The organism is Pseudomonas sp. V88_4, assembly GCF_029967985.1.
GTDB classification, from domain to species: domain Bacteria; phylum Pseudomonadota; class Gammaproteobacteria; order Pseudomonadales; family Pseudomonadaceae; genus Aquipseudomonas; species Aquipseudomonas glycinae.
Genome location: NZ_JASCAF010000028.1, coordinates 1 through 113,174, shown reverse-complemented (window position 1 = coordinate 113,174; position 113,174 = coordinate 1). Strand labels below are relative to the sequence as shown.

Below are 113,174 nucleotides of genomic sequence, written 5' to 3'. Positions count from 1 at the left end.
CAAGGCCCTGCATCTGTCTGACATCGAACTGGAAAAATCCAGGACCGAGATCCTGTTCGCCAAGGACGGTCAGCTCAACCTGCTCGGCCTGTTCAAGCTCCCCGCGAGCGAGCCAACCCCGGCCGATCCCGACGCCAAACCGTTTCCGCTGCGCATCGACCGGATCCAGCTGGCCGGCGGCAACCTGCATTTTGTGGATTCGCGCCCCAGCGAGCCGATCGAATTTCTTTACGACAAGCTCGACTTCGAGCTGAAAAACCTCAGCACCCTGCCCGAAGACAACGCCGACATGACGCTCGTCGCGATCGGCCCGGCCGGTGGGCAGATCGACTGGAAAGGCAACTTCAGCCTGATCCCGATCGCTTCCGAGGGCACCCTCAAGATCACCGACGGCCAGATGAAAGCCTTCTGGCCCTACGTGCGTGATGCCGTGCCACTGGTGCTGGAAAACGGTGTCGTCAGCCTGAGCACCGACTACAGGCTCAACCTGTCCAAGGAAACCGAACTGCTGCTGAGCAATGTGGCGGTCAATATCGCGCCGTTCGCCATCAAGGCACCGGACGGACGCCCGCTGGCGAAACTCGAACGACTCGACATCAGCGACACCACGGTGGACCTGGCCAAGCAGCAAGTGGTGGTCGGCAAGATCCGCAGTCAGAAACTGGAAACCTGGGCAGCCCTGGAAGCGGACGGCCAACTGGATTGGCAAAAACTGTTCGCCAGCCAGCCGTCGAAACCCGCCGCAAAAGCTGCGGCGGAACCAAAAAGCACTCCGGCCGCCGCCGACTCGCCGAAACCGGAGCCGACCGCGCCGGGCAAACCGTGGCAAGTGCTGCTCAAGGACGTGCAACTGCGTGACTACAAAGTGCATCTGGCTGATCGCTCGGCGAAGCCCGAAGTCACGCTGGATGTCACGCCGCTGAACGTCGATTTGCAGAATTTCGACAGTCTCAACGGCTCGCCCTTCAACCTCAGGCTCGACTCCGGCCTGGGCAAGCAAGGCAGGATCAGCGCTGACGGCGTGGTCAACCTGGCCCCGGTCACCGCACAGCTCAACGTGAAAACCCAGGACATCGACCTGCGGGTCGCACAGTCCTACATCAACCCGTTCATTCGCCTCGAGCTGCGCAGCGGCATGCTCGGCAGCGACCTCAAAGTGAACCTGAAAAGCACTGACCCGCTGGCCCTCAGCGTCACCGGTCGTGCTCAGATCGATCAGTTGCACACCCTCGACACCCTGAAAACCCGCGACTTCCTCAAGTGGCAGCAAGTGGTGGTCGAAGGCCTGAACTATCAGCACGGCGACAGCCTGTCGATCGACAGGGTCAACCTGTTCCAGCCGTATGCGCGGTTCATGATCAACGATGACCGCACCACCAACATCGACGACCTGCTGATCCCACAGCCAGCCGATTCCGGGGCGAAGACCGCTGCGGCGAAACCGGCGAGCAATGACAAACCGCTGGGTATTCACATCGGAGGCATCGCGATCAACGACGGCTCGGCCAACTTCGCCGACTTCAGCCTGACCCCGAACTTCGCCACCGCGATTCAGCAACTCAACGGGCAGATCGGCACCATCGACAGCCGTCAGGCGAAACCGGCCAGTGTCGACATCAAGGGCAAGGTCGACCGTTATGCGCCAGTGACCATCAAGGGCGCGGTCAACCCGTTCGACCCGATGGCCAGCCTCGACATCGCCACCAGTTTCAAACGGGTCGAACTGACCACCCTGACCCCCTACTCCGGCAAGTTCGCCGGCTACCGGATCCGCAAGGGCCGGCTCAATCTCGACCTGCATTACCTGATCACCAAGGGCCAGCTCAAGGCCGAAAACAAAGTGGTGGTCGAGCAACTGCAACTGGGTGAAAAAGTCGACAGCCCGGATGCCGTGAGCCTGCCGCTGAAACTGGCGATCGCCCTGCTCAAGGACGTCGATGGCAAGATCTCCATCGAACTGCCGGTCACCGGTGACCTGAACAATCCGCAATTCAGCGTCATGCCGATTGTCTGGCAGACCCTGCGCAACCTGATCGTCAAGGCCGCCGCCGCACCGTTCAAGCTGATTGGCGGTCTGGTCAGCGGTGGCGGCTCGGAAGACCTCGGCACCGTGTCCTTCGCACCGGGTTCCAGTGACCTGAGCAAAGACGCCGAAGCGGCGCTGGTGAAACTGTCGCAAGCGCTGAAGGAACGTCCGGCCCTGCGCCTGGAAATCGAAGGCACTGCGGCAAAAAGCAGTGACGGTCCGTTGCTCGCAGAACAACGTCTGGAACGTGAATACCAGTACAACTACTACAAGATGCTCCAGCGCCGCGGCGACAAGGTGCCGGCTCAGGCTTCGCTGATCCAGGTACCGGAAAACGAAAAAGGTCCGCTGCTTGAAGGCATCTATCGCACTCGCCTGAAAACCCAGCCACCGGCCGAATGGAAGGATCTGGGCAAGGAAGAGCGCACGGCGAAAATGCGCGCCGACGTGATCAAGTTCTGGAGTTCCAGCGATGTGCTGCTGCGCCAGCTCGGTCAGGACCGGGCCAGCAGCATCAAGGACTATCTGGTGGACAAAGGCCAATTGGCCGACGATCGCGTGTACTTCATCGACGCCAATCTCGGCGAAGCGGAGAGCGACGGCCGCGTGGTGACGCAAATGCATCTGGATGCCGAGTGATGAACTGCAAATGGCTGGCTGCACTGGGGCTGACGTTGATCGCCAGCCAGGCTGCGGCGTCCGATACCCTGCGCTGCGGCAGTCAACTGGTAAGCCTCGGCGATCGCGCCAGCGAGGTGCTGCAAAAATGCGGCGAGCCGGTCAGCCGTGATCTGCTCGGTTACAAACGCAGCGCCAACCGTCGTGAAGAATTTCAGGTCGAGGAATGGACCTACGGCCCGAGCAATGGCATGTATCAATACCTGCGCTTTGAAGGCAATCGCCTGAAGCAGATCAACAGCAAACGCGGCAACTGACCTCCGCGCTTTTCCTCCTCTGAAATAGAACAGGCCCCGACACATGTGCCGGGGCCTGTAATGGCCACAATCCGTGTGGCCGTTCGCATGAACTCTAAAGTGCGGCAGACGTATTGCTCGGCCCGCCTGTCGCGTCTTCTCCCGGTTCAGGCGAGAAGTCTTGCCTTACTCGGCTTTCAGGCCGTCAGCGGAGACCGCTTTCACGCCTTTGATTTTTTTGGTGATGTTCACGGCGGTGGTTTTCTGAGCCTCGGTGATCGCTACGTCAGAGGACAGGGAAACCACACCTTTGTTGGTTTCGACTTTGATGTCGGTGCCAGGAATGCCTTTTTCGGTTACCAGGTCGCTTTTGACTTTGGTAGTGATCCAGGTATCGGAAGTAGCTTCTTTAGCCTTGGTGACTTCACCGGCAGCCAGGGTCATTGGCGCCTGAGTGGTCTGAGTCGATTGAGCAAATGCACCGGAAGCCATGGTCAGGGTCAGCGCGGTAGCAGCAGCGGCAGTGATAGCGAACTTCTTCATACGAGTAACTCCTGTTTTTCTGGAAAGTCTGCTGGTTGTCTTGTCAGCAGGGTTACCGAGGTAGTTGCGAACACTGTGCCAACTTTTTCGAATTAAAAATATCCTTTAAATTCAACAAGTTAACAAAAAAAGAAATTTCCGGAATCATGCAATTTGCATGACACGGCCAATATTTACATGCAAGTTGCGGCTTTTCGGAAAGTTCCTAACACCCTGAAATTATTGAAGCTTTTGTGAAGTCTCGCGCCATAAAAAATGCCCCGCAAAGCGGGGCACTTATTGCCATGTAGCTCAGGTATCAAGCGCCACTGCCAGGGCAACCTCTCGGGGCGTATTCATTGTTGACCGTAGAAGCACATGTCCAGACACCCGACGTAGCGCCAGTGGCCGCGCCAGAGCGGGTGAGCGTAATGGTCTTGCCCAGCACCGGACCTGGTGCATTAAGCAGCGTACATGTAATGGTGCCAGCGCCAGTCGCCGCTGTGCCTGTAACCGCCACCGTACAGTTGGAGGTGGTGGCTGTACCGCCATTCACAGTGTTTATGTCCGGAGCGGTACCTTGGTTGATGGTGTCCTCGAACGGCACCTTCATCGCACTGATCTCGGCCAACCCCGCCGTCACCTTCGACCGCGCCTGATACTTGGAATACTGGGGCAGCGCCACAGTGGCCAAAATACCGATGATCGCAACGACGATCAGCAGCTCGATCAGAGTGAAACCTTGTTGTTTGTTCATAGACACGCTCCATGCATGAGTCGGAATCTCATGATCTGAAGAGGACTGAGCACAGCCCGTGCCAAGCGCTTGAAGCCCCGGCCTGCCGGGCATGATCCGGACGTCGTGCCGATTCCTACACCCCGTAGCCGCACTATCTGACACTTTTTGTCACCTGCACCCCGCGTGTTTGGCGCTGTCACTTGACTAGGCTATAAGTCATGAACGGCAAGCATGTGGAAACCCCATGAATGACATCGCTCTGAGCGGTCTGGCCAAACAACTGGTCCAGGCCGAATTGCTCACGGAAAAGAGTGCCCAGCAAGCCTGGCAACAGGCGCAGCGCAATCGCCTGTCGCTGGTCAGTTACCTGGTGCAGAACAAACTGGTGAAGAGCTGGCAGGTCGCCGAGATTGCCTCGGAGCATTTCGGCATGGCATTTCTCGACCTCAACTGTCTCGACAAGGAAACCCAGCCCAAGGGTCTGGTCAGCGAAAAACTGGTCCGCCAGCACCACGCCCTGCCCCTCTGGCGGCGTGGCAACAAACTGTTCGTGGGGATTTCCGACCCGAGCAATCATCAGGCGATCAATGACATTCAATTCAGCACCGGGCTGAGCACCGAAGCCATTCTGGTCGAGGACGACAAGCTCACCGACGCCATCGAAAAATTCTTCGACACCCACGCCACCGGCCTGGAGGAAATGGCCGATGTCGACCTCGACGGGCTGGACATCGAGTCGGTCGACGACAGCAAACAGGACACGCTCGGCGGCATCGATGCCGACGATGCCCCGGTGGTGCGCTTTGTTCACAAGATGCTGCTGGACGCGATCAAAAGCGGCTCGTCCGACCTGCACTTCGAGCCTTACGAAAAGAACTACCGGGTGCGGGTGCGCACCGACGGCATTCTGCGGGAGGTGGCCAAGCCACCGATTCAACTCGCCGGGCGCATTGCCGCGCGGCTGAAGGTGATGGCCAGCCTCGACATTTCGGAGCGGCGCAAACCCCAGGACGGGCGGATCAAGATGCGTCTGTCGAAAAGCAAGTCGATCGATTTCCGGGTCAACACCCTGCCCACCCTCTGGGGCGAAAAAGTGGTGATTCGAATCCTCGACCCCTCCAGCGCCCAGATCGGCATTGATGCCCTTGGCTACGAGCCGGAGCAGAAAGACCTGTACATGGCCGCCCTCAAACAGCCCCAGGGCATGATTCTGGTGACAGGTCCCACCGGCTCGGGCAAGACCGTCTCGCTGTACACCGGGCTGAATATCCTCAATACCGTCGACATCAATATCTCCACCGCCGAAGACCCGGTGGAGATCAACATGGAAGGCATCAACCAGGTCAACGTCAATCCACGTCAGGGCATGGACTTTGCCCAGGCCCTGCGCTCGTTCCTGCGTCAGGACCCGGACGTGATCATGGTCGGCGAGATCCGCGATCTCGAAACCGCCGAAATTGCGATCAAGGCCGCCCAGACCGGGCACCTTGTATTGTCCACCCTGCACACCAACAGCGCGGCGGAAACCCTCACTCGCCTGCACAACATGGGCATTCCCGGCTTCAACATTGCGACCTCAGTGAGCCTGATCATTGCCCAGCGTCTTGCCCGAAAACTCTGCAGCCATTGCAAGAAGCCCATCGAGATCCCCCGCGAGACCCTGATCAAGGAAGGCTTCCCCGAGGAACGCATCGGCCATTTCACAATCTATGAGCCCGCCGATTGCGATCACTGCAACGGCGGTTACAAGGGTCGAGTGGGGATTTATGAAGTGGTGAAGAACACCCCCGAGCTGCAACGGCTGATCATGGCCGAGGGCAACTCACTGGAAATCGATACCCGGATGCGCCGTGACGGCTTCAACGACCTGCGCACCTCGGGCCTGATCAAGGCCATGCAAGGCATCACCAGCCTTGAGGAAATCAACCGGGTCACCAAGGACTGAACATGGCGGTCAAGGCAGCAAAAATCAGCGTCTACGCCTGGGAAGGCACGGACCGCAAAGGCAGCAAGGTGACCGGCGAGTTGAGCGGCCAGAACCCCGCGCTGATCAAGGCCCAATTGCGCAAGCAGGGCATCAACCCCGGCAAGGTGCGCAAGAAATCCGCCTCGCTGCTGAGCTTCGGCCAGCGCATCAAAGCCCAGGACATTGCCCTGTTCACCCGGCAGATGGCGACCATGATGAAGGCCGGTGTGCCACTGTTGCAGTCGTTCGACATCATTGGCGAAGGCTTCGAAAACCCGGCCATGCGCAAGCTGGTGGACGAGGTGAAACAGGAGGTCGCCGCCGGTAACAGTTTCGCCGCCGCGCTGCGCAAGAAGCCGCAATATTTCGACGAGCTGTACTGCAACCTGGTGGATGCCGGCGAGCAGTCCGGCGCCCTCGACACCCTGCTGGAGCGGGTTGCGACCTACAAGGAAAAGAGTGAAAGCCTCAAGGCCAAGATCAAGAAGGCCATGACCTACCCGACCGCCGTCGTGCTGGTGGCGGCGGTGGTCACCGGGATTCTGCTGGTCAAGGTAGTGCCGCAGTTCCAGTCGGTGTTCTCCGGCTTCGGTGCCGAACTGCCGGCCTTCACCTTGATGGTCATCAGCCTGTCCGAATTCATGCAGCAATGGTGGTGGGCAATTCTCGGTGCGCTGGTGGCTGCGTTTTTCGGCACCCGCCATGCCCTGAAAAAATCTCAGGCGCTGCGCGACCGGCGCGACGCCTGGTTTCTCAAGCTGCCGCTGGTGGGCACATTGATGTACAAGTCCGCCGTGGCGCGGTTTGCCCGGACCCTGTCGACCACCTTCGCGGCCGGCGTGCCACTGGTGGAAGCACTGGATTCGGTGGCCGGGGCCACCGGCAACGTAGTGTTCAAGCGCGCCGTGCTGCGCATCCGCCAGGACGTTTCCACCGGCATGCAGCTGAATTTCTCGATGCGCTCCACCGGCATCTTTCCGAACATGGCGGTGCAGATGACCGCCATCGGCGAAGAGTCCGGCGCGCTGGACGATATGCTCGACAAGGTCGCGGGGTTCTATGAGGACGAGGTGGACAACATGGTCGACAACCTCACCAGCCTGATGGAGCCGTTCATCATGGTGGTGCTCGGAATGATCGTCGGCGGTCTGGTGGTGGCGATGTACCTGCCGATCTTCCAACTGGGCTCAGCGATCTGACATGCCTATCGACGAATTCTTCAGCCTGTATCCGCTGGCCTTTATCTTCACCGCCCTGTTGCTGGGGCTGGTGGTCGGCAGTTTCCTCAACGTGTTGATCTGGCGCCTGCCGAAAATGCTCGAGCGTGAATGGCGCCAGCAGGCTCACGATGTTTTGGGACTGCCCGGCGAATCGTCGTTACCTACCTACAACCTGATGCTGCCACACTCCCAATGCCCGCACTGTGGCCACCGGATCCGGGCGTGGGAAAACATCCCGGTGTTGAGTTACGTGTTCCTGCGCGGGCGCTGCTCAAGTTGCAGCGCCCCGATCAGCAAGCGCTACCCGCTCACCGAACTGGCCTGCGGCCTGCTCTCGGCATTCATCGCCTGGCACCTGGGTTTCGGCTGGCCGGCGTGCCTGCTGATCGTGCTGACCTGGGGCCTTCTGGCCATGAGCCTGATCGACACCGAACATCAGTTGTTGCCCGACGTGCTGGTGCTGCCGCTGCTGTGGCTGGGGCTGATCGTCAACAGCTTCGAACTGTTCGTGCCGCTGCACGATGCCCTGTGGGGCGCGGTGCTTGGGTACATGGCGCTGTGGTCGGTGTTCTGGCTGTTCAAACTGATCACCGGCAAGGACGGCATCGGTCACGGCGATTTCAAGCTGCTGGCACTGCTCGGAGCCTGGGGCGGCTGGCAGATTCTGCCGCTGACCATCCTGCTGTCTTCGCTGGTGGGCGCCGTGCTCGGGGTGATTTTGCTCAAGCTGCGCGACCAGAAAACCTCGACGCCGATCCCCTTCGGCCCGTATCTGGCAATTGCCGGCTGGATTGCCTTGCTCTGGGGTGGTCAAATAACCGGCTTCTATTGGCAGTTTGTCGGTTTGAAATGAATACCCCTGTGGAAAAACCCTGGATTCTCGGCCTGACCGGCGGCATCGGCAGTGGCAAAAGCGCTGCTGCCCAGCACTTCATCGATCTTGGTATCCACGTGGTGGACGCCGATCATGCGGCGCGCTGGGTGGTCGAACCTGGCCGTCCGGCGCTGGCGAAGATCGCCGAACACTTCGGCCCCGGTGTGTTGCAGGCCGACGGCACGCTGGATCGTGCAGCCCTGCGCAAACTGATCTTCGAGGTGCCGGAGCAACGGCGCTGGCTCGAAGCCCTGCTGCATCCGTTGATCGCCGAAGAAATCGCCCATCACCTGGCGCTGGCAAAATCGCCCTATGCGATTCTGGTTTCGCCGCTGCTGATCGAATCCGGGCAATACGCGATGACCCAGCGAATTCTGGTAATCGACGCCCCGCAACAACTGCAGATCGAACGTACCTTGCAGCGTGACCAGACCAGCGAACAGCAGGTCCAGGCGATCCTCAAGGCCCAGTCCAGCCGCGAAGACCGCGTCAGCCGTGCCGACGACGTGGTGGTCAACGACCGCGACCTCGCCTGGCTGCACAGCGAGGTCGAGCGCCTGCATCACTTTTACCTGACTTTATCCGGAGGCCAATCATGAGCCAGACCCCAACCGTCAACTGCCCGACTTGCGGCGCGCCCGTGGAATTCACCCCGGAAAACAAATACCGTCCGTTCTGCTCCGACCGCTGCAAGCTGATCGACCTCGGCGCCTGGGCGTCGGAAGAACACAAGATTCCGGTGGCCCCGGATGCCGAGGACGAACTGTTTTCCGGCGACTTCGACCCGCGTCACTGATCGCGCTCAGGGCCGCATGAAGCCGTAGTCCTGATCGTCGTCGAGGTTTTCCGCCAGAAACCGCAATTCGTCGGCCAGGTCTTCGGCGTTGCGCACCGCCTTGCTCTGCTGCACCACCGCACTGAGCAAGGCGCGCAGGCTCAGGCCCGGATCGAACCCTACCTCCTGCGCCATCTCCAGACTCTGCCGGGTTTCCTGCCTCGCCCACTCGTACACGCTCATGCCGCTGCTCCTGAAGGAATTTGGCCGAGCATGAAATGCCGCGCGCAGAGTGGATTTGATGTGGATCAAGACTTGGGATCGTCGTCCTTCCACGGCGCCGAAAGGTAGCGGGTGCGGTTGAAGGTCTCCAGCCATTCCGGGCAGAACACCACCAACGCGCTGACCACCATGCCGTTGATGAAGGCTTCGGGAAAAATCAGCAACCACAGGTAACCGATGAAATCTTCCAGCCATTCCGGCATGGCAAAGAGGCCGTCGTACCACAGCAAGGTCAGGCTCAGCGTCAGGCAGAACAACGCCGACAGCGCCGCGGCGAAAAAGCCGGAACAGAAGATGTACACGAACGGATTGCGCGGCTGGGCGCGCTCGACCAGGATCGCCACGCACTCGGTGATCAGCACCGGCAACAGGATCAGCAAGGCACCGTTGACCCCGACAGCCACCAGATCCTGACGTCCCAGCATCACCAGCCCCAACTGCGCCACCAGTCCACCGACGATCGCCAGCGGCCAGTCCAACAGCAGCGTCACTGCCGTCATGCCAATGAAGTGGTAAGACACGCCGGTATCGAAATCCCTGCGTACCAGCCACAGCAGAAACAACGCGAACACCGTGCCGAACAGCAAGTGCTGACGGCGGCTGTCGCTGAACAGTTCGACCCACGGTGCGCGGCAGATCGCCCAAATCACCACCGGCAGGTAAACCAGCCACCCCAGTAGCAGGCTTGCGGACGACAGCAGCTCGGCGCCGATCATGGGCGCGCCTGCTCCAGCGCCTCGCGCAGTTCCGCCGCCTGGGTGTACTCGTGCCGGGCCAGCAAGCGCCCGTCCTTGAGTTGCAACCAGAGCACCGCGCCTTCGGTCCCGGGATAGCGCGAGGCCACGCGGCTTTCACGATCAAGCAGCACTCGATAGCTGTAGTCACGCATGGCCGGAACGGCGAACATCTTCGCGATCAGCGCCGGCATGCGCTGGATATCGGCGACAAATACCGCATGCCGCGTCTCCAGATAGCCCTTGGGCTGATCCGCCATGGCTTGCTTGAACAGTTTCGCGCCGTCCATGTCGCGCGCCACCAACAGCGTCGTAGTGGAGTTATCGAGAGTGAACGGCTGATCGTACTGATCCAACAGCGTCCAGGGTGCCAGCCGCTCGCCGATTTCCAGCGCATGGGCCCATAGCGGAACGACAGCGAACAACAACAGCCAGCGAAATTTCACATTCAGCTCCTTTCATTCGACGTTGATACACGGTGCCATCAGTCTACACCGCCCCTCCCGACTGCCCACTGATGCACTTTGCCGCGCGAACGCTTTCTGCTTGTCGCAATTGAACGCTAAGCTTGGGCCTATGGATGACTCAGATTATTTACGCCTGCTGACCATCGCGGCCGAGCAAGCCAACGCCTTTCTGTCCAATGCCCGCAAATGGGAGCGTGAGCGTTGGGTCTGCCAGCGCCTGCTGCAAGGCTTGAACATTCCTTATCGCGCCGACGAATTCGCCCCGGCCGGTGAGCCGCCGGACGTGCTGTTTCGCGACGCCAATTTCGAGGTGTTTTTCGTCCTCGATGAAGGTCGTCGGCTCAACGACGAATGGCGCGATGAGCTGCAACGTCGGCGCAGTGCGTTTTCCCTCAGCCAACTGGTGCGGCGTGAAGCCAAGCCGCGGCGGATTCCGGCCAATGAATTTCTGCTGAGACTGGCGCCGACCTTGCGCAAGAAAGCGCACAACTACAAGGAACGCGGCATGGATCTCGGCGAGCTGGACATCATTGCCTTCGCCAGCCTCAAGCGCGAAGTGCTCGACCTCAACAGCCACTTTCCGCCGCCCACCGAATACCTGCGCCAGGGCTGGCGCTCGCTGTCGCTGGTCGGGCCGACGTTCGCGCGAGTGTTGTTCGCTCACCCCGACGCCCCGGATTTCCTGCGCGGCAATCTGGGCCGCAGCATCGTGTTCGATGTAGGGATCAGCCTGTGACGCCGCTTCAACAATTGATTGCCGATGTTCCGCAGACCGGATGCGTGCGCTGGATTGGCGTGCGTCCCGAGTCCCGGGGGCCGATGCTCGCACTCGATGCCGTGGAGGCGCGGCTTGAAGCCGGGCTCACCGGCGACCACGCGCGGCCCGGGGTACGCAATGCGCGGCAGGTGACGCTGATACAGTGGGAACATCTGGCCGTGATCAACGGCTTGATGGGCCGGTCGGCGGAACAACCGGTCACGCCTGAAGATCTGCGGCGCAATCTCGTTATAAGCGGGATCAACCTGTTCAGCCTCAAGGGTCGGCGCTTTCGCATTGGTCAGGCAATTTTCGAAACCACAGGCTGGTGCCAGCCGTGTGCGCGCCTGCAAAACAACCTTGGCCCGGGCACGTTCCAGGCTGTGCGCGGGCATGGCGGAATCACCGCACGAGTGTTACAAAGCGGGATCATTCGCCTCGGGGACAGTGTGTCTGTCGAACCGGTCCCGGACAGTGGCTATGCTGCGTTCAATCCCGGTTGAAAACCGCTGTAGCTTGTTTTCATTCAGTAACGTCTACCTGACGAGGCCTTTATGACCAGCCGCCTGAACCCCGAAGACCAGAAGCATGTCGAAGAGTACCTGCAATTGTCCCAACACCGTGTCGAGCGCCGGCCATTCCGGCCGTGGATGCTCCTGGTGCTGGTGCTGGCAGTGACCATTGGTCTGGGCCTGTTGAGCCGTTTAATCAGTTACCTGACGCTATGAGCTGCATCGCGCTCGCTCGGTTAGCTGTACCGATTTCCTTTCAAAACCTTGCGAGCTATCCCTATGTCCCATCGTATTGTCATTGTCGGCGGCGGCGCCGGCGGTCTGGAGTTGGCTACCCGTCTGGGTAAGACCCTGGGCAAACGCGGCACCGCCAGCATCATGCTGGTCGACGCGAACCTCACGCACATCTGGAAACCGCTGTTGCACGAAGTGGCCGCCGGATCGCTGAACTCCTCCGAAGACGAACTGAACTATGTCGCCCAGGCCAAATGGAAGCACTTCGAGTTTCAGCTGGGGCGCATGAGCGGGCTCGATCGTGAGCAGAAGAAGATCCAGCTGGCGGCCACCTACGACGAAAACGGTGTAGAACTGGTTCCGGCACGGGAAGTGCCCTACGACTCGCTGGTGATCGCGGTCGGCAGCACCACCAACGATTTCGGCACCCAAGGCGCCGCGCAGCACTGTCTGTTCCTCGACACCCGCAAGCAGGCCGAGCGTTTCCATCAGCAACTGCTCAATCACTATCTGCGTGCTCATGCCGGGCAGACCGATGCGGTCCAGCAGATCAGCGTGGCCATTGTCGGCGCGGGCGCCACGGGCGTCGAACTGGCGGCAGAACTGCACAACGCCGCCCATGAACTGGCGGCCTACGGCCTGGACCGGATCAAACCGGAAAACATGCACATCACCCTGATCGAGGCCGGGCCACGGGTGCTGCCAGCCCTGCCGGAGCGCATCAGTGGGCCGGTGCACAAGACCCTGGAGAAACTCGGGGTCAACGTAATGACCAACGCGTCGGTCAGCCAGGTCACCGCCGATAGCCTGATCACCGCCGATGGCAACGAGATCAAGGCCAGCCTGAAAGTCTGGGCCGCCGGGATCCGCGCGCCAGCGTTCCTCAAGGACATCGACGGGCTGGAAACCAACCGCATCAATCAGCTGCAAGTGCTGCCGACGCTGCAGACCACCCGCGACGAAAACATCTTCGCCTTCGGTGACTGCGCCGCGTGCCCGCAACCGGGTTCGGATCGCAACGTTCCGCCACGGGCCCAGGCTGCGCACCAGCAGGCGTCGCTGCTGGCCAAATCGCTGAAACTGCGGATCGAAGGCAAGACGCTGCCGGAGTACAAGTACACCGACTACGGCTCGCTGATTTCGCTGTCGCGTTTTTCGGCTGTGGGTAACTTGATGGGTAACCTGACCGGCAGCGTGATGCTCGAAGGCTGGCTGGCGCGGATGTTTTACGTGTCGCTGTACCGCATGCACCAGATGGCGCTGTACGGGCCGTTCCGCACGGCGATGCTGATGCTCGGCAGCAAGATCGGACGCGGTACCGAGCCGCGCCTGAAGTTGCACTGATGTAAAAACACCGTGAGGGCGGGCTCGCCCTCACGGTGTTTTGTTTTCTACTGTATCTGCCCTCGCTTTACCCACCTTCGCTTACAAACGCCGCGCTCCTCGACACAGACGCGATACACCGCCACCGCTTAATGGCCACACCCGAGCACACCTGCTCCGGCTTGATCGCCCTTAACGTGTGGTTGCGCTGTGCAACCGAAGGAGAATGCAATGTCCCGTACTTCGAAAATCGGCAAAAACTCCCTTGGCCTGGTCGGTGCCGTACTGGCTGGCGGCCTGATGCTGTCCGGCTCGGTGTTTGCCGCGCAACCGCTGGCCCAGGGCTACATGGTCGCTTCGGCCGAGACCTCGGTGAAAACCCCGGAAGGCAAATGCGGTGAAGGCAAATGCGGCGATGCTTCGATGGCCAAGACCGACACCGATGGCGACGGCAAGGTCTCCCGCGCCGAATTTCTGAAAGTTGCGCCCAAGTCCGACTTCGACAAAATCGACACCAACCACGACGGTTTCATCGACGAGCAAGAGGCGTACAACAACGTCAAAGCCAACTTCGAAGCCAACGGCAAAAAAATGCCGAAAGGTCTGTTCGAACACCTGAAAGACCAGGACGGTGCCTGATTTTCAGCCTGCCCGATAAAACAAAGCCGCGCTTTCCCTGACGAGAAGCGCGGCTTTTTCACGCCTGCACGATTACAGCTGGAAGCGTCGCACCATGCCCTGCAGGGCATTGGCCAGTTGCGACAGTTCATGGCTCGACGCGTTGGTTTGATCGGCACCGGCCGCCGAACGCACCGACAGATCGCGAATATTCACCAGATTGCGATCCACTTCCCGCGCCACCTGCGCCTGTTCTTCGGCGGCGCTGGCGATCACCAGATTGCGCTCGTGGATTTCGTGTACCGAAGCCGTGATCGTCTGCAACGCTTCACCGGCCCGCTCGGCCAGCACCAGGGTGGTGGCGGCGCGCGAGGCACTGGCCTGCATCGACTCCAGCGCCAGGCTTGAGCCATTGCGCATGCCCTGCACCATCTGCTCGATTTCCTGGGTCGATTGCTGCGTGCGATAGGCCAGTGCCCGGACTTCGTCGGCGACCACGGCAAACCCGCGTCCGCTCTCCCCGGCCCGCGCGGCTTCGATGGCGGCGTTGAGTGCCAGCAGGTTGGTCTGTTCGGCGATCGCCCGGATCACGTCCAGCACTTTGCCGATGTCTTGCGACTGATTGGCCAGCGATTGCACCAGCTCACCAGTGTGCTCGACTTCACTGGCCAAGGCATTGATGGCGCCAGCAGTTTCACTGACCCGCTCCTGGCCCAACTGCGCCGACTCGCTGGACTGGCGGGTGGCGTCGGACGTCGACACCGCATTGCGGGCGACTTCCTCGACCGCCGTGGTCATCTCGTTGACGGCGGTGGCGGCTTGTTCGATTTCGTTGTTCTGCTGTTGCAGCCCTTGCGTGCTGTCGTGGGTCACCGCGCTCAGTTCGTCGGAAGCAGTCGCCAGTTGCGTGGCCGAGCCGCTGATGCCCTGCAGGGTTTCGCGCAGGTTCTGCTGCATGGTCGCCAACGCCATGAGCAACCGACTGACTTCGTCATTACCGTGGGTCTCGATCGGGCGAGTCAGATCGCCTCTGGCGACGTGCTCGGCCGCATCGACAGCGGCGCTCAGGGGGCGGACGATACTGCGGGTGAGCAACATGGCCAGGGCCACCGTCGCCAGCGCCGCCAGAGCGATGAACAAGGTCACGATGGTGCGCGAGGTTTCGTAGTGGGCCGCAGAGTTCTGGCTTTCAGCGGCGACCTGACGGGCGAACAGGTCTGCCAAGTCGTTGAGTTGTTTGCCGGAGCCGTCGACCACGGTTTTCATGTCGACCAGCAGCAGCTTGGTCAGCTCGTCACGCTTGCCTTGCTCGGCGAGAGTGAACGACTGAGCGATCCCGGTACGGTAGGCGGCGAAGGTTTTCTTGAACTGTTCATACAACTGCTGACCTTCCGGGGTCGTCACCAGCCGGTCGTAAGCGGCGATTTTCTCGCTCAGCTCCTTGTCGCGGGTGTCCATCTGGCTGCGGTACGTGGCGATGTTGGCCGGATCCTGATCCAGCGCCATGCGCAGGGAGATGGTGCGGATGCGCAACATGATCTCGCGAATCTCGTCACCGCCGCGAATGCTCGGCAGCCATTGCGTCTCCACTGCCACTTCGCTGTCGCGGATGCTCGACATCTGTCCCAGCGCAAACACCCCCAGCAATGCCACCAGCACCGCGATCAGGGCGAAGCCCAAGGCGGCACGGGGAGCAATATTCAACTGACGAAGCAACATGACGAACGCCCTTTTTCTTGTATTGGCCGGATTCAAGGGGCGATCAATGGCAGGCCCCTTTCGTTAGCGGGCTATCGGCAAGTTGTATGACGACTTGAATGAAACATTTCCGGAGGGTAAAAAAAATCCCCGTATCTTTCGATACGAGGATTTTTAATATGGTCGGGGTAAGGGGATTCGAACTCCTGACATCCTGCTCCCAAAGCAGGCGCGCTACCGGACTGCGCTATACCCCGGTAAAAAAAAGGCGACCTTTCAAAGATCGCCTTCTTCGATCAGCGCTTTTGGCCTCTGATCTTAAGATTCGATCCCAGTGTTACCTGGTTTCAAAAATGGTGGGTCGTGTGGGATTCGAACCTACGACCAATTGGTTAAAAGCCAACTGCTCTACCAACTGAGCTAACGACCCAAAAATGGTCGGGGTAAGGGGATTCGAACTCCTGACATCCTGCTCCCAAAGCAGGCGCGCTACCGGACTGCGCTATACCCCGGTTTGAAATTGGCTCCGTGACCAGGACTCGAACCTGGGACCCAATGATTAACAGTCATTTGCTCTACCGACTGAGCTATCACGGAACTACATATTTCAATTTACTACGGTGAAACTTGCAGCTTCTCGACATCGTTTTCGCATCGCTGCGTTCGTGTGTCTGAGGCGCGCTATTCTACAACCTAGAACACCTCTGTCAACCCCCTAAATTGCTTTCAAGTTAATGATTTGCAACTTATTTCAGATTTCTGCCCAGTGAGCTGAAACCGTGCTGGTGACTGACTGCGGGGCGCACTTTACAAGCCTTTTCCTTTGAGTTCAACAGCCTGGCGAAAAAAAAGGCCTCGCATTGCGAGGCCCTGATTACTTCACCACCGTCGAGCGTCAGTTGAACGTGATCTCGTCGTTCTCCACGACGCCGGTCGCGGTCTCGCCTGGCAGGAAACGCCCCGACAGGATCAACTGTGCCAGCGGGTTCTCGATCCAGCGCTGGATCGCCCGCTTCAGCGGCCGTGCGCCATAGACCGGGTCGTAACCGACGGCAATCAGCTTGTCCATCGCCTCAGGGCTCAGTTCCAGCTTCAGCTCGCGCTCGGCCAGACGGCTGCGCAGACGGCCCAACTGGATCTCGGTGATGCCCGCGATCTGATCCCGCGCCAATGGCTCGAAAATCACCACTTCGTCAACGCGGTTGATGAACTCCGGACGGAAGTGGGTGGAAATCGCATCCATCACCGCTGCCCGTTGCGCTTCACGATCACCGACCAGTTCCTGGATCTGCATCGAACCGAGGTTGGAGGTCATGACGATCACGGTATTGCGGAAGTCCACCGTGCGGCCATGGCTGTCCGTCAGGCGCCCATCCTCCAGCACTTGCAGCAGGATGTTGAACACATCCGGGTGCGCCTTCTCGACTTCGTCGAGCAGGATCACCGAGTAAGGCTTGCGCCGCACCGCTTCGGTCAGGTAACCACCCTCTTCGTAGCCGACGTAGCCCGGTGGTGCCCCGATCAGTCGCGCCACGGAATGTTTCTCCATGAACTCGGACATGTCGATCCGCACCATCGCCTCTTCAGTGTCGAAGAGGAACTCGGCCAGCGCCTTGCACAGCTCGGTTTTACCGACCCCGGTCGGGCCGAGGAACATGAACGAGCCGCTCGGGCGATTCGGGTCGGACAACCCGGCGCGCGAACGTCGCACCGCGTTGGCAACCGCCACCACCGCTTCGTCCTGGCCGATCACGCGTTGATGCAACAGGCTTTCCATCTTCATCAGCTTGTCGCGCTCGCCTTCGAGCATTTTCGACACGGGGATGCCGGTCCACTTCGAGACGACTTCGGCGATCTCTTCTTCGGTCACCTTGCTGCGCAGCAACTGGTTTTCGCTCTTGCCGTGCTGGTCGACCATTTGCAGGCTGCGCTCCAGATCCGGAATCACCCCGTACTGCAACTCGGCCATGCGGTTCAGGTCGCCTTTACGGCGCGCGGCTTCCAGCTCCTGACGGGACTGTTCGATCTTCTGCTGAATCTGTGCAGAACCCTGGACCTCGGCTTTTTCCGAGTTCCAGATTTCTTCCAGATCCGAGTACTCACGTTCGTGGCGATCGATTTCTTCCTGGAGTTTCTCCAGACGTTTCTTCGCCGCGTCATCGCTCTCTTTCTTCAGCGCCTGGGATTCAACTTTCAACTGAATCAGGCGCCGCTCCAGACGATCCAGCACTTCAGGCTTGGAGTCGATCTCCATGCGGATGCGGCTGGCCGCTTCGTCGATCAGGTCGATCGCCTTGTCCGGCAGCTGTCGGTCAGTGATGTAGCGATGGCTGAGCTTGGCCGCCGCGATGATCGCGCCGTCGGTAATTGCCACCTTGTGGTGAACCTCGTAACGCTCCTTGAGGCCACGCAGGATCGCGATGGTGTCTTCTTCGCTCGGCTCGTCCACCAGCACTTTCTGGAAGCGCCGCTCGAGGGCCGCATCCTTCTCTATATATTGGCGGTACTCGTTGAGCGTGGTCGCGCCGACGCAATGCAGCTCGCCACGGGCCAACGCCGGTTTGAGCATGTTGCCGGCATCCATCGAACCTTCGCCCTTGCCGGCGCCGACCATGGTGTGAAGTTCGTCGATGAACAGAATGATCTGCCCTTCCTGCTTCGACAATTCGTTGAGCAGCGCTTTCAGGCGCTCTTCAAACTCGCCGCGATACTTGGCACCGGCAATCAGCGCCCCCATATCGAGGGACAGCAGACGTTTGCCGCGCAGGCCATCCGGCACTTCACCATTGATGATGCGTTGCGCGAGACCTTCGGCAATCGCGGTTTTACCCACGCCAGGCTCGCCGATCAGCACGGGGTTGTTCTTGGTGCGGCGTTGCAGAACCTGAATGGTGCGACGGATTTCGTCGTCACGGCCGATCACCGGGTCAAGCTTGCCTTCTTCGGCGCGTTTGGTCAGGTCGACGGTGTATTTATCCAGCGCCTGACGCGACTCTTCGTGGTTGGCGTCGTTAACGGCTTCACCACCGCGCAGGTTGTTGATTGCATTCTCCAGCGCCTTTTTGCTCACGCCCTGGCCGAGCAGCAACTTGCCGAGCTTGCTGTTCTCGTCCATCGCGGCGAGCAGCACCAGCTCGCTGGAAATGAACTGATCGCCCTTCTGCTGGGCCAGACGGTCGGCCTGGTTGAGCAGACGCGCCAGATCCTGCGACATATTCACGTCGCCGGTCGGATTCTGGATTTTCGGTAATTGATCGAGCTCTTTGGTCAGCTCTTTACGCAAGCTGTTGACGTCGAAGCCCACCTGCATCAACAGGGGTTTGATCGAACCACCCTGCTGTTCAAGCATGGCCTGCATCAAATGCGCCGGCTCGATGGCCGGATGATCGTGGCCGACAGCCAGGGATTGGGCATCGGACAACGCCAACTGCAATTTGCTGGTTAAACGGTCTATACGCATGGGTCACCTTCCTTTTGAGCAGGCCGGACCTAAAAAACCATCCTGAATAAAGAAACCTGCCAGATACCGCTATAGATGCGGTCGATTCTGGAAGATTCAAGCGTCAGGGAGTTGATGCAGATCAGAGAGTTTAGCGGGTAAGCCAGACTAAAGAGGCGAAGCGACCAGTGCGCGATGCACGGCGATAAGAGAAGAAGCGCGGATCGGTCACGGTACAGAAACCGCCACCATAAACAGCGGTGACACCCCGGACTGCCAGACGCAGTCGCGCCAGCTTATAGATGTCAGCCATGAACTTGCCGGTGTTGTGGCTCGGGACAAAGGCTGTCTCGGCCTCGGGCAATTGATTGATGAAGACTTCCCGGACTTCCGGACCCACTTCGAAGGCTTGCGGGCCGATTGCCGGGCCGAGCCAGACCAGAACGTCTTCGACGGGCACATCCAGACTGTCGAGGGTGGCTTCCAGCACGCCGGCCGCCAATCCACGCCAACCCGCATGAGCCGCTGCCACGCGAGTACCGGCACGGTCGCAGAACAGTGCCGGCAGACAATCGGCGGTCATCGCTGCACAAGCAATGCCCGGCGTCGCCGTCCAGCTCGCGTCAGCGGTTGCAACCACGGACGGATCAGCATGCGCCACGGCAATCCCGTGCACTTGCTGCAGCCAGGCAGGCTGTATAGAGAAGTGTTCGGTCAGACGCCGACGGTTTTCGGCAACAGCCTCCGGGCGGTCATCGACATGATCGCCCAGGTTGAGACTGTCGAACGGCGCCTCGCTGACCCCGCCCTCACGGGTGGTGACACAGGCCTTGACGCTGGCCGGCGCGGGCCAGTCCGGCGTCAGCCAGTTCATCCGACGAATGCCTCGCGATCCTGCTTGAGCAGGGTCAGCAGCCAGACCAGATCTTCCGGCAGCGGCGATTCCCAGCTCATGCGCTCACCGGTGGTCGGGTGATCCAGCTCGAGGAACCGCGCATGCAGGGCCTGACGCGGGAAGTGCTTGAGGGATTCGACCATGGTCTGGCTCGCGGCCGGGGGAATGCGGAAACGACCGCCGTATGCCGGGTCGCCGACCAACGGGAAGTTGATGTGCGCCATGTGCACGCGAATCTGGTGGGTACGACCGGTTTCCAGCTTCACCCGAACGTGGGTGTGGGAACGGAAACGCTCCAGCACGCGGTAGTGGCTGACGGCAGGCTTGCCGCCTTCCATCACCGCCATGCGCTGGCGCTGCTGGCCATGACGGCCAATCGGAGCATTGATCTTGCCGCCGGCGGTGACCACGCCGATCACGATGCACTCGTAGATCCGGCTGACGCTGCGGCTTTGCAGCTGCGCGACCAGCTTGGTCTGCGCCTGGATGGTCTTGGCCACCACCATCAGACCGGTGGTGTCCTTGTCCAGACGATGCACGATACCGGCGCGCGGGACATTGATGATGTCCGGCACGTGGTGCAGCAAGGCGTTGAGCAAGGTGCCATCAGCATGACCGGCAGCCGGGTGAACCACCAGGCCCGCAGGCTTGTTGATCACCAGAATGTCGTCGTCTTCATAGACGATGTCGAGTTCGATGTCCTGAGCGACCCATTCACCCTGGGCCTCCTGCTCGGCAGTCAGCTCAAGGATGGCACCGCCATGAACGATGTCGCGCGGGCGGATGACCGCCCCGTCCACAGTCAGGCGACCTTCTTTGATCCAGGCGGAAAGGCGCGAGCGCGAGTGCTCGGCGAAGAGTTGGGCGGCGACTTGATCGAGGCGTTGGCCGCCCAATTCGGACGGCACCTCTGCGCGAAGTTCAATTTTATCGGACATGCTCGGACTGGGCGTCGGCTACAGCCTTTGGTTTCGGCTGCGCGCTTGTGGTTAAATACGGCGTCTTTTGCCCCGGGGCTTTTCAACGGGGCGCTCATCATAACAGGACGGCCCCGCCCAAGACAGCGGCCGTCATAGGGACGCAAGCCGCCATGCAAGTGAAACACCTGCTGCTGATCGCCATCCTCGCATTGACCGCTGCTTGCTCATCGAAGGAAGTCGTAGACGAAAACCTGAGTGAAGCCGAGCTGTACCAGCAGGCTCAAAAGGACCTGGACAACAACAGCTACACCAGCGCCACAGCCAAGCTGAAGGCTCTGGAGTCGCGTTATCCGTTCGGTCGCTATGCCGATCAGGCGCAGCTGGAACTGATCTATGCCAACTACAAGAACGCCGAGCCGGAAGCTGCAAAGTCCGCCGCCGAGCGTTTCATTCGTCTGCACCCGCAGCACCCGAACGTGGATTACGCCTACTACCTGAAAGGTCTGACTTCGTTCGACCAGGACGTCGGCCTGCTGGCGCGCTTCCTGCCGCTGGACATGACCAAGCGTGACCCGGGTGCCGCCCGCGACTCCTACAACGAGTTCGCCCAGCTGACCAGCCGCTACCCGAACAGCCGCTACGCGCCGGACGCCAAGCAGCGCATGATCTACCTGCGCAACCTGCTGGCTGCCTACGAAATCCACGTGGCCGACTACTACCTGACCCGTCAGGCCTATGTCGCGGCTGCCAACCGTGGTCGTTATGTAGTGGAAAACTTCCAGGAAACCCCATCGGTCGGTGACGGCCTGGCGGTGATGACCGAAGCCTACCAGCGCCTGCACCTGGACGAACTGGCGGCAACCAGCCTGGAAACCCTGAAGCTCAACTACCCGAACCACCCGAGCCTGCAGGACGGTCAGTTCGTGCCGCGCGTTGCCGAAGCAGACAACCGTTCGTTCTTGAGCAAGGCCACCCTGGGCCTGATCGAATCCCGTCCGCCGCTGCCGCCGGGAGAGACCCGCGCCAACCAGGACGTGCAGAAGCAATTCCAGGACGCGAAAGATGCGATCCCGAACGAGCTCAAGCCGAAAGACGAAAACGGCGACGTGATCGAAGAGCCGGAACCGGAGTCGAGCGACAGCGACCGTTCCATCTTCAGTTACATGACCTTCGGTCTGTTCGACTGATCACTTCGGTGATGCCAAAAAGGGAGATCTTCGGATCTCCCTTTTTATTGCGGCGCGTGATTGGGCTGTGCGCTTGTCGGGTCCTTGGCTAAACTGCCGGATCATTAGCCGAAAAGCCGCCCATCATGCTTCGTTTACTGTTCTGGATTGCCTTGATCGCCGCTGCTGTGTGGTTGTGGCGCAAATTCAAGGCCCCCGCCTCTTCCGCCCGATCGCCTCGCGAACAGGATGCCGCGCCGATGGTGCGCTGCGCCCACTGCGGTGTGCACCTGCCCCGCGACCGCGCGCTGAACCTTCAACAACAGTGGTATTGCAGCCAGGCTCACCTTGAGCAAGGCCCCGGCTCCAGTGATCGCTGAGGCCGACAACGCCGACAGCAAACAGGCCCAGCGACTGCTGCGCCTCTATCATCTGTACCGTTTAAGTGTCGGCATCACCCTGGTGCTGCTGATCTCCAGCAACATGGACAACCGCCTGCTGACCTCGGCCAACGACGAGTGGCTGCGCAATGGCAGCTGGTTGTACCTGGTGCTGAACATTCTGCTGGTGGTGTTCCTTGAGAATATCCGCCGCCCGGCCCAGCTGTTCGCTCTGGCACTGGTCGACATTCTGCTGCTGTGCGGCGTGTTCTACGCGGCGGGCGGTGTGGCCAGTGCGATTGGCAACTTGCTGATCGTTTCGGTGGCCATCAGCAACACGTTGCTGCGACGACACATCGGCTTGCTGATCGCCGCCATCGCCACCCTCGGCATTGTCGGGCTCAGCTTTGTGCTGAGTTTCAGCCACCCCTTGAGCGCCAACGACTATCTGCAGGCCGGCACCCTCGGCGCCTTGTGCTTCGCCGCCTCGCTGCTGGTGCAAGGGTTGATCCGCCGTCTTGAAGTCAGTGAGAACCTGGCCGAGCTGCGCGCCAGCGAGGTGGTGGGGCTCGAAGCCCTCAATGCGTTGATCCTGCAACGCATGCGCACCGGCATTCTGGTGCTCGACGAACAGCGCCGGGTGCAACTGGCCAACCACAGCGCCAGGATCCTGCTGGGCCAAACGCATCTTGAAGGTGACTTGATCGACGAGCACTCGAGCGCACTGGTCGAACGCCTGCAACTGTGGCTGAACAACCCGACCCTGCGCCCGCAAAGCCTGAAAATCGCCGGCAACGGCCTGGAGCTGCAACCCAGTTTCATCGCCCTGGACCAAAGTCCGAACCGTCAAACCCTGGTGTTTCTCGAAGACCTCGCTCAGATCGCCCAACAGGCCCAGCAATTGAAACTTGCTGCGCTGGGCCGACTGACCGCCGGTATCGCCCATGAAATCCGCAATCCGCTGGGGGCCATCAGTCATGCTGCACAGCTGTTGCAGGAGTCCGAGGAACTCGACAGCGCGGATCGGCGTCTGACGCAGATCATTCAAGACCACTCCCAGCGCATGAACCGAGTCATCGAAAACGTCCTGCAACTGTCCCGCCGTCAGCAGAGCGCGCCGCAACGGCTGGATCTCAAGCCGTGGCTGGAGCAGTTCGTCGAGGAGAGTCGCGAACAGGCTGGCGAGCGCCAGCATATTCACCTGCACATCGGTCCGGGAGACTTCCGTACCCTGATGGATCCCGGCCAGCTCACGCAGATTCTCGACAATCTGTTACGCAACGGCTGGCGCCACAGTGCCCTTTTGCACGATCCGGCCGAGGTCTGGCTGACGTTGTTCATTGACCCCGAGAGCACGCTGGCCGTGCTCGAAGTGCAGGACAACGGCCCCGGTGTGTCGCTGGAACAACAGGGTCATCTGTTCGAACCTTTCTTTACCACCAGCAGCCAGGGCACCGGCCTTGGGCTTTATCTGTCCCGTGAGCTGTGCGAAAGCAATCAAGCGCGCCTAGACTTCAAATCACGCCAAGGCGGCGGCTGCTTTCGCATCACCTTTGCTCACGGACGGAAACAAAGTTGAACACGAGCCCACGGCAAAAAATCCTCATCGTCGACGACGAACCGGATATCCGCGAACTCCTGGAAATCACCCTGGGACGGATGAAACTCGACACCTTCAGCGCACGCAATCTCAATGAAGCCCAGGCGCTGCTGCACCGCGAGAGTTTCGATCTGTGCCTGACCGATATGCGCCTGCCCGACGGCACCGGCCTGGAGCTGGTGCAGCACATCCAGCAACGTTATCCACAACTGCCGGTGGCGATGATTACCGCCTACGGCAGCCTGGAAACGGCGATCAACGCCCTGAAGGCCGGGGCTTTCGACTTCCTGACCAAACCGGTGGACCTGACGCGTCTGCGCGAGCTGGTCGGCTCGGCGTTGCGCATGCCGCCGGCGGGTAATGTCTGCACCTCGATCGACCGCCGGTTGCTTGGCGAATCGCCGCCGATGCGCAACCTGCGCAAGCAGATCGACAAACTGGCTCGCAGCCAGGCACCGGTCTACATCAGTGGCGAGTCCGGCAGCGGCAAGGAACTGGTCGCCCGACTGATTCATGAACAGGGCCCGCGCGCCAGCCGGCCATTCGTGCCGGTGAACTGCGGGGCGATTCCTTCTGAGTTGATGGAGAGCGAGTTTTTCGGCCACCGCAAAGGCAGTTTCAGCGGCGCGGTGGAGGATAAACCGGGTCTGTTTCAGGCGGCCCATGGCGGCACGCTGTTTCTCGATGAAGTAGCCGATCTGCCGCTGCCGATGCAGGTCAAGCTGCTGCGGGCTATCCAGGAAAAAGCCGTGCGCAGCGTCGGCGGTCAACAGGAAACCGTGGTTGATGTGCGCATCCTTTGCGCGACGCACAAGGACCTCGACGCGGAAGTGGCTGCCGAGCGTTTTCGTCAGGATCTGTATTACCGGTTGAACGTGATCGAACTGCGTGTGCCGTCCCTGCGCGAACGTCGCGAGGACATCGAAGCACTCGCCGGCCACATGCTCAAACGCCTGGCCAATGGCACCGGACAACCGGCGGCACGTCTTCATCCCCATGCCCTTGAGGCGCTGAAAAACTACCGCTTTCCGGGTAACGTGCGGGAACTGGAAAACGTGCTTGAACGGGCGCACACCCTGTGTGAAAACCGCACGATCGAGGCCGAGGATTTACGCCTGAGTGAGGGCAACGGTGCCGCCGAGGGCGGGGTCGCAGATCTCACCCGGATCGACAACCTCGAAGACTATCTTGAGAGCGTCGAGCGCAAACTGATTCTGCAGGCACTGGAAGAGACCCGCTGGAATCGCACGGCGGCGGCGCAGCGGTTGAGTCTTTCGTTTCGGTCGATGCGCTACAGGCTCAAGAAGCTCGGGCTGGACTGAGCCCCTTCGCGGGCAAACCCGCTCCCACAGTTTTTTGTGCCGTGCTCAACTTTTGAGTAAAGCGCCGTACCCTGTGAGAGCGGGCTTGCCCGCGAAAGCGATTTATCAGGCACCGCTAAAAAACTGACTGGATCCGTCCGGCCGGTGCATACGGCGCCGGATCAATGATCGGCGCGCGCCCCAGCATCACGTCGGCAAACAACTGACAGGATGCCGGCGCCAGCACCAGTCCGTTGCGGTAATGACCGCAGTTCAGCCACAGACCGTCAAACCCCGGAACCCGGCCAATATAAGGAATGCCTTCCGGTGAACCCGGTCGCAGCCCGGCCCAATGTCCCACCACTTCGGCATCGGCCAGCGCCGGCAACAACTCGACCGCCGATGCCTTGAGGCTTTCCAGCGCGTTGTCCGTCGGGGTCTTGTCGAAGCCTTCGTGCTCCAGTGTACTGCCGATCAGAATATGCCCGTCGCGGCGCGGAATCGCGTAGCGCCCCTTGGCCAGCACCATGCTCGGCAGGAAATCCGCCGCGCACTTGTAGAGAATCATCTGGCCCTTGACCGGCTCCACCGGCAGCGACAGGTTCAAGGTCTTGAGCAGTTCGCCGCTCCACGCACCAGCAGTGAGAACGACCTGATCGCCGGCGATCACACCTGTGGGAGTCTGCACCCCCACCACCCGCTCACCATCACGGACAAACCCGCTGACTTCACACTGCTCATGAATCGTCACATTCGGCAGCGCCTGCAACGCCGCTTTCAAAGACTTCACCAGCCGCGGATTGCGCACGTTGGCCACATCGGCCATGTAGATCGCCCGGGAAAAAACGCCACCGAGCACCGGCACCGCATCATGCGCCGCCGAGATATCCACAGCCCGCAGCGGACGGTTCTCCCGCGCGGCCCAGGCCAGCGCTTCGGCTTCGTCATCCAGATCCAGCCAGTACAGGCCGGTGGTGTGCACTTCCGGATCGACCCCGGTATCGGCAAACAGACGCTCGCCCAGTTGTGGATAAAAATCCTGCGACCAGTGCGCCAGCGCGGTGACGGCCGGGCTGTAGCGCCACGGGTACAGCGGAGACACGATACCGCCACCGGCCCAGGACGATTCCTGGCCGACGTTCGAACGATCCAGCAGCACCACGCTGCCGACCTCGGAGGCGAGATTGTACGCAGTGAGCAGGCCAATCACCCCGCCACCGACAATCACCACTTGCTGTTGCCTGGTCATGTTTGATCCAACCGTAAAAAAGACAGTGGGCGCAAAGGGCACCCGAAATAGAGCGGCTCAGCGGCCCCAGCAATCCTTGGTGGTCAGCCCGGTGGTCGCGTTGTTCATGCTTCTGACACCGGTGTTGGTGAGAGTGAAATCCCCGCACTTGTCAGTGGCCATGGCCGTGCCGGTCTTGCGGGTCGCGGTCAGCACAAAGGTCTGGTCAGCGATGGTCGGGGTGATGGTGTAGAAATCATTACCCGTGCTGAGACCGGTGACGCCCGTGTAAACATTGTTTCTGGTGTAGAAGCGCTCGAGAGTCTGCGCCTGCTCCGACAGCAGCGATACCACCTCGGCGCGACGGCCCTTCTTCAGATATTCGCTATAGCTCGGTGCGGCAATGGTGATGATGATCCCGATAATCGCAATCACGATCATGATCTCGATCAGGGTGAAACCTCGGTTGGATCTGCGCATGCCTCGAACTCTCGCTTACTGAATTTGCCGCCACATGATACGACGGCTGCCGCCGCCGGATTTTTCCACCAGGGTGGTGATACCGCCACTGGAATCGTTCACGACCTTGCGTGTTGCACCGTTGACGATGGCGTTCAGGGTCGGGATACCGCCGGTGAACACCACGCCGCTGGAAATCGTGTCGTTGCTGTCGACCACGCCATCGGCATTGGTGTCGAGCACCGCGTAGTTGAGCATCTTACCGCTGAACGCATCGAGTTCGATCAGTTTGCCGGTACCGAAACTGGAACACGGGTCGGTGGTATCGACACTGGCCGTGGTGAACACGATTCGTCCCAGCACCAGACTGGCCTGGTTGATCACCCGCTCGCCGGTCAATGCGTTGTTGTACACCAGCGGCAGGTACCAGCCCTTCTCCGCCGGATACGCCGTGTCGTTCTGGCTGGTGGTGACGAACTGCCCGGAACTGCCGGAGAACACCCCGGTAATCGCCTGCGCCTGCAAACTGCTGACCGTGATCTGGCCCGACCCGCCATCGGCATCCCACACCGAATAGAACGCCTGCAAATCCTTGTTGGTCTTGTCGACGGTCTCGTTGAATTTGCCGGTGCCGACGAAAATCTGTTTGCCACCCAGAGCGTTGTCCGCCAGCAACGGTTGCGCAGTGATCGGCTGAGTCGCCCCGCCAGCCGTGGTGAACAACGGTTTGCCGGAAAACGCCACGCCCCAGCTGTCGGAGGACGTGGCGCTCAGGTCGAACTTCCACAACCGTCCCTTCAAGTCACCGCCATACGCAGCCTGTACCACGTTCTGCGAATTGACCCTCAGCTTCACCGAGGACAAACCGTTGGTGGTTTCCGTACTGTCGATGACGATTTTCTTGATCAGCGAGCCGTCACGCACATCCAGCACATACAGCGCCGCCACGCCGGAGTTGCTGCCGTAACCGTTGGCAATGAATGCCGCCCAGCGACCATCGGCCAAGCGTGCCACTTCCGGGCGGGCATAGGCGTAACCCAGATCATTAAATGCGTTGGATGTACTGGCAGTGGCTGGAGCGCTGACCTCCCACAAGGCACGGATGACGTTGCCCGCCGAGGCATCGAACAGCTGGAGCCCGTAGAAAGTCTTGCCGCCGGCGCCCGTGCCGCCGATGGCCAGGGTTTTCCACACCGTACCGAATTGCGCATCGAATACACCGAGCTGACCATCCACCAGAAACTTGTGGCTGACGCCGTTGACGTAGTTCGGATCGGCAATCAGGCGCAGCGAGGGCAATACGCTGGACGGCATGTAGGCATAGCGTCGGGTACCGTTGGCCGAGTTGATGACACTGACAAAACCGTCGTTGGCGTTCACCACAAGGCTGGCATTCATGTTCGAGGCTTTGGTGGTCAGGTAGGTACTGTAAGTGGTGTCACCGGCCAGATCGGAGGCGGTTTTTTCCGTGGGCGAAGCCAGCACCAGTGGTGAGTTGATGATGTCGCCTAGCAACACGCTGCGCACTTTGAGCCCGGCCTTGTTGGTGCCCTTGCTCCATTCGACCAGGTCGATGCCGCTGATGCCGGTGGGCAGACCCTGGCTGAGAACGGTCTGCTGGGCCGGGGAGAAATTGCCGTAGGCCAGCGTCACCGCCGCGTTGTTCAGGGTGTTCCACGACTGGTAGGTCGGGGCGGTGGCGCCGGGCACGATGGCCGTGTCGGTGGTCCACAATACCGCCGAGGTGTTGACCGCCCCGGCCGAGGTAAAACCAAAGGACTTGATCGTGCCGCGCCAGTCCCTGGGGTCATAACTGGTCTGGAAGTAACTGGTGCCGCTCGCCAGCGTGGTGCCGCTGGCCACACCGCTGCCGCCGGAACCAGCCTTGGAAGTGATATCGCTCAACGCCGAAGACAATGCGGCATTCAGACCGGCGCTGTCGGTCGCCTGGTAGTAGCGGCCCTGTCCGTAATCGGCGGCGTCCGAGAGCATGTCGTTGGAAGCGGTGAAGCCCACGGTGTAGGTGTTCATGTTCTGCCTGGGGAAATCCACCGCGTTCCAGCTCTTGCCCGCCGCGTCGGTGCCGGAGGAACGCATGTCGATGTCGAAAGCGAACTTGGCGATATCGTCCAGGTACAGCGTATCGCCCTCCCCGTCCCCGTTCAGGTTGTTCCCGTCATTGTTGATACCGTCCCAGTTCGGCAGGCGGCTGCCGCCCAGCGGGTCATTGCTGGGAAAGGTGCGGTCATAGGTTGGCAGGCCGTCGGTGATCACCACCCCGTAGTTTTTCTGGCAGCGATACTGGATCGGACTGGTGTAGGTGCTCGGCGTGCTGTTGTAGTACGGCGTCATCCCGCGCATGTAGCGGGTGATTTCGTAATAGGTCTCGGCCAGTGGCGTGTTGGCCACCGCGCTCAGGCCGTTGATCGAGGAAATCAGTGCGTTGTAGTTGGTGTCGGCCTGGGCCTGGGTCACGCTGCCGCTGACCGGTGACAGGTCGCTGATGGAGCGCGCAATGAAACCGCCGTTGCCGGGGTTGTTGCTGGAGACCGGGTTGAAGGTGGCCAGGCCCATGCGCAGGTTGCGATTGCTGGTAACCAGTGCGGTGGAAACGTTGCGCGCCACGTTGATCCGGTAATCGTTGGGAATGGCTCCGGTGGTGAAATCGCGCGTTCCGTTGCCGATGGCAAGTCCGACCACGTAGGAAATGTAATCAGCCGAATAGCGGGTGTTGCCGCTGCCCACCGGATCCGGCAGCTTCAGACAGAGCGGCGTCAGGCTGTTGTTGTAGAACGCATAGGCACCGCCGGAGCAGCCGGAGGTCGGCAGGCTCGACAGAAAGATCGTATCGCCGGTAATGGCGGTCGAGCTCAGGCACAGGCCGATGACCGCGTTGCACTGGCGGGCCGGCGTGCGATCCACGGTCGGATCAAAACCCGTCGCATAGATGATGCTGTTCATGCTGCCCGAGTCGTCGATCATCAACATGACGTTCGGTGGCACGGCGGCCGCGCTCAACAGCGGCGAATCGGACGGCGTGAAAGCATACGCCGGTGCCGCCAGATAGAGCCCGGTCAGCATGCCGAGCAGCAGCGACAGCCATTTGAAGCGTCGCTCAATACTTCGCATAGACACTCTCCACCACACTGCGCGAAGTGCCGGCGATGCCGACGGCCGTGACCCGGTACAACGTCGCCGAGGTATTGCTCGGTACGTTCACCGCCGTCAGGGTCGTGCCGATGTTCTGCACCCCGTAGAACCCGCTGCCGGCGGCGATCCAGGTGACGCCCGACGTCGAGTTGAGCCCGGCAGCGCTCACCACCGAGGACTCCGCCGGCGGTGCACATTGGGTGGCGCTGGCGCACACCGCCAGCGCGTAGCCATCCTGTTGCACCGCGCTTTCGCCGATGCGCAGCGCTGCCTCGGCAGTCTGGAACGATTGATTGCGCAAACTCACACTGCCGGCCATTTTTTCCTGCAGGTTGGCGCTTTGCATCGATGACAGGCCGATCACCGTCAGGAGCAGCAGAAACACCAGACTGACCAGCAGCACCATGCCGCCCTGTAACTGTCGCCGATGGAGGGAAACGTTCATCGTTCGCCCCTCACTGCAAGCGGTTGCGCAAGGCGGCAACCACGTTGAAGGTTTGATCGCGGACCCGATTGTTCGGATCGGTGAGGGTCAGGCTCAGGCGCACACTGCGAATCCGCGCTGGGTCACCGGGATTGGCGCTGTAGGTGGACGCCGCGACATCGGTCGCGGAACTCGCCAGACCGAACGTCACGGTGAATGCACTGACATTGTTCACCAGCACCTGCTGGGCCGGATTACCGCTGCCGGTGCCCATCAGAATCTGGTTGTTGCTGAAGCTGTAGACCAGCCGCCGGATCGGAAACGCAATCTGTCCTGTCGCCGCCACCCGCGCACCGGTATAAGCCGTGGCGCTGTTGCGGCAATCGGAGACCACGGTCCAGGTCGGCGTCCCGCCCGCGCTGCCGACATCGGCGGTGACCAGGGTCAGTTTGAGATTGGCGCTGTCCCAACTGATCGGCGTGATCTGGGCCGCATTGAAATCTCCCGCCGAGCTGGAATCGGTAATCGTGCCCAGGCAGCCGAACATACCCACCATGCGCAGCTCCTGGATCATCTTGCTCAACACGAACCGCGCATCTTCCTGCATGGCGGCGGCGCTGTTCTGGCTGACGTAGGTGTTTTTCGCCGCCAGGAAGATTTGCACCACGCCGAGTACCACGATCAGCCCCAGCGCCAGGGCGACCAGCATTTCGATCAGGCCGAAGCCCAGGTTTTGGCGCTTCATGGCGTGGCCACCGGATCGACCGCGGCGCGACTGGTCAGCACAAAGCTGCGGGGCGCACTGCTCGTATTGGTGGCGCGCGCGTCACTCCAGGTGATGGTGATGGTGTACACGCGTTGATTGAGGGTGATGCTGCCGGTGGCGGTCGGGCCGCCGAAATTAGCGATATTGGTGGTGAAGTCGTAGAGATCCTGATCCCGGGCGACACTCAGGTTACCCGTGGTCGGCGGTGTGACAGTGTAGTCGGCGCCCGAGTTGGCGCGGATCCGGTCCATCATGTCGTAAGCGATGAAGCTCGCCTGACTGGTCATCCGCGAGCTGTCGGTGTACTTCAGCGCATTGAGCTGAACCGCCGCCGCGCCCAGCAACCCGACCGTCAGAATCAACAACGCGACCAGCACTTCGATCAGCGTCATGCCCTCCTGTGCGTACTTGCTCCCTGCCCTCATCCGCAACTTCCACCCAATTGAATTCGTCCGTTCAGACACACGTTCAGCGTCCTGCTTTGCGTTCCCAGCGTGTAACTGATAACCACCGCCGTGGACGGTGCCGCCAGTCCGCCCAGATTGTTGAAATCCAGCGCGGTCACTCCAGAGGGTAGCGTCAGAGTCGCGCCGCTGCTCATCGCTGGAACAACCCGCAATACATTGGCCGGAGTGCCAGTACTGTCGTAGACCGACAACTCGCCGGTCCAGACGCTGCCGCCGGCGCTGGGCCGCAAGCGAGTGGTGACGCCCCGGTTGATCGCCTCGAGTCTGGCGTAATTGAGGGCCCGTTGCAGGTCGCCGACCTCGGTGTCGGCCTTGCTGCCCTGCACCGAACGGGTGAACGCCGGCACCGCCATCGTGATCAGGATCACAAACACCGCGACCGCCACCAACAGCTCGATCAGCGTGAAACCTTTTGTACGATGATCCATCGATGCCCTCCGTTGCCGTCGGCTATACCTGTACAAACCTAGAACATTCAACCGGCATGCGCCGGTTGATTTACCGCGTGCGGCGCACGGATTGCGCCGCCGTGCACAATCCAGGGAGGAGACGCACATGCCGCAACAGGGTTTCAGTCTGGTCGAACTGCTTATGGGACTGGCGATCGGCGCAATTGTTCTGTCGCTGGTCAGTCCGGCGCTGGCGGACCTCACCGAATCAAACCGGCGGCAGCAGGCCGCGCAGTCTTTGCTCGACGGAATTCGTAATGCCCGGAGCATGGCCATCACGCGCAATCAGAGCGTGGTGATTCATGGCATCAACGGTGATTGGGGTCAGGGCTGGCGGATCATTCTGGATCTCAATGGAAAGGGGCCGGCGGATGCCGGTAATCCATTGCTGATCGAGCAGGCGAGTGACGCAAAGATACCGATTGTCGGCAACTGGCTGGTGAGCCGCTACATACGGTTCAGCAGCCTGGGCCAGCCACTGGTGCCGGACCGCAAGTTTCAGGCGGGGACGATACATCTATGTTCGGCTCGTGAACCGGTCAGCCAGCTCCAGGTGGTGCTGGCGGCGACCGGTCGCGTACGCCTGGCCAGCCAAAAGGCTGAACAGGCGCTGTGCCGAAAGGATAAAGCGATCAGATCGAGCGTACGCGCAGCTCTTTAGGCATCGAGAACGTGATGTTCTCCTCACGCCCGGCCAGTTCGTCGGCGCCGGTGGCGCCCCAGGCCTGCAACTGCTGGATCACGCCACGTACCAGGACTTCCGGGGCGGAGGCACCGGCGGTGATGCCGATACGCTCGACACCGTCGAACCAGCTCTTCTGCAGGTCTTCGGCGCCATCGATCAGGTAGGCCGGCGTGGCCATGCGCTCGGCCAGCTCACGCAGGCGGTTGGAGTTGGAACTGTTCGGACTGCCCACCACCAACACCACGTCGCATTCATCGGCCAGTTGCTTGACCGCGTCCTGACGGTTCTGGGTGGCGTAGCAGATATCGTCCTTGCGCGGCCCGCCAATGGCCGGGAAACGCGTACGCAGCGCATCGATGACACGGCTCGTGTCATCCATGGACAGTGTGGTCTGGGTGACGAAGGCCAGTTTTTCCGGGTTGCGCACCTGCAACTCGGCGACATCCTCCTCGTCTTCGACGAGGTAGATCGCACCGCCATTGCTGGCGTCGTACTGGCCCATGGTGCCTTCGACTTCCGGGTGACCGGCGTGGCCGATCAGGATGCATTCACGACCGTCGCGGCTGTATTTCGCGACTTCGATGTGTACCTTGGTCACCAATGGGCAGGTAGCGTCGAACACTTTCAGGCCACGGCCGGCGGCTTCGGTGCGCACGGCTTGCGAGACACCGTGGGCACTGAAGATCACGATAACGTCGTCCGGTACCTGATCGAGTTCCTCGACGAAAATCGCGCCACGACTGCGCAGGTCTTCGACCACGAACTTGTTGTGCACCACTTCGTGACGCACATAGATCGGCGGCCCGAAGACCTCCAGGGCGCGGTTGACGATTTCGATCGCCCGGTCCACGCCGGCGCAGAAGCCACGGGGGTTGGCGAGTTTGATTTGCATGCGGTGCCTCGTGTCTTGCGCGCGAAAGATTGGATCATTACAGGAGCCGATCAGCCGGCTCCTGCAGAACAGCGATTACAGCGCTTTGACGGAGCAGATTTCCACGTCAAAGGTCAGCGTCTTGCCAGCCAGCGGGTGGTTGAAGTCGACGGTCACTTGCGCGTCGTCGAACGCTTTCACCACACCCGGCAGCTCAGTATTGGCCGCATCGTTGAAGATCACCAGCAGACCCGGCGACAGTTCCATGTCCGCAAACTGCGAACGCGGAATGATCTGCACGTTTTGCGGGTTCGGCTGGCCGAAGGCGTTTTCCGGCTCGACGGTCAGTGTACGCTTGTCGCCAGCCTTGAAACCGAACAGTGCCGCCTCGAAGCCCGGCAGCAGGTTGCCGTCGCCGACCTTGAAGGTCGCCGGTGCCTTGTCGAAGGTGCTGTCGACCGTGTCGCCGTTCTCCAGGCGCAATGCAAAGTGCAAGGTGACTTCCGTGTTCTGGCCGATGCGTTGCTCAGCCAATACCTGTTCAGTCATGAACGGCTTCTCCGGTTTTTTTACTTTTGAACATGTCCAGTGCCAGCATCACCGCACCAACGGTGATGGCGCTGTCGGCGAAGTTGAACGCCGGGAAGTACCAGCGGTTCTGCCAGTGCACCAGAATGAAGTCGATCACATGGCCCAGGGCAATGCGGTCATAAAGGTTGCCCAGTGCGCCGCCCAGCACCAGCGCCAGCGCGATGGCCAGCCAGGTTTCGTTGCGGCCCAGGCGCTTGAGCCAGACCACCAGCACTGCGCTGACCGCAATCGCGATCAAGGCGAACAGCCAGCGCTGCCAGCCGGAGCTGTCCGCGAGGAAGCTGAACGCAGCGCCGGTGTTGTAGGCCAGTGTCCAGCTGAAGTAATCAGGGATGATCACGATCTGCTGGAACATCTCGAGCTTGCCTTCGAAGTAGAACTTGCTGGCCTGGTCTATGACCAGAACCAGCAAGCTCAACCAGAGCCAGCTCAGCCGTCCGAAACGGCCAACGGCATTAGGCATAGTGACGAACCTCACCGGCGCCATCGATGTTGTCCACGCAACGACCGCATATTTCCGGATGCTCCGGGTTCACGCCGACGTCTTCACGGCAGTGCCAGCAACGGGCACATTTCGGGAAGGCGGATTTGACGATCTTCAGCTTCAGGCCGCTGACTTCGGTGGCCACAGCGTCGGCTGGAGCCTGCACGAACGGCGCAACAGTGGCAGTCGAGGTGATCAGGACAAAGCGCAGCTCGTTGCTCAGTTTGGCCAGATCGGCGGTCAGCGCGTCTTCGGCGAACAGCGTCACTTCGGCTTGCAGGTTGCCACCGACGGCCTTGGCCGCGCGCTGGATTTCCATCTCTTTGTTGACCGCCACCTTCACTTCCATGATGCGATCCCAGTACTCGCGACCCAGCTCGAAGCCTTCCGGCAACTCGGTCAGGCCTTCGTACCAGGTGTTGAGCATCACCGATTCGTTGCGCTCGCCCGGCAGGTATTGCCACAGCTCGTCGGCGGTGAACGCCAGGATCGGCGCGATCCAGCGCACCAGCGCTTCGGAGATGTGGAACAGCGCGGTCTGGCACGAACGACGGGCCTTGCTGTCGGCGCCGGTGGTGTACTGGCGATCCTTGATGATGTCCAGATAGAACCCACCCAGCTCCTGCACGCAGAAGTTGTGGATCTTCGAGTAGACGTTCCAGAAACGGTATTCGCCGTAGTGCTCTTGCAGCTCGCGTTGCAGCAGCAGGGTACGGTCCACCGCCCAGCGATCCAGCGCCAGCATGTCTTCGGCCGGCAGCAGGTCGGTGGCCGGGTTGAAACCGGTCAGGTTGGAAAGCAGGAAGCGCGCGGTGTTACGGATACGACGATAGGCATCCGCGCTGCGCTGCAGGATCTGCTCGGACACGGCCATTTCGCCGGAGTAGTCGGTCGAAGCGACCCACAGACGCATGATGTCGGCGCCCAGAGTATCGTTGACTTTCTGCGGAGCGATCACGTTGCCCAGGGACTTGGACATCTTGCGGCCGGACTCGTCCACGGTGAAGCCGTGGGTCAGCAGCTCGCGGTACGGCGCGTGATTGTCGATGGCGCAACCGGTCAGCAAGGACGAGTGGAACCAGCCACGGTGCTGGTCGGAGCCTTCCAGGTACAGGTCGGCACGCGGGCCGGTCTCGTGGCCCATCGGGTGCGAACCGCGCAGGACGTGCCAGTGGGTGGTGCCTGAGTCGAACCAGACGTCGAGGGTGTCGCTGATCTTGTCGTACTGCGGCGCTTCATCGCCCAGCAGTTCGGCAGCGTCGAGTTTGAACCAGGCTTCGATGCCTTCGACTTCAACGCGCTTGGCGACTTCTTCCATCAGCTCGACGGTACGTGGGTGCAATTCGCCGCTTTCCTTGTTCAGGAAGAACGGGATCGGCACGCCCCAGTTGCGCTGACGGGAGATGCACCAGTCCGGACGGTTGGCGATCATCGAGTGCAGGCGCGCCTGGCCCCAGGCCGGGACGAACTTGGTGTCTTCGATGGCTTTGAGCGAGCGTACGCGCAGGGTGTCGCCGCTGACTGGCTCTTTGTCCATGCCGATGAACCACTGCGCGGTGGCGCGGTAGATCAGCGGGGTCTTGTGACGCCAGCAGTGCATGTAGCTGTGTTCGATGACGGTGGTGTGCAGCAGCGCACCGACTTCGGTGAGTTTTTCGACGATGGCCGGGTTGGCTTTCCAGATGAACTGGCCGCCGAAGAATTCCAGCGACGGCACATAGACGCCGTTGCTCTGTACCGGGTTGAGGATGTCGTCGTTGACCATGCCGTACTTCTTGCAGGTCACGAAGTCGTCCACGCCGTAGGCCGGGGCGGAGTGAACCACGCCGGTACCGGCGCCCAGTTCCACGTAGTCGGCCAGGTACACTGGCGACAGACGGTCATAGAACGGGTGACGGAAATTGATCAGTTCCAGCGCCGAACCCGGCGCTGTTGCCAATACGGTACCTTCGACGCCGTAACGGGTCAGGCAGGATTCGACCAGCTCTTCAGCCAGCACCAGCAACTTGTCGCCGATGTCGACCAGGGCGTAGGTGAATTCCGGGTGAACGTTCAGCGCCTGGTTCGCCGGGATGGTCCACGGGGTGGTGGTCCAGATCACGATGGCAGCAGGTTTGGCCAGTGATGGCAGACCGAACGCAGCAGCCAGCTTGGCCTCATCAGCGATCGGGAACGCGACGTCGATGGTCGAGGACTTCTTGTTCTCGTACTCGACTTCCGCCTCGGCCAGGGCCGAACCGCAATCGAAGCACCAGTTCACAGGCTTCAGGCCCTTGAACACGAAACCGCCCTTGACGATTTCGGCAAGGGCGCGGATTTCACCGGCCTCGTTCTTGAAGTCCATGGTCTTATACGGATTGGCGAAATCGCCCAGCACGCCGAGACGGATGAATTCGGACTTCTGCCCTTCGATCTGCTCGGTGGCGTAGGCACGGCACAGTTCGCGGGTCTTGTCCGCGCCGAGGTTCTTGCCGTGGGTCACTTCAACCTTGTGCTCGATCGGCAGGCCGTGGCAATCCCAGCCCGGGACATACGGCGCGTCGAAGCCCGACAGGGTCTTCGAGCGGATGATCATGTCCTTGAGAATCTTGTTCAGTGCGTGACCGATGTGAATCGTACCGTTGGCGTACGGAGGGCCGTCGTGCAGGACGAACTTCGGACGATCCTTGCCAATCTCGCGCAACTTTCCGTACAGGCCAATACTGTCCCAGCGCTGCAGGATCTGCGGTTCGCGCTGTGGCAGGCCGGCCTTCATTGGGAAGGCGGTGTCCGGAAGGTTTAGCGTGGCTTTATAGTCGGTCATTTAAGGCTCTTCATTAGCGATGGGCGCTAGGTGCGGCTAGTGCACGGGCGGCGGCGACATCCGCGCTGATCGCCGTTTTCAATGCCTCCAGGGAGGCGAAACGCTGCTCTTCACGCAGCTTCTGGTGGAAAACCACCGTCAAACGCCGGTCATACAGATCGCCGGCAAAATCTAAAAGATGGACTTCAAGGTGGGCCTTGCCATCACCTTGCACCGTGGGCCGCACGCCGATATTGGCGACGCCGGGCCAGGTCTTGCCGTCGATGTCGACGTCGACCAGGTAAACCCCGGTGAACGGCACGCGACGGCGTTTGAGTTGAATATTCGCCGTGGGCGTACCCAACTGGCGGGCCAACTTCTGGCCATGCAGCACGCGACCGGCAATCCGGTACGGGCGACCCAGCAGGCGCTCGGCCAAGGCAAAATCGGCGGCGGCCAGCGCGTTGCGCACCTGAGTGCTGCTGACGCGAATGCCGTCCAGCTCGACGGTTTGCGCCGCTTCCACGGTAAAACCGTGGACCTGCCCGGCCTGCAACAGGAAATCGAAATCGCCGAGACGGTCGCAACCGAAGCGGAAATCGTCACCGACCTCCAGATGCTGCACGCCGAGGCCATCAACCAGGATCGTATCGACAAACTCGCTGGCGCTGAGCTTGCTCAAGCGCTGGTTGAAGGCCAGGCACAGAACCCGGTCGACGCCTTCGGCGGCCAGCAGTTGCAGCTTGTCGCGCAACCTGGCCAGACGCGCCGGAGCGGTCTCCGGGGCAAAGAATTCCCGTGGCTGCGGCTCGAAAATCACCACGCAGCTGGGTACGCCCAACTCAAGCGCACGCTCACGCAGTCGGGCCAGGATGGCCTGGTGACCGCGGTGAACACCGTCAAAGTTGCCAATAGTGGCGACGCAGCCCCGATGCTGGGGGCGCAGATTGTGGAGGCCTCGAACCAGCTGCATAACGCGCTTCTTGCTCATAAAGTGGCCGATTATAACCACACCCGACGGCCGACGACAGGCAACACCGTAACCCAAAGTGAACGAGCCGACAAAACTGCCGGCTCGCGCCCGCTTTTCAAGGGTGAAACCTCAGCTCAAGGCCTTGCGATTGAAGTCGCGCAGGCGGAAACCGAGTAGCAGCAACATGCCGAAGTAAGCCACCACACCGGCAACCACCAGGGCGCCCAGGCGCAGGAAGCGCTCCAACATGTGACCCTGATCCCACGCGGGCATGAAATGCATGCCGATCAACAGCACCGCTGACATCACCGCCACAGCCACCAACAGCTTGAAACCGAACTTCAACCAGCCCGGCTGCGGTTGATACATCTGTTGTTTGCGCAGTTGATAGAACAGCAACCCGGCATTCAGGCAGGCACCGGCACTGATCGCCAGTGCCAGGCCGGCGTGGGCCAGCGGACCGATCAGCACCAGGTTGAACAGCTGAGTAACCACCAAAGTGAAAATTGCGATTTTTACCGGCGTACGGATGTTTTGTTGCGCATAAAAGCCGGGCGCCAGCACTTTGATCACGATGATCCCGAGCAGACCGACAGAATAGGCAATCAATGCCCGCTGCGTCATCTCCGCGTCAAATCCGCTGAACTGGCCGTACTGGAACAGTGAAACCGTCAACGGCTCGGCCAGAATCCCCAACGCCAGCGCGCATGGCAATACCAGCACGAAGCACAGCCGCAGGCCCCAGTCGAGTATCCGCGAATATTCGTGGCGATCCTTGCTGGCGTAGGTCTTGGCCAGTGTCGGCAGCAGGATCGTGCCCAGCGCCACACCGAGTACACCGGACGGCAACTCCATCAGGCGGTCGGCGTAATACATCCAGGACACCGAGCCCGCCACCAGGAACGAGGCGAAAATAGTGTTGATGATCAGGGAAATCTGGCTGACCGAGACGCCGATGATCGCCGGCAACATCTGCTTCATCACCCGCCAGACACCGGTATCGCGAAGATTCAGGCGCGGAAGCACGAGCATGCCGATCTTTTTCAAGTGCGGCAGTTGATAGAGCAATTGCGCGAGGCCACCGACCAGCACCGCCCAACCGAGGGCCATGACCGGCGGATCGAAATACGGCGTCAGGAACAGCGAAAACACGATCATGCTGACGTTGAGCAGGGTCGGCACGAATGCCGGCACCGAGAAACGGTTCCAGGTATTGAGGATCGCACCCGCCAGCGAAGACAGGGAGATCAGCAATATATAAGGGAAGGTCACTCGCAGCAGGTCGGAGGTCAGCTGGAATTTTTCCGGCGTATCGGTGAAACCCGGTGCCGTGGCCCAAATCACCCAGGGCGCGGCGATCATGCCCAACGCAGTGACCAGCGCCAGAACCAGCGTCAGCAGACCGGAAACGTAAGCAATAAAGGTACGGGTCGCCTCTTCGCCCTTCTGGCTTTTATATTCGGCCAGGATCGGCACAAAAGCCTGGGAAAACGCGCCCTCGGCGAAAATCCTGCGCAGCAGGTTGGGCAGCTTGAAGGCGATGAAGAAAGCATCGGTCGCCATTCCGGCGCCGAAGGTGCGGGCAATGAGCGTGTCGCGAACAAACCCGAGAATCCGGGAAAGCATCGTGATAGAGCTGACGGCGGCCAACGATTTGAGCAGATTCATTGAAGGAATGTGTGCCTGTCGATAAACAGCAGGCGAACAATGCGCCTACTTGTGCGATACTCCGCGCCGCAACAGCACAGAGCCAAAGCTCGCGAGTTTACAGGTCAAGCGCCGGAAATAAATATCCCGCCTCTTTATACCTACCACTTAGCGGAACGTCTCAAGCGCCCTTGACAAGACATCTCTTCATCGGCATGATTCGCGGCCTATTTTGTTTGCTATTTCCTAAAAAGTCTTTCGAGGAGCTCGACGGTGGCCAACTCACCTTCCGCCAAAAAACGTGCAAAACAGGCTGAGAAGCGTCGCAGCCACAACGCCAGCCTGCGTTCCATGGTTCGTACCTACATCAAGAATGTAGTTAAAGCCATCGACGCAAAAGACGCTGAAAAAGCTCAAGCTGCATACGTTCTGGCTGTGCCAGTTATCGACCGCATGGCCGATAAAGGCATCATCCACAAGAACAAGGCTGCTCGTCATAAGAGCCGTCTGAATGGTCACGTCAAGGCACTGAAAGCTGCTGCCTAAGCGACGTAATCATTAAAAAACCGACCTCAGGGTCGGTTTTTTATTGCCTGCGATTTGTCCTCACTCCAGCAAATCACAGGCAAAAAAAGAGGAGCCAACCGGCTCCTCTGTTTTTTACGCGCGATTAATGAGCCGACGCCCACGGCAGAATCGGGATCGCCGTCACCGCATTCTGCGGGCTACCCTCGATCAGGCGATCGCTGTAGACCAGATACACCAGCGTGTTGCGCTTCTTGTCGAGGAATCGCACCACCTGCATGGTCTTGAACACCAGCGAAGTGCGCTCCTTGAACACCTCTTCGCCATCCTTCAATTCACCCTTGAAGTTGATCGGCCCGACCTGACGGCAAGCAATGGATGCCTCGGCACGATCCTCGGCCAGACCCAACCCACCCTTCACACCGCCCGTTTTGGCGCGCGACAGATAGCAAGTCACACCCTCGACTTTCGGATCATCGAATGCCTCGACCACGATCCGGTCGTTCGGCCCGACAAACTTGAACACCGTCGACACCTGACCGATTTCCTCGGCCGAGGCCAGCAATGGCAGCGCCATCAACAAGCCCAACAATCCTTTTGCCATGCGCATCGCGTTTTCCTCAAACCAGAATCAGGTTGTCACGGTGAACCAGTTCCGGCTCAGCCATGTAACCCAGCAAACCGACAATCGCATCCGACGACTGGCCGATGATTTTTTGTGCCTCCAGCGCGCTGTAGTTGGCCAGGCCACGAGCGATCTCACGACCGTCCGGCGCCACGCAAACCACCATTTCGCCACGACGGAAACTGCCCTGAACCAGTTTGACGCCCACCGGCAGCAGGCTTTTGTTGCCTTGGGACAACGCGGAGACCGCACCATCATCCAGCACCAGCGTGCCGCGAGTTTGCAGGTGCCCGGCCAGCCACTGCTTGCGCGCCGCGAGCATGCCGCGCTCAGGCGACAGCAACGTACCAATGCGCTCACCCGCCTTCAGACGATCAAGCACCCGCTCCAGACGCCCGCCGACAATGATGGTATGAGCACCGGAACGTGCCGCCAGACGCGCCGCGCGCAGCTTGGTCTGCATACCACCACGCCCCAGCGCACCCCCGGTACCACCCGCTACCGCATCCAGCGTCGGATCATCGGCGCGCGCTTCGTAAATCAGTTGGGCGTCAGGGTTATTGCGCGGATCGGCGTCGAACATGCCGTCGCGATCGGTCAGGATCACCAGCAGATCAGCCTCGACCAGGTTGGCCACAAGCGCCGCGAGCGTGTCGTTGTCGCCGAAACGGATTTCGTCGGTGACCACGGTGTCGTTTTCGTTGATCACCGGGATGACTTTCAGCTCGACCAGCGCACGCAAGGTGCTGCGGGCGTTCAGGTAACGCTTGCGATCAGACAGGTCGTCGTGAGTCAGAAGAATCTGCGCGGTGTGCCGGCCATGCTCGGCAAAGCTCGATTCCCAGGCTTGCACCAGGCCCATCTGACCGATTGCAGCAGCAGCCTGGAGCTCGTGCATCGCACTGGGTCGCGCGGTCCAGCCCAGGCGACTCATGCCCGCCGCCACCGCCCCGGAGGACACCAGGACCAGCTCGACGCCAGCCTCATGCAGAGCCACCATCTGCTCGACCCAGACACCCATTGCCGCGCGATCCAGCCCTTTGCCATCCGCTGTCAGCAAAGCGCTGCCGATCTTCACGACCCAACGCTGCGCACCTGTCACCTTGCTCCGCATCATCTTCAACCTTAGCTTGAGGGCAGCGCGACCTGGCTCTGCCCGTGACGTTATTCGTGATTCTTCGTGACCAACAATCGTTTTCCAGATACTAAAACGCCGCTCGATTGAGCGGCGCTTAAGTTTACTGCAACGAATCAGTCACGCACGTAAATGATTTCCGGACCGTCTTCGTCATCCACATCTTCTTCGTCCCAATCATCGTCGCCGATGTCGTGAACCGACTTCACGCCACTGCGACGCAGGGCACGCTTGTCGTCCAGCGCCTGCAACTGCGCACGAGCTTCGTCTTCGATGCGCTGATCGAGATCGGCCAACTCTTCCTTGTAGACCGGATCATTGGCCAGGCGATCGGCACGATCCTCCAGGTAGCGCATGATGTCGCGCGTCAGGCGCTCGGTGCCTTCTTTGGCGATGGCCGAAATCACGTAGACCGGACCGGTCCACTCCAGACGATCAACGATTTCCTTGACCCGCTCCTCGTGCTCTTCTTCGAGGATCTGGTCGCACTTGTTCAGCACCAGCCAGCGATCACGCTCGGCCAGCGACGGACTGAACTTGATCAGCTCGTTGACGATCACTTCAGCGGCGTCCGGAGCGCTGCTCTCATCCAGCGGCGCCATGTCCACGAGGTGCAGCAACAGACGGGTACGTGCCAGGTGCTTGAGGAAACGGATACCCAGACCGGCACCGTCGGAAGCACCTTCGATCAGACCCGGAATGTCGGCAATGACGAAACTCTTCCAGCGGTCAACACTGACCACACCGAGATTCGGCACCAGGGTGGTGAACGGGTAATCGGCGACTTTCGGCTTGGCAGCCGATACCGAACGGATAAAGGTACTTTTACCAGCGTTCGGCAGGCCCAGCAGGCCAACGTCGGCCAGCACTTTCATTTCCAGCTTCAGGTCGCGCTGCTCGCCCGGCTTGCCCGGCGTGGTCTGGCGCGGAGCACGATTGGTACTGGATTTGAAACGAGTGTTACCCAGACCGTGCCAGCCACCTTGAACCACCATCAGTTTCTGACCGGCCTTGGTCAGGTCACCGATGACTTCCTGGGTAGCAGAGTCGATAACGGTAGTGCCGACCGGCACGCGCAGGATCAGGTCTTCACCCTTCTTGCCGGTGCAGTCGGTGCTGCCGCCGTTGGAGCCACGCTCGGCATCGAAGTGCCGGGTGTAACGGTAGTCCACCAGGGTATTCAGGTTTTCATCGGCCATCATGAAGATGGAACCGCCATCACCACCGTCACCGCCGTTCGGACCACCGTTTTCAATGAATTTTTCCCGACGGAAACTCATGCAGCCATTGCCGCCGTCGCCAGCCTTTACGCGGATCGATACTTCATCAACAAACTTCATAACCAACGCCTCTCGCCGTACGGACGAGCCGAAAAACAATCAAGACATAAGACTCTTGCAAAAATGAGCGCAGCGACCCCAATCCACGACCTGCATCGCACGCCGGCAGCCCATACAAACAGCTTTGCAAGAGACTCACCCCACAAACGAAAAAGCCCCGTCGCAAGACAGGGCTTCTCCAGCACTCTCGCAGTTAGGCTGCGACAACGCTCACGTAACGACGACCGAAGGCGCCTTTTACTTCAAACTTGATCACGCCTTCGATTTTCGCGAAGAGGGTGTGATCTTTACCCATGCCAACGCCGTAGCCAGCGTGGAATTGGGTGCCGCGCTGACGCACGATGATGTTGCCGGCCTTGATGACCTGGCCGCCATACATCTTCACGCCAAGGCGTTTGGCTTCTGAGTCGCGACCGTTACGGGTACTACCACCAGCTTTTTTGTGTGCCATGAGTTCAATTCTCCTAGTGAGGAATTAGGCTGTAATTAAGCCTGAATACCGGTGATTTTGATCTCGGTGAACCACTGGCGGTGGCCCATACGCTTCATGTGGTGCTTACGGCGACGGAACTTGATGATGCGGACTTTATCGTGACGACCTTGGGAGATCACTTCAGCCTTGACGGTTGCGCCAGCAACAACAGGTGCGCCGATGTTCACGTCGTCGCCATTGGCGACCAACAGAACGCGGTCAAAAGTCACGGATTCGCCAGTGGCGACTTCCAGTTTTTCGATCTTCAGGTATTCACCTTCAGCGACCTTGTATTGCTTACCGCCGGTAACGATTACTGCGTACATGGTATTTCTCCGATAATCCTGCTCACCCAGCTCTTTATAAGAAGAGGTATTGGCTGGCATGGCTGCATGGGGCTGGAACGGCCCAAGTGCAATTGCGTAAGGCAGGTGCTGCCCAGGAAGTTCAGGGTGCGCGATTGTACGCAAGCCTTCAAAGTCATGCAAGGGGCCGTCCATCGCGCCTTGACAGGCCCGGACGCGGGTCCTAGCATGCCGCGCAACCCTTCTGGAGCACCTGTCGCTGATGCAACCCCAAGCTTTCTACCGCGCGGTGGCGGACGATTTTAGCGCCGTCGACGGCATCATCAAGAAGCAGCTGACTTCCCGAGTGCCGCTGGTATCGAAAATCGGCGATTACATCACGTCGGCCGGCGGCAAACGCCTGCGTCCTTTATTGGTGCTGCTGTGCGGCAAGGCCCTGGGTCGCGAAGGCGACGACATGCGCCTGCTGGCTGCCACCATCGAATTCCTGCACACCGCCACCCTGCTGCATGACGACGTGGTCGACATGTCCGGCATGCGCCGTGGTCGTTCGACCGCCAACGCCATGTGGGGCAATGCCCCGAGCGTGCTGGTCGGCGATTTCCTGTACTCGCGCTCGTTCGAGATGATGGTCGAACTGGGCTCGATGCCGGTAATGAAGATCCTGTCCCAGGCCACGCGCATCATCGCCGAAGGCGAAGTGCTGCAGCTGTCCAAGGTTCGCGACGCCAGCACCACCGAAGAAACCTACATGGAAGTCATCCGCGGCAAGACCGCGATGCTGTTCGAGGCTTCGACCCACAGCGCCGCGGCGCTGGCCGGTGCCACCGCCGAACAGAGCGAAGCCCTGCGCACCTTCGGCGATCACCTGGGCGTGGCGTTCCAACTGGTCGACGACCTGCTCGACTACAAGGGCGACGCCGAAACCCTGGGCAAGAACGTCGGTGACGATCTGGCCGAAGGCAAGCCGACCCTGCCGCTGATCTACACCATGCGCGAAGGCACGCCGGAACAAGCCGCACTGGTACGCCAGGCGATCCAGAAAGGCGGGATCGAAGACCTGGAAAGCATCCGCGTCGCCGTGGAAGCGTCCGGTTCGCTGGAATACACCGCGCAACTGGCCCGTGATTACGTGGCTCGCGCGATCAAGTGCCTCGACGCGCTGCCGGCCAGCGAATACCGCGATGCACTGGTTGAGCTGAGCGAGTTCGCGGTCGCCCGCACGCACTGATCAGCATCGCGTCATCAAAAAACCGCAGCCTCCGTTGGAGCCTGCGGTTTTTTGTTGCCTGCCATCAGCGGTTAAAACCCTATACAATGTGCGACTTTTAGCGATCCCCTCTCCAAGGAGCTTTAGTGAGCACGTTGCCACCCTGCCCGAAATGCAATTCCGAATACACCTACGAAGACGGCACCCAACTGGTGTGCCCGGAGTGCGCCCACGAGTGGTCTGCCGGCGGTGAAGCCGAAGTGGCGTCCGATGATGCCGTGAAGAAAGATTCGGTGGGTAACGTCCTGCAGGACGGCGACACCATCACCGTGATCAAGGACCTGAAGGTCAAGGGCACCTCGCTGGTGGTCAAGGTCGGCACCAAGGTCAAGAACATCCGCCTGTGCGATGGCGATCATGACATTGACTGCAAGATCGACGGCATCGGCCCGATGAAACTCAAATCCGAGTTCGTCAGAAAAGTCTGAGTCTGCTGTCTTCCATCCCGCGCCCGCCGTGGGATGGAGCTTCGCCCTACCCCGCAATCCCCAGCCAATCCTCACGATAGCCAAACGCCAGCCGTTTTGACCTTACGCAATCTTTACCCGCAAAAAATCACAAACCGCCAATAGGCGCTTGCTATTTGACGAATAAGAATTATTCTCATTGAAACCCTTTCAATGGAGATGAGACCCATGACTTATTTGATCGACGCCTGGCTGGATCGCCCGCACCCCTACCTCAGGATCCTGCATCGGGAAACCGGTGAAGTCTGCGCCGTACTGGAAGAAGAAGCCCTGCACGAGTTGCAGGATCAGGGGGATCTGGACGTTAGCGGCCTGAGTTCCAGCGAGCCATTGGTGCTCAAGGAGCTGGTGCGCAATCTGTTCCTGTTCTGCTATGCCCGGGCCTTGCGCCCGACCAGTGAACTGCACCACAAGATCGAAGTATGAAAACGGCGGAGAAACCCTGCACAAGCCACGCTTGTGCAGGGTAACGGGATTACAGAACGTCGAGCAGCTCGACGTCGAACACCAGAACGCTGTGCGGCGGGATGCTGCCAACGCCTTGAGCGCCGTAAGCCAGTTCGCTCGGCACGTACAGACGCCATTTGCTGCCGGCATTCATCAGTTGCAGGGCTTCGGTCCAGCCGGCGATCACGCCGCCAACCGGGAATTCAGCCGGCTGGCCACGCTCGTAGGAGCTGTCGAACACAGTGCCGTCGATCAGGGTGCCGTGGTAGTGAGTACGCACGGTGTCTTCACGGGACGGCTTGGCGCCTTCACCCTGAGTCAGCACTTCGAACTGCAGGCCGGAAGCCAGAGTCGTGATGCCTTCTTTCTTGGCGTTTTCAGCCAGGAATGCCAGACCTTCGCCAGCAGCGGCTTCAGCCTTGGCAGCCGCTTCGGCCTGCATGATCTCGCGGATCACCTTGAAGCTGGCGGACATGGCTTCCTGGCTTACACGGCTTTCCTTGCCGGCGAATGCGTCGGTCAGACCGGCCAGGATGGCGTCCAGGCTGACACCCGGTGGCGGGTTGTCGCGCAGCTGGTCACCCAGCTGACGGCCGATACCGTAGCTGACGCGGGTTTCGTCGGTGGACAGATTTACTTCGGACATGACACTGCTCCGCTGTGCGGACGGCCTCGGAACACGCCGTGCGTACACAGCGCGTCCCGGCGCGCCCGGAACCAAAAGGGCGAGCAGACTAGCACAGATGTTCCGGCAATGATCAGGCCCCGGGGCCTACATTGCGGACCGCCAGGCCAGCGGCACCTTCAGGCTTTCTTCGCCACTGGCCCCAAGACCGCACATTTCATCGTGCACCGAGGTGTGTACCAGGTTGAACGGCAACACCGGAAAGTTATGCAGCACATCCCGGGCATGCTCGACCGAACGCAGTGTCAGCATTTTTCCCTGCGCATCGCTCAGCGGGTACGCCGCACCATGCATCCGGGCTTCGAGCAGATAGATTCCGCCTTCCATGGAGATCAGGTTCAGTTCGTCGACCTTTCTGGCGACGGCAAACGCATTCAGTTCTTGCAGGTTCATGAACGCACCTCACGCGGTGGCAAGCCTTGAGACCTACAGGGATATGCCTCGGCCGAACAAAGTACAAGCCACAAACGACACCGCCCGTCTGTTTCGCAACAGACGGGCGGTTTTGTTACAGCCTTCGACAGCGCATCAGTGCTTGGTGAGCTTGTCCAGATAACCCATGGCGAACGCCGAAATCACGAAGGTCATGTGGATGATCACGTACCACATCAGGTGCTCGGGATCGACATTCTTGGCATCCATGAAGATCCGCAGCAGGTGGATCGAGGAGATCGCCACGATCGACGCCGCCACTTTCATCTTCAGCGACGAGGAATCCATGGTGCCCAGCCAGCTGAGCTTTTCCTTGCCTTCATCGATGTTCAGCTCGGACACGAAGTTCTCGTAGCCGGAAATCATCACCATCACCAGCAAGCCACCGACCAGCGCCATGTCGATCAGCGACAGCAGCACCAGAATCAACTCGGACTCGGCCATGGAGAAGACATTGGGAATGACATGAAACACTTCCTGGAAGAATTTCAATGCCAGCGCCAGCAGCCCCAGGGACAGCCCGATGTAGATCGGCGCCAGCAGCCAGCGCGTGGCGTACATTGCATTTTCGATAAAGCGTTCCATTGACTCTCACACAAGAAGGGTTGAAATCGGCGGCGAGTATACCAGCCGCCCATGACAGCCAGAAACCGCCCGGAAATCCGCCACCTGCGTGTGTGTGTCAAAGTTTTTCTGCTAGTGTCCAAACCATTGACAGCCCAGCGACAGTGGACAGGACGACTGGAAATGGATGTGCGATTGCCGATAACGACTGCCGGAATTTGTTTCGCTCTGTTGCTGGGTGGGTGTTCGCCCGGCGATGAAAAACACCCGGTCAGTCTCGAAGAAAAGACCGCACAGTTCGAGCAGTCGCTGGACGCCATCACCGACCCCAAACTCAAGGATGCCGTGACCGAACTCGGCGGTTCGCTGCTGTTGCTCGAACGCGCGCAACAGAAGCTCGACAACAACCCACCGCGCACCGAATACGGCGAAGACGCCCTCGGCGTGCTCAGGCATTACCCCACACCCCAGGCACTGGTCGACACCTTCATCAATGGCCTGTTCGTGTTGCACAAGGATTCCAGCTCCGATTACCTCACCGACCTGCAACCGGTGTTTCCCTTCAACCTCAACATCCCCGGCGGTTTTCTGTTCCCCCATGGCGTGGAGTGGCACTCGGTCACCCTGAGCAACAAACGGGTGATCGCCTATCAACCGGAGTGGTCGGAAACCGATCCTGGCATTCAGCTGAGCCCGTCCAGCTCCAACGTCACCAACCCCGACGACCTGACCGTCACCTACCCGTTCATCGAAGGGCTGAATGTCGACAAGAAGAACCTGCCGCGCCCGGTCAGCCTGCAAGGCCAGGTGGAAGTCATCGCCCCGAAACGCCTGCACAGTTTCAACCTGGACAAAAAGGACGTCGGCCAGACCCGCTCCGACGGCAACCTCAGCGTGACCCTGCTGAAACTGGACAAGCACTACGCCGAACTCGAATTCAGCAACCAGCTGCCGCTCGCCCCGGAGGTCGCCAATACCCGGCTCAATCCGTTGATCGTCCAGGCCCGCGACGCGACGGGCCGGTTTCTGGTGCGCGCCGGCGCCATCAACGAAAACCCCGAGCAGGTGGCGTTCTATCAAAAGCAACTGGCGTACCTGCAACAACAAAAGAGCTGGAGCGAGGCGCTGGAAAAGCAGTTGGACGATCAGCAGCAGGCCTTTGAGCAGCAGCACCCGCACCACTACAACAAGGTGTACTTCAACGGCCCGATCGACAGCCTCGAAGTCAGCCTGCTGGATTTTTCCGAAGCGACCGTCACCCGCAAGGCGCTGGACCTGCCGGTGCGCGAATTCGATCCGCATACCACGGAAAAAGCCGTGCAGCCGCTCGATCTGCCGATCACCGTCTACGACGATCAGGCACCCGAATGGCTCAAAGGCGCATCACTGACTGAAGAACAGCTCAAAAGCGGCGTTCATATCCGCCAGTCGGTTGAAGAACCGAGCGCCGCGCGTATCGAGTTCGACCACCGCAAAACCTTCAACGATGAAATGCTCGGCGACGACTTCAGCCCCGGCGAAAGTCCAGTGACGTTCTTCACTGAAAAACACAACGGCAAACTCGACGAGCCCATCGAACTGCCACCCGAGGCGTATCAGGTCGATCCGCTCCAGGCGACCATCACCTACGACCTGAACCTGTTCCCGGAAACCCCGGCGATTGCCGTCGGCTCGATGCCGTTGTTCCTGGCTACGGTGGACAAACAGGCTTATGAAGCCAAGGCCCTGCCTAAAGGTCTGGACATCAGAAACAACGCCCTGGTGGTGGATTTGAAGCGATACCCGGCCAACGAATGGCGCTTCTTCGTCAAGGACGACAGCGGCAATTATCTGAAGCAGATTCTGTCGGTCAGCCACGACGCGAGCGCGGAAGGGCCGGCGTTATTCGGCGTGCATTATTTCTATGGCCGTCCGACGCACGTGGAGACCTACCAGCGAACCGACCTCGCCACCGTGCAATACGGCTTTGAGGTCAAACTCGACAAGGCGCAGACCCAGGGCGCTGCACCCTGATCGGCGCTGATGATCGGCACTCTAGTGATCGAAAGTGCCGATACTGCGTCCGCGTCCACCGTTGATCTGCCGCAACTGCGCCTGCAGATGCAGCGACCAGATCTGTGGATCATTGGCCAGTTCATAGCCGTGCATCGTCAGGCTTTCAACGATGGTGTCGAGAATCGATTCGGCGGCGATCGGTCCGTGAAACGGGCCCTGGGCTTTGATGGCAGAAGGTTGTTCACCGGCCATGCCGGCGGCGAAGAGCAACGTCCACATGCCGTTATCGCCGGCCAACGGCTTGATGGCGCATTCGATACGGGTCACAAGACCCAGGCATTGACGGGTGAGGCAGAGGTTGCGCGACATGGCGGCGACCCTCGGTAAAGCCGGTGTTCAGCCCTTGCTGAAGAGCTGTTTCGATCCAGTGATACTGTCGATGTCCTTGAACAGAGAATAGAGGAAAAGTCCGGCGCGCAAGCCGCACAGAACCAGAAGGCGCCGAATGGTCATTGTGTGAATATTGACGCCAGAGTGATGGCACTTTTGCCGACGTTCGCGACAAAACAAAACGGGAGCACAAGGCTCCCGTTTTAACTGCCGCCTGACTTACGCCGGTTTGGCCTCGGCCAGCGCCTCCTGCGCCAGTTCCTTCTCGGCCTCCTTCAGATCCTCTTCGCTGATCATCTCGGCAATCACCCGCAGACGCTCCACCACCCGCGCGTTGACGCTGCCTTCCGGGAATTCGCCCTGTTCGTTCGGCTCACCCGCCGGCTCGCCTACCAGCAGGCTCAATGCTTCGTCGGCCTGACGCACCGCGTAAACGTGGAACTGCCCGGCACGCACCGCCGCCAGCACCTTCTCATCGAGCATCAAGGTGGCGACGTTGGCCTGCGGAATGATCGCGCCCTGCTCGCCCGTCAGCCCGCGCGCTTCGCAGAGGCGGAAGAAGCCTTCGATCTTCTCGTTGACCCCGCCCACCGCCTGCACTTCACCGAACTGGTTGATCGAGCCGGTAATCGCGAAGCATTGCTTGAGCGGGGTTTTCGACAACGCCGAAATCAGCGTGCACGCCTCGCCCAGCGAGGCACTGTCGCCATCGACGTAGCCGTAGGATTGCTCCAGCGCGATGCTCGCGGAAATCGCCAGCGGGAATTCCTGGGCGTAACGGCTGCCCAGATACCCGGTGAGGATCATCACGCCCTTGGAGTGGATCGGCTGGCCGAGGTTGACCTCACGTTCGATGTCGACGATGCCGCTGCCGCCCGGGTACACCGTGGCGGAAATCCGCGCCGGCACACCGAATGCCGAGTCGCCGACTTCGAGCACGGTCAGCCCGTTGCACTTGCCGACCGCTGCACCGTCGGTATCGATCAGGATGATCCCCGCCAGCATGTCGTCGAGAATCCGCGCCGACACCCGACCGGTGCGAGTGGCCTTGGCCTTGAGCGCACGCTCGATGTGGCCGGCGTCGGTCATTTCATCGTTGGCCAGATGCCGGATGAAATCCGCCTCGCTGACCAGCTGGAACAGATCGCCGATGCGCGCCGACAAACGTCCCTGGTGCTCGGCCAGACGCGCACTGTAGGTCGCCAGGCGCGCCACCGCATCGGCGGTCAATGGCGCCATGCCCTCTTCGGAGGTGCGGGTTTTCAGCAACTGGGCGAATTGCTCCAGACTTTCGTCGACCATCGGGATGTCTTCGTCGAAGTCCACCAGAACGCGAAACATCTCCTGGAAGTCCGGATCGAGGTCCTGCAGCGTGTAATACAGCTGACGGGCACCGATGATGATCACTTTGACCTGCAGCGGAATGTGCTGCGGGTTGAGCGTCATGGTGGCGAAACGGCCCATCTCGCCCAGCGGCGATTCCATCTTCAGCTTGCGCGATTGCAGGGCGCGCTTGAGCGCATCCCACACGAACGGCTCACCGAGCATTTTTTCCGCTTCCAGGATCAGGAAACCGCCATTGGCGCGGTGCAGTGCACCCGGACGCAGCTGGCGATAGGTGGTGTAGAGCGCGCCTTGATCGGTGGTGTACTCGATGCGGCCGAACAGGTTTTCGTAGGTCGGATGCGGCTCGAACACCACCGGCGCACCGCCGCTGGCCGGATGGCCGACCACCAGGCTCGGGGCGTATTGCTCTTCCAGCAGCTTGCGCGCGACGGCGTCGGTCTTGCTGTCATCGACCAGTTGCTCGACCACGGTTTTCAGCAGATAGACCTGCATCGCTTGCAGGTAGCCGCAGACGGCCGCGTTTTCCGCGTACTTTTCCGACAGTGGTGCGAGCAAGGGCTGCAAGGCCAGGGTGATGGTTTCTTCGTTGAGCTGACGCAGCTGGTTGCTCGACTCACGCTTCCATTGCGGCAGGCTGGCGAGCTCTTCGTTCAGGCGTTCTTCGAGAGCGGAAATATCGTCGTGAAAGCGTTCGCGCTCGGCTTCCGGCAATTGAGCGAATTCAGCTTCGTCCAGCGCCTTGCCTTCGAGCATCGGGGTGAAGGCAATGTTGCTGCTGTCGCGATACAGGGCGACGTCTTTTTCCAAAGCCAGACGTTCGATGACATCCAGCGCCTTGTCGTAGCGCTGGTTGAAGGCGCGGTCGATGGCGCTCTTTTTCTGCTGGTAGGACGGGTGTTCGAACACCGCAGGAAAGGTCGCCAGCAGATTGTCGATCAGGCCGTTGATATCGCCGATAAAAGCACCGGCAGTGCCCGATGGCAGTTCCAGGGCACGGGGCTCGCGCGGCTCATCGAAATTGTTGACGTAGACCCAGTCCGCCGGGGTCTGCAGGCGTTTGCCTTCGGCCTTCAGGTAACGTTTGACGAACGAGAAACGGCCGGTGCCGGGCTCGCCCATGACGAACACGTTGTAACCGGGGCGTGGCATGGCCACACCGAACTGCAAGGCTTCGACCGCACGTTCCTGGCCAAGCACACCGCGAAAGGGCTCCAGATCATTGGTGGTAGTGAAGCTGAACTGTTCAGCGGAAAACGGACGGGTCAGCGCTTCGGGCGCTAGACGCAAGCTGGCAGCAACAGGATCAGGCATCGGGCTTCCTTAACAATCAGGCGGGGCAGATAGCGGCATTCTGGCGCTGCCCGAGCCCCACTGGCAAGGCGCGCCACACGACAAAGCATAGACAACCGCCCTGCACGCGGCCCCGCCCCGTGAAACCGGGGTTTATTCCAAATATTGTGCAAAAACTCACGGAACCCTCGGAACGTGCCTAAACTCCAAACTGCGCGGCTGGAACTAATACCGGCCCACTGGCTTCGTTTGGATCTGTTTCGTACAGAGCTTGGGGGGCCAGAACCCTGTCCATTGGTATGCACATAAAGAGAACAAAGCTATGAAACGGATTCTTCTCGGTACTCTCTTCACCGCTGTTTCCATCAACGCCATGGCTCAGGCGCCAGGCGGTCCGGATTGCGGTTGGGGCAACATGCTGTTCGAAGGTCAGCGTGGCACCCCGGCTCACTTCCTGGCATCCACCACCAACGGCACCTCCGGCAACGCCACGTTCGGCATGACGTCGGGCACCAACGGTTGCTCCACCAACGCGTCGCTGACCTATGGCGGCAAATCCTGGTTTGCCATGAATGGCATGATGAACGAGCTGTCCGAAGACATGGCAAAAGGCAACGGCGAAGCGCTGACGACCTATGCCGTGGTACTGGGCGTGGCGCCGGAAGATCGTGCGCACTTCGCCGCCGTCACTCACGAGCACTTCCAGCAGATCTTCAGCAAGGCTGACGTGACCGCCGAAGACGTGCATACCAACACCCTGGCCGTTCTGAAGGCAGACCCACGTCTGGCCAAGTACGCGACTCAGGCTTAAGCTCGACCCACCCGCTTCCTTCGGGAAGCGGGTTTTATTTTTTCGGCCCGCCCTCCTTGGGTCTTTGTTTCTTTCGACTTAAGTTGCCATTTATGCTCAAACGCCTTGCCTGGCTGGCGCTGTGTGTCTGCGCCCCGCTGTCCGCCGCGCCCCACATCGACCCTCAACGTTTGCAGCAACTGGCCAACGACCGCTTCTGGATTTCCCTCGGTCATTACGAAACCGCCAAGCTCGGTGGCTGGCGCAGCTATGTCAGCGACAAAAAATTCTTCCTCGCCTCCGACGGCAACGAACACCCCGACCATGAACTGGCCGCCACCGTGCAAGCGCTGTACGCCCCCGCCAGTCTCGGTGAGCAACACGCCCAGTGCGTCTATCCGGCACGCACCCGCTGGCTGAAAGATCAACTGAACCTGACCGACCTGCCGACGCCGGACTGCGCCGAATTCAAGAAATGGTTCAAGGACGTCTCTCCCCACAGCGCAGTGATGATTTTCCCGGCGGCCTACCTCAACAGCCCGTCGTCGATGTTCGGCCATACCCTGCTGCGCATCGACCAGGCCGACGTGCAAAGCGACAAGACTTCGTTGCTCAGTTACGCGATCAACTTCGGCGCCTACATCGAAGGCTCGGACAACAGCATTCTTTACGCCTGGAAAGGCCTGATGGGTGGCTATCCGGGGCTGTTCGCGCTAGTGCCCTATCAGGAAAAGCTCTCGGAATACCGCAGCCTGGAAAACCGCGACCTGTGGGAATACCGGCTCAATCTGACGCAAGCCGAAACCGCGCGGATGGTCGAGCATGTGTGGGAGTTGAAGCAGATCCAGTTCGACTACTTCTTCTTCGATGAAAACTGCTCCTATCGCCTGCTCGAACTGTTGCAGGTCGCCCGTCCGAGCCTGCGCCTGACCGAGCAATTCCCGCTGACGGCGATCCCCACCGACACCGTCAAAGCGGTGAAGGAAGCCGGTCTGGTCGAGCACATCGAATACCGCCCGTCCCGCGAGCGCGAACTGCTCAGCCGCGCCGAGCCCCTGAGCGGCGAAGAACAGGACTGGGTGCTGAAGGTCAGCGCCGATCAACAGCAACTTCAGGACCCGGCCTTCAAGGCCCTGCCTCGGGATCGCCAGGCGCTGATTGTTGACGCGGCGTATCGGCTGGAGCGCTACCGCGCCAACGGCCAGGAACGGGATCCACAGCGCGCCCAGCGCAGTTTCGAACTGCTGCGGGCGATCAACAAGAACCCGGCGCCGGAGCTGCAGATTCCACAACCGGGCCTGCCCGAAGACGGACACGAATCGCGCACCTGGCAGGCCGGTCTCGGCACCCGCGGTGACCGAGCGTTCGGCGAGTACGGCTTGCGCATGGCCTATCACGACCTCAACGACAATGCCGAGAGTTTCCCCCTCGGCGCACAGATCGAAATCCTGCAAATGAAGCTGCGTCAGTACGAAGGCAATCACTGGCAATTCCAACAACTGGATCTGGCGACCATCCGCTCGCTGACGCCGCGCAATGCGCTGTTGCAGCCGCTGTCGTGGCAAGTCACCGGTGGTCTTGAACGGGTGCCGGGCAAGCATGATGACGAGACGTTGGTCAGCCACGTCAACGGTGGCGGTGGCGGGACCTGGGCGCTGGGTGACGATGTGCTGGGGTTCGCCCTCGGCACGGTGCGCGTTGAACACAACAATGATTTCGCCGAGTTCGTTTCCCCCGCAGGCGGTTTCAATACCGGCGTGTTGTGGAAAAACCCATTGGGCAATCTCAGCCTTGAGGCCAAAGGCGATTACTTCTTCAATGGTGAAGTGCGCCGTAGCCTGAGTCTGAACCAGCAGTGGGAACTGTCGCGCAACCTCGGCTTGCGCCTGAGCGCCCAGCGCGAGTTCAGCCATCTGGCAACGCCGGAGACCGAGGTGATGCTGGAAATGAAGTGGTATCACTACTGATCCCGAACATATCCATGAACCTGTGGGAGCGGGCTCTCCACTGGTTAACGAATTACTGACAGGCCTTTCACCAAAGCCCGATGAATCACCTTCTACACTTTCCCTATCAGCCGTATGACGGCCCGGGAGAGTGTGATGTGGCGGTGTGTGTGTTTTGCGGGCGTGTTGCTGGTGCTGAGTGGCTGTCAGAGCACCCACGAAGACCTGATTGCCAAGGGTTATCCACCGGCGTTCGCTGACGGTTTCGATGACGGGTGCATCAGCGGTCGTCAGGCCGCCGGCTCGATCAGCGGCGAGTTTCGCAAGAACGTGCCGCGTTATCTCAAGGACAAGCAATACGCCGAAGGCTGGAGCGATGGTTTCCGGCAGTGTCAGGCGATGCTGGAAAACAAGGATCGCGAACAGTATCGCAACGACCACTGGGACGAACGCGAGCGCGCCTGGCAGCAGGAGAAGGATCAGGGCGCAGCGCGGGCTTATCGTTCGCAGTAGGTCGCTTCCAGACATCCAGCGAAACCTTTTGCCTGCGACCATGACCCAACGGCTATAACAGGAGCCCACCATGAGTCGCGCTTTCGTCAACGAAGACAACGCCGCTGCGCAAGCCGATCAGCCGGTCGAACGGCAGGTCAGTACCCAGCCCAACTACGTCACGCCGCAAGGGCTTGCCCAGTTGCAGACGAAACTCGCCGGACTGCAAACCCTGCATGCCGAACAGTCCGCCAAGGGCGAACAGGCCGACAAGCAACGGCTGGCCGATCTCGAACGGGATTTGCGTTATTTCAATCAACGGGTCGCCAGCGCTCAGGTCGCACCGGCCCCGACCTCGAACGACAAGGTGCAGATCGGCAGTTGGGTGACCTACGCCGACGAACACGACACCGAGCGTCGGGTGCAACTGGTCGGCGAGGATCAGGCCGATGCCGCCAACGGCCTGATCAACTGGGCCTCACCGCTGGGCCGTGCGCTGCTTGGCGCACGGCTCAACGATGAAGTGCTGTGGCAGCGTCCGGCCGGCGATCAGCTGATTGAAGTGATCCGCATCGAGCGCTCTTGAGCCCCGTTGCTTAAACCACGCCTTGGGCAAGCATCGCGTCGGCGACTTTGACGAAGCCGGCAATGTTCGCGCCTTTGACGTAGTTGATCCGGCCGTTTTCCTCGCCGTAGTGCACGCAGGCGTGGTGGATCGACTGCATGATCCCGTGCAACTTGCTGTCCACTTCGCCCCCGGTCCACAGCAGGCGCATGGCGTTCTGCGACATCTCCAGCCCACTCACCGCCACGCCGCCGGCATTCGAGGCCTTGCCCGGCGCAAACAGAATGCCCGCTTCGATAAAGATATCCACAGCCTCAAGGGTGGTCGGCATGTTCGCGCCTTCGGCCACGCAGACGCAGCCGTTGCGCAGCAAGGTGCGGGCGGATTCCGCGTCAAGTTCGTTCTGGGTCGCGCATGGCAGCGCGATGTCGCACGGCAACGACCATGGCAACTGACCGGCGCGGAACTCCAGACCGAACGCCGTCGCCAACTCGCTGATCCGCCCGCGCTTGACGTTCTTCAGTTCCAGCAGCGCCAGCCATTGCTCTTCGCTCAGGCCCGCCTCGCAATACAACGTGCCTTCGGAGTCGGAGAGGGAAATCACCTTGCCGCCCAGGTCCATCACCTTTCGGGCTGCGTACTGCGCAACGTTGCCGGAACCGGAGATCGCCACGCATTTGCCTTCGACGGTCTGCTCACGGCGCTTGAGCATTTCCTCGGCGAAGTACACGCAACCGAAACCGGTGGCTTCGGGGCGAATCAGGCTGCCGCCGTAGGTCATGCCCTTGCCGGTCAGCACGCTGGTGAACTGGTTGCTCAGGCGTTTGTACTGGCCGAACAGGAAACCGATCTCCCGTGCGCCGACACCGATATCACCGGCCGGCACGTCCACGTCGGCACCGATGTGGCGGTAAAGCTCGCTCATGAACGCCTGGCAGAAACGCATGACTTCGGCGTCACTCTTGCCCTTCGGATCGAAGTCCGAGCCACCCTTGCCGCCGCCCATGGGCAGCGAGGTCAGGGAATTCTTGAAGGTCTGTTCGAAGGCGAGGAATTTCAGCACTCCCAGATTCACCGAAGGGTGGAAGCGCAAACCGCCCTTGTAGGGGCCGATGGCGCTGTTCATCTGGATGCGGAAACCGCGATTGACCTGGACCTTGCCCTGATCGTCGACCCACGACACCCGGAACACCACCGCCCGCTCCGGCTCGCAGATGCGCTCCAGAATCCCCGAGGTCAGATAGTGCGGATTGGCTTCGAGAAACGGCCACAGGCTGCGCAGGACTTCTTCGACGGCCTGGTGGAATTCGGGTTGATCCGGATCGCGTTTTTTCAGACGGGCAAGGAAGGATTCGACGGATTCGATCATGGGAAAAGTCTCGGCAGATTTATTGTCGTTGGAAGAGATTGAGCCGGACTGTAACAAACGACATGTACACAGCAACAGAACAAAATGTCGCATTTATGAAAACAAATAGTACACAGGCTGTAATTTCAGACCTGCATCGACTGTTAATCCGCCATCGCTGGCAAGCCAGCTCCCACAGAGTTTGCGCCTTGCCCTGGACGGTTGAGCACCGCAGAAATGGTGGGAGCCGGCTTGCCAGCGATGAGGCCAGCGCAGTATTGCAGGCAAAAAAAAGCGGAGCCCGAAGGCTCCGCTGTTTCATGCAACCAACCTGAAATCAGGCCAGTTTCTTGTGGCGTACCCGGTGTGGCTGGGCCGCTGCTTCGCCGAGGCGTTTTTTGCGGTCGGCTTCGTACTCGGTGTAGTTGCCTTCGAAGAACACCGCTTGCGAGTCGTCTTCGTACGCCAGGATATGGGTCGCGACGCGGTCAAGGAACCACCGATCGTGAGAGATCACAATGGCGGCGCCCGGGAAGTCCAGCAGGGCTTCTTCCAGGGAACGCAGGGTTTCAACGTCGAGGTCGTTGGACGGTTCGTCGAGGAGCAGGACGTTGCCGCCCTCCTTCAGGGTCAGCGCCAGGTGCAGACGACCGCGCTCACCACCGGACAGGTCCTTGACGAACTTCTGCTGATCGCCGCCCTTGAAGTTGAAGCGGCCGACGTAGGTACGCGACGGGATCTCGTAGTTGCCGATGCGGATCTGGTCGGAACCGTCGGAGATCTGCTGGAACACGGTCTTGCTGCCGTCCAGGTCTTCACGGCTCTGGTCAACGCAGGCCAGTTGCACGGTTTCGCCGATCTCGATGCTGCCGGAGTCCGGGGTTTCCTTGCCCATCAGCATGCGGAACAGGGTCGACTTACCGGCACCGTTACCGCCGATCACGCCGACGATGGCGCCCTTCGGCATGGAGAACGACAGGTTGTCGATCAGGACGCGATCGCCGTAGCCCTTGGTGACGTTCTTGAATTCGATGACCTTGTCGCCCAGGCGTGGACCGGCCGGGATGTAGATCTCGTTGGTTTCCGAACGCTTCTGGAATTCCTGCGACTGCATTTCTTCGAAGCGTTGCAGACGAGCCTTGGATTTCGACTGGCGGGCCTTGGCGCCTTTGCGCACCCACTCCAGCTCTTCCTTCATGGCTTTTTCGTGAGCCGATTGCTGCTTGGATTCCTGGGCCAGACGATCGGACTTGGCTTCCAGCCAACCCGAGTAGTTGCCCTCGTAAGGAATGCCCGCGCCGCGGTCGAGTTCCAGAATCCAGCCGGCGACGTTGTCCAGGAAGTAACGGTCGTGCGTGATCGCTACCACAGTGCCCGGGAAGTCGTGCAGGAAGTGTTCGAGCCACGCAACGGAGTCGGCGTCCAGGTGGTTGGTCGGTTCGTCGAGCAGCAGCATGTCCGGAGCGGACAGCAGCAGACGGCACAGGGCCACACGACGTTTTTCACCACCGGACAGGTGCTCGACCCTGGCGTCCCAGGCTGGCAGACGCAATGCATCGGCGGCTACTTCCAGCTGGCGCTCCAGGTTGTGGCCATCGCTTGCCTGCAGGATCGCTTCGAGCTTGGCCTGTTCGGCGGCCAGCTTGTCGAAGTCGGCGTCAGGGTCGGCGTAAGCGGCGTAGACCTCGTCCAGACGCGCTTGCGCATCCTTGATCACGCTGACCGCTTCCTCGACCACTTCGCGCACGGTCTTGGTCGGATCCAGCTGTGGCTCTTGCGGCAGGTAACCGATGTTCAGGTCCGGCATCGGGCGCGCTTCGCCTTCGAACTCGGTGTCGACGCCGGCCATGATTTTCAGCAGAGTGGATTTACCCGAACCGTTGAGGCCGAGTACGCCGATCTTGGCGCCGGGGAAGAAAGACAGAGAAATGTTTTTCAGGATTTCCCGCTTCGGCGGAACAACTTTGCCCAGCCGATGCATGGTGAAGACGTATTGAGCCATGGAGAACCTTGGGTCAGTGACTGATGAATGATTGGGACACAGGCAATGCCCGGCCAGACCGTGCGCGTCGTTCACTGGAAGATATCAATGCGTGCGCGCGGAAAGTCTAGGAGCTGGAACGCTCCCGCGTAACCGGCAAAGCTACCTGAATGACGGAAGGCAGTCCAGCCGAGCGGGGCTGGCACTTCGCCACAACTCAAGGCATGCTAGCCGCCTCTTGGGCGTCCGGCTTATAGTGCACGTCGCGCCAGTCCAGCCAGACCGCAGGATTACAGCTTGTCCAATGTCACTCCGCCAGCTTCTGTGAGCAGCACCCAACCGGCGCCCGGCTCGTCCCTGCGCGGAACCTTGAAAGGCGCGCTGGCGACGCTGGTGCTGTTGCTGCTGGCGTTGCTGTTCTGGCAGCTGCTCGATCAACTGCGCGAAACCCAGAAAAACCAGCGTCAGTACACCATCGATTACACCGCTGACCTCGCCGCGCAGGTCAGCCTGAACATGTCGTTGAACGCGCAGATTGCCCTCAATCTGCTACCGATCGTCGAACAACCACAGTCAACCGACGAACAGCAGGCACTCCTGCGCAAACTTCAGAAATCCCTGCCGGACCTGCGCAGCCTGGCCTTGCTCAGTCCGTCCGGAAAAATCCTCAGCGACAGCGCCACCGACAGCCACGACGCTGACTACCTCAGCGATCTGGTGCGCCGCAGTCGTGCCCAGGCGCATTACTTCAGCAACGACGAAGACGGTTCGGTGGTGCATCTGCTGCTGCATCAGGCCAGTGGCAGCACTCGCGGTTACTGGGCGCTGCGGCTGACACCCACATTCTTTAAAGCACTGACCCAACAGGGCGAAACCGGGATCCGTCCTCTGTGGCTGGTGGAGAATCGCATCAACCATCAGATCATCAGCCGCGACGAAGCGATGCCCATCGGCAGCACCAGCGTCCTGACCCCGGACGATCTGGCCAACAGCGTGCTGACCGTGCCGCTGAGCAGCAGCGACTGGCAACTGCGTGGCCTGTTCGACCGCCAGCACGTGCTCGAACAACTGCTGCCGGCGTTCATTGGTAAATGCCTGTTGGGCCTGGCGCTCTCGCTGCTGCCGTTTATCGCACTGCTCAACATGCGCCGCCGTCAGCGTCAGGTACATGAAGGGCGTCGGCGTTATCAGGATATTTTCGAAGGCACCGGCGTGGCGTTGTGCGTGCTGGATCTTTCGGGGCTCAAGCAGCTGTTCGAAAAGGCCCAGATCCAGACCAGCGACCAGCTCAAGGCCTGGCTCGACCAGCCGGCGCAGCGCCAGCAATTGCTCCAGGAACTGCGGGTTACCGAGGTCAACCAGGTTGCGTTGCAACTGCTCAACGTCAACTCCTGCGACCACGCCTGGCAATTATTGATCGACGGTCAGCCGCACAGTCAGTGCGCCATCGGCAATCAGGTCCTCGACGCCGTGCTCCAGCAGCAGAAACAGCTGGAACTGGAAATCAAGCTGCCGGACATCAACGGCCGCGACCAACACCTGTGGCTGGTGTTGCGCCTTCCTCAGGAGCAGCACGACTACAAGGCCGTGATCCTGAGCATCAACGACATCACCAGCCGCAAACTGATCGAACTGTCACTGCTGGAGCGCGAAGGTTTCTGGTCGGACGTGGTGCGCACCGTGCCGGATCACCTGTACGTGCAGGACGTGATCAGCCAGCGGATGATCTTCAGCAACCACCACCTCGGCCAGACCCTCGGTTACAACCGCACCGAACTGCATCAGATGGGCGAGTACTTCTGGGAAATCCTTCTGCACCCGGAAGACGCCGACTATTACCACCGCTCGCGGCAGATGCAGCGTCATGCCGGTTACAGCCAGTTGCTGCAATGTCAGTTGCGTTTCCGTCACCGCGACGGCAAGTGGCGGCGCTTCGACATTCGCGAACAGGCGCTGGCCCGGGACAAGCACGATCAGGTCACGCGGATCATCGGCGTGGCCAAGGACATCACCGAGCAGATCGAAGCCAGCGAATCGTTGCGCGACAGTGAACAACGCTACCGGATGCTCGCCGAAAGCATCAGCGACGTGATTTTCTCCACCGACAGCAAGCTCTCGCTGAACTACGTCAGCCCGTCGGTGCAAGCGGTGCTGGGCTATGACGCCGAGTGGATTTTCCAGAATGGCTGGCAATCGACCATCGCCAACCCGCAGCAACTGAGCGGCATCTATCACCTGATGGATCGGGTCAGCAAAGCGCTGGGCAAACCCGAGCAACTGGTGACTTTGCGCAGCCAGGTGCAGACCCAGATGTTCCTGTTCGACTGCCTGCGCGCCGACGGTCGCAAGATCCCGATCGAACTGCGTCTGGTGCTGGTGTGGGACGAACATGGCGCGTTCGAAGGCGTGCTCGGGGTCGGTCGTGACATCAGCCAGCAGCGCCGCGCCGAGAAAGACCTGCGCATGGCGGCCACGGTATTCGAGCACTCGACCTCGGCGATCCTGATCACCGACCCGGCCGGTTACATCGTCCAGGCCAACGAGGCGTTCAGCCGGGTCAGCGGTTACGCGGTGAGCGAAGTGCTCGACCAGTTGCCGAACATGCTGACCGTCGACGAACAGCAGGACGCGCACCTGCGCTACGTGCTCAAGCAGTTGCATCAGCACAGCACCTGGGAAGGCGAAGTCTGGCTCAAGCGTCGCAATGGCGAGCACTACCCGGCGTGGGTCGGCATCACCGCCGTGCTCGACGACGAGGGCGATCTGGCCAGTTACGTGTGCTTCTTCAGCGACATCAGCGAGCGCAAGGCCAGCGAGCAGCGGATTCACCGCCTCGCCTATTACGACGCCCTGACCCACCTGCCGAACCGCACGCTGTTCCAGGATCGTCTGCACACCGCGCTGCAATCGGCCGAACGGCAGAAGTCGTGGGTGGTGCTGATGTTCCTCGACCTCGACCGTTTCAAACCGATCAACGACTCCCTCGGCCACGCCGCCGGCGACCGCATGCTCAAGGACATGGCCACCCGGCTGCTGGCCTGCGTCGACGATGACGACACCGTGGCGCGGATGGGCGGCGACGAATTCACCCTGTTGCTGCAACACCGCTCCAGCCGCGAGATGGCGCTGAACCGGGCGATCCACGTGGCCGAGCAGATTCTCGCCAGCCTTGTGCGGCCGTTCGTGCTGGAGGGTCGCGAATTCTTCGTCACCGCCAGCATCGGCATCGCCCTGAGCCCGCAGGACGGCAATGAACTCAGCCAGTTGATGAAGAACGCCGACACCGCGATGTACCACGCCAAAGAACGCGGCAAGAACAACTTCCAGTTCTATCAGGCCGACATGAACGCCAGTGCGCTGGAGCGTCTGGAACTGGAAAGCGATCTGCGCCACGCCCTGGAGCAGAACGAATTCGTGCTGTATTACCAGCCGCAGTTCAGCGGCGACGGTAAACGCCTGACCGGCGCCGAAGCCCTGCTGCGCTGGCGTCATCCACGTCGCGGACTGGTGCCGCCGGGGGACTTCATTCCGGTGCTCGAAGAACTCGGGCTGGTGGTGGACGTCGGCGACTGGGTGATCAGCGAAGCCTGTCGCCAGCTCAAAACGTGGCACCAGAGCCGCGTGCGCGTGCCGAAAGTCTCGGTGAACATCTCGGCGCGGCAGTTCTCCGACGGCCAGCTCGGCACGCGGATCGCCACCATCCTCAAGGAAACCGGCCTGCCGCCGGCCTGCCTGGAGCTGGAGCTGACCGAAAGTATCCTGATGCGCGAAGTCAGCGAGGCGATGCAGATTCTTGCAGGCCTTAAAAATCTCGGCCTGAGCATTGCGGTCGACGACTTCGGCACCGGTTACTCATCGCTGAACTACCTCAAGCAATTCCCGATCGACGTGCTGAAGATCGACCGCACCTTCGTCGACGGCCTGCCGTCCGGCGAGCAGGACGCGCAAATCGCCCGAGCGATCATCGCCATGGCCCACAGCCTGAATCTGGCGGTGATCGCCGAGGGCGTGGAAACCCATGAACAACTGGACTTCCTGCGCGAGCACGGCTGCGACGAGGTCCAGGGTTATCTGTTCGGGCGGCCGATGCCGGCGGGCCGGTTCGAGGCGCAGTTCAGCAATGATGCGCTCTTCATGTTTGATTGATGGAGATAACAGCTCCGATCAATCAAACATGAAGAAAGCTGCAAGCTCCAAGTAGCGAGCGACAAGCAAGAGCGAATCGGCTTTTACTTGCCGCTTGTGGCTCGCAGCTTGAAGCCCGCTTATCCACAACCTGATTGTGTTTCATAGCCCTTCTAAAAGCGGTTGGGTTAGAATGCCCCCCTTTTCTGCCCCCGATCCTTGAGGACCGCCATGTTCAGCCGTGATTTGACTATTGCCAAGTACGACGCCGATCTTTTTGCCGCCATGGAGCAAGAAGCCCAGCGCCAGGAAGAACACATCGAGCTGATCGCTTCGGAGAACTACACCAGCCCAGCGGTGATGGAAGCTCAAGGCTCGGTTTTGACCAACAAGTACGCCGAAGGCTATCCGGGCAAGCGCTACTACGGCGGTTGCGAGTACGTCGACGTTGTTGAACAGCTGGCCATCGACCGCGCCAAAGAGCTGTTCGGCGCCGACTACGCCAACGTTCAGCCGCATGCCGGTTCCCAGGCCAACGCCGCTGTTTACCTGGCCCTGCTGTCGGCCGGTGACACCATCCTGGGCATGAGCCTGGCTCACGGCGGTCACCTGACCCACGGCGCCAGCGTTTCCTCCTCCGGCAAGCTGTACAACGCCGTCCAGTACGGCATCGACGCCAACGGCCTGATCGACTACGACGAAGTCGAGCGTCTGGCTGTTGAACACAAGCCGAAAATGATCGTGGCCGGTTTCTCTGCCTACTCGCAGATCCTCGACTTCCCGCGCTTCCGCGAAATCGCTGACAAGGTTGGCGCCTACCTGTTCGTCGACATGGCTCACGTGGCCGGTCTGGTCGCCGCTGGCGTCTACCCGAACCCGGTTCCATTCGCTGACGTCGTGACCACCACCACCCACAAGACCCTGCGCGGTCCACGGGGTGGCCTGATCCTGGCCAAGGCCAACGCCGACATCGAGAAGAAGCTGAACTCCGCCGTATTCCCGGGCGCCCAGGGTGGCCCGCTGGAGCACGTGATCGCCGCCAAAGCGATCTGCTTCAAGGAAGCACTGCAGCCTGAGTTCAAGGCTTACCAGCAACAAGTGGTGAAAAACGCCCAGGCCATGGCCGGCGTGTTCATCGAGCGCGGTTTCGACGTGGTTTCCGGCGGCACTCAAAACCACCTGTTCCTGCTGTCGCTGATCAAGCAGGAAATCTCCGGTAAAGATGCCGACGCCGCTCTGGGCAAAGCGTTCATCACCGTGAACAAGAACTCCGTGCCAAACGACCCACGCTCCCCGTTCGTCACCTCCGGCCTGCGCTTCGGTACTCCGGCCGTGACCACTCGCGGCTTCAAAGAGGCTGAGTGCAAAGAGCTGGCGGGCTGGATCTGCGACATCCTGGCTGACCTGAACAACGAAGCGGTGATCGACGCCGTTCGTGAGAAAGTCAAAGCCATCTGCAAGAAACTGCCGGTGTACGGCGCTTGATTGCGACGTAAAACCGCAGCATGAAAAACCGGCCAAGTGATTGGCCGGTTTTTTTTCGCCCGGATTTTTTCAAACGCTTGAATCGCTCAAGAATGGGACTTGTCGCTCAACTGGTCAGACCGGTCATGCCAATTCGTCATTTTTCACTTGCGATCCGTAAAAAACAGCGCCTAGACTGCACCCGCACTGGACATACCGGTAAGACCACAATAATTAAGTCCTGAATCCGATGCGCCCCGCGCACGGCAGCCAGGACACCGACCAGGATTCCTCCCATGCTCAGATGGTGCTCGCGTTCAATCTTCCTCCAAGTGGTTCTCGGACTGATGCTCGGCATCGTCTGCGGGCTGACCCTTCCTGAATACTCGGCCCAGCTCAAACCGCTCGGCGACGGTTTCATCAAACTGATCAAGATGCTCATCGGCCTGATCGTGTTCTGCGTGGTGGTCAGCGGCATCAGCGGCGCCGGCGACCTGAAGAAGGTCGGGCGTATCGGCCTCAAGTCGGTGATCTACTTCGAAGTACTGACCACCATCGCCCTGGTGATCGGTCTGGTGTTCGCCTTCACCACCGGGATCGGCAGCGGCGCCAACATCCATCTGGAGCAGCTGTCCGCCGCCGACATGGGCGACATCGCCGAGCGCGGCCAGCACATGCACACCACCACCCAGTTCCTGATGGACCTGATCCCGACCTCGGTACTCGGCGCATTCGCCGACAACAACATCCTGCAAGTGCTGCTGTTCTCGGTGCTGTTCGGCAGCGCGTTGAATCTGGTGGGCGAAGCGGCTTCCGGGATCTCGCGGCTGATCAACGAGCTGAGCCATGTGATCTTCCGGATCATGGGCATGATCGTGCGTCTGGCTCCGATCGGCGTGTTCGGCGCCATCGCCTTCACCACCAGCAAATATGGCCTCGATTCCCTGCAACACCTGGGCAGCCTGGTCGGGTTGTTCTACCTGACCTGCATCGCCTTCGTCGCGCTGATTCTCGGTCTGGTGATGCGCCTCTCCGGCCTGCGCATGTGGCCGCTGCTCAAGTATCTGCGTGAAGAACTGCTGATCGTCATGGGCACCGCGTCCTCCGATGCCGTGCTGCCGCAGATCATGCGCAAGCTCGAACATCTGGGCATCGGCAGCTCGACCGTTGGCCTGGTGATTCCCACCGGCTACTCGTTCAACCTCGACGGCTTCTCGATCTACCTGACGCTGGCCATCGTGTTCATCGCCAACGCCACGGGTACGCCGCTGGCCATGACCGATCTGCTGACGATTTTGCTGGTATCGCTGATTACCTCCAAAGGTGCCCACGGCATTCCCGGTTCGGCGCTGGTGATTCTCGCGGCCACGCTGACGGCCATCCCGGCGATTCCGGTGGTCGGTCTGGTGCTGGTGCTGGCGGTGGACTGGTTCATGGGCATCGGCCGGGCGCTGACCAATCTGATCGGCAACTGCGTCGCCACCGTGGCCATCGCCCGCTGGGAAAAGGACATCGACGTGCAGCGGGCGAACAAGGTGCTCAACGGCGAGCAGGGCTATAACTTTCAGCCGAGAAAAACCGTCGCTCAAGCGGCGGCCAAAGAATTCTGAATGAGCGCCGTGCCTGCGCGGATGCAGGCACGGCTCATGGAGCGAACACGTGATTACTACATCAACCGTCGTCAACTCAGTGGTAGAAAAACTCCGGGCCGCGCTGGCCCGTGGTCAGTGGCGCTCCGGGGAGATGCTGCCGGGTCAGCGCGAACTGGCCGAACAACTGGGCATCAGCCGCCCGAGCCTGCGCGAAGCGGTGATCGTGCTGGAAACCCTCGGCCTGGTGCGCTCGATGCCGGGCAAAGGCGTGGTAGTGCTCGATGCCCAGGCCAGTGACAGCCAAAGCCACGAAAACGCGGTAGCCGGCGCCAGTCTCGAAGACGTGCTGCAACTGCGCTACACCCTCGAACCGTTCATCGTCGGTCTGGTGGCGCAGTCGATCAGCAGCAAGGAAGTCGGGCAACTGCGCCTGACCCTGATGGACATGCGCGAAGCCCTCGAAGCGGGCGACAGTGAGGCCGGCGTCAGCGCCTACATCGCCTTCCACGAGGAATTGTTCACCCTGACCTCGAACCCGATTTTCCAGAGCGTGGTGCAACAGACGAGCAACGCCCTCAAGCAAAGTGCCGAAGTGCTGCGCAATTCGCCGGAGCACCTGGCCGAACGCCTTGAGGAAAACGAAGCCGTAGTGCGCGCGATCCGCTGCAAGAACAGCGCCCAGGCCAGCGCCGAAATGCGCCGGCACATCCTGCGTGAAGGCCAGCGGATGGGCATCGAACTGAATATCCCGGATGACAACTTGAGCCACTGAAACGCCTCACACTGGAGACCGGCCATGAACAGTCTTGCCACGCCGTCGCACCCTCGCCCGACCTCGGCGGCCCTGCCCTTCTCCCGCCTGCACGCGCCGGTGGACGATCTGTATCCGCGCCTGTTCGATGCGATCCTCGAACAGCGCATCGATGCCACCAGTCGTTTCACCGAAGAGAGTCTCAAGCAGATGTTCGGCGTCAGCCGCGCCGATGTGCGTCGGGTGCTGACCCAACTGTCCCACGAACAAATCATCGTGCTGCGGGCCAACCACCGGCCGCGAGTGGCTGCGCCGGATGCCGAGCAGACGCGTCAGGCCCTTCACGCCCGGCGCCTGGCCGAGAACACGCTGGTGCGGCTGGCTTGTCAGCATGCGCAGGCTGAAGATTTGAAGCGCCTGCGAGCGTTGATCGAATGCGAGCGCCAGGCTGTTGATAAAGATCGACGCGGGGCGGCGATTCGCCTGTCCGGAGAGTTCCATTTGCAGTTGGCGAAAATGGCGCGGAATGCACCGTTGGCGCACTTTCTCGGCACGCTGGTGCCGCTGACGTCGCTGGCGATTGCGCGCTGCGGTGAGCAGACGCACAGCTGTTGCGCATGGGAGGAACACTTGGCAATTGTCGAGGCCGTGGAGCGGGGAGATATTTCAAAAGCCGGCATGCTGATGAATCGGCATCTGGATCACCTTGAGCAGACGTTGCTGGGTTCATCCCTCGAACGTTGTATTGCCGGTTGAATCGCCATCGCTGGCAAGCCAGCTCCCACAGGGTTTGAGGCGATCAAAAACAGTGTGCCCGCTGTTTAACCTGTGGGAGCGGGCTTGCCCGCGATGACTTCATCACGGGCACCGAACATCCCTCAGCCTGCCACGACCCGAGCAAACCCCGCCCGGATTTTCTCTTCCGGCAGATCATCGGCGATAAACACGATCACGCTTTCCCGCGCCTCGCCCTCGGCCCACTCGGTGTCCCAGTCGAAGCCGTAGAGTTTCAGCACGCCCTGGAACACCAGGCGCCGATCTTCGCCCGCAATGTTCAACACGCCTTTGTAGCGCAGCAATTGCTTGCCGTGCTCTTCCAGCAGTTCATTCATGAATTCGCTGAGCTGATCGATATCCAGCGGCTGGTCGGTACGCAGCACCAGACTGGAAATCCGGTCAATGGACGGCGCCTTGCTGACCGGCCGCAAGCTCACCCCGCCGCCGAGATCGGCATTCAGGTTGAAACCGCGCACATCAAGCAATTCAGCCAGATCGATGTTGCCGTGTTCGACCACGCGGATCGGTGCCCGGCGGTTGATGCGGGTCAGTCGCTCGCTGAGCGCGGTGAACGCGGCCTCGTCCACCAGATCGGTCTTGCTCACCAGCAAGCGGTCGGCAAAACCGATCTGCGCCTGGGCGATGGTCTGGGTCAGGTGCAGCTCGGCGTGAGCGGCGTCCACCAGGGTGATGATGCCGTCGAGCAGATATCGCTCGCGCAGTTCTTCGTCGATGAAAAAGGTCTGCGCCACCGGGGCCGGGTCGGCCAGGCCGGTGCATTCGATGACCAGTCGATCAAAGGCGATTTCGCCGCTGTCCAGCCGTTCGAGCAGCAGGTACAAGGCCTTGGTAAGGTCGGTGTGGATGGTGCAGCAGACGCAGCCGTTGGCCAGGGTCATGACTTGCACCGGCTCGTCGCCCAGCAGTTGGGTGTCGATGCCGGCGTCGCTGAATTCGTTTTCAATCACGGCGATTTTCAGGCCGTGTTCGGCTTTCAATAAATGACGCAGCAAGGTGGTCTTGCCGGCGCCGAGGAAACCGCTGAGCACCGTGACCGGAATGGGAGAAAACAAACTCGATCTCCTTCAATTGCACAAATAAAAATGGGAGCAGGCCGAAAGACCTGCTCCCACCTATCTCTGGTGAACCGCGATCAACGATTCAACAGCACTTCGGCCCACCCTTGCCACCGTAACGGGCTTCCTGACGTTCACGAAAGAACATCTCGTAGCTCATCACCGGTTTTTCCGGGTGTTTGGTCTGCATATGCTCGACGTAGGTGTCGTAGTCGGGCATGCCGACCATCAGGCGCGCGGCCTGACCGAGGTATTTACCGAGGCGACTCAGGTCATTGAACATGCTGCAATCCTCTGGTTACGCGTCCGGCAGGGCCTGGAATGGCGATTCTTTGTCCGTACGCTCTTTTTTGCCCCAGGCGGCGATGCCGACCTTGAGCGCATAGAACAGGATGCTGAATACCACGAACAGGAACAGCGCGGTCAATGTAGCGTTGGTGTAGGCGTTGAAGATCACGTGCTGCATCTGCTCGACGCTCTTGGCCGGTGCGAGCACCTGGCCTGCGGCCAGCGCATCGCTGTACTTCTTGGCCAGCGACAGGAAACCGATCGCCGGGTTGGCGTCGAACAGCTTGATGAAGCCTGCAGTCGTGGTGCAGATCAGCAGCCAGGTGGCCGGCAGCAGGGTGACCCAGATGTAGCGCTGGCGCTTCATCTTGATCAGGACCACGGTGCCGAGCATCAACGCGATACCGGCCAGCATCTGGTTGGAGATACCGAACAGCGGCCACAGGGTGTTGATCCCGCCCAGTGGATCGACCACGCCCTGATACAGCAACCAGCCCCACATCGCCACACAACCGGCGGTGGCGATCAGGTTGGCGGACCAGGATTCGGTACGTTTGAGTGCCGGCACGAACGAGCCGAGCAGGTCCTGCAGCATGAAGCGACCGGCACGGGTACCGGCATCGACGGCGGTCAGAATGAACAGCGCTTCGAACAGAATCGCGAAGTGGTACCAGAACGCCATGGTGTTTTCACCCGGCAGGACACTGTGCAGGATCTGCGCGATACCGACCGCCAGGGTCGGTGCACCACCGGCACGGGCCAGAATGGTGGTTTCGCCGATGTCATGCGCCACGGCTTGCAGGGCTTCCGGGGTAATTGCAAAGCCCCAGTTACTGACTGCGGTTGCCACGGACACCACATCACCGCCGACCACGGCGGCCGGGCTGTTCATGGCGAAGTACACGCCTGGTTCGATCACCGAGGCCGCGACCATGGCCATGATGGCCACGAACGATTCCATCAGCATGCCGCCGTAACCGATGTAACGGGCGTTGGTTTCGTTATCCAGCAGCTTCGGCGTAGTGCCGGAAGAAATCAGCGCGTGGAAACCCGAGACCGCACCGCAAGCGATGGTGATGAACAGGAACGGGAACAGACCGCCCTTCCACACCGGGCCGGTGCCGTCGACGAACTGGGTCAGTGCCGGCATTTTCAGCTCGGGCATGGTCACCAGGATGCCGATCGCCAGGGCGACGATGGTACCGATCTTGAGGAAAGTGGAGAGATAGTCGCGCGGCGCCAGAATCAGCCACACCGGCAGCGAAGCGGCGACGAAACCGTAACCGACCAGCATCCAGGTAATCTGCACGCCAGTAAAGGTGAAAGCCTTGGCCCAGACCGGATCGGCGGCAATCTGCCCACCCAGCCAGATCGAACCCAGCAGCAACAACACGCCGACGACCGAGATCTCGCCGATGCGGCCCGGACGGATGTAGCGCATGTAGATGCCCATGAACATCGCGATCGGGATGGTCGCCATCACGGTGAAGATGCCCCATGGGCTTTCAGCCAGGGCTTTCACCACGATCAGCGCCAGCACCGCGAGGATGATGATCATGATCAGGAAGCAGCCGAACAGGGCGATGGTGCCGGGGATACGGCCCATTTCTTCACGCACCATGTCGCCCAGGGAACGGCCGTTGCGACGGGTCGACATGAAGAGGACCATGAAGTCCTGCACCGCACCCGCCAGCACCACGCCGGCGATCAGCCACAGCGTACCGGGCAGATAGCCCATCTGCGCCGCCAGTACCGGGCCGACCAGCGGACCCGCGCCGGCAATGGCCGCGAAGTGGTGTCCGAAGAGAATGTGTTTGTTGGTTGGAACGTAGTCCAGACCGTCGTTGTTGAGCACGGCGGGGGTGGCCCGACGCGGATCGAGTTGCATCACATTGTTAGCGATGAACAGACTGTAGTAACGGTACGCAACCAGATAGATGGCCACGGCGGCGACCACAATCCACAAGGCGTTGATCGCCTCGCCTCGGCGCAATGCCACTACGCCAAGGGCGCACGCTCCTACGATTGCCAGCAGCAGCCAGGGTAAGTGGCGTAGCAGGCTATTATTATTTTTCATTTTTTTATTCCAGCCAGGGTGGACAAGAAAGACAGCCACCCCGAGTTTAGCGCTGTTGGCGGCAAAGGCCATACCCCGACATTGGTCTAGACAGTCCATACGTTGGCATCACCCCGCCGGTCGGGTCTATAGTCAGCTGACCTTCCTGAGGATTGCGCCATGAGCGAGCACCCGTCCGAGCGTCGCCGCTTCAAACGTATCGCGTTCGATGCCCGAACCGAATTGAGCCAGGGCGAGTACATCTGGCCGGTGAGGCTGATCGACCTGTCGCTCAAGGGGTTGTTGATCGAGCGGCCCGAGCCTTGGCTGGGCAATCCCGAGCAGGATTTTTTCGTCGGGATTCATTTGAGCGAGGACGTGCACATCGAGATGGATGTGCAACTGGCTCATGAAGATCGCGGCCAGCTCGGTTTTGTTTGCCGGCATATCAGCCTGGAGTCGATTCAGCGCCTGCGTCGCTTGATCGAACTCAATCTGGCCGACGAAAACGAGCTGGAACGCGAGTTCGCGGCGCTGATCGACGTCTGATCACTCGAACAATGAATCCAGCGCCTGCTCCAGACGCGTCACCGCAATGATCTGCAAACCCGGCGGTGCTTCCTTCGGCGCGTTGCCCTTGGGCACGATCGCGCGCTTGAAGCCGTGTTTGGCGGCTTCCTTCAACCGCTCCTGACCGCTCGGCACCGGGCGCACTTCGCCGGACAGACCGACCTCACCAAACACCAGCAAATCATGGGGAAGCGGACGGTTGCGCAGACTCGACATGACCGCGGCCATCAACGCCAGGTCGGAGGCGGTTTCCAGCACCTTCACCCCGCCGACCACGTTGAGGAACACGTCCTGATCGTGGGTCGGAATGCCGCCATGCCGGTGCAGCACCGCCAACAGCATCGCCAGACGATTCTGATCCAGCCCCAGGGTGACCCGACGCGGGTTGGCCAGATGACTGTCATCCACTAGCGCCTGCACTTCCACCAGCATCGGCCGGGTGCCTTCCCACGTTGCCATCACCACACTGCCCGGGACTTCTTCCTGTGCACGGGTAAGAAAAATCGCCGAAGGGTTGGAGACTTCTTTCAGGCCCTTGTCGGTCATGCCGAACACACCCAACTCGTTGACCGCGCCGAAACGGTTTTTCACCGCCCGCAGCAAACGCAACCGACCGTCGGACTCGCCTTCGAAATACAGCACGGTATCGACCATGTGCTCCAGAACCCGCGGCCCTGCGAGCGCGCCCTCCTTGGTCACGTGGCCGACCAGGAAAATCGCCGTACCGCTTTGCTTGGCGTAACGCACCAGCAACGCCGCACTTTCGCGTACCTGGGATACGCCGCCCGGCGCCGATTGCAATTGTTCGGTGAAAATCGTCTGGATCGAGTCGATCACCATCACCTTGGGTTTTTCCTGGCGGGCGGTGGCGATGATGGTTTCGATGCAGGTTTCGGTCATCACCCGCAGTTGATCCTGCGGCAGGCCCAGGCGGCGTGCGCGCATGGCGACCTGTTGCTGGGATTCCTCACCGGTGACGTACAGCGCCGGCATGCTCTTGGCGAGGTTGCACAGGGTCTGCAACAGAATCGTCGATTTGCCGATACCGGGATCGCCGCCGATCAGCACCACCGAACCGTCCACCAGACCGCCGCCAAGGACTCGGTCGAGTTCACCGGAGGCTGTGGAAAAACGCGGAATCTCTTCAATGCTGACTTCGGCCAGGGTCTTGATCTGGGCCTGTTGCCCGGCCCAGCCGGTGCGCCCGCTCGGGGCGGCGGCACCGCCGCTCTCGACCATGGTTTCGGTCAGGGTGTTCCAGGCGCCGCATTCACCGCACTGCCCGGCCCACTTGGGAAAGGTTGCGCCGCACTCAGTGCAGCCGTACATGCGCTTGGCCTTGGCCATCTGAACCCCCGGCAAAAACCGCGATGATAACGCAGCCATCGTCGATCAGCGCGGCGCGCCGGAACGGATTTCTCCGCTGGCCAGACGCACGGCGCTGCTGTCGGTCAAACCCCGACAGTTGCCGGGGTTTGAGGGGCGCACGGTCAGTCGGCCAGTTTGGCCGCCAGAACCTTGACCCGGGCCAGGTCACCCTTGGCCACTTTGGTCACACCGGCGCCGTACTCCGGATCCGCCTTGTAGAGAAAGGACAGAATGATGTGCTTGCTCTCGTCATCGGCACTCGCCAGCGAACCGCCAAAGCTCTCGATCAGATCCTTACGTTCCTTCTTGCTGAACGAGCGATACAGATCTCCGGCCTGCTTGAAGTTCTGTTCACGCTGGATCTTCGCCTGTTGCGTGCTGCCCTGCAGCGCGGTTTGGCTGTATCGCGCGCCTGCCGTCTCTTCACGCGGCTGCAGACGGCTAGGCTCATAGTTGACGCCCGAGGTGCTCGCACCGGCATTCATGGCACCATCCTGATTGCCATTGTTGACAGCCGTTTTGGCGGCATTGATCGGCAACTGCTGGGCGTTGGCGCCAAGGCGATACATTTGCGTATCTGCGTAAGAGAACATCCGCCCCTGCAACAAGCGGTCTTCCGAAGGTTCAATTCCCGGCACGACATTCGACGGTGCCATTGCAACTTGTTCGGTTTCCTGGAAGACATTGGAAGGGTTACGGTTCAATACCATTTGTCCAACTTTCCGCTCAGGAATACCTGGCCAGATCTTGGTAGCGTCAAGAGGATCGAAATCAAACTTGGACAAGTCTTGCGGTTTTAGCACCTGAATGTATAAGTCCCACTTTGGAAAGTTGCCACTGCCGATCTGGCTCACCAAGTCATTACTCATATGACTATAATCGCGCCCCTGTACTTTCACGACTTGCTCAGGATCAAGATTCTTTATCCCTTGCAAACTTTTCCAGTGAAATTTCACGTAATTCACATCGCCCTTGGCATTGACCAACTTGTAGGCGTGTACGCTGTTACCATCCATCTCCCTGTAACTGGCCGGTGTTCCATTGTTGGAATACAGCTCGGTCAACGTGCGGGTGGCTTCCGGTACATGGGAAAAGAAGTCGAAGCGTCGGGCATCGTTATCCAGATTAGTGCGAGGATCCGGCTTGAAGGCATGCACCATGTCCGGAAACTTGATTGCATCGCGTATGAAGAAGGTAGGAAAGTTGTTGCCTACCAGATCCCAGTTGCCATCTGCCGTGTAGAACTTGGTCGCGAACCCGCGTGGATCACGCAAAGTCTCCGGAGAATGGTTGCCATGCACCACGGATGAGAAGCGCACGAACACCGGAGTGATCTGCCCGACGGCGAACACCTTGGCCTTGCTCAGATCACTCAGGTCGTTGGTCGCGGTGAACGTGCCATGTGCACCGGTACCCCGGGCATGCACGACACGCTCGGGAATGCGCTCACGATCAAAGCGCTGCAGCTTCTGAATCAGCTGAACATCCTGCAACAACACCGGTCCGTTGGGGCCGGCGGTCTGTGAGTTCTGATTGTCACCGACCGCTGCACCGTTATCCCGGGTCAGGGGCGCGGCATTCGCGGAGAGGGTCAGTAGACCGGCAGTCAACAAACCGAAGGTACGACGAAAGGGAAAGGCGCTCAGGCCAGGCATGGAATTCATTTCAGACTCCTCTGTTCTTTTGAGGCGCATCCAGGTGCGCCAACCAGAGGCTAGAAGCTCAGCTCGCCAAACATAAATAGAAAGTTCGTAACGACATGATTGATGGTTTTTTCTTGAATATCAGCACGTTGCAGCGTATTTCGCGCGCGATTGGTGGCACTTTGCAAACTAATGATCAATCGATGTGTCGATAAAAGCGGGCATTGTAAGAAGGTGTTTCGCGCAGGACGCGTTTTGCTGATTTACACTGCTGACACCAAACTCATCTGTAACAAGGAAATAACTATGGGCGTGCTTAGCGAGTTCAAGGCCTTCGCGGTCAAAGGCAATGTGGTCGACATGGCCGTCGGTATCATCATCGGCGCGGCGTTCGGCAAAATCGTTTCGTCGTTTGTAGGTGACGTGATCATGCCGCCAATCGGACTGCTGATCGGCGGGGTGGACTTCAGTGACCTGGCCATCACGCTGAAAGCCGCCGAGGGCAGCGCCCCAGCGGTGGTATTGGCGTACGGTAAATTCATCCAGAGCGTTCTTGACTTCGTGATCGTCGCCTTCGCGATTTTCATGGGCGTCAAAGCCATCAACCGCCTCAAACGCGAAGAAGCCGTGGCCCCGACCCTGCCGCCGGTACCGACCAAGGAAGAAGAATTGCTGGGCGAGATCCGCGATCTGCTCAAGGCCCAGAACAACCGGCCTTGAATACGCTGAACGGCGCCAGAAGGCGCCGTTTTTTCACCAGTAGTTTTCTACCGCCACTTGCCCCGGTCGCCGGGTCAGGCTCAAGGCCATGCCGCGTTGCTTGAGTAGCGCCCGGGTGTCATCGATCATCTGCGGATTGCCGCAGAGCATGACCCGAGAATAAGCGGGAGTGAGTTCGACACCGGCCACCTTTTCCAGCTCGCCATTTTCAATCAGCGTAGTGATGCGTCCATGGAGGGCACCTGCGTACGGCTCACGCGTAACCACCGGAATGAACCGGAACTTGTGGGCGTAATCGGCGAGGTAGTCGCGCTGTGTCAGCTCGGTGATCAGCTGTTGATAGGCCAGCTCCCGCCCTTCCCGCACGCTGTACACAAGAATGATGCGTTCGAATTTTTCCCAGACTTCAAAGTCCTGCAGAATCGACAGAAAGGGGGCCACGCCGGTGCCTGTGGAAAGCAGCCAAAGATCGCGACCATCGACAAATCGATCCAGGGTCAGGTAGCCAAATGCCTGACGTTCCACCAACAATGAATCACCCGCCTGCAGTCGACTCAGCTCACTGGTGAACTCACCACCCGGCACCACGATCGAGAAGAACTCGAGGAACTCGTCGAACGGCGAGGACACCATGGAGTAGGCACGCCACACCGTGCTGCCATCGGGCTTGGTCACGCCCAGTCTGGCAAACTGACCGGCCCGAAAGCGAAAGCCGGCGTCGCGCGTCGTACGCAAGGTGAACAGACTTGAGGTCAAGGGTTGCACGTCGAGCAGGGTCTGGCACGTGAACTTTTCTGCACTGACGGTCATGGGACACTCCTTTCGGCATGGGCTAACAGTGTCGCGCAAAGTTGTACATTTAAACACCCACAGTAAATGATGGCATTTAGCAGCCTTATTTTGACCAATAGAAGCCGCCCACCTCGCAATAAGTAACCCATCAGTACGCGCTCTTTTAGTATTACACCCTGAATACAAAAACGACTTTTGCTTAATAACGCTTTATACAAACTCGATGTTCAACAAGAGCGAAATGTTCAGAACATTCCGCAAGAAATCTCCTACACTCGATTACGTGCTGGATTTTGGATCCAAAGCACCCCCTCGGAATGTATGGAGAATCCTCAATGGAAATGTGGAAGGAGTCTCAGTTAAAACAACTGACCTATGCCAAGCACATAGACACGGCGTATCCGATTCTGGAAAGGTTCGCCCAAAATCTCGGATTCAGCTTTTGTGGTATTTCAGTGATTCCGACAGATCGGAGCACTGCGTTCAAATCCTTGCATATCAACAACTATCCCCAATCATGGAGCCGGCAATATGAAGAAAAAAATCACGAAGAAGTTGACCCGGTAATAGCACATTGCAATCGCTCGATGTTGCCGATTGTCTGGACCCAGGAAGTCTTCTGCAAAGCGCCACAACTCTGGGAGGCACTTCAGGACCAGGGACTGCAGCATGGCTGGTCGCAATCATTCCTTAATACGGACAGCGGTTTTTGCAGCATTCTCAGCCTGGCACGGCCACACTGCCCGATCACCCCGATGGAGCTGTACGAACATTTTGGCTACATGTTCTATGTCACCAGTCATTTGAGCGAACTGTTCGCCCGTACACTCCCCACGCGCGCGGAGCAGACTCGGCAACCTCGGTTGTCGGCCCGTGAAATAGAAGTGCTGAAGCTGTGCGCAGTCGGCAAGACAGCCTATGAGTGCGCCAGAATCCTGAGTCTCAGCGAACGCACCATCAACTATCACGTGCACAACGTGATGGAGAAGTTGAACGTCTGCAACAAGATCTCTGCGGTCATTGCCGCCGCCAAGGCCGGGATCATCTAGTCGGCGCGCCGGAAATCAGCCAAGTATTGCAGTCGAAAAAAAAGTACCATTTGCGACCTTCCTGAGTGATGACGCGTAACTTCGCGCCGCTGTCCACTCGGACGGTTCCGCCGCACGAAACCCTGGGCTGCGGGACACCCGTTGATTACCCAGAGTCCCCGCCCCATGCCTTTGCTCGATACGCCCTTCGCCCAGCTCGATCTGATCCGCCAGCCCGAACAGCAGAACGAACCGCTGCAAGCGTTCGATGCGGCCGACGAATACCTGCTCAATCATCTGGCCGAACAGAACGTGCCGATCGAGACGCGGGTTCTGGTACTTAACGACAGCTTCGGCGCGCTGGCCATCAGCCTCTTGGGCAAAGTGCAGGTCAGCACCAGCGGTGATTCGTTCCTGGCGTTTCAGGGGCTGGAAAAAAACCTGCTGCGTAATGGCCAGGCGTTCGATGCTGTGCGCGGTATTCCCGCCAGCGACCCGTTGGTCGGGCCGTTCGACCGGGTGCTGATCCGCGTCCCGAAAACCCTCGCCCTGCTGGAAGAACAACTGATTCGCCTGCAAGGCCAATTGGCGCCCGGTGCGCAAGTGGTGGCAGCCGCAATGGTCAAGCATTTGCCGCGGGCCGCCGGGGATCTGCTGGAACGCTATATCGGCCCGGTTCAGGCTTCGCTGGCGGTGAAGAAGGCACGCTTGCTGATCGCCACGCCCGAGGCGAAGGCACCCGCTGTCTCGCCCTACCCGACCCGTTATCGCCTCGACGAGCCGGCCATCGAACTGCTCAACCATGCCAACGTGTTCTGCCGTGAAGGCCTGGACATCGGCACCCGCGCCTTCCTTCCGCACCTGCCGAAAAACCTCGGCGCTGCGCGAGTCGCGGATCTTGGCTGCGGCAACGGCGTACTGGCCATCGCCAGTGCCCTGCAAAACCCCGACGCGCACTACACGCTGGTGGACGAATCGTTCATGGCCGTGCAATCGGCGGCCGAAAACTGGCGCGCGGCGCTGGGTGAACGTGAAGCGATCGTGCGCGCAGGCGACGGCCTTGCCGGACAGGAAGCGCAGTCGCTGGACGTAGTGCTGTGCAACCCGCCGTTCCACCAGCAACAGGTGGTCGGCGATTTCCTCGCCTGGCGCATGTTCCAGCAGGCTCGCGAAGCGCTGGTGGTCGGTGGTGCGCTGTACATCGTCGGCAACCGTCATCTGGGTTATCACAGCAAACTGGCGCGGCTGTTCCGCGGAGTCGAGCAAGTCGCGGCCACGCCAAAGTTCGTGATCCTCAAGGCGCGCAAATAACCCGGGCAAAAAAAAAACCCTCCGGTCGGAGGGTCAAAAATCCGTGCCGCAAGGCAGCGGGATGGGAAGTCTCAGTGCGTGGTCAGGCCTGCTGCATTCATGAACAGGCGCATCAGGCTGGCGACGATGAACAATGCACCGACGCTGCCGACCCAGATCATGGCCAACCAGCCGAGCCGCTGCCACAGCGGCTTTTTTTCGGCTTCTTCAATGTCGTGCAGGGAATGTTTGCCGGTCATGCTTGCATCCTCCGGTTGAGGGAGATGGCGCCGCCGTCGGCGCCATCGTGATCACCCTTAGTGATAACCGTCTTCGTGGGTGACCTTGCCGCGGAACACGTAGTAGCTCCAGAAGGTGTAACCCAGGATGAACGGGATGATGAACAGCGTGCCCACCAGCATGAAGCCCTGGCTTTGCGGCGGTGCGGCGGCGTCCCAGATCGAGATCGACGGCGGCACGATGTTCGGCCACAGGCTGATGCCCAGACCGCTGTAGCCGAGGAAGATCAGCACCAGGGTCAGCAGGAACGGCATGTAGTTGGCATTGCGTGCCACCGCGCGAATCAGACCGTACATCGTCACCAGCACCAGAATCGGCACCGGCATGAACCAGAACAGATTCGGCATGCTGAACCAGCGCGTCGCAATTTCCGGATGGGCCAGCGGCGTCCACAGACTGACGGCACCGATCACCGCCAACAGCACGAAGGCCAGAGGACGCGCCAGGTCATGCATCTGTTCCTGCAACTTGCCTTCGGTCTTCATGATCAGCCAGGTGCAGCCGAGCAAGGCATACGCCACCACCAGTGCGGCGCCGCAGAACAGCGTGAACGGCGTCAGCCAGTCCAGTGAACCGCCGGCATATTGCCGGTTGACCACTGGCAGACCATCGATGAACGCGCCCAGCGCCACACCCTGGAAAAACGTTGCGGCAATCGAACCACCGATGAATGCCTTGTCCCACAGGTGACGCTTGTCGTCCTTGGCCTTGAAGCGGAACTCGAACGCCACGCCACGGAAGATCAGCCCGATCAGCATGAAAATCAGCGGCAGGTACAGCGCCGACAGCACCACCGAATAGGCCAGCGGGAACGCGCCGAACAACGCAGCGCCGCCCAGCACCAGCCAGGTTTCGTTGCCGTCCCACACCGGGGCGACGGTGTTCATCATCACGTCGCGGTCGGTCTTGCCGGGGATGAACGGAAAGAGAATCCCGATCCCCAGGTCGAAACCGTCCATGACCACGTACATCATGATGCCGAAGATGATGATCACGGCCCAGATCAGCGGAAGATCAATACCCATGACTCAAATCTCCTTGGTCAGGCTGCGGTCGTGTTCGGCGCCATCGTCGTCGGCAGCGGACAACGGACGGGCCGGCGTGCGTTTCTGGCCAGGACCACCTTCGTTGGTTTCCTTGCCTTCGTCGGTCTTCGGCCCTTTGCGCACCAGGCGCATCATGTAGCCCAGACCCGCACCGAACAGCGCGAAGTACACCACCACGAACATGATCAGCGTGATGCTCATCTGCATGAAGCTGTGGTTGGACGACGCATCCGCAGTGCGCATCAGTCCGTAGACCACCCACGGCTGACGGCCGATTTCAGTGGTGAACCAGCCCGCCAGGATCGCGATCAGACCCGACGGCCCCATCCACAACGCCAGGTACAGGAACGGCCGCGAGGTGTAGAGCGAGTCACGCTTGCGCAACCACAAACTCCACAGACCGGTGAAGATCATCAGGAAGCCGAGGCCGACCATGATCCGGAACGACCAGAACACGATGGTGGAATTCGGCCGGTCTTCTGGCGGGAACTCCTTGAGCGCCGGGACTTGCTTGTCCAGCGAGTGGGTCAGGATCAGGCTGCCGAGGTATGGAATCTCGACAGCGAACTTGGTTTTTTCTTCCTTCATGTCCGGCCAGCCGAACAGGATCAGCGGTGTCGCTTCGTCCCCAACGTTTTCCCAGTGGCCTTCGATCGCAGCGATTTTCGCTGGCTGATGCTCGAGGGTGTTGAGGCCGTGGAAGTCGCCGATGACCGCCTGGATCGGCGCAACGATCAACGCCATCCACATCGCCATCGACAGCATGGTGCGGATCGCCGGGTTGTCCTTGCCGCGCAGCAGGTGCCAGGCCGCTGACGAACCGACGAAGAACGCCGTTGCGACGAACGCGGCCGTTGCCATGTGCATCAGGCGATAGGGGAACGATGGGTTGAAGACAATTGCCAGCCAGTCGGTTGGAATGACCTGACCGTTGACGATCTCGAAGCCCTGCGGGGTCTGCATCCAGCTGTTGGAAGCGAGAATCCAGAAGGTCGAAATCAGCGTGCCAATGGCCACCATCACCGTGGAGAAGAAGTGCAGCTTGCGCCCGACCTTGTTCCAGCCGAACAGCATCACGCCGAGGAAACCGGCTTCGAGGAAGAACGCCGTGAGCACTTCATACGTCAGCAACGGCCCGGTAACGGAACCGGCGAAGTCCGAGAAGCGGCTCCAGTTGGTACCGAACTGGTAGGCCATGACCAGCCCCGATACCACGCCCATGCCGAAGTTGACGGCAAAGATCTTCGACCAGAAGTGGTAGAGATCGCGATAGGTATCGTTACCGGTTTTCAGCCACAGGCCTTCCAGCACCGCGAGATAGCTCGCAAGACCGATGGTGATCGCCGGGAACAGGATGTGGAACGAGATGGTGAATGCAAACTGAATTCGGGCGAGATCCAGGGCCTCTAAACCGAACATAAGCTTTCCTCTATCAGATAACGGTTCCAGGACTGGCGGCCTTGAACCACTGCCCCCACGGGTATGGAGTGCGGCGAACTCGAATTCGTTCTTCTTTTTACAGGCATCGCGACGCAGGGAGTCTGCCGACGGGTCCGCGATCGTTTCCACGAAGGGTCTTGATCTGGATCAATCAACGTAGAAAGAGTAGTCCCATTTCCGACGGGAAACCGCGTGGTCTTTTGCCGCGTGACAAGTTGCCTCACAGTCACGGCAACGCCCTGAAATACATCGGTGGCCGGGTTTCGTGCCACGGCGCAGAAAAATCGATGTCTGGCTAACTAAATTTTCTGTCATAGCAACTTCCTGTTACAGACTGGTGATAATCTCGCGGTTCCCCTCGATCACGACCGGCCCGCAAATGCCCAGCCAAGAGCCCTTGCTGTTACGTCACCACCGTCCCTTTCTTGCGTTCTGGTTTGCCCGGATTTTCACCGCCAGTGGTTTTCAGATGCTCACCGTGGCGATCGGCTGGAACCTCTATCAATTGACCGGCAATGTGCTCGACCTGGGTCTGGTCGGGTTGGTGGAATTCGCACCACGGGTATTGTTCATGCTGCACACCGGCCACGTTGCCGACCGCTACGACCGACGCAGAGTCGCGGCGATCTGCCAGTCGTTGCAGGCCCTGATCGCGCTGGCATTGGCCATCGGCAGTGCAACCGATCATGTCACCCGGGAAATGATCTTTATCCTGGCGTTCCTGCTCGGCGCCGCACGCTCGTTCGAGATGCCGACCACTCAAGCGCTGCTGCCGAGCATCGTGCCCAGTGCGTTGTTCCCGCGGGCGGTCGCCGCCGCACAGTCGGCGCAGCAATCGGCCACCATCGTCGCACCGGCGCTCGGCGGTCTGCTCTATGCCTTCGGCAGCGTGTGGGTCTATGGCCCGACGGTGATTCTGTATGTCATCGCCTGCACCTTGATGCTCAACCTGCCCGCACGGCAAACACCGCTGAACAAAGGCAAGGCGACGCTGGATTCGTTGCTGGCGGGGATTCGCTTCATTCGTAGCCGTCCGGACATTCTTGGTGCGATTTCGCTGGATCTGTTCGCGGTGCTGCTCGGCGGCGCCACGGCGCTGTTGCCGGTGTTCGCCAAGGACATCCTGCTGACCGGGCCGTGGGGGCTGGGGTTGCTGCGCTCGGCGCCGGCGGTTGGCGCGCTGATGATGTCGCTGTTCCTGTCGCGGTTTGCCGTTGAGCGAAACGTCGGACGGGTGATGTTCACTGCCGTCGGCGTATTTGGTGTGGCCACCATCGCCTTCGGCCTGTCGACGTCGTTCTGGTTCTCGCTGGCGGTACTGGTGGTGCTCGGCGCGGCAGACATGATCAGCATGGTGATCCGCGCCTCCTTCGTGCAACTGGAGACCCCGGACGAAATGCGCGGGCGGGTCAGCGCGGTGAACGGCCTGTTCATCGGCGCCTCGAACCAGTTGGGCGAATTCGAATCGGGCCTCACCGCCCACTGGTTCGGCACCGTACCGGCGGTGGTGATGGGCGGCATCGGCACGCTGGTGGTGACCGGAACCTGGATCAAACTGTTCCCGACCCTGGCCAACCGCGACCGGATGCATGTGCCGGTGGAAGAGGTGAAGGCCTAGCTACACGGGCTCCACCAGCGGGGCCATCCCCCAAGCACAAATAGCTCGAAAAGATGCGGTACATAGATACCGCATTGAGTGTAATGTATCGCCTTACACTCGCCGCATGATCAAATCCCATGCCCATGCACAACCCGCCACACCCCGGTGAAACACTGCTGATGGATATATTGCCGGAGCTCGGTATCAGCGTGACCGAATTGGCTCGGCATCTGGGATTCGCTCGTCCTCACCTTTCTCGTGTTTTGCACGGACATGCGCCGATCAGCCCGGATCTGGCTGTACGACTGGAACGCGCGGGGATTGGCAAGGCTCGAATGTGGCTAGGGGTTCAAACCGATTACGACCTTTGGCAAGCCGAGCATCGTGAGCAGCCAGCCATTCAACCAATCGCTGCTCACGCCTGACGCTCTCAGGCCAATAACTCCCCCGCCACCTTTGCTCTGGCAGCCTTGCCCGCCAGTTGCTCGACCAGCGTCAGCGCAAATGCCAGCGCGGCGCCGGAGCCCTGGGCGGTGATGCAATTGCCGTCGACCACTACGGGTTGATCGACAAAGGTGCAACCGGAGAGGTTATGGCTGGTGGCGGGCAGGCAGGTCATGCGTCTTTGGCGCAAAACGCCAAAGCTTTGCAGCGCGACCGCCGGGGCCTCGGCGATGGCGGCGAACAAGCGTCCGGCGCTGGCCTGATCCTTGAGCAATTGTTGCAGAGGCTGGTGCGCGGCCAGGTGTTGCGCGCCGACAGCGCCGCCGGGCAGGACAATCAGGTCGAAGGTCTGGGCCAGCACATCAATGAGCATGCCGTCGGCAGTCAGTCGCGTGCCCCGTGCGCAGGTCAGCATGCGCCGGCCTTCGATGCTGGCCGCCACCACTTCGACGCCGGCGCGACGCAGCACGTCGATCAGGGTCACGCATTGCAGATCATCGATGCCCTCGGCGAGGGTAATCAGGGCTCTAAAGGTCATGGGCGCTTTCCGCTGGGTGGTCTTTAAAGCGTAGTCAGCTTTGCCGTGCCCTGTTCGGCGACAGCCGTTACTTGATGTAAAGCTGGGTCGACATCGTGTTGCGCGGGGCGTTGATCGACGTATTGCTGAAGGTAAAGGTGCCTTCCTGACGGGCTGCCAGATCGAAGGTGTACAGCGAACCGACGGTCTTCGCGCCTGGCGTGCACTCGGTCAGGTTGCCGTTATCGAAAGCACAGACCGGGCTCCGGGTGCCATTCACTTCGAAACCGTCCAGCGCCGCCTGAGGCTGGCTCTGGCCGTAGCCGATTTCCAGCACATACACCTTGATGCCCGGCGCGCTGTGATCACAGCGGGTCTGAACCTGGCCATCGGTAATGTCTTCGAGCCCGCAGGACGACGACTGAACCTTGATGACTTTCACCTCGCTCAATGGCGGTGCCGACGCCGCGAATACCGCCGGTACACCGGTCAGCAGCAAGGCCATCAGTCCGGCAGTGTTGGTCCAACCCTTGTTCATGCGATCCATCCCCGAAAAAACAGCGCGCAGTATGGCGTACTTGGCCGTGGTGCAAAACTTCGCCGACGATCGACACCAACATCCGCCATCTTCCTCACGCTGCTGGTATGATGCGCGGCTTTTTCCGGCCCACCACAATTTTCCAGGCGCTTGCGACGGTCTGTGCTTTGCTGTTGAGGTCGATACATTCACGGCGCCACGCGCGCCACGGGGAGCAGACATGCTGGAAAGGCTGTTTCAACTCAAGGCACACAACACCAACGTGCGGACCGAGATTCTGGCGGGCGTCACGACCTTCCTGGCCATGGCCTACATTCTGTTCGTCAACCCGAGCATCCTCGGCGAGACCGGCATGGACAAGGGCGCGGTGTTCGTCGCCACGTGTCTGGCAGCCGCCATCGGTTCCACGGTCATGGGCCTGATCGCCAACTACCCGATCGCCCTCGCGCCGGGCATGGGTCTGAACGCCTTCTTCACCTACACCGTCGTGCTGCACATGGGCCACACCTGGCAAGTGGCGCTGGGCGCGGTGTTCATTTCGGCGGTGTGCTTCTTCCTGCTGTCGATCTTCCGCATCCGTGAATGGATCATCAACAGCATCCCGCTGCCACTGCGCTCGGCGATTGCCGCCGGTATCGGCCTGTTCCTGGCGCTGATCGCCCTGCACAACGCCGGCATCGTGGTCAGCAACCCGGCGACCATGGTCGGCCTCGGTGACCTGAAACAGCCGGCTCCGATCCTCGCCACCCTCGGTTTCGCCCTGATCGTTGCCCTTGAAGCCCTGAAAGTACGCGGCGCGGTGCTGATCGGCATTCTCGCGGTGACCATCGTCTCGATCGTGATGGGCTTCACCCCGTTCGGCGGCGTGACGTCGATGCCGCCTTCGCTGGCCCCGACCTTCCTGCAACTGGACATCAAGGGCGCACTGGACATCGGTCTGGTCAGCGTGATCTTCGCCTTCCTGTTCGTCGACCTGTTCGACAACTCCGGCACCCTGATCGGCGTCGCCAAGCGCGCCGGCCTGATGGGCAAGGACGGCCACATGCCGAAAATGGGCCGTGCGCTGATCGCCGATAGTACCGCTGCGATGGCCGGCTCGTTGCTGGGCACCTCGACCACCACCAGCTACATCGAATCCGCTGCGGGCGTGAGTGCCGGCGGCCGCACCGGCCTGACCGCCATCGTCGTCGCGATCCTGTTCCTGCTGGCGCTGTTCTTCTCGCCACTGGCTTCCAGCGTACCGGCCTTCGCCACCGCGCCGGCGCTGCTGTTCGTCGCCGTGCTGATGACTTCGGGGCTGGCGGAAATAGACTGGGAAGACATCACCGTCGCCGCGCCGGTCGTGGTCACCGCCCTGGCGATGCCTTTCACCTATTCCATCGCCAACGGCATCGCCTTCGGCTTCATCGCCTGGACTGCGATCAAACTGCTGTCCGGCCGCGCCCGTGAGCTGAACCCGGCGCTGGTGATCCTGTCGATTCTGTTCGTGATCAAGCTGGGTTGGTTCAACGCATGACTTTTGATTCCCAGGCCTACGCCGCACAACTCGAAGACAAGGTCACGCGCCTGCGTGACCTGCTGGCCCCGTTCGATGCACCGGAGCCGACGGTGTTCGACTCGCCGTTGCAGAACTTCCGCCTGCGCGCTGAATTCCGCCTGTGGCGTGAAGCCGGCGAACGGCATTACGCGATGTTTTCCCAGGACGACAAACGCACGCCGATCCTGATCGAGGAATTCCCGATCGCCAGCCTGCGCATCAACCAGTTGATGCCACAGTTGAAAGCGGCATGGCAGGCCAGCGCAGCGCTGAGCCACAAACTGTTCCAGGTGGAGTTTCTGACCACCCTGGCCGGCGATGCGATGATCACTCTGTGCTATCACCGTCCGCTGGACGAGCACTGGCACGCGGCGGCGACCAAACTGGCGGCGGATCTGGGCGTCAGCATCATCGGTCGCTCCAAGGGCAAGCGCGAAGTGCTCGGCCTCGACTACGTGGTCGAGAAACTCGACGTCGGCGGTCGCACCTTCAGCTATCGCCAACCGGAAGGCGCGTTCACCCAGCCCAACGGCACCGTCAACCAGAAGATGCTCAACTGGGCCTACGAAGCATTGGGCGATCGCAGCGACGACCTGTTGGAGCTGTATTGCGGCAACGGCAACTTCACCCTGCCGCTGGCGACTCGTGTGCGCAAAGTGCTGGCCACCGAAATCAGCAAGACTTCAGTCAACGCCGCACTGAGCAACCTGGCCGAAAACGCTGTGGATAACGTCACCCTGGTGCGCCTGTCCGCCGAAGAGCTGACTGAAGCCCTGAACGAAGTTCGCCCGTTCCGCCGCCTGCACGGCATCGACCTGAAAAGCTACGAATTCGGCAGCGTGTTCGTCGACCCGCCACGGGCCGGCATGGACCCGGACACCTGCGAACTGACCCGGCGCTTCGACAACATCCTGTACATCTCCTGCAACCCGGAAACGCTGGCGGCGAACATCGCCCAACTGCACGACACGCACCGCATCACCCGCTGCGCGCTGTTCGACCAGTTCCCGTGGACCCACCACATGGAATCCGGCGTGCTGTTGACCCGACGCTGATTGCAGGTCCCAGATACAAGAAAGCCGTCCTCATCGACGGCTTTTTTGTGCCTGTTCATGGCACGGGATCGACTTTGCGCGGACGCCCGCCCTTCCTGCCGTTGGCCCGTGCAGCTTCAGCTTTCGCGGTGCTGCTCTGGCGACCATTGCGAGAGGCGATTACCGAGGCGGCCATGGCCATCAACGGCTGACTGGCCGAGATCATGCCGGCGATGGAAACCTGCAAATCCTTGCCGTCGTGGCACAACGCGGTGCCGGCAAAACCCACATTCAGTCCGCTGAAATCTTCCGGCTCGAAATCATCGAACTCGCGGTAAAGGTTCACTGGCAAAAGCACGCCGCTGTCGTCCTCGAAGCGAATCACCAGGGACGGTTTCTCAAAGGTCACCGACACGGCTTGCAGGCTGCTGCGTCGGCGCACGCCACCACGGTCGACCGCTTCGTCCAGACGCTTTTCCGTGACGGGTCGATCCGCGTGCAGCGTGGCTTTGACTGTTTTCATAATTCTATTTCCACTCCTTCGTTGGCGCCGACCAGGGCCAACAGGGTTTTGTTGACCTCAGGCTCGTAATACGCCGATCCGATCCTGAAACTCGTGCTGGTGACCTCCCGCAGCACCGCCACCTGATTCGACTGCCCGTCCCACCACTGATTGTCGAGGCAGGCGGTGCGCAATCGAGTCCACCAGATCCAGCGCGCCCGCCGCAGATGATCGGTTTCACGCAGCGACTGGCGCAGCCCTTCAAGCAGGCTGACCGGCGGTTGATGCGACAACGGCACCACATCCCACAGTTCAACGCCGTTGTGCCAGAAACTGAATTTGAAGCGGGCGCTCCAGGCGCCTGCATCCACATGTGCGTGGGGTGGACAATGTTCGTCACGCAACATGATCACCACTGACAGTCCTTTGTAACTGCATACCTTCATGCTAACCCATCCGTTAGGTTTAAAAGTTTCAACACTTGCCATTCCCTGGCAAATCCGACCACCGGCGCCCAGGCCTGCGGGAGCCGTTACCTTTCGAGCCTAGTGCGGGAGCCGCAAAAGCCGCGCGCAAAATGGTAAGCAGTTCTTTCGCAGTGGCCGCGCATTTGCTACATACGAAGACTCATTCCCCGGTGTAATCAATCATGCAGCGACAGTTCGACGATCTTCAGCTGGGCAGCATCGAGTTGTTTTGCCTGGCCGCCGAGTGCGGCAGCTTCACCGCTGCGGCGCAGGCAGCATCGGTGACGCCGGCAGCGGTGAGCCGCTCGGTATCCCGCATGGAGGAACGCCTGGGAGTACGCCTGTTTGCACGCACCACCCGCAGTGTGAAACTGACCGACAGCGGCCGTCGCTATTACGAAGAATGCAGCCAGGCGCTGGCGCAACTGGTCGAGGCGCAACGGGAAGTCATGGGCCAGCAGCAGGAACCGTCCGGCACCCTGCGTATCAGTATTCCTACGACTTATGCCCATCATCGGATCCTGCCGCTGTTGCCGGCCTTTCGTGCGCGCTTCCCGCAGGTGAAGGTCGACATGCACATCAGCAACCGCAACATCGACTTCGTCGGCGAGGGCTACGACATGGCGATCCGCGTGCGGGCGATTCCCGATTCCGGCCTGATCGCCCGCCATCTGGAAGATGCGGCGCTGGTGATGGTCGCCAGCCCCGATTACCTGAAACGCGCCGGCACGCCGCAGACCCTTGAGGACCTCGAACAACACGAATGCATCCAGTACGAATTGCCCAGCAGCGGGCGGCGGATCACCTGGCTGTTTTACGACGATGATGCGCCACGGGAAATCCTCGCCGAGGGCAATTTCTGTTGCTCGGACGATGTGCTCGGTGGCGTGACCCTGGCCAGGCACGGTGCCGGGTTGTTCCAGACCTATCGCTTCATCGTCGAAAAAGAACTGGCCGACGGCTCGCTGATAGAAGTGCTCAAACCCTACAGCGGACGCTCGCGGCCGTTTACCTTGTTGTACCCGCAGAATCGCCACATGCCGCTGCGCGTCAGGGCTTTCATCGATTTTCTGGTGGAGCAGTTGCCGCACTGAATTGCATCAGTGTGCGATCACCGCACACAAATCAGGGCGGTCGATGCTGAGCAATTGATTAAAGTAACCATCTAGTACAATTTAACTCCACAGGTCGAAACCCTCGGCCCAAGCCAAAAACAATAAGTGGAGTTTGCCCCCATGCCCCCTATCGTTCTGGTGCTCAACGGCCCGAACCTGAACCTGCTCGGCACCCGTGAACCGGCGACCTACGGTCACGAAACCCTGGCCGATATCTCCGCCCTGTGCGGGCGTGCCGCCGAAGAATTCGGCCTGGCCGTGGAGTTTCGCCAGACCAACCACGAAGGCGAACTGCTCGACTGGATTCACGGCGCCCGCCAGCGCTGCGCCGGCATCGTGATCAACCCGGCCGCCTGGACTCACACCTCGGTCGCGATCCGCGACGCCTTGGTTGCCAGCGAATTGCCGGTGATCGAAGTGCACCTGTCCAACGTCCACGCCCGCGAGCCGTTCCGTCACCATTCGTTCGTCTCCGCCATCGCCACCGCCGTGATGTGCGGCTTCGGCAGCCACGGCTATCGCCTGGCCCTGGAACATTTCAGCCAGCGGCTGAAGGGGTGATCCGCATGAATCGCAACAACGTGATACTCGCCGGGCTGATCGGCGCCGGCATCCAGGCCTCCCGCACCCCGGCGCTGCATGAACACGAAGGTGACGAACAGGGCCTGCGTTACCTGTACCGGCTGATCGATCTCGATCAACTGCAACTGGACAGCAACGCCCTGCCCGACCTGCTGCTGGCCGCCGAACGCATGAATTACACCGGCCTGAACATCACCTTCCCGTGCAAGCAGGCAATCATCCCGCTGCTCGATGAATTGTCCCCGGAAGCCCGAGGCATCGGCGCCGTGAACACGGTGGTGCTGAAGGACGGCAAACGCGTCGGCCACAACACCGATTGCCTGGGTTTTGCCGAAGGTTTTCGTCGCGGCCTGCCAGACGTTGCCCGCGAGCGCGTAGTCCAGATGGGCGCCGGCGGTGCAGGCGCGGCCGTGGCCCACGCCCTATTGAGCGAAGGCGTACAACAACTGAGCATTTTTGATGTGGACGTGGAGCGCGCCGAAAGTCTGGCCAACAACCTCAACCAGCATTTCGGCGCTGGCCGGGCCGTTGCCGGGCATGATCTGGCGAGTGCGCTGAATCAGGCCGACGGCCTGGTAAACACCACGCCGATGGGCATGGCCAAATTACCGGGCATGCCCGTGCCGACGGCGCTGCTGCGGCCCGAGTTGTGGGTGGCGGAGATCGTCTATTTCCCGCTGGAAACCGAACTGCTGCGCAGCGCCCGCGCCCTAGGTTGCCGAACCCTGGATGGTGGCAACATGGCGGTGTTCCAGGCGGTGAAAGCGTTTGAACTGTTCAGCGGCAGGGCGCCGGATGCACAACGGATGCTCGCGCATTTTCAAAGCATGAATGGGTAAAACCGTGAGGGGGCGACGCCCCCTCGACTTCAGTCACGCTTGCAGGTAGCGCAGCACCGACTCGCAAATCATCTCGCGATGACGCTGCTTGATGCTTTCGTCCGGCAGGTCGATCTGAAAGATCTCACCGAACGTGTGGCGGTTCGACACGCGATAGAAGCAGAACGAACTGATCAACAGATGTACGTCCAGCGCGTCGAGCCCGGCGCGGAACACCCCTTCTTCAGCACCGCGACGCAGAATCTCGCCCAGGGAATCGAGGATGGTGTTGTTCATCGCCTTGATCGCGTCTGAACGCTTCACATACTCGGCGTTGTGGATGTTTTCGATGCTGACGATCCGCACGAAATCGACGTTGCGATCGTGGTGATCGAAAGTGAATTCCACCAGGCGCCGGATCGCTTCCACCGGCGGCAACTCGGCCAGGTGCAGACGGTTCTCGGTGCTGCGGATATCGCCGTAGAGCTTCTCCAGCACCTCGACGTACAACTGCTCCTTGCTGCCGAAGTAGTAATAGATCATGCGCTTGGAGGTGTGGATGCGCTCGGCGATCGCATCGACGCGGGCGCCGGACAGCCCCTGCTGGACGAACTCGACGATCGCCTCCTGCAGGATATTCTCGCGGGTCTTTTCCGGGTTGTTCTTGCGACTCTTGCGCGGCTCTACCGCGGGTAGAGCGGGAGCTGCGGGAAGTTCTGAAGTCATTGTCATTGCGGGCTCACGGCCATCACTGCACAGGCTGGCGATTATGGGCCGCGCGCCCCAGTGAAGGAAGCCGCGCGACCGGTGTTTAATCCCGCGTTTACGAATTTCCTACAACTTCGCCTGGCGAACCGCGCCACTGCGTGCTTTGGCCATCGCCGCCAGCCGCACCGCGACGTTGGCCGCGCCATAACCGGCGTAACCGTTCTTGCGCTGGATGATCTCGAAGAAGAAGCGCCCCTCGAACGGCTCGGTGTAGACGTGGAACAACTCGCCACCCTGCGCATCGCGGTCGTAGAGCACGTTGTAGTACGCCAGTTCGCTGAGGAATTCGTCATCGAAATCGAAGCGCGCCGCCAGATCGTCGTAATAGTTGAGCGGGATATCCAGCAACGGCACGCCCGCCTCTTTCGCCCGGCTGACTTCGGCAAAGATATCGTCGCAATCGAACGCGATGTGATGCACCCCGGAGCCGCGATAACTCGACAGCGCGTGTGAGATCGCGGTGTTGCGGTTCTCGGAAATGTTCAGCGGCAGACGGATCGAACTGTCGCGACTACGCAGCGCACGGCTCTTCACCAGCCCGTAAGGATCCGGCAGCACCACTTCGTCATCGGCCTCGAAATCCAGCAGGCTCTTGTAGAACAGCACCCAACTGTCGAGGCTGTCTGCCGGCAGCGCCATGGCCATGTGGTCGATGCGCTTGAGACCGCCGCGCGCCACGGCATTTGGCAGCAGATTGAAGTCAGTGCCGTAGACATCCGCCTCCTGATCCACCAGATAGATCAGGCTACCGTCCGGCGCACGCACCGCCGCCAGCTCCAGTTCGTTGGGGCCGACCAGTCCGCGATACGGCTGACCTTTATAGGCGACGGCGCGGGCCAGCGCACTGGCGCTGTCCTTGACCCGCACGGCGGTGGCGCACAGCGACGGGCCGTGGGCCTCGAAAAAGCTGTGGCCGAATGAATAAGGTTCAGAGTTGAGGATCAAGTTGATATCGCCCTGGCGCAACAGGCTGACGCTCTTGGAGCGATGCTGGCCGGCCTTGACGAAGCCCAGCCGCTCCAGCCAGTTCGACAGCTTGGCGCCAAGGCTTTCATCCACGGCGAATTCAAGAAACTCGATGCCGTTGTATTCGCTGGCCTTCGGCGTTTCGAAGAGGATGTCGCGGTTATCCACAGGACGGATTTCCTGCTCCAGACGCTGACGGGTTTTCTCCTCCAGGTACAGCAGCGAACGCAGACCGTCGGCCGCATTGGCCCGAGGCGGCGCGGCGCGGAAGCCGTCATTGAAGATTTCCAGCGACAGCGGCCCGGTGTAGCCGCTCTGAATGATCGGCGCGAGAAACCCCGGCAGATCGAATTCGCCCTGCCCCGGGAAGCAGCGGAAATGCCGGCTCCACTCAAGCACGTCCATCGCCAGGATCGGCGCGTCGGCCATCTGCACGAAGAAAATCTTGTCGCCGGGAATCTCGGCAATCGCCCGTGGATCGCCCTTCAGCGACAAGGTGTGGAAGCTGTCGAGCAACACGCCGAGGGCCGGGTGATCGGCCTGACGCACGATGTCCCAGACCTGTTGATAAGTATTGACGTGACGGCCCCAGGCCAGCGCTTCATAACCGATGCGCAAGCCGCGAGCGCCGGCGCGTTCGGCCAGCAGGCGCAGGTCGTCGATGAGGATCTGTTGCTCGCCGAGACTGTCGGGGGAGGCATTGCTGCAGACCAGTACCAGGTCGGTGCCCAGTTCCTGCATCAGGTCGAACTTGCGCTCGGCCCGCTCCAGGTTGCGCTCCAGACGATCGCGGCGGCAGCCTTCGAAATCGCGGAACGGCTGGAACAGCGTGATGGCAATCCCGAGGTCGGCGCACATCTGCCGGATTTCCCGGGGGCTGCCGTCGTAATACAGAAGATCGTTTTCGAAAATCTCCACCCCGTCGAACCCGGCGGCGGCAATGGCTTCGAGTTTTTCCGGCAGGGTTCCGCTCAAGGAGACGGTGGCAATGGATCGCTGCATGTTTCAACTCCCGGTGGAGACGTCGGCTACGGAAATTGCGCCGCTTTTATAGGGTGAGCGAATTATTGGTCCCGGTTTTTCATTGAGCAATTTAAACTGTACTACCCGGTTAGTTTTGCGTGCGATTATCGAACACAATGCCGGTTCGGCGAATTGACGATTTTTCGTCCACTGCCCAACATCCGTCTCACCTTGAGTCCGGAACTGAACCGCCGGTCGCAGCGTGCACAAAAAAAGCACACCAAATAACAAATCCAAAAACGGGTGGAACACATGATTCCTTCACAGACTTCCCGCATGGCTCCGGCCATGAGCACTGCCACGGGTGGCATCGGCGACAAGATCCGCGGCGCCATGGCCGTCGGCAAGACCCGTTGGGGCATGCTGGCGCTGGTGTTTTTCGCCACCACCCTCAATTACATCGACCGCGCCGCCCTCGGCGTCATGCAGCCGATCCTTGCCAAGGAAATGAGCTGGACGGCGATGGACTACGCCAACATCAACTTCTGGTTTCAGGTCGGCTACGCGATCGGCTTCGTGCTTCAAGGGCGGCTGATCGACCGGGTCGGCGTCAAGCGCGTGTTCTTCTGCGCGGTGCTGCTCTGGAGCCTGGCCACCGGCGCCCATGGCCTGGCGACTTCGGCGGTGGGCTTCATGGTCTGCCGGTTCATCCTCGGCCTGACTGAAGCGGCGAACTACCCGGCCTGTGTGAAGACCACACGCCTGTGGTTCCCGGCCGGCGAGCGCGCCGTCGCCACCGGCATCTTCAACGCCGGCACCAACGTCGGCGCGATGTTCACCCCAATGCTGCTGCCGCTGATCCTTCACGTGTGGGGCTGGGAGGCCGCGTTCCTGTGCATGTCGGCACTGGGCGGGATCTGGCTGCTGTTCTGGGGCCTGAAGTATTTCAACCCGGAAGATCACCCGAGCGTGAAACAGTCGGAGCTGGAATACATCCAGAAAGAAGTCGAACCGGAACAGGCCCGCGTGCCGTTCTCGAAGATCCTGCGCATGCGCGGCACCTGGGCCTTCGCCCTCGCCTACTCGCTGACCGCGCCGGTGTTCTGGTTCTACCTGTACTGGCTGCCGCCGTTTCTCAATCAGCAATACAACCTGGGCATCAACGTCACCCAGATGGGCATTCCGCTGATCATCATCTACGTCACCGCTGACTTCGGCAGCGTGGGCGGCGGGATTCTGTCTTCGTTCCTGATCGGTCGTGGCATGAACTCGATCAAGGCGCGGCTGCTGTCGATGTTCCTGTTCGCCTGCTGCATCATCGGCGTGGTCATGGCCGCCGGCTCCGCCAACCTGTGGATCGCGGTTGCCGCCATCTCCCTGGCCATCGGCGCGCACCAGGCCTGGACCGCCAACATCTGGAGCCTGGTGATGGACTACACGCCCAAGCACATGATGAGCACGGTGTTCGGTTTCGGCGGCATGTGCGCGGCGATCGGCGGGATGTTCATGACCCAGATCGTCGGCCACATCCTGACCGTCACCAACAACAACTACACCGTGCTGTTCACCCTGATCCCCGCGATGTACTTCATCGCGCTGACCTGGATGTACTTCATGGCACCGCGCAAGATTCCTACGGTTACCGAATAACCCTCCTGCACCGACCGGCCTGATTTCAGGCCGGTTTTGCTTTCAGCGCCGGCTCTGCTGCCACGCTGCCGCCAGTCCGCTGCAACAGATCACCGCGATCCCGATCACCGTCATCAGGGTTGGCGTGTGAGCAAACAGCAACCAGCCCAGCAACCCCGCGAACACGATCTGGCAATAGCCGAACGGTGCCAGCAACGCCGGTGCGGCATGGCGGAATGCCTGGGTCAGAAACAGGTGCGCGGTCATTCCGCAACTGCCCAGCGCCAGCATCAACAACGCATGCCCCACGCTCGGCACCTGCCAGAAGAACGGCACCAGCGCACTCATCACCAGCGTGTTGCACAACCCCGCGAAAAAGTTGCTGGTGGTCGGGCTGTCGACTTCCGCGAGCTTGCGGGTGAGCAACTGATAGAAGCAGAAAAACAGCGCCGAGCAGAACGGCAATAAAATCGCCGGGGTGAACAGTTCACCGCCCGGATGGACGATGATCAGCACACCGATGAATCCGCACACCACCGCGATCCACTGACCGCGCGTCACCCGTTCCTTGAGCAGCGGCACCGACAGCGCCGTCACCAGCACCGGGGCAAGAAAGTTGACCGCCGTGGCTTCGGCCAGCGGGATGTACAGCAACGCCGTGGTGAAAAAAAGACTGGTGCCCAACAGGCACAACGCCCGCGCCAACTGCCACAACGGGCGTTTGGTGCGCAGCACGCGCAGCCCGGACTGCGGCAGGAAAATCCCGGCCATCAGCAGCGTGTGCACCAGATACCGCGCCCACACCACCATCACGATCGGATAAAAACCCGAAAGGTATTTCGACAGCGCGTCGTGACTGGAGAACAGGAACGTCGCCACGACAATCAGCAAGATCCCCTTGAAGGGTTGGTTGACGCCGGAAAGCGGGGTGCTGACGGTCATGGGCTCTCTCTGAAAAAAATAAACGGTGACGAGGCGGCTCTCGCCCCTTGGAGCAGACTCAAAGCCGGGCCAACAATTCCCGTGTCCGATCGATCGCCATTTGCGCGCGTTGCAATCCGCTCACGCCCTGCTCCAGCAATTTGACCGTGGGAATTTCCAGACTCAGGGGAAGGTTAGCCGGAAGACTGTGCAACAACCCGATCAGGTCACAATCGCCCTCGCCGGGAAACCGGCGCTCATTGCGAGCCTGACGCAAGATCTCGGCCATGTCCGTTGGCCTCGGCCCGGCAACATCGCACAACTGTGCGTAGCGCAGCCGCGAGGCCGGCACACCGGTCAGATCTTTCAGCCGCGATCCGGAGCGGTCAAAGTGAAACGCATCCACCAGCACCGCACCGTTTTCGCGCCCCGCGTTGTCGACGATGCGCAACGCCTGCTTGAGATTGCGCGCATCGGTCCACGGCATGAACTCCAGATGCGGATGCAAACCGTAGGGCGCCGCCAGATCGCACAGCGCCGCGAAATGATCGGTGAGCCGCTGCTCGTCAGGATCGTTACCGGCGACCAGCAACTCGCTGGCGCCGAACTCCGCGCCGACGCTGAGCAGCTTCTCGAAATCCGCGACCACTGTCTGCGGCTTCAATCGAAGGATTTCCACGTCGAGCACGCCGATTCCGGTGTCACGCAAGCGCGCCAGTGTCTGACGCCGCAAGTCGCCATCGGCTACCAACGGGAAGTGATATTCCTCGGGCGTCGCCGGCTCCAGACGCAGGCCGACATGGCTGTAACCGGCACGGGCCGCGACCTCGACCATGTCGGGGGGCGACAATTCGAGGACGGTCAGGCTGGCCAGGGACAGAATTCGCTCGCTCATAGCCGCGCCTCGGCCAATTCCGGTGAAGTGGCGTAGCCAATGCCGATGCGAAGGGGCGGGTTCAAGGTGCGATCCTCTTGTGATTGTTGTGGGAAAACTCACTCAATCGACAATTTAGAACCCGGTTCCAGATTCTCCCACCCGCCTGACTGAAAAGTGGGCGAACAGCGCACAGCTTTGGTTAAACGAACAACTCCGAGGCCAGGCTGGCTGCCGACAATTCCTCGGTAAACGTCAGTAGCAACGGCGCCAGTTCATGCAATCGCGCCCCTGGCATCCGGGCGCTGGGGCCGGCGATGCTGAGCACGCCGATCACCCGGCCATCGGCGGGATGTTTGACCACGGCAGCAATCGCCGAAGTACCCACCGCCGAGCTTTCTTCCACACAGGCATAGCCCTGTTCCCGTGCCACGCGCAGGCGTTCGAGCAGTTCAATATTGGAGCGCGGCGCGTTGGGCCCGATATCCGCCGGCACCTCCGCGCCCTGGCGCTCGACCAGCGACAACGCCTCGGCATCGCTCATGCACGCCAGCCACGCATGGCCCGACGCGGTGTAGAACAGCGGCGCGTCGCGGCCCATGTCCGGGTCGTAACGCAGACCGATGCGCGCGCCCTGCGCCTTGGCGATCCAGGTCTGGCGCTCGCCGTCGATCACGCCCAGACGCACCAGCTCACCGGTTTCCTGGGCCAGCCGATCGAGCACCGGCTGCACGATATCGGCCCCGCTGCTCGACAGATATTGAAAGCCCATCGCAACCAGTTTGGTCGACAGGTGGTAACGCAACGTCTCCGGGTTCTGTCGCACGTAACCCAGGCGGATCAGCTCGGCGAGCAGGCGGTGCGTCGCGCTCTTCGGAATGTCCAGTTGCTCGGCCAGGGTCTGCATCGGCAGCCCGCGCGGCTCACTGGTGAGGCTTTCCAGCACGCTGAAAACCCGTTCGATTTGACTGCCGGCCATGGTGCGCTCTCGGTGAAATTTCGCCGATTCTAGAAGACATCCCGAGGAATGCGAAATCTGGAGCCTGGCGTCCGATAACCGCCCACTTTGCGCGCCAGTCGGTTGATCTGCTTCGCCCGCGCTGGTTATTTTCTGGAACATGATTCTAAAAACAATTGATTGCTGGAGCGTTTTTTGATGCCTGCCCTTCCCGATATCGACTGCGACGTTCTGGTGGTCGGCTCCGGCGCCGCCGGTTTGTCGGCCGCCGTCACCGCCGCCTGGCATGGCTTGAAAGTCATCGTGGTGGAAAAGGATCCGGTGTTCGGCGGCGCCACCGCATGGTCGGGCGGCTGGGCGTGGGTGCCGTGCAATCCGCTGGCCCGGCGCGCCGGGATCGTGGAAGACGTGGAACTGCCGCGCACCTATCTGCGCCACGAACTCGGCGAGCACTACAACCCGGCCATGATCGACGCCTTCCTTGAAGCCGGCCCGCGCATGGTGGCGTTCTTCGAACAGCACACCGCCCTGCAATTCGCGGACGGCAACGCCATCGCCGACATCCACGGCGAAACACCGGGCGCCGGCAGCGGCGGGCGCTCGGTGATTGCCGCCCCCTATGACGGGCGAAAGGTCGGGCGCCTGTTCAAGCGTCTTCGTACAACGATGCGCGAAACATCGTTCATGGGCATGCCGATCATGGCCGGTGCGGACCTGTCGGCGTTTCTCAATCTGACTCGCTCGTTGTCGGCAGCCTGGCACGTGACCCGGCGTTTCACTCGCCACCTGCTGGATCTGGCGCTGCATGGCCGGGCGATGCAACTGGTCAACGGCGTGGCGCTGGTGGCGCGGCTGGCGAAATCCGCCGAAGACCTCGGCGTACTGCTGTGGGAATCGGCGCCAGTGACGGAACTGCTGCGCGACGAATCACGCATCACCGGCGCTCGCTTGAACACCACAAAAGGCCCGCTCAATGTCCATGCCCGCAAAGCCGTGGTGCTCGCTGCTGGCGGATTTGCCAACGACATCGAGCGGCGCAAGGCCTTGTTTCCCCGTACGCCCACCGGTCATGAGCATTGGGCGCTGCCACCTTTGGGAGTGAATGGCGACGGCCTGCGACTGGGAGAAACCGTCGGAGCCCGGGTCAACACCGATGTGGCCTCGCCCGTGGCGTGGGCGCCGGTCTCGCAGGTGCCACATTCCGACGGCAGCATCGGCCATTTCCCACACATCATCGAGCGCGGCAAACCCGGCGTCATCGGCGTGCTGCGCAACGGCCAGCGCTTCGTCAACGAAGCCAACGGCTATTACGACTATGTCAGCGCCATGGTCGCCGCCGCCCCCGAGGGCGAAGAGGTCGCGTCCTGGCTGATCTGCACCCGCGCGTTCCAGCGGCGTTACGGGCTCGGCATGTCTCGTCCGTTTCCGGTTCCGGTGTCAGGTTTTATCCGCAGCGGCTATATGAAAACCGGTAATACCCTTGAGGAATTGGCTGGTGCATGCGGCATCGATCCGATCGGTTTACGCGCCACCCTGCATGACTACAACCACCATGCCCGGGACGGCGAAGACCCGCTGTTCGGTCGCGGTTCGACCCCTTACAACCGCAAACAGGGCGATCCCGCGCAACAGCCCAATCCGTGCGTGGCCCCTATCGAACAAGGCCCGTTCTACGCGGTGAAGGTGCAGCCGGGCTGTTTCGGCACCTTCGCCGGGCTCAAGGTCAACCCGCATGCACAAGTGCTCGACGCCGAAGACCGGCCTATCCCCGGGCTGTACGCCGCCGGTGGCGACATGGCCAGCATCATGGGCGGGCATTATCCGGCGGGCGGGATCAACCTCGGCCCGGCGCTGACTTTCGGTTACATCGCAGCTCGGCACATGACGGGCGTCACGGCTTTCGAACAGGAGATCGACCATGCAGCACATCGTTAATCGACAAGGACTGAACCTGCCCAAACTCGGCCTCGGCACCTGGCCGATGCTCGGCGACGAATGCACCCGCGCCGTGGAGCAAGCGCTGGAACTCGGTTACCGACACATCGACACGGCAGCCGCCTACAACAACGAAGACGCCGTCGGACAAGCCTTGGCGAATACGCCGACACCCCGCGAGCAGATCCACGTCACCACCAAGGTCTGGTGGGACCAGCTGCAACCGGACGCCATGCGTCACTCGCTGGATCGCAGCCTCAAGGCGTTGCGCAGCGAGTACGTCGACCTGTTCATGATCCATTGGCCAACCACTGACTGGGACCTGCCGCGCACCCTTGAAACCCTCGCGTTGTTCAAGGAGCAAGGTCTGGCTCGCAACATCGGTGTGGCGAATTTTCCGCTGCCGCTGCTGCGCAAAGTCGTCGAGGAATACGGCATGCCTCTGTCAGCCATTCAGGTCGAGTACCACGTCCTGCTCGGACAAAACGCCCTGCTCGACTACGCCCGTCAACACGATCTGGCGCTGACGGCCTACACGCCACTGGCACGCAACAAGGTCTCGGAGATTCCGCAGATTCAGCAGATCGCCGAAAAACACGGTGTGCTGCCGACTCAAGTGGCGCTGAAGTGGCTGCTGGATCAGGACAATGTCGCGGCGATTCCCAAGGCCAGCAGCAAAACCAATCAACTGGCCAACCTGGCCTCGTTGAAGGTCGAACTGGATAACGACGACCGAGCGTTGATCGCCGGGTTGTCCAAGCGCGAACGTCAGGTCAGCCCGGACTTCGCGCCGGTGTGGGATGCCTTCGACCGCTGACACCCGACCCGGCGAAAGAAAACCGCCGGCGAATTGAATTCCCGGCGCTCGTGCTCGTCAATAACAGGCCCGACCTCGTCACCCCGAGGCCGGGCCTTTGTGCGTGTGGACGAATAGACGGACGACCGGACTGGCGCCACACTCACACACCAGCAACACTCATCACCACGATCAGACAGAGGATTCCCACATGCTATGGAAAAAAGGCCGACGCAGTGACAACGTCGTCGATGCCCGTGGCGATGACATGGGCGGTGGTGGCGGCATGCGCTTCGGCGGTGGCAAGGGCCTGAGTCTCGGGGCGATCCTGCTGATCGTCGGCATCGGCTGGATCACCGGCCAGGACCCGCTGCAGATCCTCGGCCAGCTCACCGGGCAGATGACCGAACAATCGGCACCCACTTCGCAAACCCGTCAGGCACCGCCGGCCAACGATGAACAGGCCGAATTCGTGCGCTCGATCCTCGGCGACACCGAAGACACCTGGGGCGCGATCTTCCAGCAGGCCGGCCGGCAATATAAGGATCCGACCCTGGTGCTGTTCAGCAACCGGGTCAATTCCGCCTGCGGTCTGGCGACCTCGGCCACCGGCCCGTTCTATTGCCCGGCGGACCAGAAAGTCTATCTCGACATGGCGTTCTTCCAGGAAATGGCCCAACGCTTCAAGGCCGCCGGCGACTTCGCTCAGGCCTACGTGATCGCTCACGAAGTCGGACACCATGTGCAGACGCTTCTCGGCGTCTCGGCGAAAATTCAGACAGCCCGCCAGCAAGGCCGGCAGATGGAAGGTGACGGCGGACTGCTGGTGCGTCAGGAACTGCAAGCCGATTGTCTGGCCGGGGTCTGGGCCTACAACGCGCAGAAGCGTCTGAACTGGCTGGAACCCGGCGATATCGAAGAAGCCTTGAACGCGGCGAACGCCATCGGTGATGATCGCCTGCAACAACAGGGTCAGGGCCGTGTGGTGCCGGACTCGTTTACCCACGGTACGTCGGCGCAAAGGGTGCGCTGGTTCAAAACCGGATTCGCCCAGGGCCAGGTCGGCCAGTGCGATACCTTTGCGGCGAAAAACCTGTAAATGCATAAATGGCTGTTGGCTTTACTGTTCATCGGCGGCACCGCCCAAGCGGCCGGCGTCGACGCAATCAGTCCCGGGCGCCTGCAATTGCAGGCCGGCGAAATGGCAGTGGGCATCGGCCCGGCGCCGGCGAAAATCGAGCGCGTGCTGATCGTCATTCATGGCCGCCTGCGCAACGCCGAGACCTATCGCAAAAGCGGCGAAGCCGCGGCGGAACTGGCCGGGCAAACCGCCAACACCCTGGTGATCGCCCCGCAGTTTCTCAACGAAAGCGATGTGGCGCTCTACTCGTTACCCGCCAGCGTACTGCGCTGGCAAGGCAACGACTGGATGGGCGGCGGGTTATCCACAGGGTCGAACCCGCTGAGTTCCTACGCCGCACTGGACGAAATCGTCGGGCGGCTGAGCGATCGCAAGCAGTTTCCGGACGTGAAGCAGATCGTGATCTTCGGTCACTCCGGCGGCGCGCAGGTGGTGCAGCGTTATGCGCTGCTGGCCCAGGAACAACCGGCGCTCAAGACCGAAGGCATTCGCTTGCGTTATGTGGTGGCCAACCCGTCGTCGTACGCCTATTTCAATGAGCAACGGCCGGTGGCCTTCGATCATGCCAAGTGTCCGGGATTCAACCGCTGGAAGTACGGTCTGGTGGACCCGCCGATCTACGCGGGTGGGCAAACGCCTGCGCAGCTTGAAGCCCGTTACGTCAAACGCGAGGTAATTTATCTGCTGGGCCAGCAGGACACCGACCCGCAACATCCGGCGCTGGACAAGAGCTGCGCTGCCAAAGCCCAGGGGGCTTATCGACTGGAACGCGGCAAGCTGTTTTTCGGTTACTTGCTGCGTCGTCACCCTGAAGGGGTGAATCAGCGCCTGATCGAAGTGCCCGGCGTCGGGCATAACGGCGACGGCATGCTGACCTCGCCGGAAGGCCAGAAAGCAATATTCGACCAATAAATTCAGTGGTGATTACTCTGGCCCCATCGCTGGCAAGCCAGCTCCCACAGGGGATTTGTAGCGGATACAAAATTTGCATTCACGCAAATCATTGTGGGAGCTGGCTTGCCAGCGATGGGGCCCGCTCCGACAACCGATGAATCAGGCGAACAGCATTCGCCGCAACTCCACACAATCCTTCGCATGCCAGTCGGTCAACTCCGGCCACGGATTATCCGGCAGATTCACCAGCACCGTGCGTGCGCCCGCCGCCCGGCCGCAATCAAGATCAAACCGGTAATCACCGACCATCACCATCTCGCTCGCCGGCACTTGCCAGGCCTCGGCCAGTTTCAGCAGACCACCCGGATGCGGTTTTGGCTGTGCTTCATCGCGGCCCAGCACATCCTCCACCGCAAAGCAGTCGGCCAGGCCGATCGCCTCCAGCGTCACATGGGCCAGTTCCCGCGCATTGCGGGTCAGGATGCCGAGGCGATAGCCCCGGGCGTGCAGGTCGCGCACCAGCTGCACCGCGCCGACCGCCGGGGTCGAGCCGAGCGCCAGATCCCGCTCATGTTCCAGCAGCCATGCATGTTTCGCCGCCGCTTCCTCGGCGGGTAACGCCGCGAGATGGGTGAGGATGTCGTCCTCCGGCGGGATCGACAGCGCCACGCGAATCGCCGCGAAGTCGTGCACGGCGACGGTCAGGGTGCCGTCCATGTCGAACACCCAGTGCCGCACTTCCGCCAGACTCATGCCCAGTCCTTGCGATGACGGATCAGGCCTTCCTGAGTCACCGACGCCACCAGTTGCCCGGCGCGGTTGAACACGCTGCCACGGGAAAAGCCACGGGAATTGCCGGCCCATGGGCTGTCCATGGCGTAGAGCAACCAGTCATCGGCGCGCAGGTCGTTGTGGAACCACAAGGCGTGGTCGAGGCTGGCGACCTGCATGTCTTTCTGCCAGACCGATTTGCCGTGGGGCAGCATCGAGGTGGTCAGCAGACCGAAGTCCGAAGCGTACGCCAGCAGGTATTTGTGCAGCGCCGGGATGTCGGCCAAGGCACCGTCGGCACGGAACCACACGTACTTGATCGGGTCCGCCGGTTGCGGGTTGTACGGGTCTTTTTCGGTGACCGGGCGCACTTCGATCGGTTTGGGGCACAGCAGCTTTTCGCGCATGTGTTCCGGGATCAGGTGCGCGCGTTGCTGGGTCAGTTCCAGCTCAGACGGCAGGTTTTCCGGGCCGACCACTTGCGGCATCTGGCTCTGGTGTTCGAAGCCTTCCTCGTCGTACTGAAACGACGCGCTGCAAGTGAAAATCGGGTGGCCCTTCTGGATCGCGGTCACGCGGCGGGTGCTGAAACTGCCGCCATCACGCACGCGGTCCACCGAGTAGACCACCGGCAACTTGGCATCGCCCGGACGCAGAAAATAACCGTGCATCGAATGCACATGACGCGCTTCTTCAACGGTCTGACTGGCCGCCGACAGCGACTGGCCGAGCACCTGGCCGCCGAACAACTGGCGAAAGCCCAGATCCTGACTGCGACCACGGAACAGGTTTTCCTCGATCGGTTCGAGGGTCAGCAGATCCACCAGATCTTCCAACACTTGGCTCATTCAGACTCTCCTCACACAACGCTATGCCGCGCAGTCTCGGCTGCGGCGGCCAATTCAGATTCTGGCGCGAGCCACTGATCGCGCCATTGTAAACGTCCGTGTCGGCTTAGCCATGCAAGGTCTGCAGCCATTGCTCCCGGGTGATGCGGTACAACACATGTCGACGCAACGGATGGTCGACCGCCAGTTTCGGGTGATCAAAATCGTCGGCTGGATCGTGATGCATGCCGATCGCCTGCATGACTTTTTCCGACGGCAGATTGCTCTGCGCGGTGAAGGACACGATCTCCTTCAGGGCCAACCGGTCAAAACCGCAGCGCAGCGCGGTCCACGCCGCCTCGCTGGCATATCCGAGGCCCCAGTGTTCCTTGGCCAGCCGCCAGCCGATTTCCACCGCCGGGGTGAACGGCGCATCGAAGCCGACCACGCCGAGCCCGGTAAAACCGATGAACTCGCCACTGTCCTTGCGCTCCAGCGCCCACAGGCCGTAACCGTGCTCGGCAAAATGCCCGCGTACCCGGCCGATCAGCGCGGCGCTTTCCAGCCGGCTCAAGGGCGCGGGAAAGTAGCGCATCACCTGCGGATCGGCGCACATCGCCGCAAATGCCGGCAAATCTGCGTCCTGCCACTGGCGCATCAGCAGTCTCGCGCTTTCCAGCTCAAGTATCGGCTCCATCGTGCCCCTCCGTTTCCATGCCGCAAGTCTACATCGCTGGTAGGCTTTGCACTCTTTCCTACAGCCTTTATGAATAGTCCGCCATGCCATTGCCGTTGATCTACCACGAAGACTACAGCCCCGAGTTTCCGGCGGATCACCGCTTTCCCATGGACAAGTTCCGCCTGCTGCGCGATCACCTGGTGGACAGCGGGCTGACCCGCGATGAAGACCTGCTGCGTCCTGAACTGTGCCCTGCCGACATTCTCGCCCTGGCCCATGACCGCGGTTATATCGAACGCTACATGAGTGGCGAGTTGTCCCGCGAAGACCAGCGGCGCCTCGGTCTACCGTGGAACGAAGCCTTGGCGCGACGCACGGTGCGGGCGGTCGGCGGTTCAATTCTGGCAGCGGAAAAAGCCCTGGAACATGGCTTGGCCTGTCACCTCGCCGGCGGCACCCATCACGCCCATTACGACTACCCCGCCGGCTTCTGCATCTTCAATGACCTGGCGATCATCAGCCACTACCTGCTGCAAAGCGGCCGGGTGAACCGGGTGCTGATCTTCGACTGCGACGTGCATCAGGGCGACGGCACTGCACGAATTCTGCACAACACCCCGGAAGCGATCACCGTTTCCCTGCACTGTGAAAAGAACTTTCCTGCACGCAAGGCCGAAAGCGACTGGGACATTCCGCTGCCCAACGGCATGGGCGACGCCGATTACCTGAAAGTCGTCGACGACGCGCTCAACTATCTGCTGCCGCTGTATCAGCCGGACCTGGTGCTGTACGACGCCGGCGTCGACGTGCACAAGGACGACGCCCTCGGTTATCTGCAACTGACCGACGAAGGCGTTGCTGCCCGCGACGAAAGCGTGATGCGCCACTGCCTGGGCCGCGATATTCCGGTGGTTGGGGTGATCGGCGGCGGTTACAGCAAGGATCGCCACGCCCTCGCCCGCCGCCACGGCATCCTGCATCACAGTGCGCAGCGCGTCTGGCAGTCATCGGGTTGTCATTGAGTTGTGCTGCGTTACCCACAATGGCTGTGGAACGGCCTGTGGATAACCTGAGCGAAAGGGACTACAGGCCTCGCTGAACATGGCCTGCAACTCGCTGGTTGTTTTTTGATCAGGCCTGACGATGGTCGCTGCTGCTAGAATGCGCGGCTTATTCCGCCACGCTATTGCCGCTGCCATGACCCAGACTCCCGCCGCCCTTCCCGCTCACGTCGCCATCATCGGCGGTGGCCCCGCCGGCCTGATGGCCGCTGAAGTGCTGAGCCAGGCCGGAGTCCGCGTCGATCTGTACGACGGCATGCCCTCGGTGGGCCGCAAGTTCCTGCTGGCCGGGGTCGGCGGCATGAACATCACCCATTCCGAAGCCTGGCCGGCCTTCCTTTCGCGCTACGCCGAACGCGCCCCGAACATCGCCCCGCTGCTACGCGTGTTCGACGCCGACGCACTGTGCCGCTGGATTCACGAGTTGGGCATCGAAACCTTCATCGGCAGCTCCGGCCGGGTGTTCCCCACCGACATGAAAGCCGCGCCGCTGCTGCGCGCATGGCTCAAGCGCCTGCGCGAAAGCGGCGTGGTTATCCACACCCGCCACCGCTGGCTCGGCTGGGATGACAACGGCGCGCTGCGCATCGACAGCCCGGAAGGCGAGAAAACCCTCAACCCCGATGCCACCCTGCTCGCCCTCGGCGGCGGCAGTTGGTCGCGACTGGGTTCCGACGGCGCGTGGATGCTGCCGCTGGAGCAACGCGGCGTAGGACTGGCGCCGTTGCAGCCGAGCAATTGCGGCTTCGAGGTGCCGGCCTGGAGCGAAGTGATGGTCAGCAAATTCGCCGGTGCGCCGTTGAAAAATATCGCCATTGGTTTGAATGATGATGTTCCGCGTCTGGGTGAATGCGTGATCACTGCGACCGGCATCGAGGGCAGCCTGATCTACGCGCTGTCCGCGCCGATTCGTGAGGCGATCAATGTGCACGGTGCCGCGACCATTCACATCGACCTGCTGCCCGGCCGACCTGTGGATAAATTGCAGGCGGCATTGAGCAAACCTCGGGGTTCACGCTCGATGGCCAAGCATCTGCACAGTCAGGTGGGGATTGATGGGGTGAAAGCGGCGTTGCTGCGAGAACTCACTGACGCTGCAACGTTTGCCGATCCGGCGTTGTTGGCCCGGGCGATCAAAGCCTTGCCGCTGACGCTGGTGAAAACCCGGCCGCTGGATGAGGCGATCAGCAGTGCCGGCGGGGTGACGTTCGAGGCGATGGATGAGCGATTGATGCTCAAAGCGTTGCCGGGGGTGTTTTGTGCGGGGGAAATGCTGGATTGGGAAGCGCCGACGGGTGGGTATCTGCTGACGGCGTGTTTTGCCAGTGGCCGGGCGGCCGGAGCTGGAATGCTCAAGTGGCTCAACAACAGCGGCAAGCTACAAGCCAAAAGCTAACGACAAACCGCCCTTAACTCGTAGCTTGCAGCTTGAAACTCGCCGCTGCCCTTATGGCTTACGCTTGCGCGGCCCGGTATTGAACACCGGCACCTTGCGCACAGGCTTGATCGAAGGCTCCGGCGCCTGGGTGTCGCCGCTGTCCACCCACTTGCCCAGATTGCGCTTGCCACCACCGCCACCGGAAGCTTTCGGCTTCTTCGGTTTCTTCGGCTTCTTGATCACCTGACCACTGGCATCGGTGTCCGGCACGCGGTGCTCCGGCACGAAGTCCGGCTCAACCTCACGCTTCAATGTGCTGCGGGTCAGCATTTCAATCGCCGACAACATGTTCACTTCATCAGCGCACACCAGCGAGATCGCCTCACCGGTGGAACCCGCACGACCGGTACGGCCGATACGGTGAATGTAATCCTCAGCGACGATCGGCAAATCGAAGTTGACCACCAATGGCAAATCTTCGATATCCAGACCACGGGCCGCCACGTCGGTGGCCACCAGAATCTGCACTTCGCTCAGCTTGAATCGGTCCAGCGCCCGCTGCCGGGTCGCTTGCGGCTTGTCGCCGTGGATGCCGTCGGCATTCACGCCCAGGCCCTGAAGTTTCTCGACCAGCGCGTCCACACCATTACGGGTCTTGGCGAACACCAGCACCTGCTTCCACTTGTTCTTGCGCATCAGGTGCACGAACAGTTCCGGCTTGCGCTTCTTGTCCACCGTCACCACCCACTGCTTGACGGTGTTGGCCGCAACGTTGCGCGGGCTGACTTCGATGCTCTGCGGATCGTTGAGCATCTGCCCGGCCAGCAGGCGGATATCATCGGAGAAGGTCGCGGAGAACAGCAGCGTCTGACGTCTCGAAGGTAGCGCGCGGTAAATGTTCGCCAGTTCTTCGGAAAAGCCCAGGTCGAGCATGCGGTCGGCTTCGTCCAGCACCAGGGTTTGCAGCTGGTTGAACTTCAGCGCGTTCTGGCGGAACAGGTCGAGCAGACGGCCCGGCGTCGCGACCAGCAGATCGACACCGCCGCGCAGCTTCATCATCTGCGGGTTGATACTGACGCCGCCGTACACCGCATAAGTGCGCAATGGCAGGTTTTCGGCGTACTGGCGCACGGCTTCGTGGACTTGCTCGGCCAGCTCGCGGGTCGGCACCAGAATCAGCGCGCGCACCGAGTTGGCGGTGACTTTCGGCCCTTCCATCGCCAGCAGTTGCAACAGCGGCAAGGCAAAACCGGCGGTCTTGCCGGTGCCGGTCTGGGCCGCGGCCATCAGGTCACGACCGGCCAGCACGGCCGGAATGGCTTGGGCCTGCACCGGCGTCGGGGTCTGGTAGCCGAGCTTCTCGAGGGAGCGCAGCAAAGGTTCGATCAGGCCAAGGGTGGCGAAAGTCATGGGAGTACCGTAGGAAAAATCAGAGCATGTGTGCGATGGCGCGCAGTTTACCCTAATTCGCACGCTGCTCCGTCGCTATGACCTTCGCTGCGGCAGTCGGCTCGCTGACCACTGGTGGCCGCGCCGGACGCCGCCACTGTGGGAGACTGATCAGCACCACCGCGCCGATGATCACCAGCATCGCCAGCGCCTCTTCGATGCCGATGGTCTCGCCGACAAACACGATCCCCAGCAACACCGCCACCGCCGGGTTCACATAGGCATAACTGGTGGCCGCCGCCGGACGAACGTTTTTCAACAGGTACATGTAGGCGTTGAAGGCGATGATCGAGCCGAAGAAGATCAGGTACGCCAGCGCCAGCCAGCCTTCCAGCGGCGGCATGGCCTGCAGGTGTTCACCGCTGGCCGCGCTGCCGATCAACAGCACCACGCCGCCGACCAGCATTTCCACGGCACTGGCCATTGCGCCTTGAGGCAGCGGCAGGTGTTTGCTCCACACCGAACCGAACGCCCAGCTCGCCGCGGCGAAGATCAGCAACGCAGCGCCCAGCGGACTCGATTGCAGGTTGGAGCCCATGTTGAGCATCGCGATACCGATAATCCCCATCACCACCCCGGCCCACTCCAGGCGGGTGTTGCGTGCCCCCCAGAGATAACCGCAGAGCAAAGTGAACAGCGGCACCGTCGCCACCGCCAGCGCAGCAACACCCGACGCCACGCCGCTGTGCTCGGCCAGGGTCACCGCGCCGTTGCCGAAGCTCAGCAACAAAATCCCGATGATCCCCGCCGCTTTCCACTGCACCCAGGTCGGCGCCGGTACCCCGCGCCAGCGCAGGAACGCGTACATCAGAGTGCCGGCAATCACGAAGCGCACACCGCCGAGCATCAGCGGCGGCCAGTATTCGACGCCGATGCGGATCACCAGATAGGTCGATCCCCAAATCACGTACAACGCAAAAAACGCAGCGATCAGCGGCAAGGAAAAACGGCGCACGGCAGACATGAGACGACTCGACATCAAGGCAGGGAGACTGGTTATTCTAGAAAGGCCAACCGCTAAAAATAAGTTACAAAACCTGTTTATAGCGCCGGTACACTTTTGAAAAAACGGAGATCGACGGCTTAAACCGCGATTTCGAAAGTCTGGCATTTTCAGGAGTCCGACCTTGGACAAATACGACCGCATGCTGCTCAGCGCCCTGCTCGAAAACGGTCGCGCGTCCTACGCCGACCTCGCCCGCAAAGTGAACCTCTCCGCCCCCGCCGTCGCCGAACGCGTGGCCAAACTCGAGGCCAGCGGCGTCATCACCGGCTACTCGGCCAAGGTCGACATGGCCAAACTCGGCCTGCCGATCCAATGCGTCATCGAACTGCGCCTGAACCAGCACGGCAACCCGAAGGTGTACGACGAACTGATCAGAATTCCGCAACTCACCGAATGCCACCGCGTCACCGGCGACCCGTGCGTGATCATGCAGGCGGCTGTGGGCTCGATGACCGAGCTGGAAGAGCTGATCAACCGGGTGGCGAAATTCGGCTTCAGCAAGACGTCGATCGTGTTGTCGAGTGCGATAGAGAAGCGGGTGCCACTCGGCCACATCGAAGGCAACGGCAAACCCTGAGGCAATGGTGTTCCCTGTGGGAGCGGGCTTGCCCGCGATGAGGCCATCACCTCCGACAATTTGGCTGACAGACAATACGCCATCGCGGGCAAGCCCGCTCCCACAGGGAAATGTGTTTGCCTGAAAATCAGCGATAGCGCTGCAGGTGTTCGCCGACTTTAGCGGCCGGGACTTTCTGCAATTTGCACAGCAAGTCGTGCGACAGCTCGCGCACGCCGTGCTTGTGCCGCAACTCATCCGCCAAATGCGCCATCAGGTTCGCCGCCATCTCCGCATCCGCCATCGCCCGGTGCGCCTGGCCGGTATGCGGCAATTGAGCGAAGGTGGTGAGCGTGCCGAGCTTGTGATTCGGCGCAGCAGGCATCAAACGGCGGGCCAGCAGCAGTGAGCAGGCAAAATTCTGCAAACGAGTGCGTTTGATCCGGCCCAGTTCGAAGTCCCAGAACTTCTGGTCGAAGGCGGCGTTGTGCGCCAGCAGCGGTGTACAGCCGACGAATTCGTTGACTTCGTTCATCACCTGTTCGGCCGATGGCGCGGTGCGCAGCATGGCGTTGCTGATGCCGGTCAGTTGTTCGATGAAGGCCGGGACGCGGACGCCGGCGTTCATCAGGCTCTGGTAACGCTCGACGATGCGGCCGTTTTCCAGCATGACCACGGCGATTTCCGTGGCCCGACAACTGCTGCTCGGCGAGATGCCGGTGGTTTCAAAGTCGATGACTGCAATGCGTTCCAAACCGGGTTCAACTCCGTTCAATTCTTGAGCAACAGCGCGCCTTCGATCGGCACATAACGGCTGGCGGCGCGGATCAGCGAGTTGGCGGTCAGGCCGGGCACGCCGTAGGCCACCGCTTGCACGCCGTGTTTGTTGATGATGCGTTCGAGCAGCATGTCGAAATCGCCATCACCGGAGGCCAGGACGATTTCGTCGACGTGGTCGGCGGCGTCCATGATGTCGAGGGTGATGCCCACGTCCCAGTCGCCCTTGGCCGAGCCGTCACTGCGCTGGATGTAGGGTTTGAGTTTTACGGTGAAACCGAGGTTGCGCAGGATCTGCTGGAACTGCTGCTGTTTGCTGTCGCCCCGGTCGATCGCGTAGGCGTAGGCCTCGACGATCTGCCCGTCCTTGCTGATGTCCGCCCACAGCGCCGCGTAGTTGAAGTGGCAACCATAGGCCTGACGCACGGTGTAGTAGAGGTTCTGCACATCGGCGAACACTGCGATTTTTTTCACCGGAGTTCCTGTGAGCGCTGACGCGCATGAGCCGGATCAGGCACCAGGCCCGAAAAAGGCGCTCAGTATGCCAGCCCGAAGGAAGGTTCCGCGAATAATCGGCCCGGGGGGGGGGGGGGGGG

The 113,174-nt window shown here is 60.7% G+C and carries 109 protein-coding genes and 4 tRNA genes (1 of these 113 running past the window's edge); 50 read left to right on the top strand and 63 right to left on the bottom strand.

The window, feature by feature from the left end:
- Both QLG12_RS08505 and QLG12_RS08500 read left to right on the top strand, forming a co-directional pair.
- Positions 1-2,665: the 3' portion of a DUF748 domain-containing protein gene (locus QLG12_RS08505; RefSeq protein WP_282474309.1), read on the top strand. The gene continues 287 nt to the left of window position 1, outside the view; only the last 2,665 of its 2,952 coding nucleotides appear in the window; its start codon lies beyond the left edge, outside the window; the stop codon is at positions 2,663-2,665.
- A complete protein-coding gene (locus QLG12_RS08500) occupies positions 2,665-2,961 on the top strand; it encodes a DUF2845 domain-containing protein (RefSeq protein ID WP_085655060.1) in 297 nt (98 codons plus the stop codon). Before QLG12_RS08505 ends, QLG12_RS08500 begins: the two co-directional genes overlap by 1 nt.
- A 165-nt stretch (positions 2,962-3,126) precedes the next feature.
- Here the strand turns inward: QLG12_RS08500 and QLG12_RS08495 are convergent, their stop codons facing one another.
- The gene (locus tag QLG12_RS08495) at positions 3,127-3,483 is read right to left on the bottom strand and encodes a BON domain-containing protein (RefSeq protein WP_011335977.1); all 357 of its coding nucleotides are present in this window, start codon (positions 3,481-3,483) and stop codon (positions 3,127-3,129) included.
- 298 nt (positions 3,484-3,781) lie between these two features.
- A complete protein-coding gene (locus QLG12_RS08490; protein WP_197870622.1) occupies positions 3,782-4,219 on the bottom strand; it encodes a pilin in 438 nt (145 codons plus the stop codon).
- 226 nt (positions 4,220-4,445) lie between these two features.
- Between QLG12_RS08490 and pilB the strand changes: the two genes are divergently transcribed.
- The 5 genes from pilB to yacG are packed head-to-tail and all read left to right on the top strand — an operon-like array spanning position 4,446 to position 9,057.
- Complete coding sequence (gene pilB, locus QLG12_RS08485; RefSeq protein ID WP_282474308.1) at positions 4,446-6,146, top strand: type IV-A pilus assembly ATPase PilB; 1,701 nt, start codon at positions 4,446-4,448, stop codon at positions 6,144-6,146.
- A gap of 2 nt (positions 6,147-6,148) precedes the next feature.
- The gene (locus QLG12_RS08480) at positions 6,149-7,366 is read left to right on the top strand and encodes a type II secretion system F family protein (protein WP_282474307.1); all 1,218 of its coding nucleotides are present in this window, start codon (positions 6,149-6,151) and stop codon (positions 7,364-7,366) included.
- Between the two features lies 1 nt (position 7,367).
- The gene (locus QLG12_RS08475; protein ID WP_197870615.1) at positions 7,368-8,240 is read left to right on the top strand and encodes an A24 family peptidase; all 873 of its coding nucleotides are present in this window, start codon (positions 7,368-7,370) and stop codon (positions 8,238-8,240) included.
- Complete coding sequence (gene coaE / locus QLG12_RS08470; RefSeq protein WP_085689769.1) at positions 8,237-8,860, top strand: dephospho-CoA kinase; 624 nt, start codon at positions 8,237-8,239, stop codon at positions 8,858-8,860. The genes QLG12_RS08475 and coaE overlap by 4 nt, the downstream gene beginning before the upstream one ends.
- Positions 8,857-9,057: a DNA gyrase inhibitor YacG gene (yacG, locus tag QLG12_RS08465; protein WP_011335983.1), complete on the top strand. Its 201-nt coding sequence runs from the start codon at positions 8,857-8,859 to the stop codon at positions 9,055-9,057. The genes coaE and yacG overlap by 4 nt, the downstream gene beginning before the upstream one ends.
- A 6-nt stretch (positions 9,058-9,063) precedes the next feature.
- On the opposite strand, the gene QLG12_RS08460 is transcribed toward yacG, so the two are convergent.
- The 3 genes from QLG12_RS08460 to QLG12_RS08450 form a co-directional block, all read right to left on the bottom strand.
- Positions 9,064-9,279, bottom strand: coding sequence for a hypothetical protein (locus QLG12_RS08460; protein WP_007959584.1), 216 nt, complete (start codon positions 9,277-9,279; stop codon positions 9,064-9,066).
- Positions 9,280-9,344: 65 nt separating this feature from the next.
- Positions 9,345-10,034, bottom strand: a complete 690-nt coding sequence (locus QLG12_RS08455) for an energy-coupling factor ABC transporter permease (RefSeq protein WP_197870611.1) — start codon at positions 10,032-10,034, stop codon at positions 9,345-9,347.
- Complete coding sequence (locus QLG12_RS08450; RefSeq protein WP_197870609.1) at positions 10,031-10,498, bottom strand: FAD/FMN-containing dehydrogenase; 468 nt, start codon at positions 10,496-10,498, stop codon at positions 10,031-10,033. The genes QLG12_RS08455 and QLG12_RS08450 overlap by 4 nt, the downstream gene beginning before the upstream one ends.
- A gap of 130 nt (positions 10,499-10,628) precedes the next feature.
- On the opposite strand from QLG12_RS08450, the gene QLG12_RS08445 reads away from it, so the two are divergent.
- The 5 genes from QLG12_RS08445 (at position 10,629) to QLG12_RS08425 (ending at position 13,984) form a co-directional block, all read left to right on the top strand.
- Positions 10,629-11,255: a DUF1780 domain-containing protein gene (locus QLG12_RS08445; protein WP_007959580.1), complete on the top strand. Its 627-nt coding sequence runs from the start codon at positions 10,629-10,631 to the stop codon at positions 11,253-11,255.
- Positions 11,252-11,779 (top strand): MOSC domain-containing protein, encoded by a 528-nt coding sequence (locus QLG12_RS08440; protein WP_197870607.1) that lies wholly within the window; start codon positions 11,252-11,254, stop codon positions 11,777-11,779. The genes QLG12_RS08445 and QLG12_RS08440 overlap by 4 nt, the downstream gene beginning before the upstream one ends.
- Positions 11,780-11,830: 51 nt before the next feature.
- A complete protein-coding gene (locus QLG12_RS08435; RefSeq protein WP_003228304.1) occupies positions 11,831-12,004 on the top strand; it encodes a DUF3094 family protein in 174 nt (57 codons plus the stop codon).
- 63 nt (positions 12,005-12,067) lie between these two features.
- Positions 12,068-13,366, top strand: coding sequence for an NAD(P)/FAD-dependent oxidoreductase (locus QLG12_RS08430; RefSeq protein ID WP_282474306.1), 1,299 nt, complete (start codon positions 12,068-12,070; stop codon positions 13,364-13,366).
- Between the two features lie 210 nt (positions 13,367-13,576).
- The gene (locus QLG12_RS08425; protein WP_007959573.1) at positions 13,577-13,984 is read left to right on the top strand and encodes a hypothetical protein; all 408 of its coding nucleotides are present in this window, start codon (positions 13,577-13,579) and stop codon (positions 13,982-13,984) included.
- A gap of 72 nt (positions 13,985-14,056) precedes the next feature.
- On the opposite strand, the gene QLG12_RS08420 is transcribed toward QLG12_RS08425, so the two are convergent.
- The 8 genes from QLG12_RS08420 to rluD form a co-directional block, all read right to left on the bottom strand.
- Positions 14,057-15,682: a methyl-accepting chemotaxis protein gene (locus tag QLG12_RS08420; protein ID WP_236194102.1), complete on the bottom strand. Its 1,626-nt coding sequence runs from the start codon at positions 15,680-15,682 to the stop codon at positions 14,057-14,059.
- 159 nt (positions 15,683-15,841) lie between these two features.
- Positions 15,842-15,918: transfer RNA gene (locus QLG12_RS08415), tRNA-Pro, on the bottom strand.
- Between the two features lie 97 nt (positions 15,919-16,015).
- Positions 16,016-16,091, bottom strand: a tRNA-Lys gene (locus QLG12_RS08410).
- A 5-nt stretch (positions 16,092-16,096) separates the two neighbouring features.
- A tRNA-Pro gene (locus tag QLG12_RS08405) sits at positions 16,097-16,173 on the bottom strand.
- A gap of 9 nt (positions 16,174-16,182) precedes the next feature.
- Positions 16,183-16,258 (bottom strand) — tRNA-Asn (locus QLG12_RS08400).
- Positions 16,259-16,556: 298 nt separating this feature from the next.
- The gene (gene clpB / locus QLG12_RS08395) at positions 16,557-19,121 is read right to left on the bottom strand and encodes an ATP-dependent chaperone ClpB (protein ID WP_064382092.1); all 2,565 of its coding nucleotides are present in this window, start codon (positions 19,119-19,121) and stop codon (positions 16,557-16,559) included.
- Positions 19,122-19,251: 130 nt separating this feature from the next.
- Positions 19,252-19,974 carry a peptidoglycan editing factor PgeF gene (gene pgeF / locus QLG12_RS08390; RefSeq protein ID WP_282474305.1) on the bottom strand — a complete coding sequence of 241 codons (723 nt, stop codon included), beginning with the start codon at positions 19,972-19,974 and terminating at the stop codon, positions 19,252-19,254.
- Positions 19,971-20,933, bottom strand: a complete 963-nt coding sequence (gene rluD, locus QLG12_RS08385) for a 23S rRNA pseudouridine(1911/1915/1917) synthase RluD (RefSeq protein ID WP_011335991.1) — start codon at positions 20,931-20,933, stop codon at positions 19,971-19,973. Before rluD ends, pgeF begins: the two co-directional genes overlap by 4 nt.
- A 152-nt stretch (positions 20,934-21,085) precedes the next feature.
- Between rluD and QLG12_RS08380 the strand changes: the two genes are divergently transcribed.
- The 4 genes from QLG12_RS08380 to QLG12_RS08365 all read left to right on the top strand — a co-directional run bounded on the left by QLG12_RS08380 (position 21,086) and on the right by QLG12_RS08365 (position 25,383).
- Positions 21,086-22,102 carry an outer membrane protein assembly factor BamD gene (locus QLG12_RS08380; RefSeq protein ID WP_197870599.1) on the top strand — a complete coding sequence of 339 codons (1,017 nt, stop codon included), beginning with the start codon at positions 21,086-21,088 and terminating at the stop codon, positions 22,100-22,102.
- A gap of 125 nt (positions 22,103-22,227) precedes the next feature.
- On the top strand, positions 22,228-22,461 hold the full coding sequence (locus QLG12_RS08375) for a PP0621 family protein (RefSeq protein WP_115079251.1): 234 nt from the start codon (positions 22,228-22,230) through the stop codon (positions 22,459-22,461).
- Complete coding sequence (locus QLG12_RS08370; RefSeq protein WP_282474318.1) at positions 22,451-24,040, top strand: ATP-binding protein; 1,590 nt, start codon at positions 22,451-22,453, stop codon at positions 24,038-24,040. Before QLG12_RS08375 ends, QLG12_RS08370 begins: the two co-directional genes overlap by 11 nt.
- Positions 24,037-25,383, top strand: a complete 1,347-nt coding sequence (locus QLG12_RS08365) for a sigma-54 dependent transcriptional regulator (RefSeq protein ID WP_236194104.1) — start codon at positions 24,037-24,039, stop codon at positions 25,381-25,383. Before QLG12_RS08370 ends, QLG12_RS08365 begins: the two co-directional genes overlap by 4 nt.
- A 115-nt stretch (positions 25,384-25,498) precedes the next feature.
- On the opposite strand, the gene thiO is transcribed toward QLG12_RS08365, so the two are convergent.
- Genes thiO through QLG12_RS08330 form a run of 7 tightly spaced genes read right to left on the bottom strand, consistent with a single transcriptional unit; the run spans position 25,499 to position 32,284 of the window.
- Positions 25,499-26,611 (bottom strand): glycine oxidase ThiO, encoded by a 1,113-nt coding sequence (gene thiO / locus QLG12_RS08360; protein ID WP_282474304.1) that lies wholly within the window; start codon positions 26,609-26,611, stop codon positions 25,499-25,501.
- Between the two features lie 57 nt (positions 26,612-26,668).
- Positions 26,669-27,070: a type IV pilin protein gene (locus QLG12_RS08355; protein ID WP_197870593.1), complete on the bottom strand. Its 402-nt coding sequence runs from the start codon at positions 27,068-27,070 to the stop codon at positions 26,669-26,671.
- Positions 27,071-27,085: 15 nt separating this feature from the next.
- A complete protein-coding gene (locus tag QLG12_RS08350; RefSeq protein ID WP_282474303.1) occupies positions 27,086-30,178 on the bottom strand; it encodes a PilC/PilY family type IV pilus protein in 3,093 nt (1,030 codons plus the stop codon).
- Positions 30,165-30,644 (bottom strand): PilX N-terminal domain-containing pilus assembly protein, encoded by a 480-nt coding sequence (locus QLG12_RS08345; RefSeq protein ID WP_236194106.1) that lies wholly within the window; start codon positions 30,642-30,644, stop codon positions 30,165-30,167. The genes QLG12_RS08350 and QLG12_RS08345 overlap by 14 nt, the downstream gene beginning before the upstream one ends.
- Positions 30,645-30,654: 10 nt before the next feature.
- A complete protein-coding gene (locus QLG12_RS08340) occupies positions 30,655-31,368 on the bottom strand; it encodes a prepilin-type N-terminal cleavage/methylation domain-containing protein (protein ID WP_197870589.1) in 714 nt (237 codons plus the stop codon).
- Entirely contained in the window at positions 31,365-31,814 is a 450-nt protein-coding gene (gene pilV / locus QLG12_RS08335) for a type IV pilus modification protein PilV (protein WP_197870588.1), read from the bottom strand. The genes QLG12_RS08340 and pilV overlap by 4 nt, the downstream gene beginning before the upstream one ends.
- Positions 31,811-32,284: a GspH/FimT family pseudopilin gene (locus QLG12_RS08330; protein WP_064599521.1), complete on the bottom strand. Its 474-nt coding sequence runs from the start codon at positions 32,282-32,284 to the stop codon at positions 31,811-31,813. The genes pilV and QLG12_RS08330 overlap by 4 nt, the downstream gene beginning before the upstream one ends.
- A 127-nt stretch (positions 32,285-32,411) precedes the next feature.
- Here QLG12_RS08330 and QLG12_RS08325 point away from each other — a divergent pair, with 127 nt between their 5' ends.
- A complete protein-coding gene (locus tag QLG12_RS08325; RefSeq protein WP_197870587.1) occupies positions 32,412-32,966 on the top strand; it encodes a GspH/FimT family protein in 555 nt (184 codons plus the stop codon).
- Here QLG12_RS08325 and ispH read toward each other — a convergent pair.
- From ispH to murJ, 6 genes are all read right to left on the bottom strand, one after another.
- The gene (ispH, locus tag QLG12_RS08320; protein WP_065257498.1) at positions 32,938-33,882 is read right to left on the bottom strand and encodes a 4-hydroxy-3-methylbut-2-enyl diphosphate reductase; all 945 of its coding nucleotides are present in this window, start codon (positions 33,880-33,882) and stop codon (positions 32,938-32,940) included. The two genes, QLG12_RS08325 and ispH, sit on opposite strands and share 29 nt — an antisense overlap.
- A gap of 75 nt (positions 33,883-33,957) precedes the next feature.
- Positions 33,958-34,395, bottom strand: a complete 438-nt coding sequence (gene fkpB, locus QLG12_RS08315) for an FKBP-type peptidyl-prolyl cis-trans isomerase (RefSeq protein ID WP_282474317.1) — start codon at positions 34,393-34,395, stop codon at positions 33,958-33,960.
- 7 nt (positions 34,396-34,402) lie between these two features.
- Complete coding sequence (lspA, locus tag QLG12_RS08310) at positions 34,403-34,915, bottom strand: signal peptidase II (protein WP_108563283.1); 513 nt, start codon at positions 34,913-34,915, stop codon at positions 34,403-34,405.
- Positions 34,908-37,739: an isoleucine--tRNA ligase gene (gene ileS / locus QLG12_RS08305; RefSeq protein ID WP_282474302.1), complete on the bottom strand. Its 2,832-nt coding sequence runs from the start codon at positions 37,737-37,739 to the stop codon at positions 34,908-34,910. Before ileS ends, lspA begins: the two co-directional genes overlap by 8 nt.
- Positions 37,740-37,752: 13 nt before the next feature.
- Complete coding sequence (gene ribF, locus QLG12_RS08300) at positions 37,753-38,691, bottom strand: bifunctional riboflavin kinase/FAD synthetase (protein ID WP_007959537.1); 939 nt, start codon at positions 38,689-38,691, stop codon at positions 37,753-37,755.
- A 129-nt stretch (positions 38,692-38,820) separates the two neighbouring features.
- Complete coding sequence (murJ, locus tag QLG12_RS08295) at positions 38,821-40,359, bottom strand: murein biosynthesis integral membrane protein MurJ (protein WP_074691489.1); 1,539 nt, start codon at positions 40,357-40,359, stop codon at positions 38,821-38,823.
- 252 nt (positions 40,360-40,611) lie between these two features.
- Between murJ and rpsT the strand changes: the two genes are divergently transcribed.
- Positions 40,612-40,884: a 30S ribosomal protein S20 gene (gene rpsT / locus QLG12_RS08290; RefSeq protein ID WP_011336008.1), complete on the top strand. Its 273-nt coding sequence runs from the start codon at positions 40,612-40,614 to the stop codon at positions 40,882-40,884.
- Between the two features lie 124 nt (positions 40,885-41,008).
- On the opposite strand, the gene QLG12_RS08285 is transcribed toward rpsT, so the two are convergent.
- The 5 genes from QLG12_RS08285 to rplU all read right to left on the bottom strand — a co-directional run bounded on the left by QLG12_RS08285 (position 41,009) and on the right by rplU (position 44,761).
- On the bottom strand, positions 41,009-41,473 hold the full coding sequence (locus QLG12_RS08285) for a CreA family protein (RefSeq protein ID WP_007959533.1): 465 nt from the start codon (positions 41,471-41,473) through the stop codon (positions 41,009-41,011).
- Positions 41,474-41,483: 10 nt separating this feature from the next.
- Complete coding sequence (proB, locus tag QLG12_RS08280) at positions 41,484-42,602, bottom strand: glutamate 5-kinase (protein ID WP_045121906.1); 1,119 nt, start codon at positions 42,600-42,602, stop codon at positions 41,484-41,486.
- A gap of 137 nt (positions 42,603-42,739) precedes the next feature.
- Complete coding sequence (gene cgtA, locus QLG12_RS08275) at positions 42,740-43,963, bottom strand: Obg family GTPase CgtA (RefSeq protein WP_282474301.1); 1,224 nt, start codon at positions 43,961-43,963, stop codon at positions 42,740-42,742.
- A 193-nt stretch (positions 43,964-44,156) separates the two neighbouring features.
- Complete coding sequence (gene rpmA / locus QLG12_RS08270; protein WP_003228360.1) at positions 44,157-44,414, bottom strand: 50S ribosomal protein L27; 258 nt, start codon at positions 44,412-44,414, stop codon at positions 44,157-44,159.
- 35 nt (positions 44,415-44,449) lie between these two features.
- Positions 44,450-44,761, bottom strand: coding sequence for a 50S ribosomal protein L21 (rplU, locus tag QLG12_RS08265; protein WP_003228361.1), 312 nt, complete (start codon positions 44,759-44,761; stop codon positions 44,450-44,452).
- A gap of 241 nt (positions 44,762-45,002) precedes the next feature.
- On the opposite strand from rplU, the gene QLG12_RS08260 reads away from it, so the two are divergent.
- The 3 genes from QLG12_RS08260 to QLG12_RS08250 all read left to right on the top strand — a co-directional run bounded on the left by QLG12_RS08260 (position 45,003) and on the right by QLG12_RS08250 (position 46,903).
- Positions 45,003-45,971 carry a polyprenyl synthetase family protein gene (locus tag QLG12_RS08260; RefSeq protein WP_123535374.1) on the top strand — a complete coding sequence of 323 codons (969 nt, stop codon included), beginning with the start codon at positions 45,003-45,005 and terminating at the stop codon, positions 45,969-45,971.
- Positions 45,972-46,096: 125 nt separating this feature from the next.
- A complete protein-coding gene (locus tag QLG12_RS08255) occupies positions 46,097-46,438 on the top strand; it encodes a zinc ribbon domain-containing protein YjdM (RefSeq protein ID WP_007950963.1) in 342 nt (113 codons plus the stop codon).
- Positions 46,439-46,645: 207 nt separating this feature from the next.
- Positions 46,646-46,903, top strand: coding sequence for a hypothetical protein (locus tag QLG12_RS08250; RefSeq protein WP_039771721.1), 258 nt, complete (start codon positions 46,646-46,648; stop codon positions 46,901-46,903).
- 49 nt (positions 46,904-46,952) lie between these two features.
- Here QLG12_RS08250 and QLG12_RS08245 read toward each other — a convergent pair whose 3' ends face one another.
- The 3 genes from QLG12_RS08245 to QLG12_RS08235 form a co-directional block, all read right to left on the bottom strand.
- Complete coding sequence (locus QLG12_RS08245) at positions 46,953-47,570, bottom strand: FKBP-type peptidyl-prolyl cis-trans isomerase (protein ID WP_007950965.1); 618 nt, start codon at positions 47,568-47,570, stop codon at positions 46,953-46,955.
- Positions 47,571-47,696: 126 nt separating this feature from the next.
- Positions 47,697-48,002, bottom strand: coding sequence for a DUF6482 family protein (locus tag QLG12_RS08240; RefSeq protein ID WP_282474300.1), 306 nt, complete (start codon positions 48,000-48,002; stop codon positions 47,697-47,699).
- A 135-nt stretch (positions 48,003-48,137) separates the two neighbouring features.
- Positions 48,138-48,626 carry a TIGR00645 family protein gene (locus tag QLG12_RS08235; RefSeq protein WP_007950967.1) on the bottom strand — a complete coding sequence of 163 codons (489 nt, stop codon included), beginning with the start codon at positions 48,624-48,626 and terminating at the stop codon, positions 48,138-48,140.
- Positions 48,627-48,788: 162 nt separating this feature from the next.
- On the opposite strand from QLG12_RS08235, the gene QLG12_RS08230 reads away from it, so the two are divergent.
- Positions 48,789-50,618 carry a hypothetical protein gene (locus QLG12_RS08230; RefSeq protein WP_197870574.1) on the top strand — a complete coding sequence of 610 codons (1,830 nt, stop codon included), beginning with the start codon at positions 48,789-48,791 and terminating at the stop codon, positions 50,616-50,618.
- Between the two features lie 21 nt (positions 50,619-50,639).
- On the opposite strand, the gene QLG12_RS08225 is transcribed toward QLG12_RS08230, so the two are convergent.
- Both QLG12_RS08225 and QLG12_RS08220 read right to left on the bottom strand, forming a co-directional pair.
- Positions 50,640-50,969, bottom strand: coding sequence for a hypothetical protein (locus tag QLG12_RS08225; RefSeq protein WP_007950969.1), 330 nt, complete (start codon positions 50,967-50,969; stop codon positions 50,640-50,642).
- Positions 50,970-51,209: 240 nt separating this feature from the next.
- A complete protein-coding gene (locus QLG12_RS08220; RefSeq protein ID WP_011336016.1) occupies positions 51,210-53,648 on the bottom strand; it encodes an ATP-binding protein in 2,439 nt (812 codons plus the stop codon).
- A gap of 301 nt (positions 53,649-53,949) precedes the next feature.
- Here QLG12_RS08220 and QLG12_RS08215 point away from each other — a divergent pair, with 301 nt between their 5' ends.
- The 4 genes from QLG12_RS08215 (at position 53,950) to QLG12_RS08200 (ending at position 57,441) form a co-directional block, all read left to right on the top strand.
- Positions 53,950-54,438 carry a DUF3015 domain-containing protein gene (locus tag QLG12_RS08215; protein ID WP_007950971.1) on the top strand — a complete coding sequence of 163 codons (489 nt, stop codon included), beginning with the start codon at positions 53,950-53,952 and terminating at the stop codon, positions 54,436-54,438.
- Positions 54,439-54,530: 92 nt separating this feature from the next.
- Entirely contained in the window at positions 54,531-56,384 is a 1,854-nt protein-coding gene (locus tag QLG12_RS08210) for a DUF4105 domain-containing protein (protein ID WP_282474299.1), read from the top strand.
- A 135-nt stretch (positions 56,385-56,519) separates the two neighbouring features.
- Entirely contained in the window at positions 56,520-56,876 is a 357-nt protein-coding gene (locus QLG12_RS08205) for a hypothetical protein (protein WP_197870570.1), read from the top strand.
- 70 nt (positions 56,877-56,946) lie between these two features.
- Positions 56,947-57,441 carry a GreA/GreB family elongation factor gene (locus tag QLG12_RS08200; RefSeq protein ID WP_282474298.1) on the top strand — a complete coding sequence of 165 codons (495 nt, stop codon included), beginning with the start codon at positions 56,947-56,949 and terminating at the stop codon, positions 57,439-57,441.
- A 10-nt stretch (positions 57,442-57,451) separates the two neighbouring features.
- Here the strand turns inward: QLG12_RS08200 and gdhA are convergent, their stop codons facing one another.
- Complete coding sequence (gene gdhA / locus QLG12_RS08195; protein ID WP_282474297.1) at positions 57,452-58,789, bottom strand: NADP-specific glutamate dehydrogenase; 1,338 nt, start codon at positions 58,787-58,789, stop codon at positions 57,452-57,454.
- Positions 58,790-59,105: 316 nt separating this feature from the next.
- Positions 59,106-60,770: an energy-dependent translational throttle protein EttA gene (gene ettA / locus QLG12_RS08190; protein WP_011336021.1), complete on the bottom strand. Its 1,665-nt coding sequence runs from the start codon at positions 60,768-60,770 to the stop codon at positions 59,106-59,108.
- Between the two features lie 276 nt (positions 60,771-61,046).
- Here ettA and QLG12_RS08185 point away from each other — a divergent pair, with 276 nt between their 5' ends.
- The 5 genes from QLG12_RS08185 to QLG12_RS08165 all read left to right on the top strand — a co-directional run bounded on the left by QLG12_RS08185 (position 61,047) and on the right by QLG12_RS08165 (position 69,437).
- A complete protein-coding gene (locus QLG12_RS08185; protein WP_197870564.1) occupies positions 61,047-64,895 on the top strand; it encodes a bifunctional diguanylate cyclase/phosphodiesterase in 3,849 nt (1,282 codons plus the stop codon).
- 210 nt (positions 64,896-65,105) lie between these two features.
- Complete coding sequence (gene glyA / locus QLG12_RS08180; RefSeq protein WP_282474296.1) at positions 65,106-66,359, top strand: serine hydroxymethyltransferase; 1,254 nt, start codon at positions 65,106-65,108, stop codon at positions 66,357-66,359.
- A 275-nt stretch (positions 66,360-66,634) separates the two neighbouring features.
- Positions 66,635-67,948 carry a C4-dicarboxylate transporter DctA gene (locus QLG12_RS08175; RefSeq protein ID WP_011336023.1) on the top strand — a complete coding sequence of 438 codons (1,314 nt, stop codon included), beginning with the start codon at positions 66,635-66,637 and terminating at the stop codon, positions 67,946-67,948.
- Positions 67,949-67,997: 49 nt separating this feature from the next.
- Entirely contained in the window at positions 67,998-68,702 is a 705-nt protein-coding gene (locus tag QLG12_RS08170) for a FadR/GntR family transcriptional regulator (protein ID WP_236194116.1), read from the top strand.
- Positions 68,703-68,726: 24 nt separating this feature from the next.
- Positions 68,727-69,437: a GntR family transcriptional regulator gene (locus QLG12_RS08165; RefSeq protein WP_282474295.1), complete on the top strand. Its 711-nt coding sequence runs from the start codon at positions 68,727-68,729 to the stop codon at positions 69,435-69,437.
- Between the two features lie 122 nt (positions 69,438-69,559).
- Here QLG12_RS08165 and yjiA read toward each other — a convergent pair whose 3' ends face one another.
- From yjiA to QLG12_RS08150, 3 genes are all read right to left on the bottom strand, one after another.
- Positions 69,560-70,531: a GTPase gene (gene yjiA / locus QLG12_RS08160; protein ID WP_197870558.1), complete on the bottom strand. Its 972-nt coding sequence runs from the start codon at positions 70,529-70,531 to the stop codon at positions 69,560-69,562.
- Between the two features lie 88 nt (positions 70,532-70,619).
- Entirely contained in the window at positions 70,620-70,817 is a 198-nt protein-coding gene (locus QLG12_RS08155; protein ID WP_282474294.1) for a YbdD/YjiX family protein, read from the bottom strand.
- 15 nt (positions 70,818-70,832) lie between these two features.
- The gene (locus tag QLG12_RS08150; RefSeq protein WP_197870556.1) at positions 70,833-72,899 is read right to left on the bottom strand and encodes a carbon starvation CstA family protein; all 2,067 of its coding nucleotides are present in this window, start codon (positions 72,897-72,899) and stop codon (positions 70,833-70,835) included.
- Positions 72,900-73,058: 159 nt separating this feature from the next.
- Here QLG12_RS08150 and QLG12_RS08145 point away from each other — a divergent pair, with 159 nt between their 5' ends.
- Entirely contained in the window at positions 73,059-73,427 is a 369-nt protein-coding gene (locus QLG12_RS08145; protein WP_282474293.1) for a PilZ domain-containing protein, read from the top strand.
- Here QLG12_RS08145 and radA read toward each other — a convergent pair whose 3' ends face one another.
- Positions 73,428-74,795: a DNA repair protein RadA gene (gene radA, locus QLG12_RS08140; RefSeq protein WP_007950985.1), complete on the bottom strand. Its 1,368-nt coding sequence runs from the start codon at positions 74,793-74,795 to the stop codon at positions 73,428-73,430.
- Between the two features lie 143 nt (positions 74,796-74,938).
- Positions 74,939-76,471 carry a catalase gene (locus tag QLG12_RS08135; RefSeq protein WP_282474316.1) on the bottom strand — a complete coding sequence of 511 codons (1,533 nt, stop codon included), beginning with the start codon at positions 76,469-76,471 and terminating at the stop codon, positions 74,939-74,941.
- 294 nt (positions 76,472-76,765) lie between these two features.
- On the opposite strand from QLG12_RS08135, the gene mscL reads away from it, so the two are divergent.
- Positions 76,766-77,179 (top strand): large-conductance mechanosensitive channel protein MscL, encoded by a 414-nt coding sequence (gene mscL, locus QLG12_RS08130; RefSeq protein ID WP_041475433.1) that lies wholly within the window; start codon positions 76,766-76,768, stop codon positions 77,177-77,179.
- A gap of 33 nt (positions 77,180-77,212) precedes the next feature.
- Here mscL and QLG12_RS08125 read toward each other — a convergent pair whose 3' ends face one another.
- Entirely contained in the window at positions 77,213-77,989 is a 777-nt protein-coding gene (locus tag QLG12_RS08125) for a ferredoxin--NADP reductase (RefSeq protein WP_197870550.1), read from the bottom strand.
- A 317-nt stretch (positions 77,990-78,306) separates the two neighbouring features.
- On the opposite strand from QLG12_RS08125, the gene QLG12_RS08120 reads away from it, so the two are divergent.
- Positions 78,307-79,020 (top strand): autoinducer binding domain-containing protein, encoded by a 714-nt coding sequence (locus QLG12_RS08120; protein WP_197870548.1) that lies wholly within the window; start codon positions 78,307-78,309, stop codon positions 79,018-79,020.
- 165 nt (positions 79,021-79,185) lie between these two features.
- The gene (locus QLG12_RS08115) at positions 79,186-80,310 is read left to right on the top strand and encodes a class I SAM-dependent methyltransferase (RefSeq protein WP_197870546.1); all 1,125 of its coding nucleotides are present in this window, start codon (positions 79,186-79,188) and stop codon (positions 80,308-80,310) included.
- A gap of 71 nt (positions 80,311-80,381) precedes the next feature.
- On the opposite strand, the gene QLG12_RS08110 is transcribed toward QLG12_RS08115, so the two are convergent.
- From QLG12_RS08110 to QLG12_RS08100, 3 genes are read right to left on the bottom strand one after another with little or no spacing between them, the layout of a single operon-like run.
- Positions 80,382-80,549, bottom strand: coding sequence for a DUF2474 domain-containing protein (locus tag QLG12_RS08110; RefSeq protein WP_197870544.1), 168 nt, complete (start codon positions 80,547-80,549; stop codon positions 80,382-80,384).
- A gap of 57 nt (positions 80,550-80,606) precedes the next feature.
- Positions 80,607-81,614: a cytochrome d ubiquinol oxidase subunit II gene (gene cydB / locus QLG12_RS08105; RefSeq protein ID WP_197870542.1), complete on the bottom strand. Its 1,008-nt coding sequence runs from the start codon at positions 81,612-81,614 to the stop codon at positions 80,607-80,609.
- 3 nt (positions 81,615-81,617) lie between these two features.
- On the bottom strand, positions 81,618-83,054 hold the full coding sequence (locus QLG12_RS08100; protein WP_236194122.1) for a cytochrome ubiquinol oxidase subunit I: 1,437 nt from the start codon (positions 83,052-83,054) through the stop codon (positions 81,618-81,620).
- Positions 83,055-83,454: 400 nt separating this feature from the next.
- On the opposite strand from QLG12_RS08100, the gene QLG12_RS08095 reads away from it, so the two are divergent.
- Together QLG12_RS08095 and QLG12_RS08090 are read left to right on the top strand one after the other, a co-directional pair.
- Positions 83,455-84,693, top strand: coding sequence for an MFS transporter (locus tag QLG12_RS08095; RefSeq protein ID WP_282474292.1), 1,239 nt, complete (start codon positions 83,455-83,457; stop codon positions 84,691-84,693).
- Positions 84,694-84,812: 119 nt separating this feature from the next.
- A complete protein-coding gene (locus QLG12_RS08090) occupies positions 84,813-85,100 on the top strand; it encodes a HigA family addiction module antitoxin (protein ID WP_197870538.1) in 288 nt (95 codons plus the stop codon).
- A gap of 5 nt (positions 85,101-85,105) precedes the next feature.
- Here the strand turns inward: QLG12_RS08090 and QLG12_RS08085 are convergent, their stop codons facing one another.
- Together QLG12_RS08085 and QLG12_RS08080 are read right to left on the bottom strand one after the other, a co-directional pair.
- Positions 85,106-85,657: a DJ-1 family glyoxalase III gene (locus QLG12_RS08085; protein WP_197870536.1), complete on the bottom strand. Its 552-nt coding sequence runs from the start codon at positions 85,655-85,657 to the stop codon at positions 85,106-85,108.
- Positions 85,658-85,724: 67 nt separating this feature from the next.
- Positions 85,725-86,174 carry a DUF4879 domain-containing protein gene (locus QLG12_RS08080; protein ID WP_197870534.1) on the bottom strand — a complete coding sequence of 150 codons (450 nt, stop codon included), beginning with the start codon at positions 86,172-86,174 and terminating at the stop codon, positions 85,725-85,727.
- Between the two features lie 220 nt (positions 86,175-86,394).
- Here QLG12_RS08080 and QLG12_RS08075 point away from each other — a divergent pair, with 220 nt between their 5' ends.
- On the top strand, positions 86,395-87,690 hold the full coding sequence (locus QLG12_RS08075) for an NCS2 family permease (protein WP_011336038.1): 1,296 nt from the start codon (positions 86,395-86,397) through the stop codon (positions 87,688-87,690).
- Positions 87,687-88,766 (top strand): tRNA (uridine(54)-C5)-methyltransferase TrmA, encoded by a 1,080-nt coding sequence (trmA, locus tag QLG12_RS08070; protein WP_197870532.1) that lies wholly within the window; start codon positions 87,687-87,689, stop codon positions 88,764-88,766. The genes QLG12_RS08075 and trmA overlap by 4 nt, the downstream gene beginning before the upstream one ends.
- A 55-nt stretch (positions 88,767-88,821) precedes the next feature.
- On the opposite strand, the gene QLG12_RS08065 is transcribed toward trmA, so the two are convergent.
- Complete coding sequence (locus QLG12_RS08065; protein ID WP_282474291.1) at positions 88,822-89,268, bottom strand: hypothetical protein; 447 nt, start codon at positions 89,266-89,268, stop codon at positions 88,822-88,824.
- Positions 89,265-89,693, bottom strand: a complete 429-nt coding sequence (locus QLG12_RS08060) for a DUF4160 domain-containing protein (protein ID WP_282474290.1) — start codon at positions 89,691-89,693, stop codon at positions 89,265-89,267. Before QLG12_RS08060 ends, QLG12_RS08065 begins: the two co-directional genes overlap by 4 nt.
- Before the next feature lie 203 nt (positions 89,694-89,896).
- Between QLG12_RS08060 and QLG12_RS08055 the strand changes: the two genes are divergently transcribed.
- From QLG12_RS08055 to QLG12_RS08045, 3 genes are all read left to right on the top strand, one after another.
- Positions 89,897-90,808 carry a LysR family transcriptional regulator gene (locus QLG12_RS08055; RefSeq protein ID WP_282474289.1) on the top strand — a complete coding sequence of 304 codons (912 nt, stop codon included), beginning with the start codon at positions 89,897-89,899 and terminating at the stop codon, positions 90,806-90,808.
- 141 nt (positions 90,809-90,949) lie between these two features.
- A complete protein-coding gene (gene aroQ / locus QLG12_RS08050; protein WP_011336043.1) occupies positions 90,950-91,390 on the top strand; it encodes a type II 3-dehydroquinate dehydratase in 441 nt (146 codons plus the stop codon).
- 5 nt (positions 91,391-91,395) lie between these two features.
- Entirely contained in the window at positions 91,396-92,250 is an 855-nt protein-coding gene (locus QLG12_RS08045) for a shikimate dehydrogenase (RefSeq protein ID WP_282474288.1), read from the top strand.
- Positions 92,251-92,283: 33 nt separating this feature from the next.
- Here the strand turns inward: QLG12_RS08045 and QLG12_RS08040 are convergent, their stop codons facing one another.
- Positions 92,284-92,961 (bottom strand): TetR/AcrR family transcriptional regulator, encoded by a 678-nt coding sequence (locus QLG12_RS08040; protein ID WP_197870524.1) that lies wholly within the window; start codon positions 92,959-92,961, stop codon positions 92,284-92,286.
- Positions 92,962-93,063: 102 nt separating this feature from the next.
- Positions 93,064-94,965: a 3-dehydroshikimate dehydratase QuiC gene (gene quiC, locus QLG12_RS08035; RefSeq protein ID WP_282474287.1), complete on the bottom strand. Its 1,902-nt coding sequence runs from the start codon at positions 94,963-94,965 to the stop codon at positions 93,064-93,066.
- 273 nt (positions 94,966-95,238) lie between these two features.
- On the opposite strand from quiC, the gene QLG12_RS08030 reads away from it, so the two are divergent.
- Positions 95,239-96,576, top strand: coding sequence for an MFS transporter (locus QLG12_RS08030; RefSeq protein WP_282474286.1), 1,338 nt, complete (start codon positions 95,239-95,241; stop codon positions 96,574-96,576).
- Between the two features lie 42 nt (positions 96,577-96,618).
- Here QLG12_RS08030 and QLG12_RS08025 read toward each other — a convergent pair whose 3' ends face one another.
- From QLG12_RS08025 to QLG12_RS08015, 3 genes are all read right to left on the bottom strand, one after another.
- Positions 96,619-97,497 carry a DMT family transporter gene (locus QLG12_RS08025; RefSeq protein WP_197870518.1) on the bottom strand — a complete coding sequence of 293 codons (879 nt, stop codon included), beginning with the start codon at positions 97,495-97,497 and terminating at the stop codon, positions 96,619-96,621.
- A gap of 58 nt (positions 97,498-97,555) precedes the next feature.
- Positions 97,556-98,371 (bottom strand): sugar phosphate isomerase/epimerase, encoded by an 816-nt coding sequence (locus QLG12_RS08020; protein WP_282474285.1) that lies wholly within the window; start codon positions 98,369-98,371, stop codon positions 97,556-97,558.
- Between the two features lie 181 nt (positions 98,372-98,552).
- Complete coding sequence (locus QLG12_RS08015) at positions 98,553-99,329, bottom strand: IclR family transcriptional regulator (RefSeq protein WP_064382136.1); 777 nt, start codon at positions 99,327-99,329, stop codon at positions 98,553-98,555.
- A 177-nt stretch (positions 99,330-99,506) separates the two neighbouring features.
- Between QLG12_RS08015 and QLG12_RS08010 the strand changes: the two genes are divergently transcribed.
- The 4 genes from QLG12_RS08010 to QLG12_RS07995 all read left to right on the top strand — a co-directional run bounded on the left by QLG12_RS08010 (position 99,507) and on the right by QLG12_RS07995 (position 104,092).
- Positions 99,507-101,243 carry an FAD-dependent oxidoreductase gene (locus QLG12_RS08010; protein WP_282474284.1) on the top strand — a complete coding sequence of 579 codons (1,737 nt, stop codon included), beginning with the start codon at positions 99,507-99,509 and terminating at the stop codon, positions 101,241-101,243.
- Entirely contained in the window at positions 101,227-102,060 is an 834-nt protein-coding gene (locus QLG12_RS08005; RefSeq protein ID WP_282474283.1) for an aldo/keto reductase, read from the top strand. Before QLG12_RS08010 ends, QLG12_RS08005 begins: the two co-directional genes overlap by 17 nt.
- A 190-nt stretch (positions 102,061-102,250) precedes the next feature.
- Entirely contained in the window at positions 102,251-103,138 is an 888-nt protein-coding gene (locus QLG12_RS08000) for a neutral zinc metallopeptidase (protein WP_039771788.1), read from the top strand.
- Complete coding sequence (locus tag QLG12_RS07995; protein ID WP_282474282.1) at positions 103,139-104,092, top strand: alpha/beta hydrolase; 954 nt, start codon at positions 103,139-103,141, stop codon at positions 104,090-104,092. It begins immediately after the preceding gene.
- Between the two features lie 141 nt (positions 104,093-104,233).
- Here QLG12_RS07995 and QLG12_RS07990 read toward each other — a convergent pair whose 3' ends face one another.
- The 3 genes from QLG12_RS07990 to QLG12_RS07980 all read right to left on the bottom strand — a co-directional run bounded on the left by QLG12_RS07990 (position 104,234) and on the right by QLG12_RS07980 (position 106,369).
- Complete coding sequence (locus QLG12_RS07990) at positions 104,234-104,827, bottom strand: HAD family hydrolase (protein WP_236194133.1); 594 nt, start codon at positions 104,825-104,827, stop codon at positions 104,234-104,236.
- Entirely contained in the window at positions 104,824-105,693 is an 870-nt protein-coding gene (gene tesB / locus QLG12_RS07985) for an acyl-CoA thioesterase II (protein ID WP_039771793.1), read from the bottom strand. Before tesB ends, QLG12_RS07990 begins: the two co-directional genes overlap by 4 nt.
- 106 nt (positions 105,694-105,799) lie before the next feature.
- Entirely contained in the window at positions 105,800-106,369 is a 570-nt protein-coding gene (locus QLG12_RS07980) for a GNAT family N-acetyltransferase (protein ID WP_197870498.1), read from the bottom strand.
- 83 nt (positions 106,370-106,452) lie between these two features.
- Here QLG12_RS07980 and QLG12_RS07975 point away from each other — a divergent pair, with 83 nt between their 5' ends.
- On the top strand, positions 106,453-107,373 hold the full coding sequence (locus QLG12_RS07975; RefSeq protein ID WP_007958746.1) for a histone deacetylase: 921 nt from the start codon (positions 106,453-106,455) through the stop codon (positions 107,371-107,373).
- Between the two features lie 175 nt (positions 107,374-107,548).
- Positions 107,549-108,808 (top strand): TIGR03862 family flavoprotein, encoded by a 1,260-nt coding sequence (locus tag QLG12_RS07970; protein WP_282474281.1) that lies wholly within the window; start codon positions 107,549-107,551, stop codon positions 108,806-108,808.
- 51 nt (positions 108,809-108,859) lie between these two features.
- Here QLG12_RS07970 and QLG12_RS07965 read toward each other — a convergent pair whose 3' ends face one another.
- Both QLG12_RS07965 and yedA read right to left on the bottom strand, forming a co-directional pair.
- Positions 108,860-110,200 (bottom strand): DEAD/DEAH box helicase, encoded by a 1,341-nt coding sequence (locus QLG12_RS07965; protein ID WP_197870492.1) that lies wholly within the window; start codon positions 110,198-110,200, stop codon positions 108,860-108,862.
- Between the two features lie 52 nt (positions 110,201-110,252).
- Entirely contained in the window at positions 110,253-111,203 is a 951-nt protein-coding gene (gene yedA, locus QLG12_RS07960; protein WP_282474280.1) for a drug/metabolite exporter YedA, read from the bottom strand.
- Between the two features lie 163 nt (positions 111,204-111,366).
- Here yedA and QLG12_RS07955 point away from each other — a divergent pair, with 163 nt between their 5' ends.
- Entirely contained in the window at positions 111,367-111,822 is a 456-nt protein-coding gene (locus QLG12_RS07955) for an Lrp/AsnC family transcriptional regulator (protein WP_102621133.1), read from the top strand.
- A 127-nt stretch (positions 111,823-111,949) separates the two neighbouring features.
- On the opposite strand, the gene QLG12_RS07950 is transcribed toward QLG12_RS07955, so the two are convergent.
- Both QLG12_RS07950 and QLG12_RS07945 read right to left on the bottom strand, forming a co-directional pair.
- Positions 111,950-112,555, bottom strand: a complete 606-nt coding sequence (locus QLG12_RS07950) for a 3'-5' exonuclease (protein WP_085655028.1) — start codon at positions 112,553-112,555, stop codon at positions 111,950-111,952.
- 17 nt (positions 112,556-112,572) lie between these two features.
- Positions 112,573-113,052: an NYN domain-containing protein gene (locus QLG12_RS07945; RefSeq protein WP_003228475.1), complete on the bottom strand. Its 480-nt coding sequence runs from the start codon at positions 113,050-113,052 to the stop codon at positions 112,573-112,575.
- Positions 113,053-113,174: the final 122 nt, after the last annotated feature.

Excerpts from the sequence above, each read along its gene's own strand:
- QLG12_RS07980 (WP_197870498.1), bottom strand. The coding sequence starts at position 106,369 with ATGGAGCCGATACTTGAGCTGGAAAGCGCGAGACTGCTGATGCGCCAG.
- thiO (WP_282474304.1), bottom strand. The coding sequence starts at position 26,611 with ATGACCAGGCAACAGCAAGTGGTGATTGTCGGTGGCGGGGTGATTGGC.
- QLG12_RS08110 (WP_197870544.1), bottom strand. The coding sequence starts at position 80,549 with ATGACCGGCAAACATTCCCTGCACGACATTGAAGAAGCCGAAAAAAAG.
- QLG12_RS08340 (WP_197870589.1), bottom strand. The coding sequence starts at position 31,368 with ATGAAGCGCCAAAACCTGGGCTTCGGCCTGATCGAAATGCTGGTCGCC.
- QLG12_RS08020 (WP_282474285.1), bottom strand. The coding sequence starts at position 98,371 with ATGAGCGAGCGAATTCTGTCCCTGGCCAGCCTGACCGTCCTCGAATTG.
- proB (WP_045121906.1), bottom strand. The coding sequence starts at position 42,602 with ATGCGGAGCAAGGTGACAGGTGCGCAGCGTTGGGTCGTGAAGATCGGC.
- QLG12_RS08435 (WP_003228304.1), top strand. The coding sequence starts at position 11,831 with ATGACCAGCCGCCTGAACCCCGAAGACCAGAAGCATGTCGAAGAGTAC.
- QLG12_RS08230 (WP_197870574.1), top strand. The coding sequence starts at position 48,789 with ATGGATGTGCGATTGCCGATAACGACTGCCGGAATTTGTTTCGCTCTG.
- QLG12_RS08445 (WP_007959580.1), top strand. The coding sequence starts at position 10,629 with ATGGATGACTCAGATTATTTACGCCTGCTGACCATCGCGGCCGAGCAA.
- QLG12_RS07975 (WP_007958746.1), top strand. The coding sequence starts at position 106,453 with ATGCCATTGCCGTTGATCTACCACGAAGACTACAGCCCCGAGTTTCCG.
- rluD (WP_011335991.1), bottom strand. The coding sequence starts at position 20,933 with ATGTCCGATAAAATTGAACTTCGCGCAGAGGTGCCGTCCGAATTGGGC.
- clpB (WP_064382092.1), bottom strand. The coding sequence starts at position 19,121 with ATGCGTATAGACCGTTTAACCAGCAAATTGCAGTTGGCGTTGTCCGAT.
- QLG12_RS08260 (WP_123535374.1), top strand. The coding sequence starts at position 45,003 with ATGCAACCCCAAGCTTTCTACCGCGCGGTGGCGGACGATTTTAGCGCC.
- QLG12_RS08120 (WP_197870548.1), top strand. The coding sequence starts at position 78,307 with ATGGAAATGTGGAAGGAGTCTCAGTTAAAACAACTGACCTATGCCAAG.
- QLG12_RS08065 (WP_282474291.1), bottom strand. The coding sequence starts at position 89,268 with ATGAAAACAGTCAAAGCCACGCTGCACGCGGATCGACCCGTCACGGAA.
- QLG12_RS08215 (WP_007950971.1), top strand. The coding sequence starts at position 53,950 with ATGAAACGGATTCTTCTCGGTACTCTCTTCACCGCTGTTTCCATCAAC.
- aroQ (WP_011336043.1), top strand. The coding sequence starts at position 90,950 with ATGCCCCCTATCGTTCTGGTGCTCAACGGCCCGAACCTGAACCTGCTC.
- ispH (WP_065257498.1), bottom strand. The coding sequence starts at position 33,882 with ATGCAAATCAAACTCGCCAACCCCCGTGGCTTCTGCGCCGGCGTGGAC.
- QLG12_RS08500 (WP_085655060.1), top strand. The coding sequence starts at position 2,665 with ATGAACTGCAAATGGCTGGCTGCACTGGGGCTGACGTTGATCGCCAGC.
- QLG12_RS08005 (WP_282474283.1), top strand. The coding sequence starts at position 101,227 with ATGCAGCACATCGTTAATCGACAAGGACTGAACCTGCCCAAACTCGGC.
- QLG12_RS08030 (WP_282474286.1), top strand. The coding sequence starts at position 95,239 with ATGATTCCTTCACAGACTTCCCGCATGGCTCCGGCCATGAGCACTGCC.
- QLG12_RS08100 (WP_236194122.1), bottom strand. The coding sequence starts at position 83,054 with ATGTTCGGTTTAGAGGCCCTGGATCTCGCCCGAATTCAGTTTGCATTC.
- cydB (WP_197870542.1), bottom strand. The coding sequence starts at position 81,614 with ATGGGTATTGATCTTCCGCTGATCTGGGCCGTGATCATCATCTTCGGC.
- ribF (WP_007959537.1), bottom strand. The coding sequence starts at position 38,691 with ATGCAGCTGGTTCGAGGCCTCCACAATCTGCGCCCCCAGCATCGGGGC.
- QLG12_RS07970 (WP_282474281.1), top strand. The coding sequence starts at position 107,549 with ATGACCCAGACTCCCGCCGCCCTTCCCGCTCACGTCGCCATCATCGGC.
- yedA (WP_282474280.1), bottom strand. The coding sequence starts at position 111,203 with ATGTCTGCCGTGCGCCGTTTTTCCTTGCCGCTGATCGCTGCGTTTTTT.
- pgeF (WP_282474305.1), bottom strand. The coding sequence starts at position 19,974 with ATGAACTGGCTGACGCCGGACTGGCCCGCGCCGGCCAGCGTCAAGGCC.
- QLG12_RS08165 (WP_282474295.1), top strand. The coding sequence starts at position 68,727 with ATGAACAGTCTTGCCACGCCGTCGCACCCTCGCCCGACCTCGGCGGCC.
- QLG12_RS08085 (WP_197870536.1), bottom strand. The coding sequence starts at position 85,657 with ATGACCTTTAGAGCCCTGATTACCCTCGCCGAGGGCATCGATGATCTG.
- QLG12_RS08150 (WP_197870556.1), bottom strand. The coding sequence starts at position 72,899 with ATGAAAAATAATAATAGCCTGCTACGCCACTTACCCTGGCTGCTGCTG.
- QLG12_RS08220 (WP_011336016.1), bottom strand. The coding sequence starts at position 53,648 with ATGCCTGATCCTGTTGCTGCCAGCTTGCGTCTAGCGCCCGAAGCGCTG.
- QLG12_RS08055 (WP_282474289.1), top strand. The coding sequence starts at position 89,897 with ATGCAGCGACAGTTCGACGATCTTCAGCTGGGCAGCATCGAGTTGTTT.
- QLG12_RS08000 (WP_039771788.1), top strand. The coding sequence starts at position 102,251 with ATGCTATGGAAAAAAGGCCGACGCAGTGACAACGTCGTCGATGCCCGT.
- cgtA (WP_282474301.1), bottom strand. The coding sequence starts at position 43,963 with ATGAAGTTTGTTGATGAAGTATCGATCCGCGTAAAGGCTGGCGACGGC.
- trmA (WP_197870532.1), top strand. The coding sequence starts at position 87,687 with ATGACTTTTGATTCCCAGGCCTACGCCGCACAACTCGAAGACAAGGTC.
- QLG12_RS08425 (WP_007959573.1), top strand. The coding sequence starts at position 13,577 with ATGTCCCGTACTTCGAAAATCGGCAAAAACTCCCTTGGCCTGGTCGGT.
- pilV (WP_197870588.1), bottom strand. The coding sequence starts at position 31,814 with ATGAGGGCAGGGAGCAAGTACGCACAGGAGGGCATGACGCTGATCGAA.
- QLG12_RS08355 (WP_197870593.1), bottom strand. The coding sequence starts at position 27,070 with ATGCGCAGATCCAACCGAGGTTTCACCCTGATCGAGATCATGATCGTG.
- yacG (WP_011335983.1), top strand. The coding sequence starts at position 8,857 with ATGAGCCAGACCCCAACCGTCAACTGCCCGACTTGCGGCGCGCCCGTG.
- QLG12_RS08155 (WP_282474294.1), bottom strand. The coding sequence starts at position 70,817 with ATGTTCAATGACCTGAGTCGCCTCGGTAAATACCTCGGTCAGGCCGCG.
- QLG12_RS08330 (WP_064599521.1), bottom strand. The coding sequence starts at position 32,284 with ATGGATCATCGTACAAAAGGTTTCACGCTGATCGAGCTGTTGGTGGCG.
- QLG12_RS08285 (WP_007959533.1), bottom strand. The coding sequence starts at position 41,473 with ATGCGCATGGCAAAAGGATTGTTGGGCTTGTTGATGGCGCTGCCATTG.
- QLG12_RS08090 (WP_197870538.1), top strand. The coding sequence starts at position 84,813 with ATGCCCATGCACAACCCGCCACACCCCGGTGAAACACTGCTGATGGAT.
- QLG12_RS08075 (WP_011336038.1), top strand. The coding sequence starts at position 86,395 with ATGCTGGAAAGGCTGTTTCAACTCAAGGCACACAACACCAACGTGCGG.
- QLG12_RS08495 (WP_011335977.1), bottom strand. The coding sequence starts at position 3,483 with ATGAAGAAGTTCGCTATCACTGCCGCTGCTGCTACCGCGCTGACCCTG.
- QLG12_RS08375 (WP_115079251.1), top strand. The coding sequence starts at position 22,228 with ATGCTTCGTTTACTGTTCTGGATTGCCTTGATCGCCGCTGCTGTGTGG.
- tesB (WP_039771793.1), bottom strand. The coding sequence starts at position 105,693 with ATGAGCCAAGTGTTGGAAGATCTGGTGGATCTGCTGACCCTCGAACCG.
- QLG12_RS08210 (WP_282474299.1), top strand. The coding sequence starts at position 54,531 with ATGCTCAAACGCCTTGCCTGGCTGGCGCTGTGTGTCTGCGCCCCGCTG.
- QLG12_RS08325 (WP_197870587.1), top strand. The coding sequence starts at position 32,412 with ATGCCGCAACAGGGTTTCAGTCTGGTCGAACTGCTTATGGGACTGGCG.
- QLG12_RS08145 (WP_282474293.1), top strand. The coding sequence starts at position 73,059 with ATGAGCGAGCACCCGTCCGAGCGTCGCCGCTTCAAACGTATCGCGTTC.
- QLG12_RS08045 (WP_282474288.1), top strand. The coding sequence starts at position 91,396 with ATGAATCGCAACAACGTGATACTCGCCGGGCTGATCGGCGCCGGCATC.
- QLG12_RS08460 (WP_007959584.1), bottom strand. The coding sequence starts at position 9,279 with ATGAGCGTGTACGAGTGGGCGAGGCAGGAAACCCGGCAGAGTCTGGAG.
- QLG12_RS08420 (WP_236194102.1), bottom strand. The coding sequence starts at position 15,682 with ATGTTGCTTCGTCAGTTGAATATTGCTCCCCGTGCCGCCTTGGGCTTC.
- QLG12_RS08475 (WP_197870615.1), top strand. The coding sequence starts at position 7,368 with ATGCCTATCGACGAATTCTTCAGCCTGTATCCGCTGGCCTTTATCTTC.
- QLG12_RS08015 (WP_064382136.1), bottom strand. The coding sequence starts at position 99,329 with ATGGCCGGCAGTCAAATCGAACGGGTTTTCAGCGTGCTGGAAAGCCTC.
- QLG12_RS08205 (WP_197870570.1), top strand. The coding sequence starts at position 56,520 with ATGTGGCGGTGTGTGTGTTTTGCGGGCGTGTTGCTGGTGCTGAGTGGC.
- glyA (WP_282474296.1), top strand. The coding sequence starts at position 65,106 with ATGTTCAGCCGTGATTTGACTATTGCCAAGTACGACGCCGATCTTTTT.
- QLG12_RS07995 (WP_282474282.1), top strand. The coding sequence starts at position 103,139 with ATGCATAAATGGCTGTTGGCTTTACTGTTCATCGGCGGCACCGCCCAA.
- rplU (WP_003228361.1), bottom strand. The coding sequence starts at position 44,761 with ATGTACGCAGTAATCGTTACCGGCGGTAAGCAATACAAGGTCGCTGAA.
- pilB (WP_282474308.1), top strand. The coding sequence starts at position 4,446 with ATGAATGACATCGCTCTGAGCGGTCTGGCCAAACAACTGGTCCAGGCC.
- QLG12_RS08080 (WP_197870534.1), bottom strand. The coding sequence starts at position 86,174 with ATGAACAAGGGTTGGACCAACACTGCCGGACTGATGGCCTTGCTGCTG.
- QLG12_RS08235 (WP_007950967.1), bottom strand. The coding sequence starts at position 48,626 with ATGGAACGCTTTATCGAAAATGCAATGTACGCCACGCGCTGGCTGCTG.
- QLG12_RS07965 (WP_197870492.1), bottom strand. The coding sequence starts at position 110,200 with ATGACTTTCGCCACCCTTGGCCTGATCGAACCTTTGCTGCGCTCCCTC.
- QLG12_RS08135 (WP_282474316.1), bottom strand. The coding sequence starts at position 76,471 with ATGCCTGGCCTGAGCGCCTTTCCCTTTCGTCGTACCTTCGGTTTGTTG.
- QLG12_RS08250 (WP_039771721.1), top strand. The coding sequence starts at position 46,646 with ATGACTTATTTGATCGACGCCTGGCTGGATCGCCCGCACCCCTACCTC.
- coaE (WP_085689769.1), top strand. The coding sequence starts at position 8,237 with ATGAATACCCCTGTGGAAAAACCCTGGATTCTCGGCCTGACCGGCGGC.
- QLG12_RS08095 (WP_282474292.1), top strand. The coding sequence starts at position 83,455 with ATGCCCAGCCAAGAGCCCTTGCTGTTACGTCACCACCGTCCCTTTCTT.
- ettA (WP_011336021.1), bottom strand. The coding sequence starts at position 60,770 with ATGGCTCAATACGTCTTCACCATGCATCGGCTGGGCAAAGTTGTTCCG.
- QLG12_RS08025 (WP_197870518.1), bottom strand. The coding sequence starts at position 97,497 with ATGACCGTCAGCACCCCGCTTTCCGGCGTCAACCAACCCTTCAAGGGG.
- QLG12_RS08380 (WP_197870599.1), top strand. The coding sequence starts at position 21,086 with ATGCAAGTGAAACACCTGCTGCTGATCGCCATCCTCGCATTGACCGCT.
- quiC (WP_282474287.1), bottom strand. The coding sequence starts at position 94,965 with ATGCAGCGATCCATTGCCACCGTCTCCTTGAGCGGAACCCTGCCGGAA.
- QLG12_RS07990 (WP_236194133.1), bottom strand. The coding sequence starts at position 104,827 with ATGAGTCTGGCGGAAGTGCGGCACTGGGTGTTCGACATGGACGGCACC.
- QLG12_RS08480 (WP_282474307.1), top strand. The coding sequence starts at position 6,149 with ATGGCGGTCAAGGCAGCAAAAATCAGCGTCTACGCCTGGGAAGGCACG.
- QLG12_RS08345 (WP_236194106.1), bottom strand. The coding sequence starts at position 30,644 with ATGAACGTTTCCCTCCATCGGCGACAGTTACAGGGCGGCATGGTGCTG.
- gdhA (WP_282474297.1), bottom strand. The coding sequence starts at position 58,789 with ATGATCGAATCCGTCGAATCCTTCCTTGCCCGTCTGAAAAAACGCGAT.
- QLG12_RS08200 (WP_282474298.1), top strand. The coding sequence starts at position 56,947 with ATGAGTCGCGCTTTCGTCAACGAAGACAACGCCGCTGCGCAAGCCGAT.
- murJ (WP_074691489.1), bottom strand. The coding sequence starts at position 40,359 with ATGAATCTGCTCAAATCGTTGGCCGCCGTCAGCTCTATCACGATGCTT.
- QLG12_RS08350 (WP_282474303.1), bottom strand. The coding sequence starts at position 30,178 with ATGCGAAGTATTGAGCGACGCTTCAAATGGCTGTCGCTGCTGCTCGGC.
- QLG12_RS08240 (WP_282474300.1), bottom strand. The coding sequence starts at position 48,002 with ATGAACCTGCAAGAACTGAATGCGTTTGCCGTCGCCAGAAAGGTCGAC.
- QLG12_RS08125 (WP_197870550.1), bottom strand. The coding sequence starts at position 77,989 with ATGACCGTCAGTGCAGAAAAGTTCACGTGCCAGACCCTGCTCGACGTG.
- mscL (WP_041475433.1), top strand. The coding sequence starts at position 76,766 with ATGGGCGTGCTTAGCGAGTTCAAGGCCTTCGCGGTCAAAGGCAATGTG.
- radA (WP_007950985.1), bottom strand. The coding sequence starts at position 74,795 with ATGGCCAAGGCCAAGCGCATGTACGGCTGCACTGAGTGCGGCGCAACC.
- QLG12_RS08490 (WP_197870622.1), bottom strand. The coding sequence starts at position 4,219 with ATGAACAAACAACAAGGTTTCACTCTGATCGAGCTGCTGATCGTCGTT.
- QLG12_RS08455 (WP_197870611.1), bottom strand. The coding sequence starts at position 10,034 with ATGATCGGCGCCGAGCTGCTGTCGTCCGCAAGCCTGCTACTGGGGTGG.
- lspA (WP_108563283.1), bottom strand. The coding sequence starts at position 34,915 with ATGCCTAATGCCGTTGGCCGTTTCGGACGGCTGAGCTGGCTCTGGTTG.
- QLG12_RS08225 (WP_007950969.1), bottom strand. The coding sequence starts at position 50,969 with ATGTCGCGCAACCTCTGCCTCACCCGTCAATGCCTGGGTCTTGTGACC.
- QLG12_RS08115 (WP_197870546.1), top strand. The coding sequence starts at position 79,186 with ATGCCTTTGCTCGATACGCCCTTCGCCCAGCTCGATCTGATCCGCCAG.
- QLG12_RS08430 (WP_282474306.1), top strand. The coding sequence starts at position 12,068 with ATGTCCCATCGTATTGTCATTGTCGGCGGCGGCGCCGGCGGTCTGGAG.
- QLG12_RS08060 (WP_282474290.1), bottom strand. The coding sequence starts at position 89,693 with ATGAAGGTATGCAGTTACAAAGGACTGTCAGTGGTGATCATGTTGCGT.
- QLG12_RS08040 (WP_197870524.1), bottom strand. The coding sequence starts at position 92,961 with ATGACAATGACTTCAGAACTTCCCGCAGCTCCCGCTCTACCCGCGGTA.
- rpmA (WP_003228360.1), bottom strand. The coding sequence starts at position 44,414 with ATGGCACACAAAAAAGCTGGTGGTAGTACCCGTAACGGTCGCGACTCA.
- QLG12_RS08175 (WP_011336023.1), top strand. The coding sequence starts at position 66,635 with ATGCTCAGATGGTGCTCGCGTTCAATCTTCCTCCAAGTGGTTCTCGGA.
- ileS (WP_282474302.1), bottom strand. The coding sequence starts at position 37,739 with ATGACCGACTATAAAGCCACGCTAAACCTTCCGGACACCGCCTTCCCA.
- QLG12_RS08245 (WP_007950965.1), bottom strand. The coding sequence starts at position 47,570 with ATGTCCGAAGTAAATCTGTCCACCGACGAAACCCGCGTCAGCTACGGT.
- QLG12_RS08010 (WP_282474284.1), top strand. The coding sequence starts at position 99,507 with ATGCCTGCCCTTCCCGATATCGACTGCGACGTTCTGGTGGTCGGCTCC.